Annotated in this window: 96 protein-coding genes and 1 pseudogene (2 of these 97 cut by a window edge); 52 read left to right on the top strand and 45 right to left on the bottom strand. The window is 62.5% G+C overall.

The features are described 5' to 3' along the window. Both ACYCCG_RS06645 and ACYCCG_RS06640 read left to right on the top strand, forming a co-directional pair. Positions 1-194, top strand: partial view of an SdiA-regulated domain-containing protein gene (locus ACYCCG_RS06645; RefSeq protein WP_209969311.1) — the 3' end only. Its footprint begins 727 nt before the window's first position; only the last 194 of its 921 coding nucleotides appear in the window; its start codon lies beyond the left edge, outside the window; it ends in the stop codon at positions 192-194. A gap of 90 nt (positions 195-284) precedes the next feature. Next, positions 285-1,187 carry an SdiA-regulated domain-containing protein gene (locus ACYCCG_RS06640; RefSeq protein WP_209969314.1) on the top strand — a complete coding sequence of 301 codons (903 nt, stop codon included), beginning with the start codon at positions 285-287 and terminating at the stop codon, positions 1,185-1,187. A 103-nt stretch (positions 1,188-1,290) separates the two neighbouring features. Here the strand turns inward: ACYCCG_RS06640 and rpiA are convergent, their stop codons facing one another. Continuing rightward, entirely contained in the window at positions 1,291-1,965 is a 675-nt protein-coding gene (gene rpiA, locus ACYCCG_RS06635) for a ribose-5-phosphate isomerase RpiA (protein ID WP_339535996.1), read from the bottom strand. 133 nt (positions 1,966-2,098) lie between these two features. On the opposite strand from rpiA, the gene ilvA reads away from it, so the two are divergent. Both ilvA and ACYCCG_RS06625 read left to right on the top strand, forming a co-directional pair. Further along, on the top strand, positions 2,099-3,613 hold the full coding sequence (ilvA, locus tag ACYCCG_RS06630) for a threonine ammonia-lyase, biosynthetic (RefSeq protein WP_003249006.1): 1,515 nt from the start codon (positions 2,099-2,101) through the stop codon (positions 3,611-3,613). A gap of 147 nt (positions 3,614-3,760) precedes the next feature. Continuing rightward, the gene (locus tag ACYCCG_RS06625; RefSeq protein WP_176685694.1) at positions 3,761-4,186 is read left to right on the top strand and encodes a DUF2269 domain-containing protein; all 426 of its coding nucleotides are present in this window, start codon (positions 3,761-3,763) and stop codon (positions 4,184-4,186) included. 129 nt (positions 4,187-4,315) lie between these two features. Here ACYCCG_RS06625 and ACYCCG_RS06620 read toward each other — a convergent pair whose 3' ends face one another. Continuing rightward, positions 4,316-4,972 carry a histidinol-phosphatase gene (locus tag ACYCCG_RS06620; RefSeq protein ID WP_209969324.1) on the bottom strand — a complete coding sequence of 219 codons (657 nt, stop codon included), beginning with the start codon at positions 4,970-4,972 and terminating at the stop codon, positions 4,316-4,318. Between the two features lie 141 nt (positions 4,973-5,113). Between ACYCCG_RS06620 and ACYCCG_RS06615 the strand changes: the two genes are divergently transcribed. Together ACYCCG_RS06615 and ptsP are read left to right on the top strand one after the other, a co-directional pair. After that, positions 5,114-5,593: an RNA pyrophosphohydrolase gene (locus tag ACYCCG_RS06615; RefSeq protein WP_003249017.1), complete on the top strand. Its 480-nt coding sequence runs from the start codon at positions 5,114-5,116 to the stop codon at positions 5,591-5,593. 22 nt (positions 5,594-5,615) lie between these two features. Next, a complete protein-coding gene (gene ptsP / locus ACYCCG_RS06610) occupies positions 5,616-7,895 on the top strand; it encodes a phosphoenolpyruvate--protein phosphotransferase (RefSeq protein WP_176685692.1) in 2,280 nt (759 codons plus the stop codon). Positions 7,896-8,037: 142 nt separating this feature from the next. On the opposite strand, the gene ACYCCG_RS06605 is transcribed toward ptsP, so the two are convergent. Next, positions 8,038-8,784: an NRDE family protein gene (locus ACYCCG_RS06605; protein ID WP_459669812.1), complete on the bottom strand. Its 747-nt coding sequence runs from the start codon at positions 8,782-8,784 to the stop codon at positions 8,038-8,040. A 129-nt stretch (positions 8,785-8,913) separates the two neighbouring features. Here ACYCCG_RS06605 and ACYCCG_RS06600 point away from each other — a divergent pair, with 129 nt between their 5' ends. From ACYCCG_RS06600 to ACYCCG_RS06590, 3 genes are read left to right on the top strand one after another with little or no spacing between them, the layout of a single operon-like run. Then, positions 8,914-9,696 carry a sulfite exporter TauE/SafE family protein gene (locus ACYCCG_RS06600; RefSeq protein ID WP_176685690.1) on the top strand — a complete coding sequence of 261 codons (783 nt, stop codon included), beginning with the start codon at positions 8,914-8,916 and terminating at the stop codon, positions 9,694-9,696. Positions 9,697-9,712: 16 nt separating this feature from the next. Further along, a complete protein-coding gene (gene lgt, locus ACYCCG_RS06595; protein ID WP_010955678.1) occupies positions 9,713-10,519 on the top strand; it encodes a prolipoprotein diacylglyceryl transferase in 807 nt (268 codons plus the stop codon). Positions 10,520-10,570: 51 nt separating this feature from the next. Then, a complete protein-coding gene (locus ACYCCG_RS06590) occupies positions 10,571-11,542 on the top strand; it encodes a thymidylate synthase (protein WP_010955677.1) in 972 nt (323 codons plus the stop codon). 118 nt (positions 11,543-11,660) lie between these two features. Here ACYCCG_RS06590 and cadR read toward each other — a convergent pair whose 3' ends face one another. Beyond that, a complete protein-coding gene (gene cadR / locus ACYCCG_RS06585; protein WP_021783632.1) occupies positions 11,661-12,104 on the bottom strand; it encodes a cadmium resistance transcriptional regulator CadR in 444 nt (147 codons plus the stop codon). Positions 12,105-12,187: 83 nt separating this feature from the next. Here cadR and ACYCCG_RS06580 point away from each other — a divergent pair, with 83 nt between their 5' ends. The 5 genes from ACYCCG_RS06580 to ACYCCG_RS06560 all read left to right on the top strand — a co-directional run bounded on the left by ACYCCG_RS06580 (position 12,188) and on the right by ACYCCG_RS06560 (position 19,364). Beyond that, positions 12,188-14,425, top strand: coding sequence for a heavy metal translocating P-type ATPase (locus tag ACYCCG_RS06580; RefSeq protein WP_459669809.1), 2,238 nt, complete (start codon positions 12,188-12,190; stop codon positions 14,423-14,425). 9 nt (positions 14,426-14,434) lie between these two features. Beyond that, positions 14,435-15,304, top strand: a complete 870-nt coding sequence (locus ACYCCG_RS06575; protein WP_459669807.1) for a LysR family transcriptional regulator — start codon at positions 14,435-14,437, stop codon at positions 15,302-15,304. 231 nt (positions 15,305-15,535) lie between these two features. Further along, complete coding sequence (locus ACYCCG_RS06570; RefSeq protein ID WP_459669805.1) at positions 15,536-16,594, top strand: putative 2-aminoethylphosphonate ABC transporter ATP-binding protein; 1,059 nt, start codon at positions 15,536-15,538, stop codon at positions 16,592-16,594. 1 nt (position 16,595) lies between these two features. Further along, positions 16,596-18,320, top strand: a complete 1,725-nt coding sequence (locus tag ACYCCG_RS06565; RefSeq protein WP_459669804.1) for a putative 2-aminoethylphosphonate ABC transporter permease subunit — start codon at positions 16,596-16,598, stop codon at positions 18,318-18,320. 18 nt (positions 18,321-18,338) lie between these two features. After that, entirely contained in the window at positions 18,339-19,364 is a 1,026-nt protein-coding gene (locus ACYCCG_RS06560; protein ID WP_176685683.1) for a putative 2-aminoethylphosphonate ABC transporter substrate-binding protein, read from the top strand. A 364-nt stretch (positions 19,365-19,728) separates the two neighbouring features. Here the strand turns inward: ACYCCG_RS06560 and ACYCCG_RS06555 are convergent, their stop codons facing one another. Further along, positions 19,729-21,093, bottom strand: coding sequence for a GTPase/DUF3482 domain-containing protein (locus ACYCCG_RS06555; protein WP_209969343.1), 1,365 nt, complete (start codon positions 21,091-21,093; stop codon positions 19,729-19,731). Beyond that, the gene (locus ACYCCG_RS06550; protein WP_209969345.1) at positions 21,086-22,477 is read right to left on the bottom strand and encodes a DUF2868 domain-containing protein; all 1,392 of its coding nucleotides are present in this window, start codon (positions 22,475-22,477) and stop codon (positions 21,086-21,088) included. The genes ACYCCG_RS06555 and ACYCCG_RS06550 overlap by 8 nt, the downstream gene beginning before the upstream one ends. 54 nt (positions 22,478-22,531) lie before the next feature. On the opposite strand from ACYCCG_RS06550, the gene ACYCCG_RS06545 reads away from it, so the two are divergent. Next, positions 22,532-23,047 (top strand): dihydrofolate reductase, encoded by a 516-nt coding sequence (locus ACYCCG_RS06545; protein WP_176684755.1) that lies wholly within the window; start codon positions 22,532-22,534, stop codon positions 23,045-23,047. A gap of 273 nt (positions 23,048-23,320) precedes the next feature. Here the strand turns inward: ACYCCG_RS06545 and ACYCCG_RS06540 are convergent, their stop codons facing one another. Continuing rightward, positions 23,321-24,712 (bottom strand): L-cystine transporter, encoded by a 1,392-nt coding sequence (locus ACYCCG_RS06540; protein ID WP_459669800.1) that lies wholly within the window; start codon positions 24,710-24,712, stop codon positions 23,321-23,323. 244 nt (positions 24,713-24,956) lie between these two features. On the opposite strand from ACYCCG_RS06540, the gene ACYCCG_RS06535 reads away from it, so the two are divergent. The 4 genes from ACYCCG_RS06535 to darG all read left to right on the top strand — a co-directional run bounded on the left by ACYCCG_RS06535 (position 24,957) and on the right by darG (position 28,414). Beyond that, positions 24,957-26,012, top strand: coding sequence for an HAD family hydrolase (locus ACYCCG_RS06535; protein WP_021783642.1), 1,056 nt, complete (start codon positions 24,957-24,959; stop codon positions 26,010-26,012). A 97-nt stretch (positions 26,013-26,109) separates the two neighbouring features. Further along, on the top strand, positions 26,110-26,688 hold the full coding sequence (locus ACYCCG_RS06530; RefSeq protein ID WP_209969355.1) for a DarT ssDNA thymidine ADP-ribosyltransferase family protein: 579 nt from the start codon (positions 26,110-26,112) through the stop codon (positions 26,686-26,688). Beyond that, positions 26,685-27,326: a type II toxin-antitoxin system toxin DNA ADP-ribosyl transferase DarT gene (gene darT / locus ACYCCG_RS06525; protein WP_019752695.1), complete on the top strand. Its 642-nt coding sequence runs from the start codon at positions 26,685-26,687 to the stop codon at positions 27,324-27,326. The genes ACYCCG_RS06530 and darT overlap by 4 nt, the downstream gene beginning before the upstream one ends. Then, positions 27,326-28,414: a type II toxin-antitoxin system antitoxin DNA ADP-ribosyl glycohydrolase DarG gene (darG, locus tag ACYCCG_RS06520; protein ID WP_209969361.1), complete on the top strand. Its 1,089-nt coding sequence runs from the start codon at positions 27,326-27,328 to the stop codon at positions 28,412-28,414. Before darT ends, darG begins: the two co-directional genes overlap by 1 nt. Before the next feature lie 67 nt (positions 28,415-28,481). On the opposite strand, the gene ilvD is transcribed toward darG, so the two are convergent. Both ilvD and ACYCCG_RS06510 read right to left on the bottom strand, forming a co-directional pair. Further along, on the bottom strand, positions 28,482-30,323 hold the full coding sequence (gene ilvD, locus ACYCCG_RS06515; RefSeq protein ID WP_003249056.1) for a dihydroxy-acid dehydratase: 1,842 nt from the start codon (positions 30,321-30,323) through the stop codon (positions 28,482-28,484). Between the two features lie 270 nt (positions 30,324-30,593). After that, entirely contained in the window at positions 30,594-31,790 is a 1,197-nt protein-coding gene (locus ACYCCG_RS06510; protein WP_004575470.1) for a class I SAM-dependent rRNA methyltransferase, read from the bottom strand. 175 nt (positions 31,791-31,965) lie between these two features. Between ACYCCG_RS06510 and ACYCCG_RS06505 the strand changes: the two genes are divergently transcribed. Both ACYCCG_RS06505 and mutM read left to right on the top strand, forming a co-directional pair. After that, positions 31,966-32,784, top strand: a complete 819-nt coding sequence (locus tag ACYCCG_RS06505; RefSeq protein ID WP_176684827.1) for an HDOD domain-containing protein — start codon at positions 31,966-31,968, stop codon at positions 32,782-32,784. 3 nt (positions 32,785-32,787) lie between these two features. Next, positions 32,788-33,600 (top strand): bifunctional DNA-formamidopyrimidine glycosylase/DNA-(apurinic or apyrimidinic site) lyase, encoded by an 813-nt coding sequence (mutM, locus tag ACYCCG_RS06500; RefSeq protein WP_459669796.1) that lies wholly within the window; start codon positions 32,788-32,790, stop codon positions 33,598-33,600. 104 nt (positions 33,601-33,704) lie between these two features. On the opposite strand, the gene ACYCCG_RS06495 is transcribed toward mutM, so the two are convergent. The 5 genes from ACYCCG_RS06495 to ACYCCG_RS06475 all read right to left on the bottom strand — a co-directional run bounded on the left by ACYCCG_RS06495 (position 33,705) and on the right by ACYCCG_RS06475 (position 38,201). Continuing rightward, complete coding sequence (locus ACYCCG_RS06495) at positions 33,705-33,956, bottom strand: YfhL family 4Fe-4S dicluster ferredoxin (protein WP_003249063.1); 252 nt, start codon at positions 33,954-33,956, stop codon at positions 33,705-33,707. 101 nt (positions 33,957-34,057) lie between these two features. Continuing rightward, positions 34,058-34,543 carry a pantetheine-phosphate adenylyltransferase gene (gene coaD / locus ACYCCG_RS06490; RefSeq protein WP_010955660.1) on the bottom strand — a complete coding sequence of 162 codons (486 nt, stop codon included), beginning with the start codon at positions 34,541-34,543 and terminating at the stop codon, positions 34,058-34,060. A gap of 112 nt (positions 34,544-34,655) precedes the next feature. After that, positions 34,656-36,254, bottom strand: a complete 1,599-nt coding sequence (locus ACYCCG_RS06485) for a GMC family oxidoreductase (protein WP_459669794.1) — start codon at positions 36,252-36,254, stop codon at positions 34,656-34,658. A 20-nt stretch (positions 36,255-36,274) separates the two neighbouring features. Continuing rightward, a complete protein-coding gene (locus ACYCCG_RS06480; protein ID WP_459669793.1) occupies positions 36,275-36,760 on the bottom strand; it encodes a twin-arginine translocation pathway signal protein in 486 nt (161 codons plus the stop codon). A gap of 10 nt (positions 36,761-36,770) precedes the next feature. Then, a complete protein-coding gene (locus tag ACYCCG_RS06475; RefSeq protein WP_209969368.1) occupies positions 36,771-38,201 on the bottom strand; it encodes a coniferyl aldehyde dehydrogenase in 1,431 nt (476 codons plus the stop codon). Between the two features lie 151 nt (positions 38,202-38,352). Between ACYCCG_RS06475 and ACYCCG_RS06470 the strand changes: the two genes are divergently transcribed. Beyond that, positions 38,353-39,018, top strand: coding sequence for a TetR/AcrR family transcriptional regulator (locus tag ACYCCG_RS06470; RefSeq protein WP_176684761.1), 666 nt, complete (start codon positions 38,353-38,355; stop codon positions 39,016-39,018). Positions 39,019-39,053: 35 nt separating this feature from the next. After that, complete coding sequence (locus ACYCCG_RS06465) at positions 39,054-39,908, top strand: sulfurtransferase (protein WP_209969370.1); 855 nt, start codon at positions 39,054-39,056, stop codon at positions 39,906-39,908. 48 nt (positions 39,909-39,956) lie between these two features. Here the strand turns inward: ACYCCG_RS06465 and ACYCCG_RS06460 are convergent, their stop codons facing one another. The 4 genes from ACYCCG_RS06460 to ACYCCG_RS06445 all read right to left on the bottom strand — a co-directional run bounded on the left by ACYCCG_RS06460 (position 39,957) and on the right by ACYCCG_RS06445 (position 44,531). Then, positions 39,957-40,949, bottom strand: coding sequence for a hydrolase (locus ACYCCG_RS06460; protein ID WP_209969374.1), 993 nt, complete (start codon positions 40,947-40,949; stop codon positions 39,957-39,959). 141 nt (positions 40,950-41,090) lie between these two features. Continuing rightward, complete coding sequence (gene rsmD, locus ACYCCG_RS06455) at positions 41,091-41,693, bottom strand: 16S rRNA (guanine(966)-N(2))-methyltransferase RsmD (RefSeq protein WP_209969377.1); 603 nt, start codon at positions 41,691-41,693, stop codon at positions 41,091-41,093. Continuing rightward, complete coding sequence (locus ACYCCG_RS06450; RefSeq protein ID WP_176684766.1) at positions 41,693-43,183, bottom strand: M16 family metallopeptidase; 1,491 nt, start codon at positions 43,181-43,183, stop codon at positions 41,693-41,695. Before ACYCCG_RS06450 ends, rsmD begins: the two co-directional genes overlap by 1 nt. Beyond that, positions 43,176-44,531, bottom strand: a complete 1,356-nt coding sequence (locus ACYCCG_RS06445; protein ID WP_176684767.1) for a M16 family metallopeptidase — start codon at positions 44,529-44,531, stop codon at positions 43,176-43,178. The genes ACYCCG_RS06450 and ACYCCG_RS06445 overlap by 8 nt, the downstream gene beginning before the upstream one ends. Positions 44,532-44,762: 231 nt before the next feature. Here ACYCCG_RS06445 and ftsY point away from each other — a divergent pair, with 231 nt between their 5' ends. From ftsY to rpoH, 4 genes are all read left to right on the top strand, one after another. Then, positions 44,763-46,256: a signal recognition particle-docking protein FtsY gene (gene ftsY, locus ACYCCG_RS06440; protein WP_459669790.1), complete on the top strand. Its 1,494-nt coding sequence runs from the start codon at positions 44,763-44,765 to the stop codon at positions 46,254-46,256. A gap of 2 nt (positions 46,257-46,258) precedes the next feature. Continuing rightward, positions 46,259-46,930: a cell division ATP-binding protein FtsE gene (gene ftsE, locus ACYCCG_RS06435; protein ID WP_176684769.1), complete on the top strand. Its 672-nt coding sequence runs from the start codon at positions 46,259-46,261 to the stop codon at positions 46,928-46,930. Continuing rightward, a complete protein-coding gene (gene ftsX / locus ACYCCG_RS06430; protein WP_021783657.1) occupies positions 46,927-47,952 on the top strand; it encodes a permease-like cell division protein FtsX in 1,026 nt (341 codons plus the stop codon). The genes ftsE and ftsX overlap by 4 nt, the downstream gene beginning before the upstream one ends. A 111-nt stretch (positions 47,953-48,063) precedes the next feature. Further along, entirely contained in the window at positions 48,064-48,918 is an 855-nt protein-coding gene (gene rpoH / locus ACYCCG_RS06425) for an RNA polymerase sigma factor RpoH (RefSeq protein WP_003249083.1), read from the top strand. 294 nt (positions 48,919-49,212) lie between these two features. On the opposite strand, the pseudogene mtgA reads toward rpoH, so the two are convergent. Next, a pseudogene (gene mtgA, locus ACYCCG_RS06420) lies at positions 49,213-49,958 on the bottom strand (monofunctional biosynthetic peptidoglycan transglycosylase). A 29-nt stretch (positions 49,959-49,987) separates the two neighbouring features. Here mtgA and ACYCCG_RS06415 point away from each other — a divergent pair. The 4 genes from ACYCCG_RS06415 to trmB all read left to right on the top strand — a co-directional run bounded on the left by ACYCCG_RS06415 (position 49,988) and on the right by trmB (position 52,261). Further along, positions 49,988-50,359, top strand: coding sequence for a DUF423 domain-containing protein (locus tag ACYCCG_RS06415; protein WP_176684771.1), 372 nt, complete (start codon positions 49,988-49,990; stop codon positions 50,357-50,359). A gap of 102 nt (positions 50,360-50,461) precedes the next feature. After that, entirely contained in the window at positions 50,462-50,662 is a 201-nt protein-coding gene (gene thiS / locus ACYCCG_RS06410) for a sulfur carrier protein ThiS (RefSeq protein ID WP_003249090.1), read from the top strand. A gap of 54 nt (positions 50,663-50,716) precedes the next feature. After that, positions 50,717-51,529 carry a thiazole synthase gene (locus ACYCCG_RS06405; protein WP_003249091.1) on the top strand — a complete coding sequence of 271 codons (813 nt, stop codon included), beginning with the start codon at positions 50,717-50,719 and terminating at the stop codon, positions 51,527-51,529. 9 nt (positions 51,530-51,538) lie between these two features. Further along, positions 51,539-52,261 carry a tRNA (guanosine(46)-N7)-methyltransferase TrmB gene (trmB, locus tag ACYCCG_RS06400; RefSeq protein ID WP_004575478.1) on the top strand — a complete coding sequence of 241 codons (723 nt, stop codon included), beginning with the start codon at positions 51,539-51,541 and terminating at the stop codon, positions 52,259-52,261. A 737-nt stretch (positions 52,262-52,998) separates the two neighbouring features. On the opposite strand, the gene ACYCCG_RS06395 is transcribed toward trmB, so the two are convergent. The 9 genes from ACYCCG_RS06395 to ACYCCG_RS06355 form a co-directional block, all read right to left on the bottom strand. Further along, positions 52,999-53,325: a DUF3392 domain-containing protein gene (locus ACYCCG_RS06395; RefSeq protein ID WP_003249095.1), complete on the bottom strand. Its 327-nt coding sequence runs from the start codon at positions 53,323-53,325 to the stop codon at positions 52,999-53,001. A gap of 9 nt (positions 53,326-53,334) precedes the next feature. Further along, positions 53,335-54,510, bottom strand: a complete 1,176-nt coding sequence (gene hemW / locus ACYCCG_RS06390; protein ID WP_339443747.1) for a radical SAM family heme chaperone HemW — start codon at positions 54,508-54,510, stop codon at positions 53,335-53,337. Beyond that, positions 54,507-55,103, bottom strand: coding sequence for an RdgB/HAM1 family non-canonical purine NTP pyrophosphatase (gene rdgB / locus ACYCCG_RS06385; RefSeq protein WP_209969392.1), 597 nt, complete (start codon positions 55,101-55,103; stop codon positions 54,507-54,509). The genes hemW and rdgB overlap by 4 nt, the downstream gene beginning before the upstream one ends. Continuing rightward, positions 55,100-55,534, bottom strand: coding sequence for a DUF4426 domain-containing protein (locus ACYCCG_RS06380; protein WP_021783663.1), 435 nt, complete (start codon positions 55,532-55,534; stop codon positions 55,100-55,102). Before ACYCCG_RS06380 ends, rdgB begins: the two co-directional genes overlap by 4 nt. A gap of 22 nt (positions 55,535-55,556) precedes the next feature. Continuing rightward, positions 55,557-56,177: a methionine biosynthesis protein MetW gene (gene metW / locus ACYCCG_RS06375; protein WP_209969395.1), complete on the bottom strand. Its 621-nt coding sequence runs from the start codon at positions 56,175-56,177 to the stop codon at positions 55,557-55,559. Between the two features lie 7 nt (positions 56,178-56,184). Next, complete coding sequence (metX, locus tag ACYCCG_RS06370; protein WP_209969400.1) at positions 56,185-57,324, bottom strand: homoserine O-succinyltransferase MetX; 1,140 nt, start codon at positions 57,322-57,324, stop codon at positions 56,185-56,187. A gap of 99 nt (positions 57,325-57,423) precedes the next feature. After that, a complete protein-coding gene (locus tag ACYCCG_RS06365) occupies positions 57,424-58,014 on the bottom strand; it encodes a YggT family protein (protein ID WP_339443749.1) in 591 nt (196 codons plus the stop codon). 10 nt (positions 58,015-58,024) lie between these two features. Continuing rightward, positions 58,025-58,843: a pyrroline-5-carboxylate reductase gene (gene proC / locus ACYCCG_RS06360; RefSeq protein ID WP_459669783.1), complete on the bottom strand. Its 819-nt coding sequence runs from the start codon at positions 58,841-58,843 to the stop codon at positions 58,025-58,027. Between the two features lie 38 nt (positions 58,844-58,881). Next, positions 58,882-59,568 carry a YggS family pyridoxal phosphate-dependent enzyme gene (locus ACYCCG_RS06355; protein WP_209969404.1) on the bottom strand — a complete coding sequence of 229 codons (687 nt, stop codon included), beginning with the start codon at positions 59,566-59,568 and terminating at the stop codon, positions 58,882-58,884. Positions 59,569-59,633: 65 nt separating this feature from the next. Between ACYCCG_RS06355 and ACYCCG_RS06350 the strand changes: the two genes are divergently transcribed. After that, on the top strand, positions 59,634-60,629 hold the full coding sequence (locus ACYCCG_RS06350; protein WP_459669782.1) for a type IV pilus twitching motility protein PilT: 996 nt from the start codon (positions 59,634-59,636) through the stop codon (positions 60,627-60,629). A gap of 130 nt (positions 60,630-60,759) precedes the next feature. Here ACYCCG_RS06350 and ACYCCG_RS06345 read toward each other — a convergent pair whose 3' ends face one another. Next, positions 60,760-61,386: a C40 family peptidase gene (locus ACYCCG_RS06345; RefSeq protein WP_176684778.1), complete on the bottom strand. Its 627-nt coding sequence runs from the start codon at positions 61,384-61,386 to the stop codon at positions 60,760-60,762. 165 nt (positions 61,387-61,551) lie between these two features. Between ACYCCG_RS06345 and ACYCCG_RS06340 the strand changes: the two genes are divergently transcribed. After that, positions 61,552-61,971, top strand: coding sequence for an NINE protein (locus ACYCCG_RS06340; protein ID WP_010955634.1), 420 nt, complete (start codon positions 61,552-61,554; stop codon positions 61,969-61,971). 92 nt (positions 61,972-62,063) lie between these two features. On the opposite strand, the gene ACYCCG_RS06335 is transcribed toward ACYCCG_RS06340, so the two are convergent. The 3 genes from ACYCCG_RS06335 to ACYCCG_RS06325 form a co-directional block, all read right to left on the bottom strand. Then, positions 62,064-62,762 carry an SPOR domain-containing protein gene (locus ACYCCG_RS06335; RefSeq protein ID WP_053870424.1) on the bottom strand — a complete coding sequence of 233 codons (699 nt, stop codon included), beginning with the start codon at positions 62,760-62,762 and terminating at the stop codon, positions 62,064-62,066. 1 nt (position 62,763) lies between these two features. Continuing rightward, complete coding sequence (gene argS, locus ACYCCG_RS06330) at positions 62,764-64,500, bottom strand: arginine--tRNA ligase (protein WP_209969416.1); 1,737 nt, start codon at positions 64,498-64,500, stop codon at positions 62,764-62,766. 187 nt (positions 64,501-64,687) lie between these two features. Next, complete coding sequence (locus ACYCCG_RS06325; RefSeq protein ID WP_459669778.1) at positions 64,688-66,907, bottom strand: primosomal protein N'; 2,220 nt, start codon at positions 66,905-66,907, stop codon at positions 64,688-64,690. Between the two features lie 167 nt (positions 66,908-67,074). On the opposite strand from ACYCCG_RS06325, the gene rpmE reads away from it, so the two are divergent. The 3 genes from rpmE to ACYCCG_RS06310 all read left to right on the top strand — a co-directional run bounded on the left by rpmE (position 67,075) and on the right by ACYCCG_RS06310 (position 69,561). Then, positions 67,075-67,290, top strand: coding sequence for a 50S ribosomal protein L31 (rpmE, locus tag ACYCCG_RS06320; RefSeq protein WP_003249127.1), 216 nt, complete (start codon positions 67,075-67,077; stop codon positions 67,288-67,290). Positions 67,291-67,292: 2 nt separating this feature from the next. Next, entirely contained in the window at positions 67,293-68,114 is an 822-nt protein-coding gene (locus ACYCCG_RS06315; protein WP_176684781.1) for a thermonuclease family protein, read from the top strand. Between the two features lie 178 nt (positions 68,115-68,292). Beyond that, positions 68,293-69,561, top strand: a complete 1,269-nt coding sequence (locus tag ACYCCG_RS06310; RefSeq protein WP_003249133.1) for a malic enzyme-like NAD(P)-binding protein — start codon at positions 68,293-68,295, stop codon at positions 69,559-69,561. Positions 69,562-69,741: 180 nt separating this feature from the next. Here ACYCCG_RS06310 and ACYCCG_RS06305 read toward each other — a convergent pair whose 3' ends face one another. Beyond that, entirely contained in the window at positions 69,742-72,192 is a 2,451-nt protein-coding gene (locus ACYCCG_RS06305; RefSeq protein ID WP_459669841.1) for a penicillin-binding protein 1A, read from the bottom strand. A gap of 206 nt (positions 72,193-72,398) precedes the next feature. Between ACYCCG_RS06305 and pilM the strand changes: the two genes are divergently transcribed. From pilM to ACYCCG_RS06245, 12 genes are all read left to right on the top strand, one after another. After that, on the top strand, positions 72,399-73,280 hold the full coding sequence (pilM, locus tag ACYCCG_RS06300) for a type IV pilus biogenesis protein PilM (RefSeq protein WP_209969431.1): 882 nt from the start codon (positions 72,399-72,401) through the stop codon (positions 73,278-73,280). Further along, the gene (locus tag ACYCCG_RS06295) at positions 73,277-73,813 is read left to right on the top strand and encodes a PilN domain-containing protein (RefSeq protein WP_176684785.1); all 537 of its coding nucleotides are present in this window, start codon (positions 73,277-73,279) and stop codon (positions 73,811-73,813) included. The genes pilM and ACYCCG_RS06295 overlap by 4 nt, the downstream gene beginning before the upstream one ends. Before the next feature lie 11 nt (positions 73,814-73,824). Beyond that, on the top strand, positions 73,825-74,826 hold the full coding sequence (locus tag ACYCCG_RS06290) for a pilus assembly protein PilP (protein WP_459669839.1): 1,002 nt from the start codon (positions 73,825-73,827) through the stop codon (positions 74,824-74,826). Beyond that, on the top strand, positions 74,750-76,012 hold the full coding sequence (locus ACYCCG_RS06285) for a type IV pilus secretin PilQ (RefSeq protein ID WP_209969434.1): 1,263 nt from the start codon (positions 74,750-74,752) through the stop codon (positions 76,010-76,012). The genes ACYCCG_RS06290 and ACYCCG_RS06285 overlap by 77 nt, the downstream gene beginning before the upstream one ends. Before the next feature lie 4 nt (positions 76,013-76,016). Continuing rightward, the gene (aroK, locus tag ACYCCG_RS06280; protein WP_176684787.1) at positions 76,017-76,535 is read left to right on the top strand and encodes a shikimate kinase AroK; all 519 of its coding nucleotides are present in this window, start codon (positions 76,017-76,019) and stop codon (positions 76,533-76,535) included. Between the two features lie 96 nt (positions 76,536-76,631). Continuing rightward, positions 76,632-77,729, top strand: a complete 1,098-nt coding sequence (gene aroB, locus ACYCCG_RS06275; protein ID WP_003249149.1) for a 3-dehydroquinate synthase — start codon at positions 76,632-76,634, stop codon at positions 77,727-77,729. A gap of 15 nt (positions 77,730-77,744) precedes the next feature. Next, positions 77,745-79,319 (top strand): SPOR domain-containing protein, encoded by a 1,575-nt coding sequence (locus tag ACYCCG_RS06270; protein ID WP_339443764.1) that lies wholly within the window; start codon positions 77,745-77,747, stop codon positions 79,317-79,319. A gap of 129 nt (positions 79,320-79,448) precedes the next feature. Next, a complete protein-coding gene (locus ACYCCG_RS06265) occupies positions 79,449-79,667 on the top strand; it encodes a hypothetical protein (RefSeq protein WP_459669771.1) in 219 nt (72 codons plus the stop codon). Positions 79,668-79,693: 26 nt separating this feature from the next. After that, a complete protein-coding gene (gene gltB, locus ACYCCG_RS06260; RefSeq protein WP_459669769.1) occupies positions 79,694-84,139 on the top strand; it encodes a glutamate synthase large subunit in 4,446 nt (1,481 codons plus the stop codon). Between the two features lie 124 nt (positions 84,140-84,263). Continuing rightward, the gene (locus tag ACYCCG_RS06255) at positions 84,264-85,682 is read left to right on the top strand and encodes an FAD-dependent oxidoreductase (RefSeq protein WP_176684790.1); all 1,419 of its coding nucleotides are present in this window, start codon (positions 84,264-84,266) and stop codon (positions 85,680-85,682) included. 194 nt (positions 85,683-85,876) lie between these two features. Continuing rightward, positions 85,877-86,941 (top strand): uroporphyrinogen decarboxylase, encoded by a 1,065-nt coding sequence (gene hemE / locus ACYCCG_RS06250; RefSeq protein WP_010955621.1) that lies wholly within the window; start codon positions 85,877-85,879, stop codon positions 86,939-86,941. Between the two features lie 116 nt (positions 86,942-87,057). Further along, a complete protein-coding gene (locus tag ACYCCG_RS06245; RefSeq protein WP_176684791.1) occupies positions 87,058-87,405 on the top strand; it encodes a YgiW/YdeI family stress tolerance OB fold protein in 348 nt (115 codons plus the stop codon). A gap of 67 nt (positions 87,406-87,472) precedes the next feature. Here the strand turns inward: ACYCCG_RS06245 and ACYCCG_RS06240 are convergent, their stop codons facing one another. After that, on the bottom strand, positions 87,473-88,660 hold the full coding sequence (locus ACYCCG_RS06240) for an MFS transporter (RefSeq protein WP_245355316.1): 1,188 nt from the start codon (positions 88,658-88,660) through the stop codon (positions 87,473-87,475). A 165-nt stretch (positions 88,661-88,825) separates the two neighbouring features. On the opposite strand from ACYCCG_RS06240, the gene ACYCCG_RS06235 reads away from it, so the two are divergent. Both ACYCCG_RS06235 and ACYCCG_RS06230 read left to right on the top strand, forming a co-directional pair. After that, complete coding sequence (locus ACYCCG_RS06235; protein ID WP_176684793.1) at positions 88,826-89,725, top strand: LysR family transcriptional regulator; 900 nt, start codon at positions 88,826-88,828, stop codon at positions 89,723-89,725. Between the two features lie 76 nt (positions 89,726-89,801). Beyond that, positions 89,802-90,575, top strand: coding sequence for a ParA family protein (locus tag ACYCCG_RS06230; protein WP_176684794.1), 774 nt, complete (start codon positions 89,802-89,804; stop codon positions 90,573-90,575). On the opposite strand, the gene trxC is transcribed toward ACYCCG_RS06230, so the two are convergent. From trxC to betI, 7 genes are all read right to left on the bottom strand, one after another. Further along, positions 90,572-91,006 carry a thioredoxin TrxC gene (trxC, locus tag ACYCCG_RS06225; RefSeq protein ID WP_459669763.1) on the bottom strand — a complete coding sequence of 145 codons (435 nt, stop codon included), beginning with the start codon at positions 91,004-91,006 and terminating at the stop codon, positions 90,572-90,574. The genes ACYCCG_RS06230 and trxC overlap by 4 nt on opposite strands. Positions 91,007-91,054: 48 nt before the next feature. After that, positions 91,055-92,515: a protein adenylyltransferase SelO gene (selO, locus tag ACYCCG_RS06220; protein ID WP_209969456.1), complete on the bottom strand. Its 1,461-nt coding sequence runs from the start codon at positions 92,513-92,515 to the stop codon at positions 91,055-91,057. Between the two features lie 178 nt (positions 92,516-92,693). Continuing rightward, positions 92,694-96,002, bottom strand: a complete 3,309-nt coding sequence (gene mscK / locus ACYCCG_RS06215; protein WP_459669761.1) for a mechanosensitive channel MscK — start codon at positions 96,000-96,002, stop codon at positions 92,694-92,696. 35 nt (positions 96,003-96,037) lie between these two features. Next, positions 96,038-97,780: a potassium/proton antiporter gene (locus ACYCCG_RS06210; RefSeq protein ID WP_459669758.1), complete on the bottom strand. Its 1,743-nt coding sequence runs from the start codon at positions 97,778-97,780 to the stop codon at positions 96,038-96,040. A gap of 415 nt (positions 97,781-98,195) precedes the next feature. Then, the gene (gene betA, locus ACYCCG_RS06205) at positions 98,196-99,893 is read right to left on the bottom strand and encodes a choline dehydrogenase (RefSeq protein ID WP_209969467.1); all 1,698 of its coding nucleotides are present in this window, start codon (positions 99,891-99,893) and stop codon (positions 98,196-98,198) included. Between the two features lie 77 nt (positions 99,894-99,970). Then, a complete protein-coding gene (gene betB, locus ACYCCG_RS06200) occupies positions 99,971-101,443 on the bottom strand; it encodes a betaine-aldehyde dehydrogenase (RefSeq protein WP_176684799.1) in 1,473 nt (490 codons plus the stop codon). A gap of 39 nt (positions 101,444-101,482) precedes the next feature. Continuing rightward, on the bottom strand, positions 101,483-102,139 hold the full coding sequence (gene betI, locus ACYCCG_RS06195) for a transcriptional regulator BetI (protein ID WP_209969470.1): 657 nt from the start codon (positions 102,137-102,139) through the stop codon (positions 101,483-101,485). Positions 102,140-102,614: 475 nt separating this feature from the next. On the opposite strand from betI, the gene ACYCCG_RS06190 reads away from it, so the two are divergent. Then, the gene (locus ACYCCG_RS06190) at positions 102,615-104,618 is read left to right on the top strand and encodes a BCCT family transporter (RefSeq protein WP_370844375.1); all 2,004 of its coding nucleotides are present in this window, start codon (positions 102,615-102,617) and stop codon (positions 104,616-104,618) included. Between the two features lie 117 nt (positions 104,619-104,735). Then, positions 104,736-109,421 (top strand): dermonecrotic toxin domain-containing protein, encoded by a 4,686-nt coding sequence (locus tag ACYCCG_RS06185; protein WP_459669753.1) that lies wholly within the window; start codon positions 104,736-104,738, stop codon positions 109,419-109,421. Between the two features lie 44 nt (positions 109,422-109,465). Here the strand turns inward: ACYCCG_RS06185 and ACYCCG_RS06180 are convergent, their stop codons facing one another. The 4 genes from ACYCCG_RS06180 to gpmI form a co-directional block, all read right to left on the bottom strand. Further along, a complete protein-coding gene (locus tag ACYCCG_RS06180) occupies positions 109,466-110,233 on the bottom strand; it encodes a divergent polysaccharide deacetylase family protein (protein WP_176684803.1) in 768 nt (255 codons plus the stop codon). An 8-nt stretch (positions 110,234-110,241) separates the two neighbouring features. Continuing rightward, positions 110,242-111,558: a S41 family peptidase gene (locus ACYCCG_RS06175; protein WP_176684804.1), complete on the bottom strand. Its 1,317-nt coding sequence runs from the start codon at positions 111,556-111,558 to the stop codon at positions 110,242-110,244. A gap of 234 nt (positions 111,559-111,792) precedes the next feature. Then, complete coding sequence (locus tag ACYCCG_RS06170; protein WP_339443778.1) at positions 111,793-113,109, bottom strand: murein hydrolase activator EnvC family protein; 1,317 nt, start codon at positions 113,107-113,109, stop codon at positions 111,793-111,795. A 141-nt stretch (positions 113,110-113,250) separates the two neighbouring features. After that, a protein-coding gene (gene gpmI, locus ACYCCG_RS06165; RefSeq protein WP_176684806.1) for a 2,3-bisphosphoglycerate-independent phosphoglycerate mutase crosses the window boundary here: on the bottom strand, positions 113,251-113,699 show its end. It continues 1,087 nt past the right edge of the window; only the last 449 of its 1,536 coding nucleotides appear in the window; its start codon lies beyond the right edge, outside the window — the gene reads right to left on this strand; the stop codon is at positions 113,251-113,253.

Genomic DNA, 113,699 nt, shown 5'->3' with positions numbered 1-113,699 from the left:
TGCTCTCGGCCGATTCCAACATGCTGCTGGAGCTGGACGAGCAGGGCCAGCAAGTCAGCTTCATGACACTGCTGGGCGGCTTCAACGGGCTTGAAGACACCATTCCGCGGGCTGAGGGGGTGGCCATGGACGACAAGGGCAACTTGTACATGGTCAGCGAGCCGGCGCTTTTCTATCGGTTCAAGAAGAACTGACAACATCATCAGATTTGCCTGACGCTTGCATTAAGCTTTGCTTCAGCCATTCATGATTAGATTCGCCATCCTTGTGTCGAGTCTGTCCCTATGCGTCGTTTTGTTCGTCTGCTCCTTGTTCTGGCTGCCGTTGGTCTGCTCCTGCTTGGCTGGGCTGGGCAGGAGTTTCGCCTGTTCGAGCGTGGCTGGTTCAATCTGAAGACCTGGTGGCAGCCTGTGGAGCGCAGCATTGGCCTGGACCGCTACCGGGTGGTGCTGGAGGCGCAACCGATCGAAGGGCTGGATGATGACATTTCGGCGCTGACCTACGACCCCGACCGCAAAACCCTCTTCACGGTCACCAATGCACGTTCGGAGCTGATCGAGCTGTCGCTGGACGGCCGTATCCTGCGACGTGTGCCGCTGACTGGCTTTGGCGACCCGGAGGCTGTGGAGTACGTTGGGCCAAACAGCTATGTGATTACCGACGAGCGTCAGCAGCGGCTGATTCGCGTACGACTGGAAGACGACACGATGTTTCTCGATGCCGGTGATGCCGAACAGCTGACGTTGGGCATTGGCCTCAATGGCAACAAGGGCTTCGAGGGCCTGGCCTACGATTCAGCGGGCAAGCGCCTGTTCGTGGCAAAGGAGCGGGACCCGATGCTGATCTATGAGGTGCATGGCTTCCCACATGACAATCCGGAAAAGCCCTACGCCGTGCATGTGGTGCAGGACCGCAAGCGCGATTCACGGTTGTTTGTGCGGGATTTGTCGAGCTTGCAGTTCGATGAACGCAGCGGGCATCTGCTGGCGCTGTCGGACGAGTCGCGGCTGGTGCTGGAGCTGGATGTCGAGGGTAGGCCGCTGAGTACCTTGTCTTTGCGCAAGGGCTTCCAGGGGTTGCAGGCGACGGTGCCGCAGGCGGAGGGCATTGCGATGGATGAAGCGGGGACCATTTACCTGGTCAGTGAGCCGAACCTGTTCTATGTGTTCAAGCAGCCGGCTGACTGATTGCCTGTTAGGGCCTATTCGCGGGTAAACCCGCTCCTACAGGGATCGCCTCGGTTCCAGGCTTGTGGGGTACCTGTAGGAGCGGCTTTACCCGCGAAGAGTTTTACTCGGCCTTGAGGCTCTTAACGCCCTCAACAGTGCCCAATAACAGCAGATCCGCCGGCCGCGCCGCGAACAGACCGTTGGTCACCACGCCGACGATGGCGTTGATCTGCGCTTCCAGCTCCACCGGGTTGGTGATCTGCAGGTTGTACACATCCAGGATCACGTTGCCGTTGTCGGTGACCACGCCTTCACGGTACACCGGGTCGCCACCCAGCTTCACCAGCTGACGCGCCACGTGGCTGCGGGCCATGGGGATCACTTCGACCGGCAGCGGGAAGGCCCCCAGTACCGGCACCAGCTTGCTGCCGTCGGCGATGCAGATGAAGGTCTTGGCCACGGCCGCGACGATCTTTTCGCGGGTCAGGGCTGCGCCGCCGCCCTTGATCAGGTGCAGGTGTGCATCGCTCTCGTCGGCGCCGTCCACGTAGAACTCAAGCTCGCTGACGCTGTTCAGTTCGTAGACCGGGAGGCCATGGCCCTTCAGGCGCTGGGCAGTGGCTTCGGAGCTGGCGACTGCGCCGTCGAAAGCGGTCTTGTGCTGAGCCAGGGCATCGATGAAGAAGTTGGCGGTCGAACCGGTACCGACGCCTACGACGCTCTTTTCATCCAGCTTGGGCAGAATGAAGTCGACAGCGGCCTGGGCGACGGCCTGTTTGAGTTGGTCCTGGGTCATGCGGGCTCCGGAAGGGGCAGGGCGGTTTCAAAGTCACCTAGTATAACGGCTCGCACGGCTTTGCTGTGGTCGCCCGACGTAGCGCTGGGGTAGACTCCCAGCCCTCGTCCCGCGGCCCAGTGATGCTTTCCCGATGCTCGAACAGTACGTCAAGAAGATCCTCACCTCGCGCGTCTATGACGTTGCCGTCGAAACCCCGTTGCAGAGCGCCGGGCAGCTGAGCAAGCGCCTGGGCAACCAGATTCTGCTCAAGCGCGAAGACCTGCAACCGGTGTTCTCGTTCAAGATCCGCGGCGCCTATAACAAACTGGCCCAGCTGAGCCCGGAAGAACTGGCCCGTGGCGTGGTCACCGCCTCGGCCGGCAACCATGCCCAAGGCCTGGCCCTGGCCGCGCGCGAAATGGGCATCAAGGCCACCATCGTGATGCCCAAGACTACTCCGGAGATCAAGGTCGAAGGCGTGCGCTCGCGCGGTGGCAAGGTGGTGCTGCATGGCGATTCGTTCCCTGAAGCGCTGGCCTACTCGCTGAAACTGGTCGATGAAAAGGGCTTCGTCTACGTTCACCCTTACGACGATCCGCACACCATCGCCGGGCAGGGCACCGTCGCCATGGAAATCCTGCGCCAACACCCTGGCCAGCTGGATGCGATCTTCGTGCCGGTGGGCGGTGGCGGCCTGATCGCTGGCATTGCTGCCTACGTGAAGTACCTGCGTCCGGAAATCAAGGTAATCGGTGTCGAGCCGGACGACTCCAATTGCCTGCAGGCGGCCATGGCTGCCGGTGAGCGCGTGGTGCTGCCGCAGGTCGGGCTGTTCGCCGATGGCGTGGCGGTGGCGCAGATTGGCCAGCACACGTTCGATATCTGCCGCCACCATGTGGACGAAGTCGTCACTGTCAGTACCGATGAAATCTGTGCAGCAATCAAGGATATTTACGACGATACCCGCTCGATCACCGAGCCTGCTGGCGCGCTAGGTGTGGCGGGCATCAAGAAGTACGTCGAGCTATACGGCGTCAGCGGCCAGACCTTGGTGGCCATCGACTCCGGTGCCAACGTCAATTTCGATCGCCTGCGCCATGTGGCCGAGCGTGCCGAGTTGGGCGAGAAGCGCGAGGCGATCATCGCCGTGACCATCCCTGAGCGCCCGGGTAGCTTCAAGGCCTTCTGCGAGGCTATCGGCAAGCGTCAGATCACCGAGTTCAACTACCGCAAGCACACCTCTGACGAAGCGCATATCTTCGTTGGGGTGCAGACCCACCCGGAAAACGACCCGCGCGCTGCGCTGGTGCAGCAACTGACCGAGCAGGGCTTCCCGGTTACCGATCTGACCGACAACGAACTGGCCAAGCTGCATATTCGTCATATGGTCGGCGGCCACTCGGCCGGTGCCAGCGACGAAATGGTGCTGCGCTTCGAATTCCCCGAGCGGCCGGGGGCGCTGTTCAACTTCCTCAACAAGCTGGGCGGGCGCTGGAACATCTCGATGTTCCACTACCGCAACCATGGCGCGGCTGACGGGCGCGTGGTGGCGGGGCTGCAGGTGCCGGAGGACGAACGTCACCTGGTGCCGGCAGCGCTGGCCAAGATCGGTTACCCGTACTGGGACGAGACCGAAAACCCGGCCTACAAACTGTTCCTGGGCTGAGCGGCTAAGCTAGGGCTGATGGCCCTTTCGCGGGCTTGCCCGCTCCCGCAGGTACTGCGCAGGCCCCAAGGCCTGAGATACCTTGGCAGGAGCGGGTAAGCCCGCGAAGAAGCTACCGCAAAATGCCAGTTTAAGGACGACCGAGACATGGAACACCTGACCACGCTCAAGACCTTGCACATCATTGCCACCGCGCTGCTGTTTCTGGGTGCCCTGGGCCTGGCGATCTGGACCTGGCGCGCCCGCCGCCAGGGCGATGCCGAGGCCTACGCCAAGCTGCTGCGCCGGCCGTTGGTGTTCGTCTGGCTGGTGATGGGCCTGTGCCTGGTGAGCATGCCGTTCACCGGCTGGTGGCTGGTACACCTGGTGGGCTGGCCACTGGGGCAGACCTGGGTGTTGGCATCCAGTGTCATCTATACCGTCGGTGCGTTTGCCCTGTGGTGGCTGCTGGTGCGGCTGAACCGGCTGCGCAAGGCCGAGGTGGTCGGGTTGCGGTTCACCCTGGCGCTGGCGGTGTTCAGTGGGGTTTGCTTCCTGTCCATTGCCGGGCTGATGGGGGCCAAGCCGGTCTGACAGCCTTGTGCTGTTTGTGCCGGCCTCTTCGCGGGTGAACCCGCTCCTACAGGTACAGCGCAGCCCTCAAGGCCTGTGGTGATTCCTGTGGGAGCGGGCGTGCCCGCGAAAAGGCCGACACGCGAAACCTCAATCCCGCAGCGAGATCACCGGCCACCCACGGTTATCGGCCTCGGCCCGCAGGTCCGGGGCCGGGTCCACTGCCACTGCGTGGGTCACCCGCTGCAACAACGGCAGGTCATTCATCGAGTCGCTATAGAAGTAGCTGTCCTCAAGATCAAAGCCGTTCTCCAGCATCCAGCGCTCCAGCCGCGTCACTTTGCCTTCACGGAAACACGGTATATCGGTACTACGCCCGGTATAGCGGCCGTCGCGTATCTCGCACTCGGTTGCCAGCAACACCCGCACCCCCAGGCGCCGGGCGATCGGTGCGGTGACGAAGCGGTTGGTAGCAGTGATGATCACCAGTTGGTCGCCCGCCTCGCGGTGCTGCTGCAGCAAGGCCAGGGCCCTGGGCAGGATGATGGGCTCGATGCAGTCGCGCATGAAGTCGCGGTGCCATTCGTCGAGTTTGGCCATGGGTGTTGCCGCCAGGATCTCCATGGAAAAGGCCAGGTAGGCCTGCAGGTCCAGGGTGCCATTGAGGTAGTCCTGGTAGAAGCTGTCGTTGCGTTGCTTGTAGGCGACCGGGTCGAGAATGCCGCGCTCGCAAAGATAGTCACCCCAGGCATGGTCGCTGTCGCCACCGAGGAGGGTATTGTCCAGGTCGAATAAAGCCAGGCGCATCGCGGTCACTCGCATCAGCCACAGGGTAGGCCCGCAGAATACGGAGTTTTCACGCAGCTGCACATAAGCTTGGCGGGCGCGTTGCTGCGCTCGCAAGCTTTGTGGAACAATGCGTTGACATGCGTTTGCGAGGTTGCTGCCGTGATCGACCCGGATGGTTTTCGCCCCAATGTCGGGATCATTCTCACGAATGATGCCGGGCAGGTGCTATGGGCTCGACGGATCAACCAGGATGCCTGGCAATTCCCCCAGGGTGGTATCAACCCTGACGAGACGCCGGAAGATGCCCTGTACCGCGAGCTGAACGAAGAAGTTGGCCTTGAACGCGATGATGTAGAAATTCTTGCCTGCACCCGTGGCTGGTTGCGTTATCGTTTACCACAGCGGTTGGTACGTACCCACAGCCAGCCGCTGTGCATCGGCCAGAAGCAGAAGTGGTTCCTGCTGCGCCTGGTCAGCAACGAACAACGGGTGCGGATGGACCTGACCGGCAAGCCGGAATTCGACGGCTGGCGCTGGGTGAGCTATTGGTATCCGCTGGGCCAGGTTGTGACATTCAAGCGCGAGGTGTACCGACGCGCCCTGAAAGAGCTAGCACCGCGTCTTTTGACGCGCGACTGACGACGGAGTTCGACCCCGAGCCATGCTCAATACGCTGCGCAAGATCGTCCAGGAAGTAAACTCCGCCAAAGATCTCAAGTCGGCGTTGGGGATCATTGTCTTGCGCGTCAAGGAAGCCATGGGCAGCCAGGTCTGCTCGGTCTACCTGCTCGACCCGGAAACCAACCGCTTCGTGCTGATGGCTAGCGAAGGCCTGAACAAGCGCTCCATCGGTAAAGTCAGCATGGCCCCCAACGAGGGCCTGGTTGGCCTGGTCGGTACCCGGGAAGAGCCACTGAACCTGGAAAACGCCGCCGACCACCCACGTTACCGCTACTTTGCCGAAACCGGCGAAGAGAAATTTGCCTCTTTCCTGGGGGCGCCGATCATCCACCACCGCCGTGTGGTCGGGGTACTGGTCATCCAGCAAAAGGAGCGCCGCCAGTTCGACGAGGGCGAGGAAGCCTTCCTGGTCACCATGAGCGCCCAGCTTGCCGGGGTTATCGCCCACGCCGAGGCTACCGGCTCGATCCGGGGCCTGGGCCGTCAGGGCAAAGGTATTCAAGAGGCCCGCTTCGTGGGTGTGCCGGGGTCGCCTGGCGCCGCCGTAGGGCGTGCGGTGGTGATGTTGCCGCCGGCTGACCTGGAAGTGGTCCCGGACAAGACCGTCGATGACATCGACGCCGAACTCAAGCTGTTCCAGAACGCCCTGGAAGGTGTGCGCGACGACATGCGCAAGCTGTCGGCCAAGCTCGCCACCCAGCTGCGCCCGGAAGAGCGCGCGCTGTTCGACGTGTATCTGATGATGCTTGAAGACGCAGCCTTGGGCGGAGAGGTGACCGAGGTCATCAAGACCGGCCAATGGGCCCAGGGCGCCCTGCGCCAGGTGGTGGGTGAGCACGTCAACCGCTTCGAGCTGATGGACGATGATTACCTGCGTGAGCGTGCCTCCGACGTCAAGGACCTGGGGCGGCGCCTGCTGGCGTATCTGCAGGAAGCACGCTCGCAGTCGCTGGTGTATGCCGACAACACCATCCTGGTCAGTGAGGAACTGACACCGGCCATGCTTGGTGAAGTGCCGGAAGGCAAGCTGGTCGGCCTGGTCTCGGTACTCGGCTCGGGCAACTCCCACGTCGCCATCCTCGCGCGGGCCATGGGCATCCCCACGGTGATGGGCCTGGTCGACCTGCCGTACTCCAAAGTCGACGGTATTGAACTGATTGTCGACGGCTACAAGGGCGAGGTGTTCACCAACCCCAGCGAAGTGCTGCGCAAGCAGTACAGCGAAGTGGTCGAAGAGGAACGCCAGCTGGCCCAAGGGCTGGATGCACTGCGCGAACTTCCGTGCATCACCCCCGACGGCCACCGCATGCCCCTGTGGGTCAATACCGGCCTGCTCGCTGACGTGGCCCGTGCCCAGCAGCGCGGCGCCGAAGGGGTGGGCCTGTACCGCACTGAAGTGCCGTTCATGATCAACCAGCGCTTCCCCAGTGAAAAAGAGCAGCTGGCCATCTACCGTGAGCAGCTGGCAGCCTTCCACCCGCTGCCGGTGACCATGCGTACCCTCGACATCGGTGGTGACAAGGCGCTGTCGTATTTCCCGATCAAGGAAGAAAACCCGTTTCTCGGCTGGCGCGGCATCCGCGTCACCCTCGACCACCCGGAAATCTTCCTGGTACAGACCCGCGCCATGCTCAAGGCCAGCGAGGGCCTGAACAACCTGCGCATCCTGCTGCCGATGATTTCCGGCATTCACGAGTTGGAAGAGGCGCTGCACCTGATCCACCGCGCCTGGGGTGAAGTGCGTGATGAAGGTACCGATGTACCGATGCCGCCCGTGGGTGTGATGGTGGAAATTCCAGCGGCGGTGTACCAGACCAAGGAACTGGCGCGGCAGGTGGACTTCCTGTCGGTCGGCTCTAACGACCTGACCCAGTACCTGCTGGCGGTGGACCGCAACAACCCGCGGGTCGCCGACCTGTACGACTACCTGCACCCGGCGGTACTGCAGGCGCTGAACACGGTGGTGCGCGACGCCCATGGCGAAGGCAAGCCGGTGAGCATCTGCGGTGAGATGGCCGGTGACCCGGCAGCGTCAGTCCTGTTGATGGCCATGGGTTTTGACAGCCTGTCGATGAACGCCACCAACCTGCCGAAGGTCAAGTGGATGCTGCGCCAGATCAATATGGGCAAGGCCAAGGAACTGCTGGCCGAGGCCTTGAGCCATGACAACCCGCAGGTTATCCACAGCTCGCTGCAACTGGCCTTGAAGAACCTTGGGTTGGCGCGGATGATTGGGCCTGAGGCCAACAAGACCCTCTGACTGAGCGCTGCCTGTTCGGGCCTCTTCGCGGGTAAACCCGCTCCTACGCGCGGAGCGGGGGTGTGCACATCGGTGGCCCGGCACAGGCCGTTGTAGGAGCGGGTTCACCCGCGAAGAGGCCCGAGCAAACAACATCAAATGCTCAGGCCAACAACTCAATTTCCCCCAAATGCCCGCCAAAAGGCCCGAAGCTGCGCTCAACCAGCCGCCTTCGCCCCTGATTATCCACAATCAGCACTGTACTCGCCCGGGTCCCGTAATTCTGGCTGGCGATGAATACGCTCGACAGCAACTTCTCGGTCGCCAACCCCACGCCTGTCTCGGGTAGATCACCATCAGCCGCGGGCTCGTTGTCCGCAAGCAATGCCAGCAGCCTGTGCGGCTCCGGTGTGTCCAGCAGGCTCTGCAGCCCGTCACGTGCCTTCACCAGTTTCGGCCACGGTGTATCCAGCCCGGCGTTCGAAAGCCCGTAAACCCCAGCCTTCAGCAGGCGCGGCGTGGCCTCACGGGCATGCAGATAACCCAGTCGCTGCCCATCACCCACCAGCAGGTTGAACCCCGAGTACTGCTCGCTACGGCTGGCCACTTGGTCCAGGTAAGCCTCGACCCCCAGCTCCCCTTGCAGAAACGCCGCCACCAGTTCACCCCGCGAGCGAGGCCCCGGCGCCTGGCCTGGGTCGCGGATGTTGGTCAGCGCGGCAAAGCGCTGCTGTGGGCCTATGCCCAGCCAGGTACCGCCCGCTTCCAGGTCGCGCCCGGCATGCACCCCGGGTGCATCCTCCCAGGCCGCCAGGGGCTGAGTGGGGCGGGCATAGAATTCGTCGCGGTTGGCCGCCACGATCAGCGGCAGGGCGTGCCCCGGCCGCCAGGCAAATACGATCAGGCACATAGGTTGGCCTCTGTGTTTTCTGGTCACTGTACCCACAGGAGCGGTGCGGATCCATCCTGACACAGAGTTCACTAGAGCCTCGAGCCCGGCTTCCGTTACCATGCCGGATTGATTTCTAGGGGACGCCGAATGGAATTCGTGCTCTATCTGTTGTTGGGCGCCTGTGCCGGTGTGCTGGCCGGGCTGTTCGGCGTGGGCGGCGGCATCATCATCGTGCCGGTGTTGGTGTTCAGCTTTACCCTGCAGGGTTTCGACGCTTCGGTGCTGACCCACCTGGCAGTCGGCACGTCGCTGGCTACCATCGTCTTCACTTCTATCAACGCCGTGCTGGAGCACCACCGCAAGGGTGCCGTGCAATGGCCAATCTTCGCCTGGATGACCTTCGGCATCCTCCTGGGGGCGGGGGTCGGCGCCAAGACCGCCTCGCTGATCCAGGGCCCGTTGCTGCAAAAGATCATTGGCGTGTTCGCCCTGGTCATCGCCGCGCAGATGGCGCTGGACCTCAAACCCAAGGCCAGCCGTGGCGTCCCCGGCAAGCCCGCATTGATCGGCGCAGGCGGCGTAATCGGTTGGGCTTCGGCCATTTTCGGCATTGGCGGTGGTTCGCTGACGGTGCCGTTCCTCACCTGGCGTAGCCTGCCCATGCAGCAGGCAGTGGCCACGTCATCGGCCTGTGGCCTGCCGATTGCTGTGGCCAGTGCCCTGAGCTTCATGCTGCTGGGGTGGCACGAGGAGCACCTGCCGCCTAACAGCCTGGGTTACGTGTACCTGCCGGCGCTGGTCGGCATTGCCGTGACCAGCATGTTTTTCGCCCGCTTCGGCGCGCGCCTGGCGCACAAGCTGTCGCCCCGTTTGTTGAAACGCCTGTTCGCAGCCCTGCTGTTCTGTGTCGGCCTCAGCTTTTTGATTTGAATCGAGAGGAAGTTCCATGCTGCCTTACCCGCAGATAGACCCCGTGGCCTTGGCCATCGGGCCGCTGAAAATCCATTGGTACGGCCTGATGTACCTGATCGGCATCGGCGGTGCCTGGCTGCTGGCCTCACGCCGGCTGAACCGCTTCGACCCCACCTGGAACCGCGAGAAGCTGTCCGACCTGGTGTTCTGGCTGTCGATGGGGGTGATTGTCGGCGGGCGCCTGGGCTATGTGCTGTTCTACGACCTGCACGCCTACCTGGCCAACCCGACGCTGATCTTCGAAGTGTGGAAGGGCGGTATGTCGTTCCACGGCGGCTTCATCGGCGTGATGCTGGCGGCCTTGTGGTTCGGCAAGCGCAACAACAAGTCGTTCTTCGAGCTGATGGACTTCGTCGCCCCGCTGGTGCCGATCGGCCTGGGCGCCGGGCGTATCGGCAACTTCATCAACGCCGAGCTGTGGGGCAAACCCACCGACGTACCATGGGCGATGATCTTCCCGCCGTTCAGCGACCCGGCCCAGTTGCCGCGCCACCCGTCGCAGCTCTACCAGTTCGCCCTTGAGGGCGTGGCGCTGTTCGTCATCCTGTGGCTGTTCTCGCGCAAGCCACGGCCGACCATGGCGGTGTCGGGAATGTTCTCGTTGTGCTATGGCATCTTCCGCTTTGCCGTGGAGTTTGTCCGGGTGCCGGATGCACAACTCGGTTACATCGCGTTCGGCTGGCTCACTCAAGGCCAGTTGCTGTGCATTCCGATGATAGTCGGTGGCCTCGTCTTGATCTGGTGGGCTTATAATCGCAAGCCCACGGCGAAACCCGCCTGATTAATCCCACGGCAGGGGCGATCCCCCTGCCGTTTTTGCTACAGGTAAGCCATGAAACAGTATCTGGACCTGGTCCGCGACGTCATCGACAACGGCACGTTGCAAGGAAACCGCACCGGCATCCGCACCATCAGCCTGCCGGGCGCGATGCTGCGTTTCGACCTGCAGAAGGGCTTTCCGGCCATTACCACGCGCAAGCTGGCGTTCAAGTCGGCGATTGGTGAAATGGTCGGTTTCCTGCGTGGCGTGAAGAACGCCGGTGAGTTTCGCGAGCTGGGCTGCAAGGTCTGGGACCAGAACGCCAACGAAAACGCTCAGTGGCTGGCCAATCCGTTTCGTCAGGGCCATGACGACCTGGGCGAGATCTATGGCGTGCAATGGCGCCAGTGGCCGGGCTACAAGCGCATCCCGCTGAGCAACCCGGCGGCTATCGAGATGGCCGAGCAAGCCGGTTTCCGCCGCATTGCCCAGGACGAAGAGGACGGCGTCGCGTTCGTCATCCTGTACAAGGCGATCGACCAGGTGCGCCAGTGCCTGGACACCATCGCCAACGACCCGGGTAGCCGCCGCATCCTGTTCCACGGCTGGAACTGCGCGCAACTGGACGAAATGGCACTGCCTCCGTGTCACTTGCTGTACCAGTTCCACCCGAATGTCGAGACCAGGGAAATTTCCCTGACCCTCTACATCCGCTCCAACGACCTGGGGCTGGGCACGCCGTTCAACCTCACCGAAGGCGCGGCACTGCTGTCGCTGTTCGGCCGCCTGACCGGCTATACACCGCGCTGGTTCACCTACTTCATCGGCGATGCCCATGTGTATGAAAACCACCTGGACATGCTGAACGAGCAGCTCAAGCGCGAGCCGTTGGAAGCGCCGAAGCTGGTGATCAGCGACCGTGTTCCGGCATTTGCCGAAACTGGCAAGTATGAGCCGGAGTGGCTGGAGAAGATTGAGCCGAGTGATTTCTGGCTGGAAGGTTATGAACACCACGCGCCGATGACAGCGCCGATGGCGGTCTGATAGATCTCCATTGTTTGAACTGGCCTCTTCGCGGGTGAACCCGCTCCCACAGGCTGCTGCACAGGCCTAAGTCGTGCGCGGTCCCTGTGGGAGCGGGTTCACCCGCGAATCTTTTGGCTCAATGCCCGTGACTGCGCCCCACATGCGAATGTTCGGTATCCGGCACCGATACCGCCCCGTTCGTCTCCAATTGCTGCAAGATCGCGCATTCACTCCCCTGCGCGTTGCAGCGCCGCCGCAGCTCCACCAACTGCTCCTGCAATGCCACCAAGCCATCGATCCGCGCCTGAACATGCTCGATATGCTCGTCGATCAGCGCATTGACGCTGCCGCACGCGTCGTCGGGGCTGTCGCGCAGGCGTAGCAGGCTGCGAATTTCGTCCAGGGTCATGTCCAGCGTGCGGCAGTTGCGGATGAAGGTCAGCCGCTCCACATGGGCCTGGGTGTACAGCCGGTAGTTGCCGTCGCTGCGCGCTGGCTCCGGCAGCAGGTTTTCACGCTCGTAGTAGCGGATGGTTTCCACCGCGCAGTCGGTGGCTTTGGCCAGTTCTCCGATCTTCATCACGAAATCTCCAGCAAGTGGCTTGACCCTATAGTGGCTACAGGGTGTTCACTTGGCAACAGGCTCAATTTAAGGATGACCCCATGAACCAGCCTGTCAGCCACGAACACAAGCATCCGCATGATCACGCTCATGGCGATGACGACCACGGCCACAGCTGCTGCGGCGCCAAAGCCGCGCCGCCGCTGGTGCAACTGAGCGAAACGGCCAGTGCCCAGGCACAACTCAGTCGTTTCCGCATCGATGCCATGGACTGCCCCACCGAGCAGACCCTGATCCAGGACAAGCTGAGCAAGCTGGCCGGTATCGAACAGCTGGAATTCAACCTGATCAACCGCGTGCTTGGCGTGCGCCACACCTTGGACGGCACCGCCGATATCGAGCGGGCGATCGACAGCCTCGGCATGAAGGCCGAGCCGATCGCCGCCCAGGACGATGGCAGCGCCAGCGTGCCACAACCGGCCAAGGCCCACTGGTGGCCACTGGCATTGTCGGGCGTTGCCGCAATCGCCGCCGAAATCGTGCACTTTGCGGCACTGGCCCCGGAATGGGTGGTGGCGGGACTGGCACTGGCAGCGATCCTCGGTTGCGGCCTGGGTACCTACAAGAAGGGCTGGATTGCCCTGAAAAACCGTAACCTCAACATCAATGCGCTGATGAGCATCGCCGTGACGGGGGCCGTATTGATCGGCCAGTGGCCGGAGGCGGCTATGGTGATGGTGCTGTTCACCGTTGCCGAACTGATCGAAGCGCGCTCGCTGGACCGTGCGCGCAATGCCATCGGCGGGTTGATGCAGCTGACCCCGGACATGGCCACGGTGCAGCAGGCCGATGGCCTGTGGCGCGAACTGGACGTGCGTGATGTGGCCATCGGCGCACTGGTGCGGGTGCGCCCGGGTGAGCGCATCGGCCTGGACGGTGAAGTGACCAGTGGGCAATCCAGCGTCGATCAGTCGCCGATTACCGGCGAAAGCCTGCCTGTGGAGAAGGATGTGGGCGACAAGCTGTTCGCCGGCACCATCAACCAGGCGGGGGCGCTGGAGTTTCGCGTCACCGCCGCTGCCGGGCAGTCGACCCTGGCGCGGATCATCAAGGCGGTGGAGGAAGCGCAGGGCGCGCGGGCGCCTACCCAGCGCTTCGTCGACCGTTTCTCGCGCATCTACACCCCGGTGGTGTTCGCCATTGCCCTGGCCGTGGCGCTGATACCACCGCTGTTCATGGCTGGCGCCTGGTTCGACTGGATCTACCGGGCCTTGGTGCTACTGGTTGTGGCCTGCCCGTGCGCGCTGGTGATCTCGACCCCGGTGACCATCGTCAGTGGCCTGGCCGCCGCCGCGCGCAAAGGCATCCTGATCAAGGGTGGCGTGTACCTGGAGGGTGGCCGCCACCTTGATTTCCTGGCCCTGGACAAGACCGGCACCATTACCCATGGCAAGCCGGTGCAGACCGACGCCAAGGTGCTGGTGCCGCTGTTCGAAGACCGTGCACAAGCCTTGGCGGCCAGCCTGGGCGAGCGTTCGGACCACCCGGTGTCTCGCGCCATTGCCGAGTTCGGCAAGCAGCAAGGCCTGGCCTTGAGCGAGGTCAGTGACTTCGCCGCTCTGGCCGGGCGTGGCGTGCGTGGCGTGATCGCCGGTGAGGTCTACCACCTGGGCAACCATCGTCTGGTCGAGGAACTGGGGCTGTGTTCGCCAGCGCTGGAGACCCAACTGGATGCGTTGGAGCGCCAGGGCAAGACTGTGGTCCTGCTGCTCGACCGCTCCGGGCCACTGGCACTGTTCGCCGTGGCCGACACGGTCAAGGACAGCAGCCGTGAGGCGATCGCCGAATTGCATCAACTGGGTATCAAGACTGTCATGCTGACCGGTGACAATCCCCATACTGCGCAGGCCATTGCCGCCGTGGTGGGGATCGACCGCGCCGAGGGCAACCTGTTGCCGGCCGACAAGCTGAAAACCATTGAGGCGTTGTACGCCCAAGGCCATCGGGTGGGCATGGTCGGTGACGGCATCAACGACGCTCCGGCGCTGGCCCGCGCCGAAATCGGCTTTGCCATGGCTGCTGCCGGCACCGACACGGCGATCGAGACGGCTGATGTGGCGCTGATGGACGATGACTTGCGGAAAATCCCGGCCTTCGTCAGGCTGTCGCGCCAAAGTGCGGCGATCCTTATGCAGAACATCGTTCTGGCGTTGGGCATCAAGGCGATATTTCTGGCGATTACCTTTGCCGGCATGGCCACGATGTGGATGGCGGTGTTCGCTGATATGGGCGTGAGCTTGCTGGTGGTGTTCAACGGCTTGCGCCTTTTGCGCAAATAGAGGACGTGCATGCTGAGTGCCGAGCTGAAGGCCTTCTACATGGTGGCCCGTCTGGGCAGCATCACCCAGGCGGCGAAGAAGCTTGGCCTTAGCCAGCCCACGGTGACCACCCAGATCCGCAGCCTGGAAGGCCAGTACGCTGTGGAGTTGTTCTACCGCGGCGGGCGGCGCCTGGTATTGAGCGAGGAGGGCCTACGCCTGCTGCCGATGGTCAAGGCGCTGCTGCAGCAGGAAGCCGACATCGAGTTCGAGCTGCGCAACAGTGGCCAGGCCCAGGGCAGCCTGCGCATCGCTGCCACTGCGCCTTACTACATTCTCGACCTGGTCAAGGTCTATCGCGAACGCCTGCCGCAGGTTGAGGTAGCGGTGGAGATCGGCAATTCGCAGCAGGTACTGGAAATGCTCGAGGATTACCGGGTGGATATTGCCGCGTCGTCGCAATGGGTGGAGGACGCGCGGTTGGTGCGGCGGATACTGGGCACTGACCCGTTGGTGGTGGCGGTGCACCGCAACCACCCGCTGGCCCATCGCCAGACGGTGTCGATCGAGGTGGTGTCGGGGCATTGCCTGCTGATGCGCGAGAAGGGCTCGACCACACGCAAGCTGACCGAGCAGATGATGCAGGAGGCTGGGGTCAAGGCCAGCGCCATGATGGAAATCGGCAGCCGCGAGTCGATCCGCGAAGCGGTGCTGCGCAATATCGGCATCAGCGTGATTGCCCGCCATGAGGTGCCGCACAACCCTGAGCTCTGGGTGCTGGCGCTGGAGAATGCGCCGGTGATGCATGAGTACCTGTATTGCCTGAAGGAACGGCGCCAGGCCCGGTTGCCGGCGGCATTCCTGGGGGTGGCGCAGGAAGTGGCCGGTTCGCAGTTCTAGATTTTTGCTGGCTTCTTCGCGGCTAAACGCACTCCTGCATTTCAGCGTACCCGCATGCCTGCATTTTCCGCGTACACGTATTCCGTTGTAGGAGCGGGTTTACCCGCGAAGAGGCCGGCACAGGCCACTACTAAATCTGCCTATACCACTATCACCGGCTTTTGCCTTAAAGCCACAGAACCTTCGCACAGCCTGCCTAGCATGGCCCCATCTCTTCGATGAGGCCCTGCCATGAACCACACCACCCCCGGCGCACAGATAAAAGTGTGCAATATCCACAAGCGCTTCGGAGCCTTCACGGCGCTCAACGATGTCTCGCTGGACATCGCCGCGGGCGAGCTGGTGTGCCTGCTCGGCCCATCCGGCTGTGGCAAGACCACGCTGCTGCGTTGCATTGCCGGCCTGGAACGCCAGGACCGCGGTACGCTGTACATCGGCGAACGTGATATCTCCGATCTGTCCCCCCAGGCGCGGGACTACGGCATCCTGTTCCAGTCCTACGCGCTGTTCCCCAACCTTACCGTCGAAGCCAATATCGCCTATGGCCTGTCGGGCAGTGGTCGGGAGCAGGCCCGCCAGCGGGTGGCCGAAATGCTCGAACTGGTAGGCCTGTCGGGCAGCGAGAAGAAGTACCCAGGCCAGCTCTCCGGTGGCCAGCAGCAACGTGTGGCCCTGGCTCGCGCGCTGGCACCGTCGCCATCGCTGCTGCTGCTCGATGAGCCGATGTCGGCGCTGGACGCCCGGGTGCGCGAGCACCTGTGCACCGAACTGCGTCAACTGCAGCGTCAACTGGGTATCACCACGTTGATGGTTACCCACAACCAGGACGAGGCCATGTTGATGGCCGACCGCATTGCGGTGATGAACAACGGTCAGGTCGAGCAGTACGCCACCCCGCAGGAAATCTACGACCACCCGGCCACGCCGTTCGTCGCCGAGTTCGTTGGCCAGGGCAACTGGCTGCCTTTCCACCGCAGCAGCGACAGCCATGCCCAGGTCGGCGACATGAACATGCGCCTGGCGCCGGGTTCAGCCCAGGCCAGCAGTGGCCGGCTGTTCTGCCGCCCGGAAGCGATCACGGTCAACCCGGTGGTGCACGAAGAAAACCTGTTCCCGGCCATGGTTCGCGAAATCACCTTCCTCGGTAACCGCTGCCGCATGAGCTTTGAACTCAAGGCTCTGCCAGGCCATGCCCTGCTGGCCGAGCTGGCCCCCGAGGCCATGCCGCACTTGGGCTCGCAGGACATCTGGGTGGCGTTGCCACCGCAGAGCCTGCAGGTGTTTGCCTGAGATGGCCGCGCCAATGTCCCTGCCGTTGAGCCAGGCCAAAGCCGCGCCGCGTGCTGGCATCGCCCTGGGTGACCGGTTGTTCGTCGTCGGCGGCAAGAGCCTGCTGCTGATTCTGTTGGTGCTGGCCGTGCTGATGCCTTTGCTGGCGATCTTCTGGCGTGGTTTCAGCGGGGAAGCGGGCCAGGGTGGTGGCTTGCTGGCGGCCCGTGAACTGTTCGCCAGCCCCAGCTTCCACTGGCTACTTGGCAACAGTCTGTCGGTGGCCTTCACCGTCGCGGCCATTGTGGTACCGCTGGCCTATTTGTTCGCCTTTGCCCTGCAACGCACGTTGATCCCGGCCAAGGGCCTGTGGCGGGGGATATCGCTGCTGCCATTGCTGGCACCGTCGATGCTGCCGGCCATCGCCCTGGTCTACCTGTTTGGCAATCAGGGCCTGCTGCGCGGGTTGCTCAGCGACAATATCTACGGCTTCTGGGGCATCGTGCTGGGCGAGGCTATCTACACCTTCCCGCATGCGCTGATGATTCTGCTGTCGGCATTGTCACTGGCTGATGCTCGCCTGTTCGATGCGGCCTCCAGTATGGGGGCAGGCTCGTGGCGGGCGTTCACCAGCATCACCTGGCCGGCCTCGCGCCAGGCGGTATTCGCGGCGTTTTGCCTGGTATTCACGCTGACTATCACAGACTTCGGTGTACCGGTCGTGGTGGGGGGCGATTATCAAGTGCTGGCGCTGGAAGCCTACAAGGCGGTGGTGGGTCAGCAACAGTTCGGCCGTGGCGCGCTGATCGGCATGGTGCTGCTGTTGCCGGCCCTGTTCAGCTTTACCGTCGACGCCTGGCTGCGTAGGCGCCAGGGCGAGGCAATGGGCGGCCGTGCCCAGGTGTTCGAACCCAAGCCATCACGCGGCCGCGATGCCTGCTTCCTGACCATTGTGCTGCTGGTGTGTGCGGCGTTGCTGTTGGTGATCGGCATGGCGGTGTACTCCTCGCTGGTCACTTTCTGGCCCTACAACCTGTCGTTGTCGCTGCGCCACTACATGTTCGAAGACACTGCCGGTGGCGGCTGGCTGGCCTACCGCAATAGCGTGACCATGGCCATTGGCACCGCGCTGATTGGCAGCATCGTGATCTTCACCGGTGCCTACCTGATGGAGAAGACCCAGGGCCAACGCCTGCTCAACCATGCGCTGCGCCTGCTCAGCTTCATCCCCATGGCCGTGCCGGGCCTGGTGCTGGGCCTGGGCTACGTATTCTTCTTCAACCTGAACGGCAACCCGCTGCATGTGCTTTACGGCGGCATGGGGTTGCTGGTGGTGTGCACCATTGCCCATTACCTGACCACCGCGCAGATGACCGCAACCACCGCCCTGCGCCAGCTCGACGGCGAGTTCGAGGCCGCCGCGCTGTCGTTGAAAGCGCCGCTGTACAAGCACTTCCTGCGCGTGACTGTGCCGATCTGCTTGCCGGCACTGCTGGATATCATCCGCTACCTGTTCGTATCGGCGATGACCACCGTGTCGGCAGCGATTTTCCTGTACAGCCCCGACACCCTCCTGGCTGCCGTTGCTGTGCTGAACATGGACGACGCCGGCAACGTTGGCGGTGCCGCCGCAATGTCCACCCTGATCCTGCTGACCAGTGCCGGCGCCTCATTGTTGCTGGCTGCAGCCTCGCGCGGCCTGCTGCGCCGTTCCCAAGCCTGGCGCCAACGCGCCGCGACCGTCTGACTTCCAAGGAACCTACCCATGCACAAGCACCTTACCCTTGCCGCTGCCGTTTCCGCCGTGTTCAGCCTGCAGGCTTCAGCCGCCGATACCCAGCTGACGGTCTACACCGCTCTGGAAGCCGAACAGCTAAAAACCTACAAGCAGGCCTTCGAGAAGGCCAACCCGGATATCGAGATCAAGTGGGTGCGTGATTCCACTGGCATCATCACCGCCAAGCTGCTGGCCGAGAAAGAGCGCCCGCAAGCCGATGCTGTGTGGGGGCTGGCGGCATCGAGCCTGGCCATCCTCGACCAGAACGGCATGCTCGAAGCCTATGCGCCGAAGGACCTGGGCAAGATCTCCGGCAATTATCGCGACGCCGCCAACCCGCCAGCCTGGGTCGGCATGGACGTGTGGGCCGCCACCATTTGCTTCAATACCATCGAGGCCGAGAAACAGGGCCTGAGCAAACCGGTGAGCTGGCAGGACCTGACCAAGCCCGAGTACAAGGGCAAGATCGTCATGCCCAACCCGGCTTCGTCCGGTACCGGCTTCCTGGATGTCAGTGCCTGGTTGCAGACCTTTGGCGAGCCGCAGGGCTGGGCCTACATGGACGCGCTGCACCAGAACATTGGCCAGTACGTTCATTCTGGCTCAAAGCCGTGCAAGCTGGCGGCGGCGGGCGAGTTCCCGATCGGTATTTCGTTCGAATACCCGGCCGTGCAGCTCAAGCGCCAAGGCGCGCCGTTGGACATCGTGCTGCCAAAGGAGGGTTTGGGCTGGGAGATCGAAGCGACCGCGGTGATCAAAGGCTCGCCCAAGGCGGATGCGGCCAAGCGCCTGGCCGATTTCTCGGCCAGCCCGGCGGCCATGGAACTGTACAAGGAAAACTTCGCCGTACTGGCCGCGCCGGGCATTGCCAAGCCGCAGACCGAACTGCCGGCAGATTATGAGCAGCGGTTGATCAAGAACGACTTTGCCTGGGCCTCGAAGAACCGCGACCAGATTCTGGCCGAATGGCGCAAGCGCTATGACGGCAAGTCGGAGAAGGTGGCCCAGCAGTAACGCTTCACTATTGCAGGGCCGGCCTCTTCGCGGGTATACCGCGAAAGGGCCGGCCCTGCTGGCCAATTTCCACCCGTCGTTCACTGTTGCTGCTGCTACCGTATTCGCGGGTAAACCCGCTCCTACACCGGATTGGTGGGCACACATCGGTGGTTGTACACAGGCCGCCGTGTAGGAGCGGGTTCACCCGCGAAGAGGCCGGCCCTGCTGGCCAATTTCCACCCGTCGTTCACTGTTGCTGCCGCTACCGTATTCGCGGGTAAACCCGCTCCTACACCGGATTGGCGGTGGACACACATCGGTGGTTGTACACAGGCCGCCGTGTAGGAGCGGGTTCACCCGCGAAGAGGCCGACCCTGCTGGCTCAAATCTGTGAAACCAGCGCCTCCAACTGCTCCTGCCGCTCAGCCTGATTCAGCTTGGCCCCGGTATTCAGGGTGGACCACTGCGGGTGCGCCCGCGCTTTGACCAACGCTTCCGGCAACTTGCCCTCACGCCAGGCCTTTTCATCCAGCTCACCCAGGCGAATACTGTCCTGCGCCGCATGCCCGCGGTTATCCAGCGCCACCATCAACTGCTGCTGACGCAAGGCCAGCAGACGCAATACCGTGTCGTCCACGGTCAGCTCGCGCTTGCCCTTGAGCTTGCCCATCAACCGCGAACCATAGTTGCGCGCCGTCTGCAGCGCACCGCCGGCAATCGCCCCGGCCAGCGCCGCCGCGCCGAGGGTAAGGCCACCAACCAGCAAATCGACCCCGGCCCCCGCTGCCGCCCCCGCCGCCACGCCGCTGCCCAGGCGCACGCCCAGCAGTTTCAACGTCTCTGGATTGAACAAATCATCGCCCCAGCGGCCATCCAGCAACGGCAGGTCGCTGGCATGGGCATCCTCGCGGCGGAAGGCATACAGCTTGAGCAAGGCCTCGACGCAGCGTTGTTCTCGTTGGCGTATGTCCTGGCGCAGCGCCTCGATGGCCCGGGCTTCTGCCGCCGGTTCGGCCTCGACACTGCGCCGGCATGCAGCGCAATCGAGCAGCAGTTCGGCGATCAGGCGCTTGCCGCTGTGCCGGCGTGCCAAGCGCTGTGCCTGCTGGTCGTCGATCAGCCGTTGCAGCGCCGGGCGGGCGCTTTCCAGCAGCAGCGCCAGGCTTTCGTACAAACGGCGTTCGCCATCCTCTGGCGGGGCCACGCTGTCGAACCGCACCAAGGCGTGAAGCCCAAGCCGGGCAAGGGCTTCACGCCATTCCGGTTCGCGGTGCTGGCTGCTGGCGACGAAGTTGAGCACCGGCAGCAACGGCTTGCCGCAGTTGGCCAGTACTTCCAGTTCGTCTCGGTACTTGGCCAGCACCGGCTCGCGCGCATCGATCACATACAGCCCGGCATTACTGGCCAGCAGTTGGCGCAATACCTTGGCCTCCTGCTCGAAACGTTGGCGTGCTTCGCTGCCCTGCAGAAAACGCTCCAGGCGGGCCGGGCCGTCCAGACGCTCGCCCGGGCGTTCCAGACGTTCAAGGTAGTCCAGCAGCGCGATGGCATCTTCCAGGCCGGGCGTGTCGTACAGCTCCAGCAAGGGTTCACCGTCCACAGACAGTCGCGCACCTTCCACATGGCGGGTGGTGCTGGGGCGGTGGGACACTTCGCCAAAGCCGACGTCGCGGGTCAGGGTGCGCAGTAGCGAGGTTTTGCCAACATTGGTATGGCCGACGACGGCCAGTTTCAGTGGCTCAGTCATGGCCATGCTCCAGCCAGGTCAGCGGTGAAGTGTCGGCATGTTGCAGGCCAAGGCGGTCAAGGGCTTCGTGCCAATCGCCCAGGCGTTCGGCATCGAGGGGCTGACCTTGTGCAGCCTGCAGCAGCCAGATACGGGTGGCGCCGGCATTGCGCGCCAGTTCGGCGAGCAGCGCCAGGCTGCCGCGGTCGGGCGAGCGGCGTGGGTCGCAGGCGATGGCCAGGCGTGCCGGTGGGAAGCGGCTGAGCTGTTCCAACAGGCGGTTGCGTGATTCGCGGCTGTCGAGCACGCCGGCATCGGTCACGCTTTTTGGCAGGGCGGGTGGCCAAGGGCGCTGGTCGTCCAGCTCCAGGCCCACCAGCAGGGCACCGCTGCTGCCGCTTTCCAGCTGCCTGGCGGCAAACTGCGGCAAGGCTTCCGGGGCTGCATCCTGCACGCCGATGCGCTCGCTGCGCGGCATCAGTGCTTCGCGCAGTTGCGTGTAGCCGGGCAGGCCCAAGTCTAGCATCAGGCGTTCACGGCCCTGGCGCCAGCGCCACAGGCACAACCCGGCCAGCAGCAGGCGGGGCAGCAGGCCGTATACCAGCACTACGCCGAGCAGCCAGCTGGCCCAGGCCTGGCGTGCCATGTCCAGGGCCGGCAGGCTGTCGCCGCTGGCGCGGATCATGGCTTCGTCTGGCACGGCGAAGCCTAGCAACGAGGGCAGGGCGCCCAGCGATTGGGTCAGGTGAATGAACGGGGCGGGGGCGAGCAAGGTGGTTTCCCAGACAAAGCCATAGCGCCGGGTCGCCAGCAAGGCCAGCAGCATGCCCAGTGCGGTAAGCATCGCCAACAGCCAAAGGCCATGTACCAACAGGCCGAGCAGCCACCGGTTGAGGTGTTGACGTTGCAGCAGCATCAGCAGCGCTGGCGCCAGGTGCGCGGCCTTGGCATCGCGGGCAAAGCGTTCGCTTAGCCACAGCCACAAGCGGCCCAGCCCTGCGCCATGCTCGCCGCTCAGGGCAAAACCCATGGCCCAGCCCAGCAGCATCAGCAGGTTCAGCCCGAGCAGGCTGCCCAGAGCCCAGAACACATTCACCGGGCGCTGCCCGTCACCGAGGGCGGCCAGCCCCAGGCCTGCGCCGCTGAGCACGGCCATCAGCAGCAAGGCCAGCAGCGCCAGGCGCGCGCCCTGCTTCCAATGGCGCAGGGCGCCGGTCATGCCATCGCGCTCGGCCAGGAACAGCGCACGTGTTTCGATGCGCGTGGCCAGGTCGCCACCTAGCTGGCGGGCGTGGCGATTGGCTTCCTGGTCTTCCAGCGGGCCTGCATGTTCTTCGCGCAGGCGTACCGCTTCGGTGAGCCAGCGCTTGTCCAGTGGCGTGGGTGCAGTCACAAGGTCTTCCATTGCACAGGTCAAGGCAGAAGCATAACCCACACGCCCGGTGCTATCCTCGCTGGCATGAATACATCACTCCCCCTCAGCCTGATCGCGGCGTATGCCGAGAACCGCGTGATCGGCATCGACAACTCCATGCCCTGGCATTTGCCGGGGGACTTCAAGTACTTCAAGGCCACCACCCTGGGCAAGCCGATCATCATGGGGCGCAAGACCTGGGATTCGCTGGGGCGGCCGCTGCCGGGGCGGCTGAACATCGTGGTCAGCCGCCAGCCGGGGCTTGAACTGGCGGGTGCCGAGGTGTTCGCCTCGCTTGAAGAGGCTTTGGTGCGGGCCGAGCAGTGGGCACGCGAGCAGGGCGTCGGTGAGCTGATGCTGATTGGCGGGGCGCAGCTGTATGGGCAGGCGCTGGAGAAGGGGCTGGTCAGCCGAATGTACCTGACGCGGGTTGAATTGGCGCCAGAGGGGGATGCGTGGTTCCCGGCGTTTGATGAAGGGCAGTGGAGGCTGACCTCTAGCGAGGCACGGGCTGAGGAAGGTAAGCCGGTGTATCACTTCGAGGTTTGGGATAAGGGTTGAGATGTTGGGGCTGCTTTGCAGCCCTTCGCGGGTGAACCCGCTCCTACAGCGGCCTGTGTCCAACCCCCGATGTGTATCCACCACCCTGTAGGAGCGGGTTTACCCGCGAATACGATAGCGGCGGCAACGGCGAACGGCTGGTGAAAATTGGCCAGCAGGCCTGGCCCTTTCGCGGGTGAACCCGCTCCTACGGGGGACAGCAGGGTGTTCAGACTTTGAGCAAGACACGAGCGGTCTTGTCGCGAAAGGGGCGCATTGCGCCCCGGCGATCTGTCAGGTGTGGCTCAGCTCGGCATGTTCATCACCGGCCAGCACTTCCTTGTCCGTCTCTTTCAACAGCTGGCTGGTGACAACGCCCGCCGTCATCGAACCGTTCACGTTCAACGCCGTACGGCCCATGTCGATCAGCGGCTCCACCGAAATCAGCAGCGCCACCAACTCCACCGGCAAGCCCATGGCTGGCAGCACGATCAGCGCGGCGAAGGTGGCACCGCCGCCCACGCCGGCAACGCCTGCCGAGCTCAGCGTGACGATTGCCACCAGGGTGGCGATCCACAGCGGGTCTAAGGTATCGATGCCTACCGCTGGCGCGACCATCACCGCCAGCATGGCCGGATAGAGCCCGGCGCAGCCGTTCTGGCCAATGGTGGTGCCGAACGATGCGCTGAAGCTGGCGATCGATTGCGGCACCCCCAGACGGCGGGTTTGTGCCTCGATGTTCAGCGGAATGCTGGCGGCGCTGGAGCGGCTGGTGAAGGCGAAGGTCAGCACCGGCCACACCTTGCGGAAGAAGCGCAGCGGGCTCACGCCGGTGGCGGCGAGGATCATGCCGTGCACCACGAACATCAACCCCAGGCCCAGGTACGACACCACCACGAAGCTGCCCAGCTTGAGGATGTCCTCCGTGTTGGAGCTGGCCACGACTTTGGTCATCAACGCCAGCACGCCATAGGGGGTCAGCTTCATCACGACCCGCACCAGGCGCATCACCCACGCCTGCAGGGTGTCGATGGCCGACAGGGCGCGCTCGCCCTTCTCGGCGTCGTCCTTGATCAACTGCAGCGCGGCCAGGCCGAGGAACACCGCAAAGATCACCACGCTGATGATCGAGGTCGGCTTGGCCCGCGCCAGGTCACCTACCGGGTTGCTGGGGATGAACGACAGCAGCAGTTGCGGGATGTTGAGGTCGGCGACCTTGCCCGCGTAGTCACTGTGGATAACCTGCATGCGTGCGCTTTCCTGGACGCCGGCCACCAGGCCCTCGGCGCTTAGGCCGAACAGGTTGGTCAACACAATGCCGATCAGGGCAGCAATGGCAGTGGTCAGCAGCAGGGTGCCGATGCTCAGCACGCTGATGCGGCCCAGCGAAGAGGCATTGTGCAAACGTGCCACGGCACTGAGGATCGAGGCGAAGATCAGCGGCATGACGATCATTTGTAACAGGCCGACATAGCCGTTGCCGACCAGATCGAGCCAGGCGATGGTTGCCTTGAGCACGGGGTGGCCTGCGCCATAGATCGTATGCAGCACAAGGCCGAAGACCACGCCCAGCACCAGGCCAAGCAGTACCTTCTTGGCCAGGCTCCAGTCGGTGCGGCGGGTTTGTGCCAGGCCCAGCAACAGGGCCAGGAACGCCAGCAGGTTGAGTGACAGCGGCAGGTTCATTGAAGCTCCAGCAGAAAAAAGCAGAAGTGGCATCGCCTCTGTGAGCGATTGCGAACGGAAATGCTAACAGCCTGAAAACAAACGAATTTATACCCAAATGGAATTTACATAGTCGTTTATGGAATAACGAGGTGTCGCGAATTGCAATGAACAAGGCGTTTACAGTTGCCTGGGGGTCGTTATCGAGGGTTTGCAGTGAGGATTGTTGCACTAGCGTTTCTGGGTCATTTCAGGAGATTCGTACATGAAAGTCGCTGTGAAAGCCGCCGCCATCGGCCTGTCCCTGCTGTTCAGTATCGAAACCTTCGCCACCGAGCTCAAACACTGGCCTGCCGACGCGGCCAAACAGCTCGACAGCATGATCGCCGCCAATGCCAACAAGGGTAACTACGCGGTATTCGACATGGACAACACCAGTTACCGCTATGACCTGGAAGAAGCCTTGCTTCCGTTCATGGAAAACAAGGGCCTGCTAAGCCGCGACAAGCTCGACCCTTCGTTGAAGCTGATGCCGTTCAAGGACACTGCCGAGCACAAGGAAAGCCTGTTCAGTTACTACTACCGGCTGTGTGAAATCGATGACATGGTCTGCTACCCGTGGGTAGCCCAGGTGTTCTCCGGTTTTACCCTCAAGCAGCTGAAGGCGCAGGTGGATGAGCTGATGGCCTCGACCAAGCCGATCCCCAGCACCTATTACGAAGGCGACCAGGTCAAGGCCATCGAGGTTCAGCCGCCCAAGGTCTTCAAGGGCCAGGCCGAGCTGTACAACAAGCTGATGGAGAATGGCATCGAGGTCTATGTGGTTTCGGCTGCCTCCGAAGAGCTGGTACGCATGGTCGCCTCGGACCCCAAGTATGGATACAACGTGAAACCCCAGAACGTGATTGGCGTGAGCCTGCTGCTCAAGGACCGCGCCAGCGGCCAGCTGACCACTGCGCGCAAGCAGATCAGCGCCGGGCACTACGATGCCAAGGCTAACGAGGGCCTGGAGCTGACCCCCTACCTGTGGACTCCGGCCACCTGGATGGCGGGCAAGCAGGCGGCGATCCTTACCTACATCGATGAATGGAAGAAACCGGTGCTGGTGGGCGGCGACACGCCGACCAGCGATGGCTACATGCAGTTCCACGGTGTGGATGTGGGCAAAGGCGGTATCCACCTGTGGATAAACCGCAAGGCCAAGTACATGGACCAGCTCAACGGGATGATTGCCAAAAATGCGGCGGCGCAGGCCAAGGAAGGGTTGCCGGTGACGGCCGACAAGAACTGGGTGATCGTCACGCCGGAGCAGATTCAATAGGGGTTAGGTTTGATTTGAGCTGGCTGCGCCCTGGCAGGTGTGGATCCAATGACTATGGTTGATGGCACATGGATGTCATTTCTGCCGGAGGTTGCCAGTGGCTATTCGAGATCAGCAGTTCATCTACCACCTGACAAGTATTGAAAATGTCCCTTCCATCATGCGAAGGGGCTTGCTTCCCAGAGCCCACTTGCAGGCCGGTTTTACCGATATCACTGATCCTGAAATTATCGAAGGCCGGCGGGATGAGGGGCTGGAACAGTTTGTGCCATTTCATTGGTTTGCGAAAAACCCCTTCGATGGCAGAGTGCATCAGGATCAATCGGGTGAGCGTTTTGTGTTAATTGCCGTGGCCAGAAGCCACGCTCGTCAGTCCAACTGGCGGGTGATACCAAGGCATCCGTTGGCCGGTGGCACGTTCGAGTTACTGGATTATGAAGCAGGGTTTGGAGCAATTGACTGGGACATGATGGAGCGACGAGAGTATCGTGATCCCTTGTGCAAGCACATTTGCATGGCTGAGTGCTTAGCCCCGGGCCCAGTACTGGCGGCCCAGTTTTCAAAAATCTATACGCCATCACCTGAAATCCAGCAATCCGTAGCGCGGGAAGCAAGAGGAGCGGGGATGGGCAATCTGTGGATCGACTCGAATCCAAACATGTTCCCACCTAGATGATTTATTCCAGTCTCAACCCATCCAAGGCACTCATCTGGCGAATTGTTCACCGCGATAACCTGTCGTGGGTTCTGGATCATGGGCTGCACGCGGTCTCCTCCGGGAAGCTTTCCAGCACCTACGTTGGAATTGGCAATCCAGAGCTGATCAGCAAGCGAGCGCAACGCCGTGTGCCTCTGGAACCCAATGGGACGCTGGCAGATTATGTACCGTTCTACTTCACCCCGTTCTCCGTGATGATGAAGAATATTCATTCGGGGTGGGGTGTTCCTCAGCGGCGGAACGAAGAGATCGTGATTCTTGTCTCCAGCCTGTACCATGCGCAGTCGCTGGGTTTGCAGTTTGTGTTCACGGATGCCCATGCCTACCCGCATTGGGCCGGCTACTACAGTGACCTCACGCAGCTGGACAAAATCGATTGGGAGATTTTGCAGCGCAGGGATTTCAAACGTGACCCTGATGACCCTCGGAAAATGGAGCGTTATCAGGCGGAGGCCCTTATCCATGGACATGTCCCAGTTGCTGCCCTTCTGGGAATTGTCTGCTACAACGAAGCTTTGAAGGGGCGTGTCGACAAGGAGGTTCAGCAACGTCGATTGAATCTCCCTGTGTATGCTCGTCCTGGGTGGTACTTCTAATGATCCGCTTTATGCAAGGTAACCTGCTGGAGGCCAAGGCCGAAGCGCTGGTTAACACAGTTAACACCGTAGGGGTGATGGGGAAAGGCATCGCGCTGATGTTCAAGGAGCGTTTTGTCGAGAACTATCGCCAGTATGCTGCTGCCTGCAAAGCGAAAGAGGTAGTTACCGGGAAGATGTTTGTTACTGAAGTGCGTGAGCTGGACGGTCCACGCTGGATTGTGAATTTCCCAACCAAGCGGCATTGGCGCTCACCTTCGCAAATCGGCTGGATCGTCGAGGGCCTTCATGATTTGCGCAACTTCATTATCAATAACCAGGTGGCATCGATTGCTATCCCTCCACTTGGTGCTGGTAATGGAGGGTTGCCTTGGGCTGCGGTACGAGAACAGATTCAGAGCGTTCTGGGTGATCTGGACGCGGATGTTTTCGTTTTCGAGCCTACGGCAAATTATCAAAACGTTTCCAAGCGCAGTGGTGTTGAGGTTTTGACCCCGGCTCGAGCCTTGATTGCAGAGCTTGTGCGCCGCTATTGGGTGCTGGGGATGGAGTGCAGCTTGCTCGAAGTCCAGAAGCTTGCCTGGTTTCTGGAGCGATCAATCGAGCGGTTCACGCCAGGCATCAATCCATTGGAATTGAAGTTTGTCGCTCATAAGTATGGTCCTTACGCCAACCGGCTTGAGCACCTGCTAGATAACCTGGATGGCAGCTATTTACACTGCCGAAAGCGGATCAGCGATGCAGGCCCTCTGGACGTTATCTGGTTTGATGAGGGGCGCAAGTCATTTTTACAGGCGTATCTGAACAGTGAAGCCAAGGCCTATTTGCCGGCGTTGGAGTTCACTGCCGAGTTGATTGATGGTTTCGAGTCTCCGTTTGGTATGGAGCTGCTGGCCACCGTTGATTGGTTATTGCATGAAGATGGTGTTGAGCCGACAGTCCCGGCAGTTCGCGAACACCTGAAAAGTTGGTCAGGAGGGGTAGGTGCCGCTGCTCGAAAAAGCAAACTGTTCGATGACGAGGCACTTGGAATCGCTCTTCAAAAGCTGTCAATGTTTCGATCCGACCCAGTCACCTCGCTTCACTGACCGTCAATGAACAATCAAAAAAAACCGGCGCCCAGGGCGCCGGTTCTTTTTTTCACGCTAAAAGCCCTTACAGCCCTTCGAGCATTGCCTTGTTACGCACCGCGCCCTTGTCGGCACTGGTGGCCAGCAGCGCATAGGCCTTGAGCGCCGTGGTCACCTTGCGTGGACGGACCTCGGCTGGCTTCCAGCCCTTCTTGTCCTGCTCGACACGGCGTTCCGCCAGCTCTTCATCGCTGACCAGCAGGTTGATCGAACGGTTAGGGATGTCGATCAGTACCTTGTCGCCGTCGCGCACCAGGCCGATGGCGCCACCCGCCGCGGCCTCTGGCGAGGCGTGGCCGATCGACAGGCCCGAGGTACCGCCCGAGAAGCGACCGTCGGTGAGCAGGGCGCAGGCCTTGCCCAGGCCTTTGGACTTGAGGTACGAGGTCGGGTACAGCATCTCTTGCATGCCTGGGCCGCCTTTCGGGCCTTCGTAGCGGATGATCACGATGTCGCCGGCTTTCACCTCGTCGGCGAGGATGCCGCGCACGGCGCTGTCCTGGCTTTCGAAGATCTTCGCGGTGCCCTCGAACACGTGGATCGATTCGTCGACACCGGCGGTTTTGACCACGCAGCCATCCAGCGCGATGTTGCCGTACAGCACGGCCAGGCCGCCCTCTTGCGAGTAGGCGTGTTCGAAGCTGCGGATACAGCCGTTTTCACGGTCGTCGTCGAGGGTTTCCCAACGGGTCGACTGGCTGAATGCGGTCTGGGTCGGGATACCGGCAGGGCCGGCCTTGAAGAAGGTGTGCACGGCTTCGTCATCGGTCTGGGTGATGTCCCATTTGGCGATGGCTTCTTCCATGCTGCGGCTGTGCACGGTCGGCAGGTCGGTGTGCAGCAGGCCGCCACGGGCCAGCGAACCGAGGATGCTGAAGATGCCACCAGCGCGGTGGACGTCTTCCATGTGGTACTTCTGGATGTTCGGCGCCACTTTGCACAGCTGCGGCACTTTGCGTGACAGGCGGTCGATGTCGCGCAGGTCGAACGCCACTTCACCTTCCTGTGCTGCTGCCAGCAGGTGCAGGATGGTGTTGGTCGAACCGCCCATGGCGATGTCCAGCATCATGGCGTTTTCGAACGCTTTGAAGTTGGCGATGCTGCGTGGCAGGACCGACTCGTCATTCTCGCCATAGTAGCGTTTGCACAGCTCGACGATGGTGCGGCCGGCCGTGAGGAACAGCTGCTCGCGGTCGGAGTGGGTGGCCAGGGTCGAGCCGTTGCCCGGCAGGGCCAGGCCCAGGGCTTCGGTCAGGCAGTTCATCGAGTTGGCGGTGAACATGCCGGAGCACGAACCGCAGGTCGGGCAGGCGCTGCGCTCGTATTCTGCGACTTTCTCGTCGGAGGCCGTGGAGTCGGCTGCGATGACCATGGCATCGACCAGGTCCAGGCCGTGGCTGGCCAGCTTGGTCTTGCCGGCTTCCATCGGGCCGCCGGAAACGAAGATCACCGGGATGTTCAGGCGCAGGGCGGCCATCAGCATGCCGGGGGTGATCTTGTCGCAGTTGGAGATGCAGACGATGGCGTCAGCGCAGTGCGCATTGACCATGTATTCCACGGCGTCGGCAATGATTTCGCGGCTTGGCAGCGAGTACAGCATGCCGTCGTGGCCCATGGCGATGCCGTCATCGACCGCGATGGTGTTGAATTCCTTGGCCACGCCACCGGCGCGTTCGATTTCGCGAGCCACCAGCTGGCCCAGGTCCTTCAGGTGCACATGGCCCGGGACGAACTGGGTGAACGAGTTGGCGATGGCAATGATCGGTTTCTTGAAGTCTTCGTCCTTCATCCCGGTGGCGCGCCACAGGGCGCGGGCGCCGGCCATGTTGCGGCCTTGGGTGGAAGTCTTGGAACGATAATCAGGCATGAAACACTCCTGGCGGCTTAATCAGGTCACAAATAGGGGAGTGAGCTTCTCTTGTCCTTTGCGCCGCAGGCCGGTTGCCACTGGCACGGATGGGGCCAAGACGGCGCGGGATCGCCGCGTGCTTGACCAGAGCTCATAAACCCGCCGGGGATGACTGGCGATGAATAGGCCGATTCTACACCGCTGGCGCGGTGAGGGAATGCAGATGTGGATGGTTGGCGGGGGGATTGCGGCAGGAAAGGGCCGCTGGGCGGCCCTTTTTGGCAGATTTCAGCTGTTCGGCAGTAACCGGCAGGTGATGCTTTTGATGTAGCGGGTTTCGGCGATGGCCGGGTGTACCGGGTGATCCGGGCCCTGACCGCCTCGCTCGAGCAACTGCATGTTGCGGTCCAGGTGGCGGGCGCTGGTCAGCAGGATGTTGTTCAGATCGTCCTCGGGCAGGTGCATCGAGCACGAGGCGCTGACGAGGATGCCGTCTTTGTTCAACATGCGCATGGCCTGTTCGTTCAGGCGGCGGTAGGCCGCTTCGCCGTTTTTCAGGTCTTTTTTGCGCTTGATGAAGGCAGGTGGGTCGGCAATGATCACGTCGAAGCGTTCTTCGGCCGCCTTCAGCTCGCGCAGGGCTTCGAACACGTCGCCTTCGATGCAGGTCAGCTTCTCGCTGATGCCGTTCAGTGCAGCATTACGCTCCACGCCGTCCAGGGCAAAGCCCGAGGCATCGACACAGAACACTTCGCTGGCGCCAAAGGCACCGGCTTGCACGCCCCAGCCGCCGATGTAGCTGAACAGGTCGAGTACACGCTTGCCCTTCACGTACGGTGCCAGACGGGCGCGGTTCATGCGGTGGTCGTAGAACCAGCCCGTCTTCTGGCCTTCGCGCACCGGGGCCTCGAACTTGACGCCGTTCTCTTCCAGCGGCACCCAGTCCGGCACTTCGCCGTAGACGGTCTCGACATAGCGCTGCAGGCCTTCGGCGTCGCGCGCGGCGGAATCGTTCTTGAACAGGATGCCGCTGGGCTTGAGCACCTGCACCAGTGCGGCGATCACGTCATCCTTGTGCGCTTCCATGGTGGCCGAGGCCAGCTGCACCACGAGGATATCGAAGAAGCGGTCGACCACCAGGCCTGGGAGCAGGTCGGAGTCACCGTAGACCAGGCGGTAGCACGGCTGGTCGAACAGGCGCTCGCGCAGCGACAGGGCGACGTTCAGGCGGTGTACCAGCAGCGACTTGTCCAGCGGCAGCTTGATGTCGCGTGACAGCAGGCGGGCGCAGATCAGGTTGTTAGGGCTCAGCGCGACGATGCCCAGCGGCTTGCCGTTGGCTGCCTCGAGAATGGCCTGCTGACCCGCCTGGAAGCCTTGCAAAGGGGTCGCGCTGACATCGACTTCGTTGCTGTAGACCCACAGGTGGCCGGCGCGCAGGCGGCGGTCGGCATTGGCTTTGAGGCGAAGGCTGGGCAGGGACATGACGTCGCTCCGGGAAAAAGAGCGGGATTATAACGTGTCTGCGGTGCTTTCGCCTTTAGAGGAGTGGTAACCGGGGGCGCTTAGAGGGTTAAAATGCCGCGTCCTAAACGAGTGTGCACGTATGTCCCAAGAACTCAGCGCCGAACAGATCCAGCAAGCCTTGCAAGGCATCACCATCCCGCCTCAACCGCAGATCATGGTCGATCTGCAGTTCGAGCAGTACATGCCTGACCCGGACCTGGAAACCATCGCCAAGCTGATTTCCCAGGACCCGGGCCTCTCTGGCGCCTTGCTCAAGCTGGTCAACTCTCCGCACTTCGGCTTGTCCAACAAGATCGGTTCGATCCAGCGTGCGGTGAACCTGCTGGGTAGTCGTTCGATCATCAACCTGATCAACGCCCAGTCGATCAAGGGTGAGATGAGCGACGAGACCATCGTTACCCTCAACCGCTTCTGGGATACCGCCCAGGACGTGGCGATGACCTGCCTGACGCTGGCCAAGCGAACCGGCATTCAGGCGGCGGACGAGGCCTATACCCTTGGCCTCTTCCATGACTGTGGCGTGCCGTTGATGCTCAAGCGCTTCCCCACTTACATGGACGTGCTGGAAGAGGCATACGCCAAGGCCGATGAAGAAACACGCGTGGTCGATACCGAAAACCGAGCGTTCAACACCAACCATTCAGTGGTTGGCTACTTCACAGCCAAATCCTGGCGCTTGCCCGAACACCTCAGTGCGGCCATCGCCAACCACCACAATGCCTTGGCCGTGTTCCGCGACGATACCTCGCGCAACACCCAGAGCCAGCTGAAAAACCTGCTGGCGGTGCTGAAGATGGCCGAGCATATCTGCGCGTCCTACCGGGTGCTGGGCAACCAGTCGGTGGACCACGAATGGAATGCGGTCGGCCCGTTGGTGCTCGATTACATTGGCTTGTCGGAATACGATTTCGAAAACCTCAAGCAGAACATTCGCGAGTTGGGCGGACACTGACACATGCCGGAATTGCCAGAAGTAGAAACCACCCGGCGCGGTATTGCGCCACACCTGGAAGGCCAGCGCGTCAGCCGTGTGGTGTTACGCGACCGACGCCTGCGCTGGCCGATTCCGGAAGACCTCGATGTGCGTCTGTCAGGGCAGCGCATCGTCAGCGTGGAGCGACGCGCCAAGTACCTGTTGATCAATGCCGAAGTGGGGACGCTGATCAGCCACTTGGGCATGTCGGGCAACCTGCGGCTGGTCGAGCTGGGCTTGCCGGCGGCCAAGCATGAGCATGTCGACATCGAACTGGAGTCCGGGCTGATGCTGCGCTACACCGACCCACGCCGCTTTGGTGCCATGCTGTGGAGCCTGGACCCTCTGAACCATGAGCTACTGCTGCGCCTGGGGCCTGAGCCGCTGACCGACCTGTTCGATGGTGAGCGGCTGTTCCAGCTGTCCCGCGGGCGGTCGATGGCGGTCAAGCCGTTCATCATGGACAACGCGGTGGTGGTGGGAGTGGGCAACATCTACGCCACCGAGGCGCTGTTTGCTGCCGGTATCGACCCACGCCGGGAGGCGGGCGGGATTTCCCGGGCGCGCTACCTGAAGCTGGCGACCGAGATCAAGCGGGTGCTGGCGGCGGCGATCGAGCAGGGCGGTACTACCCTGCGTGACTTCATCGGTGGCGACGGGCAGCCGGGGTACTTCCAGCAGGAACTGTTTGTGTACGGGCGTGGCGGGCAGCCGTGCAAGGTATGCGGCACTGAGTTGCGCGAGGTGAAGCTGGGGCAGAGGGCGAGCGTGTACTGCCCGCGTTGCCAGCGATGAAACGTTCGCTGCGAACCTGTTGAAGCGAAACCTGAACGTTGCCGCGGTAACTGTGGGAGCGGGCATGCCCGCTCCCACAGGGACCGTGCAGAGAAGGGCAGTGATCAGCCCTTGCCAGTGATCCGGCGATACTTGGCCATCAGCTGTTCTTCGGTTTCCGGGTGCGCTTCATCCAGCGGGATGCAGTCGACCGGGCAGACCTGCTGGCACTGCGGCTCGTCGTAATGGCCTACGCACTGGGTGCACAGGTTAGGGTCGATCACGTAGATCTCTTCGCCTTGGGAGATAGCCTCGTTCGGGCACTCGGGTTCGCAGACGTCGCAATTGATGCAATCGTCGGTGATGATCAGGGACATGGGGGCTCCGGCCGGGGCTCACAGCCCGGGCATGTTCAACGCAATGGGCACAATTGTGCCGCATTCGCGCCCGCAGTGCACGCGGGCGCGACAATCAGGCGTCAGGCTTGCTTCTTGAAGCGTTCAGTCAGCGCGTCGGCTACCACCGGGTGGACGAACTTGCTGATATCACCGCCCAGCGCTGCAATCTCCCGGACCAAGGTCGAGGAAATGAACGAATAACGCTCCGACGGCGTCAGGAACAGGCTCTCGACATCGGGGGCCAGTTGCCGGTTCATGTTCGCCAGCTGGAACTCGTACTCGAAGTCGGACACCGCACGCAGGCCACGCAGGAAGACGTTGGCACCCTGTTCCTTGGCGAAATGCGCCAACAGGGAAGAGAAGCCGATGACTTCGACATTGGGCAGGTGCTTGGTGACCTCACGGGCGAGCTCAACCCGTTGTTCCAGCGGGAACAACGGGTTTTTCTTGGGGCTGGCCGCCACCGCGATGATCACGTGGTCGAATAGCCGCGAAGCGCGCTCGACCAGATCGCCATGGCCTTTGGTAATGGGGTCGAAAGTACCCGGGTACAACACTCGGTTCATCGCGTCATCCTGGCTGGAGTGCGTTGGGGAGTCGGATGGTAGCGCAGCGACGGCGCCCCGGCCAAGTCATGCGGCCGACTGATGGCACTATAGACAGGGGTCATATTCGTTGTCATGCGCTGTGTGCCAGGCGGGTGGCCAGTGCTTCACTGAGCCTGGCGCTGATGGCATACACCGACAATTGCGGGTTGGCGCCGATGCTGGTGGGGAACAGCGAGCCGTCGTGAATCGACAGGCTTTCCAGCTGGTGATGGCGGCCCAGGCTGTCGCACACCGCCTGGCGCGGATCTTCGCCGAGGGCGCAGCCGCCCATCACATGGGCGCTGCCCAAGCGCGTGCGGAAGAGCTCCAGGCGCAGCCTGTCGATCATGGTCAGGGCCTGCTCCAGGCCTGATGCGGCGCTGGCGTCGCTGTGCACCGGGGTTACCTGGGTGGCGCCAGCGGCAAACTGGACTTGTGCCATGCTCCGGTAGGCGCGCCGCAAGCCGTCACGCAGGTAGTCGGTGACCGGGTAATCGAGCACGGGTGAACCATCGCCGCGCAGTTCCACGGTCCCACCCTGGCTTTCGGGGTGAAAACCATCGCGTAGCAGCGCCAGCATCACATGGGTATGGGGCAGCTCGGCCATGCGCCGGGCATTCTCGTGGCCGTGCCCGCCCAGCAGGGTGCTGGCCAGGGCCGGATGCAGCGGCGGTACTTCCAGCTTGTAGCCAACCGGACCGTCTGCGCCCCCTTGCCACTGGAAATGGTCGCTGTAGATCGACTGCGGGGCGCCATAGTAGGGGTCGATACGCTCGCTGAAGCGTGCCGCACTGAAGTTGACCAGGTGCAGGAAGGTCCGCTTGCCCAGGCGGCCATGTGGGTCGGGCGCGGCAGAGCGCAGCAGCAGGGCCGGGCTGTTGATACCGCCACCGGCCAGGAGGTAATGGCGTGCCCGCACGCTGACCTGCCTGCCGGTTGGGTGTATGCCTTGGGCGTCCAGGGCCTGGCATGTCAGGCTCTGAATGCGTTCGCCGTTGTGGGTGAAGCGCTCGGCCCGTGCCAGGTACAGCAGCTCGCCGCCTTGCTCGAGGGTGGCAGGTATACGGGTCACCAGCATCGATTGTTTGGCATTCACCGGGCAACCCATGCCGCAGTAGCCCAGGTTCCAGCAGCCGCGCACGTTGCGCGGGATCACCCCCCAGCGGTAGCCCAGATGTTCGCAGCCCCGACGCAGCACATCGTTGTTGGCATTCGGCGGCAAGGCCCAGGGGCTGATACCCAGTTCCTGCTCCATGCGTTCGAACCAGGGGCGTAGTTCATCCTCGCCCAAACCGTTCACGCCGTGGACCGAGGCCCAGTGCGCCAGGGTTTGCGGCGGGGTGCGAAAGCTCGAGGTCCAGTTCACCAGCGTGGTGCCCCCCACGGCACGGCCCTGCAGGATGGTAATGGCGCCATCCTTGCTCATGCGCCCCAGGCCTTCCTGGTAAAGGCTGGCGTAAGCTTCATTCTCCAGCAGGTGAAAATCGCTGCTGGTCTTCAGTGGGCCTTCTTCGATCAGCAGTACCTTGAAACCGGCAGCGCTGAGCACCTGTGCGCTGGTGGCGCCGCCGGCACCACTGCCGATCACGGCGATGTCGGCCTCCAGAAACAGGTCGTGCTCCAGGCGCGAGGCGTCGTGGGTGATCCAGCCGCGTTCGAGGCCTTGGCGAAACGGGTCGGGGACAGGCATTGGCGATGCTCTTGTTGTTTTCAGATTTTTGGTGGGCCCGGGTAACCGCAGTCTGCCCAGGATTCGGGGCGTTCGTACCAGGCCATTTGCAGCAGTTGCAGCAACGAGGCGTGCCCCATGCGTAGCAGGTTCAGCGAGCTGTCCTGCCAACGCTGCAGGAACGCCGTGACCTGTGTGGTGCCAGCTTGGCCCCAGCTGCCCCAGACGCCGGTCAGCGGGCCGCGAGTCAGCGGCAGGCTGAGCACGTCGAACAATTGCCGGGTGAGCTTGAGCATTTCCGGCGACAACGCCGCGAGCTTGTTGTCGAGGCTGCGCAACACCGGCGCATCGGTGGCCTGTGTACCGGCCAGGACCACCGGGATCAGCGCACGCAGCAGGGGCAGGTCGTCGTCACGGAGTACCTGATAGCCGGTCGCGGCGGTTTGCGCGCTGCACCCCACCAGGCTGGCGCCAGCCAGAAAAGCACTGGCGCCGAGGCTGAAGCGCAGCAGTTCGCGGCGGTGCATGGCGCGGCCCTCAGCGGATGAACAATTTGTAGACCAGGCGCTGCAAGGCTTTGCCATAAGGCGGGTAAATCAGCCGTGCGGCGTTGAAACGTTGCTTGGCAAGTACCGCCTTGGCCTTGCTGAAGGTCAGGAAACCGTCGTGACCATGGTAGTGGCCCATGCCTGAAGGGCCGATGCCACCGAAGGGCAGATCGTCCTGGGCGACATGCAGCAAGGTGTCGTTCAGGCACACACCACCGGAGTGGGTGTGACGCAGCACATGCTCCTGGGTTCGGCGGTCATAGCCAAAGAAGTACAGCGCCAATGGGCGCGGGCGCTGGTTGATGTAGGCCAAGGCCTGGTCGATGCCGTCATAAGGCACTAGCGGTAGTAGCGGGCCGAAGATTTCGTCCTGCATCACCTGCATGCTGTCGTTCACGTCCAGCAGCAAGTGTGGCGGCATGCGCCGGCCCTGAGGGGCTTCGCCTGGGTACAAGTCGAGTACTTGCGCGCCTTTGGCGCGGGCATCGTCCAGCAGGTGCTGCAAGCGCTGCAACTGGCGCGGGTTGATGATGGCGGTGTAGTCGGGGTTGTCGGCGATGCGCGGGTACAGTCGGTGCACGGCGCGCTGGTAGGCGTCGCTGAAGGCGGGCAGCCGTTCGCGCGGCACCAGTACGTAGTCGGGGGCGACGCAGGTCTGGCCGGCGTTGAGGGTCTTGCCGAAGGCGATGCGCTCGGCGGCGCTGTCCAGCGGCACATCGGCAGAAACAATAGCGGGGGACTTGCCACCCAGCTCCAGGGTGACCGGGGTCAGGTTGTGTGCGGCAGCCTGCATCACCTGGCGGCCCACGCTGGTGGCACCGGTGAACAGCAGGTGGTCGAAGGGCAGGCGGGCGAAGGCCTGGCCCACCTCGACCTCACCGAGCACAACGCTGACCAGGTCTGTGGGGAACACGCGCTCGAGCACTTGCTGCAGGGCCAGGCCCGTCGCGGGCGTGGCCTCGCTAAGCTTGAGCATGACCCGGTTGCCGGCGGCCAGGGCGCAGGTCAACGGGCCGATGGCGAGGAACAGCGGGTAGTTCCACGGTACGATGATGCCGACCACGCCCAAGGGTTGATAGCGCACCTGTGCGCTGGCCGGCTGGAACGCCAGGCCGACGCGGCGTCGGCTGCTGCGCATCCAGCGTTGCAAGTGCTTTTCGGCGTGGCGCAGGCCCTGTACTGACGGTAGCAGCTCGGCCAGCAAGGTCTCGTCCGCACTGCGCCCGGCAAAATCCTGGCTGATGGCGTCGATCAGTTCTGCCTGGCTGCTCAGCAAGGCTTCACGCAGGCTTTTCAGCCACTGCCGCCGCTGCGCCACCGGTGGCAGCGGGTTACCGGCAAAGGCCAGGCGCTGGGCCGCGAACGCCGTCGCGAGGTCGAGGTCGGATTGCACAGAGGGCAAGGCACTGGACGAGTTCATGGCGGTGTCGAGTCCGGGCAGGGGTTGCCTAGAGCCTATACTCTAATTTGTACCATGGTGCGAATTTTTACAGGCCGTTCAACGGTGCATTCCACCTGTAATAAGCCGTAAGATAAACCTTTGATGAAGGCCCGCAGACTGGGAGCTGAGCATGGCCCCGCGCATGAAGACCCGAGAGCGCATCGTGCAGAACAGCCTGGAGCTGTTCAACCAGCAGGGCGAACGCAGCGTCAGTACCAACCACATCGCCGCGCACATGGAAATCTCGCCCGGCAACCTGTATTACCACTTCCCCAACAAGCAGGCGATCATTGCCCTGTTGTTCAGCCAGTACGAAGCGCTGGTGGACAGCTTTCTGCGCCCGCCACAGGGCCGCGCGGCAACCGTGGAAGACAAGCGCTTCTACCTCAAGGCCCTGCTGGCGGCGATGTGGAACTACCGCTTCCTGCACCGTGACCTGGAGCATCTGCTGGACAGCGATGCCGAACTGGCCGCCCGTTACCGGCGATTTTCCGAGCGCTGCCTGCGCCAGGGCCAGGCGATCTACCGCGGCTTCGTCGAGGCGGGCATCCTGGCCATGGCGCCGGCACAGATCGAATCGCTGACCATCAACGCCTGGATCGTGCTGACGTCATGGGTACGTTTTCTCAGCACCACGCGTGAACATTCCGCGCACTTGGGTGAAGAAGCCTTCAAGCGCGGCGTCTATCAGGTGCTGGTGCTGGAACTCGGCTTCGTCACCGACAATGCTCGCACTGCCGTGGACGCACTGTGCGAGGAATTCCATGTACCGTTCAACCAGGCCCTGGAGCACTAGCTCAGGGCCCTCGTGCCATTGATCAGGAGATTGTCATGCCCCTTGCGCAATTGATCACCCCGCAGCAGTTGGCCGAGCGACTGGACTCGCCCGGGTTGGTGATCCTCGACTGCCGTTTTGCTCTCGAGGATGTGGACTATGGCCAGCGCAGCTATGCCCAGGGGCATATTGCCGGGGCGCATTTTGCCGACCTGGACCGCGACCTCAGCGGGCCGGTGAGCAAGGGGCGCACCGGGCGCCACCCGTTGCCCGATCCGCAGCGGCTGGTCGAGCGCCTGCGAGAGTGGGGCCTGAACAACGATAGCGAAGTGGTGCTGTACGACGATGGCCCCGGCGCCTTTGCCGCCCGGGCCTGGTGGCTGCTGGTCTGGCTGGGCAAGCGCAGCGGTGTGGCGATTCTCGACGGCGGCCTGAAGGCCTGGCACGCGGCGCACCTGCCGTTGAGCCTGGACCCGCCGCCCAAACGAGAGGGCACTTTCAGTGGTGAACCGGACGCGAAGCTGCTGATTGATGCCGACCATCTGGGCAAGCGCCTTGGTAGCATAGACCTGACCTTGATCGATGCGCGTGCCTTGCCGCGTTTTCGTGGTGAAGTGGAGCCGATCGACCCGGTGGCGGGGCATATTCCCGGTGCCCAGTGCGCGGCGTTTACCGACAACCTGGGGGCTGATGGGCGTTTTTTGCCGGCGGATCAGCTTAAGCAGCGCTTTGCTGAAAAGCTGGCCGGGCGGGCACCGGCGCAGTTGGTGTCTTACTGCGGCTCTGGGGTAACGGCTTGCCATAACCTGTTTGCCATGGCGCTGGCGGGGTACCCGCTGGGCAAGTTGTATGCCGGGTCGTGGAGCGATTGGATCAACAACCCGCAGCATGCTGTGGCCACTGGCGAGTAAGCAGACCGGGTTGAACCCTGTGGGGCGGGCAGCCGTTACGAATTGAGGCTAGCTACCGTCCACCAGCCACTGCGGAATCCGTCGTTCCAGGTAGTACCCCGGATTTCGCAGGCTGCCATCGACAAAACCCACATGCCCACCGCGGTCATGCAGTTCGAAGCGGGTCTGTGGTGACAGTTCACGGGCCGTCGGCAGGCTGTGGCTGGACACGAATGGGTCATCGCTGGAATGGATGATCAGCGTTGGTGTGCGGTTCTGGCCAAGGAAGAAGTGGCTGGATGAGCGGCGATAGTAGTCGTGTGCATCGCGAAAGCCATTGAGCGGTGCAGTGACTTTTCCGTCGAAGTCCCAGAATGTGCGCAAGTTGTCGAGTTGGCCCAGGCGTTCCAGTGTCGCCAGCTGTTCATGCTGGCCCTGGGCGTGGAAGTGCCGCTGCTTGAGCTGAACATACGCCAGCATCTCGCGCATGAAATGCGCCTGATACACCTTGGAGAATCCTTGGCCGATACGGTCGGCACAGTGGTCCAGGCGAAAGGGCACCGATACTGCAACTGCTGCCTCCAGTTGGCTGGCGACGCCGCTCTCACCCAAGTATTTCAACAGTACATTGCCACCCAGCGAATAGCCCACCGCGTACAGCGGCGCCAGCGGACGCTGGGCGCGAAGATGACTGACGATTTCCGCCAGGTCTTCGCTGGCGCCGGAATGGTAGCTGCGCGGCAACAGGTTGGGTTCGCCTGAACAACCACGCCAGTTCACTGCCACGCTGGCCCAGCCGCGGCCTTGCAGCGCTTGCTGCAAGCCTTTCACGTAAGGTGAGTGAGACGAGCCGGTCAGCCCATGCAGCACCAGTACCAGTGGTGCATGGGGTTGGTGCGGGCCGTGCCAGTCCAGGTCGATGAAGTCGCCGTCGGCCAGCCACAGTCGCTCGCGGTCACGCTGCAGCTCAGGCAGCTTGCGCCAGAGCGGCCCCCACAGGGTCTGCAGGTGGGGATTGGACAGGCCTATGGCCGGACGGAATGTGGCGTTGTGGCTGGGCATGCTAGGCGACTCATGATGTGCCGTTCTAGCTTGCCACGAAACAGCGCCCCAGTACCTGCGCTATTGGTGGAAGTGAAGGTGCAGCTTCAACCATGGCGCAGGTGGGGTGTGGTCACTGCGTACACCCCACCCGGCGGGTAATCAGCCCCGCTGCCAGAGTGCGTAGTGCACCTGGCCGGTCTTCTTCTCGCGGTGCAGGCGCCAGTTGCCTGGCAGTTGCAAGGTCGAGGGTGCCGCTTCGCTTTCGGTGTAGACCCATGCCTGCTCGCTCAGCCACTGGTTCTGCTCCAGCATGTTGCAGGTGTTGGCCAACAGGTCCTGGTGGAACGGCGGGTCGAGGAACACGACATCGAACTGCTGCTTGGCCGGGCCTTGCAGGTAGCGCAGGGCGTCGGTCTGCAGAATTTGCCCGCGAGGACAGCGCAGGATTTCGAGGTTGTTCTTCAGGTTGGCGATGGCTGCGGAGTTGCTGTCCAGCGCCACGGCATCCTCGGCCCCACGGGACAGGGCTTCGAGCACCAGGGCGCCACTGCCGGTGAAGGCGTCCAGCACGCGGGCACCCTCGATGTAGGGGGCCAGCCAGTTGAATACGGTTTCCCGTACGCGGTCAGGCGTTGGCCGCAGGCCTTCGCCTTCCGGCACCGCCAGGCGGCGGCTGCGCCACTCGCCGGCGATGATGCGCAGGTGGCCCTGGCCCTTGCTTTGGCCCGCTTGCGGGCGGGCGGGAGGGGTGGATCTTGGCATTAGTGCTCCGGTACCCCGAGCGGTTGCTCGGAGGGCTTGTCAGTGGGTGCTGGCAGCGGTTTTTGTGGCACTTTCGGGCCAACGGTGACGATCACCAGTTTATCGGCTGACAGGTGTTTGTTCATGGCTGCCTTGACTTGTTCGACGGTAAGGGCCTGGGACTGTTGCATGAAGTCCTCCAGCCAGGTCAGCGGCAAGTTGTAGAAGCCGATCGCGCCCAGTTGGCCGACGATGCTGGCGTTGCTGGCATTGGACAGCGGGAAGCTGCCGGCCAGCTCGCGCTTGGCATCGTCCAGCTCCTGTTGGGTCGGGCCCGTCTTCAGGTAGTCGGCGAGAATGCCTTGCACCAGCTTGAGCGTGCCTTCGCTAAGCTCGGCACGGGTTTGCAGGTTGATCATGAACGGGCCGCGCACCTGCATCGGGCTGAATGCCGAGTAAACGCCGTAGGTCAGGCCGCGCTTCTCTCGCACCTCGCTCATCAGCCGGGTACCGAAGGCGCCACCGCCAAGGATCTGGTTGCCCATGGACAGGGCTGGCCAGTCCGGGTCCTGGCGGTCGATCCCCAGTTCGGCCAGCATCAGGTGGGTCTGCTTGGACGGGAAGTCGATGTGGGTCAGGCCGGCCTTGGCGTCTGTGGGTTGGGCCGGTGCGGCCAGCGCAGGGCCCTTGGGCAGGCCGGCAGACACCTGTGCGGCGATGGCTTCGGCCTCTGCACGGCTGAGGTCGCCGACCAGGGCGATTACCGCATTGCCGCCGGTATAGGCCTTTGCGTGGAACGCGCGCAACTGCGCAAGGCTGATGCCCGTGATGCTCTCGGCGGTGCCGTCGCTTGGGTGGGCGTAGGGGTGGTCGCCATAGAGCTTGCCGAAAAGGGCCTTGCCGGCGATCTTGCCGGGGTTTTGCTTCTCATACTCGAAGCCAGCCAGCATCTGGTTCTTGATGCGCTTGAGGGCATCCTCGGGGAATGTCGGCTTGCCCGCCACCTCTGTAAACAGTTTGAGGGCCGGTTCGCGCTTGTCCTTGGCACTGAGGCTGCGCAGCGATGCGACGGCCATGTCGCGGTAGGAGCCGTTGCCAAAGTCTGCACCCAGGCCTTCGAAGCCCTCGGCGATGGCGGTGACGTCCTTGCCGGCCACGCCCTCGTTGAGCATGGCGTTGGTCAGAGCGGCCAGGCCTGGCGTGCCGCCATCCTGGCTGCTGCCGGCGGCGAAGGTGACACGCAGGTCGAACATGGGCAGTTCGCGAGCCTCGACGAACAGCACCCGGGCACCCTCGGCGGTGTTCCAGTGCTGGATGTTCAACTGACGCCGGCTGGGTGCCTTGCCATTCAGTTCGGCCAGCGATTGCAAGGTGTTGGCCGGGCGGGCTGCGCTGCTGTCGGCCTTGGCAGCGTTGTCGGCCATGGCCGGAGCGGCCAGCACAGCTGCCAGCGCCAGGGCACGAATGCCCGTGGCCAGCAGGGTTGGGCGTGGTGCGCGGCGATCACTCATGAGCGGACTCCTCGGGCAGTACATGGGCAACGCTCAGGCGTTCGCGGGTGAAGTAGGTGCGCGCGGCGTTCTGGATGTCCTGCGGGGTGACGCGCTTGAGCTCGTCCAGTTCGCTGTCGATCAGCTTCCAGGACAGGCCGACGGTTTCCAGCTGGCCGATGGTGGTGGCCTGGCTGCTGATGGAGTCGCGGTCGTAGACGAGGCCGGCGATGACCTGGGCGCGTACGCGTTCCAGCTCTTCGGCGCTGGGTGGCGTGCTCTTGAGTTCGTCAAGCAGTTGCCAGATGCCTTTCTCGACGTCGGCGAGGGTTTTCTGCTTCTGCACATTCGGCGTCGCCGAGATCAGGAACAGGCTGTCGCCGCGGGTGAAGGCGTTGTAGCTGGACGAAGCGCCGGCGACCAGTTCCTGGCCACGCTCCAGGCGGGCCGGCATGCGGGCGCTGTAGCCACCGTCGAGCAGTGCCGAGATCAGGCGCAGGGCATGCACCGTACGTGGGTCCTTGGCGGTGGGCAGGCCGGGCACGTTGAAGCCGTAGATCAGGCTTGGCAGTTGGGTGCGTACGTGCAGGGTCAACTGGCGCCAACCTGGTTCGGCCAGTTCCAGAGGCAGCTTGGCTGGCGGCACGGCGCGTTTGGGAATATTGCCGAAATACTTCTGCGCCAGGCCCTTGACCTCGTCGGCGGTGACATCACCGACCACCACCAGGGTGGCGTTGTTGGGGGCGTACCAGGACTCGTACCAATGGCGAAGTTCCTCGACCTTCATACGCTCCAGGTCGGCCATCCAGCCAATGGTCGGCGTGTGGTAGCCGCTGGCCGGGTAGGCCATGGCGCGGAACAGCTCGAATGCCTTGGCATTGGGCTTGTCGTCGGTGCGCAGGCGGCGTTCTTCCTTGATGACCTCGATTTCGCGGCTGAACTCGTCGGCAGGCAGACGCAGGCTGGCAAGGCGATCGGCCTCCAGCTCCAGCGCTACCGGCAGGCGGTCACGGGCCAGCACTTGGTAATAGGCGGTGTAATCGTCGCTGGTGAAGGCGTTTTCATCGGCGCCGAGGTCACGCAGAATGCGCGAGGCCTCGCCGGGGCCGACCTTTGCGCTGCCCTTGAACATCATGTGTTCCAGCGCATGGGACAAGCCGGTCTGGCCCGGGGTCTCGTAGCTGGAGCCAACCTTGTACCAGATCTGCGATACCACCACCGGGGCGCGATGGTCTTCGCGGACCACGACCTTCAGGCCATTGTCGAGGATGAATTCGTGGGTGGGTTGCACATCGGCGGCGAAGGCCGCGAGCGGCAGGCAGAGCGTGCCGAGCAACAGGCCAGCGGCGCGGCGGGCTAGAGCATTCATACGGTGTTTAACCTGTTCGGCGGCCCGCTGGGTTTAGCGTCGGCAGGCCAGGAGGTGCTAGGATACTGATCCGGTTGCCTGGCGACCATGCCTGTCGCCGTTCTGGCCCACAGGACACTAAGACAAAACGTTGCGCATGAACCAGCCGGCTTCAAGATAGTCTGTTCTGCGTAGAGAGAATTCCCGATTGGCCATAGCTGGCCTATCGCTACCCTGAGATAGCCGTCTTCCATGTTTGGTTCCAACGACGACAAAAAAGCGCCGGCCGAGGCTGGTGAGAAGAAAGGCCTGTTCAGCTGGTTTCGCAAGAAGCCGCAGCCACCTGTGGGAGCGGACGTACCCGCGAATGCCCCCCCCGCTGTCGAGCAGTCTGCAGCCGCTCCGGTCGAGGGTTCTACCGCCGAAACGCCACAGGCCCCCGAACCCGCCCAGGCCCCTGCGGCCCCACAGCTGACCGAGCCGCAGCCGGTCGCTGCACCCGCCCGGCCCCCGGTAGTCGAGGCCCCCGCCCCTGAACCGGTAGCGTCCCAGCCGTTGCAGGCCCCTGAGCCCGAGCCGGTCGCATCCCGGCCACTGGTGGCACCTGCACCGCAGCCGGTCGCGTCCATGCCCTTGCAGGCGGCCCCTGTCGAGTCCGCCTCTGTCGAGGCCGCAGCGCCGGTCAGCAACCTGGTGTTGCCGGTTGCCGAAGAGCCCGTCGCCCTGGTACCGGACCTGGAGCCAAAAGCACCGCCGGCAATCCCGGAGCGCGCGGTGCCAGCCCCCGTGGCCTCTGTTGCTGCACCCGTCGAACAGGCCAAGCCCGGCTTCTTCGCGCGCCTCAAGCAAGGCCTGTCCAAGACCAGTGCCAGCATCGGCGAGGGCATGGCCAGCCTGTTCCTCGGCAAGAAAGTCATCGACGACGACCTGCTCGACGAAATCGAGACGCGCCTGCTGACCGCCGACGTGGGTGTGGAGGCTACCTCGGCCATCGTCCAGAACCTGACCCAGAAGGTTGCGCGCAAGCAGTTGGCCGATGCCGATGCCCTGTACAAATCGTTGCAGGAAGAACTGGCTGCGCTGCTGCGCCCGGTCGAGCAGCCGCTGAGTGTACAGGCCCAGAACAAGCCTTATGTGATCCTCGTGGTTGGCGTCAACGGTGCCGGCAAGACCACCACCATCGGCAAACTGGCGAAAAAGCTGCAACTGGAAGGCAAGAAGGTCATGCTGGCTGCCGGTGATACCTTCCGTGCAGCAGCGGTCGAGCAGTTGCAGGTGTGGGGCGAGCGTAACCAGATTCCGGTGATCGCCCAGCATACCGGCGCCGACTCAGCTTCGGTGATCTTCGATGCCGTGCAGGCCGCCAAGGCCCGTGGCGTCGACGTGCTGATCGCTGACACTGCCGGCCGCCTGCACACCAAGGACAACCTGATGGAAGAGCTGAAGAAGGTCCGCCGGGTCATCGGCAAGCTCGACGTTGAGGCACCGCACGAGGTGCTGCTGGTGCTTGACGCCGGCACCGGCCAGAACGCCATCAGTCAGGCCAAGTACTTCAACCAGAGCGTCGAGCTGACCGGCCTGGCCCTGACCAAGCTGGACGGCACTGCCAAGGGCGGGGTGATCTTCGCCCTGGCCAAGCAGTTCAACATCCCGATCCGTTTCATCGGTGTCGGTGAAGGCATCGACGACCTGCGTACCTTCGAAGCCGAGCCGTTCGTCAAGGCTCTGTTCGCCGAGCGAGATTGACCATGATCCGATTCGAGCAGGTTGCCAAGCGCTATCCCAACGGTCATGTGGGTTTGCATGAGCTGAGTTTCCGGGCGCGCCGGGGCGAATTCCTGTTCGTCACCGGCCACTCGGGCGCTGGCAAGAGCACCTTGCTGCGCCTGTTGCTGGCCATGGAGCGCCCGACCAGCGGCAAGCTGATGCTGGCAGGGCAGGACCTGGGCCAGATCAGCAATGCGCAAATCCCGTTCCTGCGCCGGCAGATCGGCGTGGTGTTCCAGAACCACCAGCTGTTGTTCGACCGCACGGTATTCAACAACATTGCCTTGCCGCTGCAGATTCTCGGCCTGTCCAAGCTCGAGATCGCCAAGCGCGTGGACTCGGCCCTGGAGCGTGTATCGCTGTCCGACAAAGGCGAGCTGTTCCCGGCCGACCTGTCCACCGGGCAGCAGCAGCGGGTGGGTATCGCCCGCGCCATCGTTCACCAGCCGGCGCTGCTGCTGGCCGACGAGCCCACCGGTAACCTCGACCCGCGCCTGGCTGCAGAGATCATGGGCGTGTTCGAGGACATCAACCGCCTGGGCACGACGGTATTGATCGCCAGCCACGACCTGGCACTGATCGCGCGCATGCGCCACCGCATGCTGACCTTGCAACGCGGCCGCTTGATCGGAGATGGGGAGGCCGGGCAATGAACACTACACGTACGCCGAAGGTTTCAGAGCGGGTCGCACCGAAACCGGCCGATCCGCAACCTGCGAAGAAAAAACGCGGTGAAGACGATGATGGCCCGGACTTCCGCACCCTGCTGCATGCCTGGCTGGAAAGCCACCGTGCCAGCTTGGCCGACAGCCTGCGCCGCCTGGGCAAGCAGCCGATCGGCAGTTTCTTCACCTGCCTGGTGATGGCAGTGGCGTTGAGCATGCCGATGGGCCTGTCCTTGTTGCTGAAGAACGTCGAGCAGCTTGGCGGTTCGTGGCAGCGCGCTGCGCAGATTTCGCTGTACCTCAAGCTTGATGCCGGCAGCCGCGATGGCGAAGCGCTGCGCGACGAGATCAAGGGCATGCCTGGGGTGGCGGACGCCCAGTATGTCAGCCGCGAGCAGGCGCTGGAGGAGTTCCAGCAGCAGTCCGGGCTGGGCGAGGCCCTGCGCGAACTGCCAGACAACCCACTGCCGGGTGTGGTGGTGGTAACCCCGACCGAGGTCGACAAGCCGGCCCTGGAAGCCTTGCGTCAGCGCCTGTCGGAGTTGCCGCGGGTGGACGTGGCGCAACTGGACCTGGTCTGGGTCGAGCGCCTGGCAGCCATCCTCAAGTTGGGTGACCGCTTCGTCTTCGGACTGGCCGTGATGCTGATTTCTGCCCTGCTGTTAGTAATCGGTAACACAATTCGTCTACACATTGAAAACCGCCGAATCGAGATCGAAGTGATCAAGCTGGTCGGCGGCACCGACGCCTACGTGCGCCGGCCTTTCCTGTACATGGGCGCCCTGTATGGCCTGGGCGCAGGCCTGCTGGCGTGGGGCATCCTGGCGTTTGGCCTGAACTGGCTGAACGAGGCGGTGGTAGGGCTTTCCGGGCTGTATGGCAGTGACTTCGCCCTGGGCGGCGTCCCGGCTTCCGATGGTCTGTCGCTCTTGATCGGAGCCGTGCTGTTGGGGTATATCGGTGCATGGATTGCAGTCGCCCGCCACTTGAACGAGCTGGCGCCGCGATAGTTTTTACCTGCCAGCATTGACATTTTCTTCACTACGGAACTTGTACCGTCGTTCCGGGTCAATGTTGGCAGCGCCCACAAGGTGCGAGTTTTGTAAGTCGGAGGTTCTTGAATGACCACATCGTTGCAACCTGCCTATGCCCTGGTACCCGGTGCAAACCTGGAAGCCTATGTGCACACGGTCAACAGCATCCCGCTGCTGACGGTCGAGCAGGAGCGTGATCTGGGCGAGCGTCTCTATTATGAGCAGGATGTCGAGGCCGCTCGTCAGATGGTGATGGCCCACCTGCGTTTTGTTGTACATATCGCCCGTAGCTATGCCGGCTACGGGTTGGCACAGGCTGACCTGATCCAGGAAGGCAACGTCGGCCTGATGAAAGCCGTCAAGCGCTTCAACCCGGAAATGGGCGTGCGTCTGGTGTCGTTCGCCGTGCACTGGATCAAGGCAGAGATCCACGAGTTCATTCTGCGCAACTGGCGCATCGTGAAGGTGGCTACCACCAAGGCTCAGCGCAAGCTGTTCTTCAACCTGCGTAGCCAGAAGAAGCGTCTGGCGTGGCTGAACAACGACGAAGTGCATCGCGTGGCGGAAAGCCTTGGCGTCGAGCCGCGTGAAGTGCGCGAGATGGAAAGCCGCCTCAGTGGCCAGGACATGGCCTTTGACCCGGCAGCGGAAGCTGACGACGACAGCGCCTTCCAGTCGCCTGCGCATTACCTGGAAGACCACCGTTACGATCCGGCGGTGCAGCTGGAGGATGCCGACTGGAGTGACAACTCCACCAGCAACCTGCACGAAGCGCTGCAGGGCCTGGACGAGCGTAGCCGCGACATTCTCTACCAGCGTTGGCTGGCGGAAGAGAAGGCCACGCTGCATGAACTGGCAGACAAGTACAGCGTATCGGCGGAGCGTATTCGCCAACTGGAGAAGAATGCGATGAACAAGGTCAAGGCCCTGATCGCTGCCTGATCGAGTCTGGGTTGTAAAGAAAAGCCGCTGACCCGAATGGGGTGAGCGGCTTTTTTGTTTGTGCTGGTTTTGCTGGCCTCTTCGCGGGTAAACCCGCTCCTACAGGAGATGCGGTTGCCCGTAGGCGCGGGTTTGCCCGCGAGGAGGCCGGGGATGCGGTTGTCCGTAGGCGCGGGTTTGCCCGCGAGGAGGCCGGGGATGCGGTTGCCCGTAGGCGCGGGTTTGCCCGCGAGGAGGCCGGGGGTGCGGTTGCCCGTAGGAGCGGGTTTACCCGCGAAAGGGCCGGGCCTGCATTCAAAGCTTTCTGGATGAGTCCAGCTGCATCAAGTAGCTGGGCCCGCCCAACTGGCTCATCTGCCGGCGAATCCAGCTGGCCCGGCTGGCCACATACGCACTCGGCCGGCTGGCGCTCCACTTGATCGGGCTAGGCAGCACCGCAGCCAGCTGCGCTGCCTGCTGACGGCTGAGCCGGCTGGCGTCGACACCAAAGTGATAACGCGCCGCCGCCTGGGCACCAAACACGCCCTTGCCCCACTCAGCGCTGTTCAAATAGACCTCGAGAATCCTTTCCTTCGACCAGAACAGCTCGATCAGTGCAGTGAACCAGGCCTCCAGTCCCTTGCGAAACCAGCTGCGGCCTGACCACAGGAAGAGATTCTTGGCCACTTGTTGGGTCAGGGTGCTGGCGCCGCGAATATTACCGCCGCGCTCGTTGTGCGCCAGGGCCGCCTGAATGGCCGGGATGTCGAAACCCCAGTGGCTGGCGAACTTCTGGTCCTCGCCAGCAATGACCGCAACCTTGAGCTGATCGGAGATGTTCTCCCATGGCTCCCAGTCGCGCTGCAGGTCGATCGGTTCACCACTCACCCAAGACTGTACCTTGCGCTCGACCATCAGCGCCGTGCCGGGCGGTGGGATCCAGCGGAACACCAGCACCAGTACGATGCTGCCGGCAACGAACCAGAGCAGGGCACGGGAGAGGCGACGGATAAGCGTTGACAGCATGTCGATGGCTTGGCCCTAAGGGTGGAAGGGGCCATTATACAGACCCGATACAAGGAGTCGTCCCATGCTTCGCAGCTTCCTGATGCTTGCCGCCTTTTTTGGCTTTACCGGGGTCGCCCTGGGCGCCTTCGCCGCTCATGGCCTGAAAAACCGGCTGACGGCTGACTACCTGGCGATCTTCCATACTGGCGTGACTTACCAACTGGTCCATGCCTTGGCGATCTTCGGCGTTGCGGTGCTCTCTGCGCACCTGCCCGGGCGCCTGGTGGGGTGGGCCGGCGGCCTGTTTGCGTTGGGCATCCTGCTGTTCTCCGGCAGCCTGTACCTACTGACCCTCAGTGGCCTCGGCAAGCTTGGCATCATCACCCCGATTGGTGGCTTGTGCTTCCTCGGCGGCTGGTTGTGCCTGGGCCTGGCAGCCTGGCGGCTGGGCTGACCGAGTGGTCCACAATCACGACTAATGGCGCGCACCGCCCTTGGGTTGCAGGGCGGTTCGGCGCTAGAATGCTGGCCCCAAAGAACAATGGTGGCCGTGCGCATGCGCATTAAATTGAACGGTGAACCTTACGAACTGCCTGCCGGCGAAAGCGTTGCAGCCCTGCTGGCGCGCCTGGAGCTGACCGGGCGCCGTGTTGCAGTGGAACTGAACCTGGATATCGTGCCGCGCAGCCAGCACGACAGTACGCTGCTGAATGACGGTGACCAGGTCGAAGTGGTCCACGCCATCGGTGGCGGCTGACAGCAGCCCGGCGGTTCACAAGCAAGCCCTGCAACCTTTTCCCGAGGAACAACGATGAGCAACGTTCGTAGCGACAAGCCCTTCACCCTGGCCGGGCGTACTTTCCAGTCGCGCCTGCTGGTCGGTACCGGCAAGTACCGTGACATGGAAGAAACCCGCCTGGCCACCGAGGCCTCGGGTGCCGAAATCGTCACTGTCGCTGTGCGCCGCACCAACCTTGGCCAGAACGCGGGCGAGCCGAACCTGCTCGATGTGCTGTCGCCTGACAAGTACACCATCCTGCCGAACACTGCAGGCTGCTTTGATGCAGTGGAAGCGGTACGCACTTGCCGTCTGGCGCGCGAACTGCTCGATGGGCGCAAATCGCACGAGTCCCGCACGCTGGTGAAGCTGGAAGTGCTGGCTGACCAGAAAACCCTGTTCCCCAACGTGATCGAAACCCTCAAGGCTGCCGAAGTGCTGGTCAAGGAAGGTTTCGACGTCATGGTCTACACCAGCGATGATCCGATCATCGCCCGTCAGCTGGCCGAAGTCGGCTGCATCGCAGTCATGCCGCTGGCTGGCCTGATTGGCACCGGCCTGGGTATTTGCAACCCTTACAACCTGCAGATCATCCTGGAAGAATCCAAGGTGCCGGTGCTGGTCGATGCCGGTGTGGGTACCGCATCCGACGCCACCATCGCCATGGAAATGGGCTGTGAGGCGGTGCTGATGAACTCGGCCATCGCCCATGCCCAGCAGCCAGTGCTGATGGCCGAGGCCATGAAGCACGCCATTGTCGCGGGTCGCATGGCCTATCTGGCCGGTCGTATGCCGAAGAAACTCTATGCCAGCGCCTCTTCGCCGCTGGATGGTCTGATCAAGTAAGAGCAACTGATGACTGAATCGCACGATACGCCGATCACCCCCGACGGCGAAGCCCGCCCACACCGCCGCATCAAGAGCTTCGTGATGCGTGCCGGGCGCATGACCGAAGGCCAGCAACGCGGCCTTGACCAAGGCGGCCCGCTGTACATCCTGCCACTGGCTGACAGCCCGGTGGACTACGACCAGGTGTTCGGCCGCTCGGCCCCGCGCACCTTGGAGATCGGCTTCGGCATGGGCCATTCCCTGCTGGAAATGGCCGCTGCCGCACCGGAGCAGGACTTCATCGGTGTGGAAGTGCACCGCCCGGGTGTTGGCGCGCTGCTCAATGGCGTGCTGACCCAGGGACTGAAAAACCTGCGGGTGTATGACTGTGATGCCATCGAAGTGCTGAACCGCTGCGTGGCGGATAACAGCCTCGATCGGTTGATGCTGTTCTTCCCAGACCCTTGGCACAAGGCGCGTCATCACAAGCGCCGCATCGTCCAGCTGGAGTTCGCCGAGCTGGTACGTCGCAAGCTCAAGCCCGGTGGCGTGTTCCACATGGCCACCGACTGGGAGCCGTATGCCGAGTACATGCTGGAAGTGATGAGCGCTGCCCCGGGCTATCGCAACCGTGCGGCAGACGGCACCTATGTGCCGCGCCCCGAAGAGCGCCCGATCACCAAGTTCGAACGCCGCGGTGAGCGGTTGGGGCATGGGGTGTGGGACTTGAAGTTCGAGAAGGTGGATTGAGCGGCTGATACGGCTTTTCGATGTGCTGATGCCTGCAGGAATGCAGGCGAAAATAACCGCCTTGAGAGGGCGGTTTTTTTTCGGTAATACACAACATCTCAGGGCATGCCCGCGAAGAAACCAACGCGGTGGATGGCACCGGCTTTGCCGGTGTTCGCGGGCGGCTGCGACGGTGAGCGGCGGGTGGAGATTGGCCAGCAGGGCCGGCCCATTCGCGGGTGAACCCGCTCCTACAGCGGTCTGTGTCCAACCCCGAGATGTGTCCACCACCAGTCTGTGTAGGAGCGGGTTTACCCGCGAATACGGTGGCGGCGGCAACGGTGAACGGCGGGGAAATTGGCCAGCAGGGCCGGCCCTTTCGCGGGTAAACCCGCTCCTACAGTGGGCTGTGTCCAACCACCGATGTGTGTCCACCACCAATCTGTGTAGGAGCGGGTTTACCCGCGAATACGGTGGCGGCGGCAACGGTGAATGGCGGGTGGAAATTGGCCAGCAGGGCCGGCCCTTTCGCGGGTAAACCCGCTCCTACAGTGGGCTGTGTCCAACCACCGATGTGTGTCCACCACCCATCTGTGTAGGAGCGGGTTTACCCGCGAATACGGTGGCGGCAGCAACAGTGAATGGCGGGTGGAAATTGGCCAGCAGGGCCGGCCTCTTCGCGGGTAAACCCGCTCCTACAGGCGGCCGTGCAGGTCTTTCAAATGTTGAGCAAGACAGTTGACCCAGGGGCCATTGGCTCAGCCGCGGCGATCCGCCACCACGCCAATCAACACCAGCACCACCAGCAACACCGGCGCCAGCGCATAGTTGTTGAACTGGCTCAGCCCCTTCACCACCCACGGCGTGGCATAGATCAGCGCAGCACCGCTGCCGATCATCACCATCAGCGCCATGAACGGCACGCGCAGGGCGCCGGCGAGGCCGCCCAGGCGTTGCTCTGCCCAGGCTTTGACATCGGTGCCGAACAGCACCAGCAAGCAGCCTACCAAGGCCAGTGAAATCTCCGACAGGTTGCTGCGGCTCCAGCGGGAAACCGTCGCGAGCAGATCAAGTACCAGATCCATGGGTCATCCTCAGGTCAAGAAATACTGCAGCAGGTCATTGAGGAACAGTTGGCCCCTTGCGGTGGCCACCAGTCGATCCGGTTCGACCTGCAAAAGGCCCTTTTGTTCGGCGGCGCGGCGTGCCTCATGCAGCTGTGCCAGTGGCAAGCCGGTGCGTTGGGTGAACAAGTCGGCTTCCACGCCATCGGTCAGGCGCAGGGCGTTCATCAGGAACTCGAACGGCAGTTCTTCGACTGGCAGCAGCTTCTCGCCGGCCTTGAACGGTTTGGCCAGGTTCAGGTAGTCCTTGGGCAGGCGAGTCTTCCAGGTGCGCAGGATGCGCCCGTCGGCGAAGGTGAGCTTGCCGTGGGCGCCGGCGCCAATGCCGATGAAGTCGCCGAAGCGCCAGTAGTTGAGGTTGTGCCGGGCGGCGCGGCCTGACTGGGCGTAGGCCGATACCTCGTACTGGCGATAGCCGTGCGCGGCCATCAGCGTTTGGCCGGCTTCCTGAATATCCCAGAGGATATCGTCTTCCGGCAGCTCTGGCGGCTGGTTCCAGAACACCGTGTTCGGTTCCACGGTCAGCTGATACCACGACAGATGTGTCGGCCCCAGGTCGATGGCCTGGCGCAGGTCAGCCAGCGCGTCGTCCAGCGACTGGTCGGGCAGGCCGTGCATCAGGTCCATGTTGAAATTGTCGAAACCGGCCGCGCGCGCCATGCCAGCGGCCCGAACCGCTTCGTCGCCATTGTGGATGCGACCAAGTGCTTCCAGCTTGGCTGGCTGGAAGCTCTGCACACCGATCGACAGGCGGTTGATGCCCGTCTGCCGGTAGGCCTTGAACTTGTCCTGCTCAAAGGTGCCTGGGTTGGCTTCCAGGGTAATCTCGATGTCTGGCGCGAACGCAATACGTTGCTCTACGCCCCGCAGCAGCCGGCCGAGGGCGTTGGCACTGAACAGGCTTGGCGTACCGCCACCGAAGAAGATCGAGCTGATCGGGCGGCCTTGTACGGCAGCCAGTTCCTGGTCGAGGTCGTCGAGCAGGGCTGTGACATAGGCATCTTCCGGTAGCTCAGGCCCGGCAGCGTGGGAGTTGAAGTCGCAATAAGGGCATTTGCGTACGCACCACGGAATGTGGATGTAAAGCGCCAGCGGCGGCAAGCTGGTAAAGCCCGCCGCGCCGGAGGGCGACAGCATTTCGATCATGCCAGGCCCAGACGTTGGCGCAGCAGGGCCATGGCACGGGCGCGGTGGCTGAGCTGGTTCTTGTCTGCGGGGGTCAGATCGGCGCTGGAGCAGTTGCGCTCCGGTACCCAGAACAGCGGGTCGTAGCCAAAGCCCTGCTCACCGCTGGCCTCGAACAGGATGCGCCCTTGCCACAGGCCTTCGCACAGGATCGGCAACGGGTCGTCGGCGTGACGTACCAGTGCCAGAACGCAGACGAACTGTGCACCGCGCTCAGCTTCAGGCACGTCTTTCAAGGCTTCGAGCAGCTTGGCGTTGTTTGCCGCGTCACCCTGGCCATCGGCATAGCGCGCCGAGTAGATGCCCGGCGCGCCACCGAGGAAATCCACCGCCAGGCCGGAGTCATCGGCCAGGGCCGGCAGGCCGGAAATGCGGGCGGCGTTGCGCGCCTTGAGGATGGCGTTCTCGACGAACGACAGGCCGGTTTCTTCCGGCTCGACCTGGCTGAACTCACCAATCGAGCGCAGTTGCACGGATTGGCCGAGCATGGCCTGGAGTTCCTTGAGTTTGCCGGCGTTGTGGCTGGCCAATACGAGTTGCTGGAAATTCATCATTCGCCTGGGAACACTTCCTGGTTGAAGCGGAGAGAGTTGCTGATGCCGCCGGTTTCGATGTTCAGGTCGAAGGTGACGGTTTCTGGCTGGTCGATCTTGAACTGGGCGATGTAGTACACCGCGCCCTGTTCGGTAATCTGCTTGAACGACAGCGGGCTGCTGCGCCCGGTCAGGTCCTTGATCGTGCCGCTGACCACCGCTGTGGCCGGTTTGCTGGCCTTGAGTACGGTAATGTTGAGCACGCCCTGGTTCTTGCTGCGAACCAGGCCGGTGGCCGCGGCCACTTCGGGCGTGAGCATGCTCGACGTGAATGCGCTGTAGTGCACCGTCACGTCGCCAAATACCTCCTTGCGCTCGGGGCGTGCGGCATCGGCAGCCAATACTGGCAGGGCCAGGCACAGGCTGATCAGGAACAGGGCTAGGCGACGCATGGGGCGATTCCTCCGGTGGGCGTCAGACCGCGAGCCGCTGCTCTTGCAGGCCCGAACTGCTGACGCGGTAGATGCCGATCTCACCTAGAAGATTAGGCCATAGCCGGCCGCCCCACCCATTGCGGTGCAAGTGGTCGACCGCCAGGCGGTCGAGTACCTTGGCTCGGCGTTCGTGCACAAGTTCTTCGAAGTCGGCGAAGGTGCAGAAATGGATGTTCGGCGTGTTGTACCAGGTATAAGGCATGAAGTCCGATACCGGCATGCGGCCTTTGGTCGCCAGGTACCAGCGGCAACGCCAGTGACCGAAGTTGGGGAAGGTGATGATGCACTGACGGCCCACCCGCAGCATTTCGTCGAGGATGCGGTCAGGGTATTCCACGGCCTGCAGGGCTTGGGTCATGATCACCACGTCGAAGCTGTCGCTGGCAAAGTTGCCCAGGCCTTTGTCCAGGTCTTGTTCGATGACGTTGACGCCTTTGGCCACGCAGGCGGCGATGTTGTCGGCGTCGATTTCCAGGCCATAGCCGGTGACCTGCTTGCGGTCACGCAGCGAGGCCAGCAGTTCGCCGCTACCGCAGCCCAGGTCGAGTACCCGGCTGCCGGCGGGGATCCAGTCGTGGATGATTTCCAGATCGGCTCTCATGCTGTCCTCAGATGGCAATGCGGTTCATGTAGTTCGAGAAACCCTGCATGTAGCGAGGTGTGGGGATCAGGAAGGCATCGTGCCCGTAGGGCGAATCGATCTCCAGGTAACAGACGTTCTTGCGCGCGGCCATCAGCGCGTTGACGATCTCACGTGAACGGGCCGGAGAGAAGCGCCAGTCGGTGGTGAACGACATGATGCAGTAGTCCGCCGTGACGTGGGCCAGGGTGGCTGCCAGGTCACCACCGTGCGTGGCGGCCGGGTCGAAATAGTCCAGTGCCTTGGTCATCAGCAGGTAGGTATTGGCATCGAAACGGCCGGAAAACTCCTCGCCCTGATAGCGCAGGTAGCTTTCGACCTGAAACTCGACGCTGTGGAAGTCGTAGTTGAGCTTGTCGCTTTTCAGCTCACGGCCGAATTTTTCACCCATCGAGTCGTCGGACAGATAGGTAATGTGCCCGACCATGCGTGCCAGCATCAGGCCCCGTTTGGGGATCACGCCCTGGTCCTGGAACGAACCGCCATGGAACTCCGGGTCGGTGAGAATGGCCTGGCGCGCCACCTCGTTGAAGGCGATGTTCTGTGCCGACAGCTTGGGCGCCGAGGCAATGTCGACGCAATGGCGCACACGCTCGGGGTAGCTGATGGTCCATTGCAGCGCCTGCATGCCGCCAAGGCTGCCGCCGACGACAGCGGCCCATTGCTGGATGCCCAGGCGCTCGCCCAGGCGCACCTGGCTGTGTACCCAGTCCTCTACGGTCAGTACGGGGAAATCGGCGCCATACGGTTTGCCGGTGGCAGGGTTGATGCTGCTGGGGCCGGTGCTGCCGTTGCAGCCGCCGAGGTTGTTCAGGCTGACCACGAAGAAGCGGTTGGTATCGATCGGCTTGCCGGGGCCGATGCAGCTGTCCCACCAGCCCGGCTTGCGGTCGGTGGCGGCATGGTAGCCAGCGGCATGGTGGTGGCCGGACAGGGCATGGCAGATCAGCACGGCATTGCTCGCGCTGGCGTTCAGGGTGCCATAGGTCTCGTAGACCAGTTCGTAACTGGCCAGTGAGCGGCCACAGGCCAGTGCCAGCGGTTCATCGAACCGGGCGGTTTGCGGTACTACCAGACCGACGGAATCTTCGGGAAAGACAGTTGACATCGACCCTGCTCACGCTTGACGGAGGCGTAAGTCTAAAGAGCGCTACCCCCAGCGGCAAGCAAAGGCTTGCGACTGGGGGCAAGCTGGCTCTGGCGAGCCTCAGATCATTCGCCACAGCTCTTGAGGCATGCCGGCGTAGGCAGCCAGCGGGGGCATGACAAACGACTGGATTACCTGGATCGCCAGGAAGGCGAAGATCGGCGAGATGTCCATGCCGCCCAGATTTGGTACCAGGCGGCGGAATGGCGCCAGCACTGGCTCGCTGATCTGGTAGGCCAGTTCGGCCGCCGGGTTGTGGCTGTTGGGTGCAACCCAGGACACGATCACCATGACGATCATCGCCACCCAGAAAATCTTCAGGAACAGCGAGGTGATGCCGATGATCGCCCACATCAGCAGGTGCAGGACGTCACCGAAGGTACCGTAGGTGACCATCAGCACGAGGCCCATCAGCAGGGCTTGGATAACCACCGCCAGCAGCAGCGACGAGGTGTCCAGCCCGCCAACGCTGGGGATGATCCGGCGGATCGGCTTGAGCAGTGGTTGGGTGGCACGAACTGCGAACTGGCACAGCGGGTTGTAGAAGTTGGCCTTGACCAACTGCAGTACGAAGCGAAGCAGGACGATTACCAGGTAAAGGCTTACCAGGGTTTGCACCACGAAAATCGCGGCGCCTGACAGTGCATTCATCTAAAGCTCCTTATTTGCCCAGTTGTTCGGCCAGCTCGGCGGAGCGCGTGGCTGCAGCCTGCAGCGCCTGCTCGACGATGGCTTCGAAGCCGCTGGCCTGGAACGACTTGATTGCCGCTTCCGTGGTGCCGGCGGGCGAGGTGACGCGGCGGCGCAGTTCGGCGGCATCGACATCGCTTGCAACCGCCATGCGCGCGGCGCCCAGGGCCGTCTGCAAGGTCAGTTGGGAGGCGGTTTCGCGTGGCAGGCCGAGTTTTTCGCCGGCCGCAGTCATGGCCTCGATCAGCAGGAAGAAGTACGCCGGGCCACTGCCGGACACAGCAGTCACGGCGTCCAGTTGCTGTTCCTGCTCCAGCCACAGGGCGGTGCCCACGGCCGACAGCAGTTGTTCGGCCTGCTGACGCTGTTCGCCGGACACTTCAGCGGTGGCGTACAGGCCGCTCACGCCTTGGCGCAGCAATGCCGGGGTGTTGGGCATGCAGCGCACTACCGGGCGAGCGCCCACCCAGCTTTGCAGGCTGGCGCACGTGATACCGGCGGCGATGGAAACGATCAGCTGGCCATCCTGCAGGTTGGGTTGCAACGCCTGACAGACGGTTTTCATGACTTGTGGCTTGACCGCCAGCACGATGACGTCGGCGCCATCGACGGCCTGGGCGTTGTCCTCGAACGCTTCAATGCCGTGCTCGGCCTGGATGCGACTGCGGGTCTCGGCGCCCGGGTCGCTGGCGCGGATCTGCGAGGCGTCCAGGCCCTGGGCACGCAGACCACCGATCAGGCTGGCGGCCATGTTGCCGGCGCCGATAAAGGCAATACGTGTCTTGCTCATGTCAGGTCCTTGTGGGAAAGAGTGAGTGAAACATGGAATCAAGTGTTGCCGTAGTCGCGGGCACCGAACAGGGCCGTGCCAATCCGTACCCACGTCGCGCCCTGGGCGATGGCCGCTTCCAGGTCGTGGCTCATGCCCATGGACAGGGTATCCAGGCCAAGACCGAGGCCTTCCTGCAACTTGCGCAGGCTGGCGAACGCGGCCTCTTGGGTGGTGCGGTCTTCGGTGGGTTCGGGGATTGCCATCAGTCCGCGCAGGCGCAGGTTGGGCAGTGCGGCTACGGCTACGGCCAACGCGGGCAGGTCAGCCGGGGCGCAGCCGGATTTACTGTCTTCGCCGCTGACGTTCACCTGCAGGCAGATGTTCAGCGGTGCCAGGCCGGCAGGGCGCTGTTCCGACAGGCGTTGGGCAATTTTCAGGCGGTCCACGGAATGTACCCAGTCGAAGTGCTCGGCGATCGCTTTGGTCTTGTTCGACTGAATGGGGCCGATGAAGTGCCAGATCAAGGGCAAGTCGCTGAGCGCCTGCTGCTTTGTCAGTGCTTCCTGTAGGTAATTTTCCCCGAAGTCGCGCACACCGGCGGCATGGATCTCGCGGATAGCGCTGGCGGGCTTGGTCTTGCTCACGGCCAGCAACTGGACGCTGGCCGGATCACGCCCGACTGCCTGGGCAGCACTGGCGATACGGGCGGAAATCGCGGAAAGGTTGTCTGCTAGGGTGGACATGGATCAATGCCGGCAGCTGTAGGGTCTGCGGCATTCTACCTGCTTGAAGGCCTTTGGGGAGTCTCATGGATGTGACCGACCTGTTGGCCCGAGCTGTGGATGCGGGGGCTTCGGACCTGCACCTGGCGACGGGCCAGATTCCGATGCTGCGCCTGGATGGCGAGTTGCAGCGTATGGGCTTGCCGCCCTTGAGCGCGGGTGCCGTGATCGAGGGCATGGCGAGCGTGCTGGATGACCACCAGCGCCAGCAGTGGGCCCAAGGCGATGAATTGGACCTTGCGCTGGAGTTGCCGACGCTTGGGCGCTTTCGGCTGAACCTGTTTCGCCAGTTGAATGGCCCGGCGGCGACCTTTCGGCTGATTCCGGGGCGAATTGCCACGGTGAGCGAGCTGGACCTTGCGGATGTGTTTCAAGCTGTTGCGCAATGCAGTGATGGCTTGATCCTCGTGGGCGGGCCGACCGGCAGTGGCAAGTCCAGCACCCTGGCAACGCTGCTCGACCAACTGAACCGCGAGCGGGCACTGCACATCATTACTTTGGAAGACCCTGTCGAGGTCATCCATGGCAGCCAGCGCAGCCTGGTCAACCAGCGTGAGATGGGGCGCCATAGCCGCGGCTTTGCTCAGGGGCTACGCAGTGCGCTGCGCCAGGATCCGGACGTGATCATGATCGGCGAGTTGCGCGACCTGGAAACCATTCGCCTGGCCCTGCGCGCGGCCGAAACCGGGCACCTGGTGCTGGCAACCGTGCATGCGCGTTCGGCGACCAGCAGCCTCGACAGGTTGGTGGAGGTTTTTGCTGCCGAGGAAAAACCGTTGGTGCGGGCGATGCTGGCCGAGTCGCTGCGCCTGGTGGTCGCGCAGGTGCTGGTCAGGCGCGTGGGCGGTGGGCGGGTGGCTGTGCGGGAAGTGCTGGTGGCGACGCCGGCGGTGCGTAACCTGGTTCGGGAGGGGCGGTTGGCGCAGTTGTCTTCGGTGATGCAGGGCGGCGCGGCAGAGGGGATGCGGACGATGGAGGGGGCGTTGCGGAGGCTGAGGGAGCGAGGGTTGATCAAAAGCTAGTAGTACCTGCAAAGGCCCTTTCGCGGGCGCGCCCGCTCCCACAGGTATGGCGCTGCCCGCGAGAGCGACGCGGTACCTGTGGGAGCGGGCGTGCCCGCGAAGGGGCCGGTACCGGATAGCGCCGATCAGATTAACGCTTGGCCAGGTTCAGCTGTTGATGCTCTTTCGGCAGCACCCGTTTGGCCACCACGTAGTGCTTCTGCCAGTAAGGCTTGCTCAAGGTATCGATACTCACGCGCTTGCCACGGCGTGGAGCGTGGATGAAACGGTCGTTACCCAGGTAGATGGCGACGTGATTGACCCGACGGCTCTTGATGTTGAAGAAAATCAGGTCGCCAGGCTTCAGATCTTTCTTGGCCACTTTCACCCCGTGGCCCTTGGCCATCGCATTGGAGGTGCGCGGCAGATCGACGTCGGCGATGTCGTTGAAGGCGTATTTGACCAGCCCGCTGCAGTCAAAGCCTTTTTTCGGGCTGCTGCCGCCCCAAACATAAGGGGTGCCGAGCACATTTACCGCACGGCTGAGCACATCGCTGCTTTGCTTCGGCGACATGGCGGTGACCTGCGCACCGTGGCTGCTGGCGGCATTGCTTGGGCGGGCGTGTAGCGCGGTCTGTTTGACGGGGGCGCGTTTCACCGAGGCGTTGGTCGTGTAGCCGGTGAAACCATTGGGAAGACGTTGCTCACGATTGGTGGCGTGGGCGGCCAAGGGCAATAATAGGCAGAGGGTCAGCCATGTCTTGATCAAAGGCGGCATAGATGAAGCTCTTATGAATAGTTGTGTGTTGGCGCGCAACTTTATAACAGCTTTTTGATCAGTTATTGATCCGTTGGTCGATTGTCCAGGTGCCGTATGTCGGCTTGCGACGAAAAAGTCACATTTTTTCTTAGAAAATTTTTGGATAACCCACAGGGGCTATGAATGAACAGTTATCAACAGGGGGTGCCCTTTCACGACACCCACAGCAAAACCATCGGCTACCTGCTGTGGATTTTCGGCTTCACCGGTTCCCATCGTTTCTATTACGGCAAGCCGATTACCGGGACCATCTGGTTCTTCACCTTGGGCTTGCTGGGCATTGGTTGGTTGATCGACCTGTTCCTGATTCCGTCCATGGATCGTGAAGCCGACCTGAGGTTTCAATCGGGGCGTATCGACTACAACATCGCCTGGATTCTGCTGACCTTCCTGGGTGTGTTTGGCCTGCACCGGCTGTATCAGGGTAAGTGGATCACCGCGATCATCTACTTCTTTACCGGCGGGTTGTTTCTGGTGGGGGTGCTGTATGACTTCTGGACGTTGAACAGCCAGGTGTCCGAAAGGAATGCGGGACGGGGCTGACGGTGCCGGGGGCTGTTTTACAGCCCATTCAAGGGCTAGCCCGCCCCTATGAAAAAAGGCCTTGTCGCATCGCTGCGGCAAGGCCTTCTTCGTTACTGGCGGGTCTGCCGCTGTTGCAGCAACAGGTTGCTGAAACCGGCCCCAGCCAGCTGCTTCTGAGCCCCGGTCAGCTGCTCGCGGTTGCTGAACGGCCCGACCAGCACGCGGTACCAGGTTTCTTCCTTGACCGTGCCTGACTCCACCTTCACAGACTGGCCCAGCAGGATGATCTGTGCCCGTACCTTGTCGGCATCGGCCTGCTTGCGGAACGAGCCGGCCTGAAGGAAGTACTGCGTGGTTGCCGCCGGCTTGATCACGGGGGGTGGCGGTGGCGGGGTCTGGCCGAGCAGCGCTGCCTGTGCCCTCGCCGTGTCGATTTTCGCCGCTTCTGCAGGCGTCACCGGGGCTACCGGCTGGGCCGGCACTGGTGGCGTTTTCTCCGGTACGGCTTCCGGCGGCACGATCACCTCAGACTCCGGCAGCAGGGTGTAGAAGTCGTACTTCGGCTTCACCGGCTGTTGCGGGGTAGCTTGCGCTGGCTTGCCGGCTTCGGCCGTTTTCGCCGGCTTCTGCTGCTCGGGTTTGGTGCGTTTGATGTCGTCGCCACCGGGTTCGAGCTTCATCAGGAACACGATGAAGGCGCCTACGGTCAGGCCGACCGCCAGCCATACCCAGCCGGGGATCGGCTGTTTGGCCGGTGCCGTCTGGCGGCTGGCGCCGCGTTTCGGAGCAGGTTTTTTCTTGGCAGCCAACTTACATGCGCTCCAGGGTTTCCAGGCCGAGCAGTTCCAGACCTTGTTTGAGGGTGCGGCCGGTCAGGGCGGCCAGGCGCAGCCGGCTCTGCTGCTGCGAAGGGGTTTCGGCAGCGAGGATCGGGCAGTTCTCGTAGAAGCTGGAGAACAGGCCGGCCAGGTCGTACAGGTAGCTGCACAGCACATGCGGCGTGCCTTTTTCGGCGACGTTGTTGAGAATTTCGCCAAACTGCGCCAGGCGCGCGGCCAAATCTTGTTCGTGGGCAGCCTGCAGCACGATTTTGCCGTCGACTTCGTCAAAGCCTTTGCCCAGCTTGCGGAACACGCCGGCTACGCGGGTGTAAGCGTACAGCAGGTAAGGCGCGGTGTTGCCTTCGAAGTTGAGCATCAGCTCGAAGTTGAAGCTGTAGTCGCTGGTGCGGTGCTTGGACAGGTCGGCGTATTTCACCGCGCCAATGCCCACCACCTCGCCGATGTGGCGCAGTTCGTCGTCGGCCAGGCTCGGGTTCTTTTCCTTGACCAGCGCGTAGGCGCGCTCCTTGGCCTCGGTGAGCAGGTCGATCAGCTTCACGGTGCCGCCGTCACGGGTCTTGAACGGGCGGCCGTCGGCGCCGTTCATGGTGCCGAAGCCCATGTGCTCCATTTGCATCGGGTGGCTGACGAAGCCTGCGCGGCGGGCTACTTCGAACACCTGGTTGAAGTGCAGGGCCTGGCGCTGGTCGACGAAGTACAGTGCGCGGTCAGCTTTCAACACGTTGCTGCGGTAACGCACGGCAGCCAGGTCGGTGGTCGCGTACAGGTAGCCGCCGTCGGCCTTCTGCACGATCACCGGCAGGGGGTCGCCTTCGCTGTTCTTGAACTCGTCGAGGAACACGCATTGGGCGCCCTGGTCTTCCACCAGCAGGCCCTTGGCCTTGAGGTCGGCCACCACGTTGGCCAAGTCGTCGTTGTAGGCGCTTTCGCCCATCACGTCGGCCATGGTCAGCTTGACGTTGAGCAACTCGTAGGTCTTCTGGCAGTGCGACAGCGAGATATCCTTGAAGCGAGTCCACAGGGCCAGGCACTCGGGGTCACCGGCTTGCAACTTGACCACCAGGCCGCGGGCGCGAGTGGCGAACTCTTCCGATTCATCGAAGCGTTTCTTCGCCGCGCGGTAGAAGTTTTCCAGGTCCGACAGCTCGTCGCTGGTGATCGGGTTTTCCTGCAGGTAGGCCATCAGCATGCCGAACTGGGTACCCCAGTCGCCGACGTGGTTCTGGCGGATGACGTTGTCGCCCAGGAACTCCAGCACGCGTGCAACGCTGTCACCGATGATGGTCGAGCGCAGGTGGCCGACGTGCATTTCCTTGGCCAGGTTGGGTGCCGACATGTCGATCACCACCTTTTGCGCCGGACCGGCTTTGCGCGCACCCAGGTGGGCGTCGGCCAGGGCGGCATCCAGGCGGTTGGCCAGGGCGTCGGTGTTCTGGAAGAAGTTGAGGAAGCCGGGGCCTGCGATCTCAACCTTGCTGATGTCGGCGCTGGCCGGCAGGGCGTTGATCAGTTTTTCGGCGAGGTCGCGCGGCTTCATGCCGGCCGGCTTGGCCAGCATCATGGCGATGTTGCTGGCGAAGTCGCCGTGGGTCTTGTCCCGGGCGTTTTCCACCTGGATCGCCGGCGACAGCCCTTCAGGCAGCACACCGTCGGTGACGAGTTGGGTGAGGGCTTGCTGGATCAGCTGGCGAATGGTGTCTTTCATGGGGATCTCTTTTCGACCGCAAGCGCGGTGAGCGCCTGGATGCGCAGGTGGAAAAACTGGGCATTATCCGTTGCCGGGAGCAGGTTGCCAACCTTTGGGCGGCAAGCTGGAGACCACAAGCTGCAAGAAAAAGCGGCATCGCACCCACCCGGCGCATGCTTGCGGCTGGTAACTCGCAGCTTGCAGCTCAATACAGGTCTACCGGGTCGACATCCAGCGACCAGCGCACCTGGCGCCCGCTTGGCATCTGTTCCAACACTAGCAACCAGGCGCTGATCAGTCGATGCAACGGCGCCCGGGTATTGGCCTGTATCAACAGTTGCGCGCGGAATCGTCCGGCGCGACGCTCCATGGGTGCCGGTACCGGGCCCAGCAGTTCGATGCCCGGCAGGCGTTGTTCGGCCACCAGGCGCTCGGCGGCGGCACAGGCTTCGTCGAGGAAACCTTCGGCCTGCCCCGGCTTGTGTGCTTCGGCACGCAGCAAGACCAGGTGTGAGTAGGGCGGCAGCCCGGCGGCCCGGCGTTCGTCCAGGGCCTGTTCGGCGAAAGCGAAGTAGCCTTGCTCGGTTAGCTGTACCAGCAGTGGGTGGTCTGCCAGGTGGGTCTGGATGATGACCTTGCCGGGTTCTTCGGCCCGCCCGGCCCGCCCGGCCACCTGCACGATAAGTTGTGCCATGCGCTCGCTGGCGCGGAAGTCGCCGGAAAACAGCCCGCCATCGGCATCAAGGATGGCCACCAGCGTCACCCGCGGGAAGTGGTGGCCCTTGGCGAGCATCTGGGTGCCGACGAGGATGCTCGGCTGGCCGCGCTGGATGGTGCTGAACAGGTTGTGCATGGCGTCCTTGCGTGCCGTGCTGTCGCGGTCCACACGCAGGATCGGGTAATCCGGGAACAGCACCTTCAGGCGCTCTTCGGCGCGCTCGGTGCCGGCGCCGACCGGGCGCAGGTCGACGTGGTTGCATTGCGGGCACTGGTGCGGCAGGCGTTCGTCATAGCCACAGTGGTGGCAGCGCAGCACGCCGGAGCGCTGGTGCACGGTCATGCGCGCATCGCAGCGTGGGCATTCGGACAGCCAGCCGCAATCGTGGCACAGCAAGGTTGGAGCAAAGCCGCGGCGGTTGAGGAACACCAGCACTTGTTGGCCGGCTTCCAGCGTCTGTCGGATAGCCTGCTGCAGCGGGCCGCTGATGCCGCTGTCCAGCGGCAGGCTTTTCACATCCAGGCGCAGCATGCGCGGCGGGCGTGCCCCTCCGGCGCGCTGGTTCATACGCAGCAGGCGGTAACGGCCGGTCAGGGCGTTATGCAGGGTTTCCAGCGACGGGGTGGCGGAGCCGAGCAGGATCGGAATGTTCTCCTGGTGAGCGCGTACCAGCGCCAGGTCGCGGGCGTGGTAACGCAGGCCTTCCTGCTGTTTATAGGAGCCGTCGTGCTCTTCGTCGATGATGATCAGGCCGGGGTTTTTCATCGGCGTGAACAAAGCCGAGCGGGTGCCGATGATGATATCGGCCTCGCCGTCCCGAGCCGCTAGCCAGGCATCCAGGCGTTCGCGGTCGTTCACCGCCGAGTGCAGCAGGGCAATACGCGCGTTGAAGCGTTGCTCGAAGCGAGCAAGGGTTTGCGGGCCGAGGTTGATCTCCGGGATCAGCACCAGCGCCTGCTTGCCGGCTTCCAGGGTTTCGCGGATCAGTTGCAGGTAGACCTCGGTCTTCCCACTACCGGTGACGCCGGCCAGCAAGAACGCGCCGAAACCGCCAAAGCCTTCGCATACGGCGTCGAAGGCATCACGTTGTTCTTCGTTGAGCGGCAGTTCCGGTTGTGCCAGCCAGTGCTCATGGCGTAGTGCCGGCAGGTGGCGGCGCGTCTCGACCTGCACCAGATCCTTGGCCAGCAGCAGGTCGAGGCTGTCCTTGTTCAGGTTGAGTTTGGCCAGCAGGCTGTGGGCCACGCCGTGCGGATGCTGGGCCAGGGTCTTGAGGGCGTCGCGCTGGCGCGGCGCGCGGGCAATGCGCGGGTCTTCCAGGCGGGCGCCAGGGGCTATGTGCCAGAAACGCTCTTGGCGCATTTCGGCGGCTTCGCCCTGGCGCAGCAGCGTGGGCAACGCCCAGCTCAGGGTATCGCCCAGGCTGTGCTGGTAGTACTGGGCGGTCCACAGGCACAACTTGAACAGCGACGCTGGGATGGGGGACACCGGGTCGAGCAGGGCAGTGGCCGGCTTCAGTTTGTCGGCGGGCACTTCGCTCTGTGTGCACACTTCTATCAGTACACCGATCATTTCGCGGCGGCCAAAGGGCACGCGGATACGCATGCCAGGGGTCAAGGTCAGGCGCGCCATGCTCGCCGGTGCCTTGTAGTCGAACAGGCGCCGCAGCGGAGAGGGCAGGGCAAGGCGCAGGATGACGTCGGACACGCGAAAAGTCTCGGAGGGCGTTACAAGGACTGGCGAGCCTAGCAGACGACGGTCGGTGCAAGCGACATCTTGCGCTGACGGTGTGCTCTGGTATTATTCGCCGCCTAATTACGTGCGGTATTCAACAATTGGTGTTGGGTGGCGGCACGCAGCTCGAGGAAGTGACCATGAAAGAAGGTATCCACCCGAACTACGAAGTAGTTGCAGTCACCTGCAGCTGCGGTAACAAGTTCGAAACTCGTTCGACCCTGGGCAATGTCCTGTCGATCGACGTTTGCAACCTGTGCCACCCGTTCTACACCGGTAAGCAGAAAGTTCTGGACACCGGTGGTCGCGTACAGAAGTTCGCCGATCGCTTCGGCATGTTCGGTGCCAAGAAGTAATCATGCGCATGGCGATTCCTTCGGGTTTCGCATTGTTGCTGAAGAAGGCGCCCCTTGTGGGCGCCTTTTTTGTGGGCGTTATCTGGCATTTCCCGGTCCTGGCGTTCTGCCCGCAGCCGGATAAACCCCAATGGGTAGCGGTACGACAGGTGGTCGATGGTGACACCTTGCGTCTGGTCGATGGCCGCAGTGTGCGGCTGATCGGCATCAATGCACCGGAAATCGGTCGCAAGGGACGTAGCAGTGAGCCTTATGCCGAAGCTGCCAGGCGGCGATTGCAGGCCTTGGTAAAGGCCAGTGACCATCGCGTCGGGCTGGTGCCTGGTGTTGAAGGCAAAGACAAGTACGGTCGCACACTGGCGCACATCTACAGCCGCAATGGCGACAATCTGCAAGCACAATTGCTTAGCGAGGGCTTGGGCTATCGCGTGGCAATTGCCCCTAATGTGCGTTTCAGCGGCTGCCAGCAGCTTGCCGAACAAGTGGCGCGCCAGGCTGGCGCTGGCCTGTGGCGGCGTTCACCCGTGGTGCCTGCAGGCGACGTCAGGCAGTCAGGGTTCGCTGTTGTACGTGGTCGTATCGAAGGCATCGAGCGAAACCGTGGCGGGGTCTGGCTTACTCTGGGCAGTACCATGGTGCTGCAGGTTCCCGCTCGTCTGCAGCGCAACTTCCCTGCCAGCTTCTTCGATAACCTCAAGGGACGCCAGGTCGAAGCGCGCGGCTGGGTGCTGGATCGTTCCCGCAGGGGTGGCCTCAAGCACGAGCAGCGACGCTGGGTGTTGCCATTGACCGATCCGAGCATGTTGGAGCGTACTTCAGGCTAAAAGATGTAGACATTTCTATGCAGGATTGTACACACTGTAGGTCGTATGCCCCCGTGGGTTGTAGCGTAAAGTCGTAGGCTAAAGGCCTTGACACAAGTGACCGGCCAGTCTTGTGGCTCCCCGGCTCTTTGCGTATCCTCGGCGGTCCGTCAGAACAGTAAATAGCGGAATGCCCACCATGTCAGACCTGAAAACCGCCGCTCTCGAATATCACGCTCAACCTCGTCCGGGGAAACTGAGCGTTGAACTCTCCAAGCCCACTGCCACCGCCCGTGATCTCGCCCTGGCCTACAGCCCAGGTGTTGCAGAGCCGGTGCGCGAAATTGGCCGTGATCCAGAGCTGGCTTACAAATACACCGGCAAAGGCAACCTGGTTGCGGTGATTTCCGATGGCACTGCCATCCTCGGTCTGGGTGATCTTGGCCCACTGGCTTCCAAGCCGGTCATGGAAGGCAAGGGTGTTCTGTTCAAGCGTTTCGCCGGTATCGATGTGTTCGACATCGAAGTCGAGTCGGAAAGCCCGCAAGCGTTCATCGACACCGTTCGCCGCATTTCGATCACCTTCGGTGGCATCAACCTTGAAGACATCAAGGCACCTGAGTGCTTTGAAATCGAACGTACCCTGATCGAACAGTGCGACATTCCGGTGTTCCACGATGACCAGCACGGTACTGCCATCGTGACTGCCGCTGGCATGATCAACGCCCTGGAAATCGCCGGCAAGAAACTGGAAGACGCCAAGATCGTCTGCCTGGGCGCCGGCGCTGCTGCCATCTCCTGCATGAAGCTGCTGGTAAGCATGGGTGCGAAGGTCGAGAACATCTTCATGATCGACCGTAGTGGCGTGATCCACGCTGGCCGTGACGACCTGAACCAATACAAGGCGCAGTTCGCCCACGCCACCGACAAGCGCACCCTGGCCGACGCCCTTGACGGTGCCGACGTGTTCGTAGGCCTGTCTGGCCCGAACCTGCTGAGCCCAGAAGGCCTGAAGTCGATGGCCGCCAACCCGATCGTGTTCGCCTGCTCGAACCCGGACCCGGAAATCTCCCCAGAGCTGGCGCATGCCACTCGCAACGACGTGATCATGGCGACCGGTCGTTCCGACTACCCGAACCAGGTCAACAACGTGCTGGGCTTCCCGTTCATCTTCCGTGGTGCTCTGGACGTTCGCGCCAAGCGTATCAACGAAGAAATGAAGATCGCTGCCGCTATCGCCCTGAAAGACCTGGCCAAGCTGCCAGTGCCGAAGGAAGTTTGCGAAGCCTATGGTGTTGAAGGCCTGGAGTTCGGCCGTGAGTACATCATTCCGAAGCCGCTGGATGCACGCTTGATCACCGTCGTTTCCGATGCTGTGGCCAAGGCCGCCATCGAATCTGGCGTGGCTACCCTGCCTTATCCGAAGCATTACCCGCTGACCAGCGTGGATGAAGTGTTCAACGGCTGATTGCCGCAGCGACACTAAAAAGCCCCGGCTCGCATGAGCCGGGGCTTTTTATTGGGGCTTGGGAATGTGTCAGGGCTGCAGGGTGTTCGTCAGGGCACTTGCGGCGCCTATCAGATCGAGCGCCGCCTGCGCGGCGCTCGATTCACGCGCCCACGCAAAACCTGAGTCAGGCGCCCTGTTTCAGAACAGATCCATCGGCGTCGCTTCATCGGCTGGCAGCGGGCTGCCCGGTGCCACGCCATTGCCCAGTTCGTCCACCGACGGCGGTGAATCTTCGGCTTTGAACAGCTCGAAGTAGGCATTCGGTGTGCTCGGCGATGCTGCTCGACCGCTGACCGGGTCGACGCGCAAGCTGAGAATGCCTTCCGGCTCTGCCGGGGCATGCGCAGGCTTGTCCTTGAGCGCCGCGCCCATGAAACTCATCCAGATCGGCAGTGCCGCAGTCCCGCCATATTCGCGGCGGCCGAGGGTTTCCGGCTGGTCGAAGCCGACCCAAACGGTAGTCACGTAATCGGCGTTGTAACCGGAGAACCAGGCGTCCTTGGATTCGTTGGTAGTCCCCGTCTTGCCCGCCAGGTCGGTGCGGCCCAAGGCCAGGGCCCGGCGGCCGGTGCCGCGCTTGATCACATCCTGCAGCATGCTGGTGAGGATGTAGGTGGTACGCCCGTCGATGATCTGTTCGGCCACTGCTGGCGTTTGCGGTGCGGCGGCCACCTGGCTGAGGGCAGCAGGTGCCTCGCCTGGCATGGCCGCAGTGCTGATTGGCTGCTCGGGGGCGGCCAGGCCCGCCTGGTCCTCGGCACCTTGCGGTACGCGGGCCGGGTTGGCGGTGAACAGTGTCTCGCCGCTGCGGCTTTCGATGCGGTCGATCAGGTACGGGGTGATCTTGTAGCCACCGTTGGCAAAGGTACTCCAGCCGGTGGCAATTTCCATCGGGGTCAGGGTAGCGGTGCCCAGGGCCAGCGACAGGTTGCGCGGCAGATCCTGTTTGTTGAAGCCGAACTTGGCGATGTAGTCGATGGTGCGATCCACGCCCATGGCTTGCAGCAGGCGGATCGACACCAGGTTGCGCGACTTGTACAGCGCCTCACGCATGCGGATAGGGCCGAGGAAGGTGTTGTTGTCGTTCTTCGGTCGCCACACTTTATCTACCGACTCGTCAACGAACACGATCGGCGCATCGTTGACCAGGCTGGAAGCGGTGTAGCCGCTGTCCAGCGCGGCGCTGTAGACGAATGGCTTGAAGCTTGAGCCCGGTTGGCGCTTGGCCTGCACGGCGCGGTTGTAGTTACTCTGCTCGAACGAGAAACCGCCAACCAGGGCGCGGATGGCGCCGTTGTTCGGGTCTAGGGTGACCAGGGCGCTTTGCGCAGCGGGCACCTGGCTGAATTTCAACGTGCCATCTTCAAGGCGTTGCAGGCGCACCAGGTCACCGACCTGGGCCACATCGGCCGGCGATTGCGGTGCGCGGCCCTGGGCGTTGTTGTTGATGAACGGACGCGCCCATTTCATGGTCTCCCAGGCAACCTGCGCCTCTTGGCCGTCACGGGTCTGCACCTTGAGGCCGGTTTGTTCCACCTGGGTGACAATGGCTGGCTCCAGGCCGCCAAGGGTGCGTTGCTTGCCCAGCTCCTTCAGCCAGGCTGCCTGGGTGCGACCCGGGAAACGTGCTTCAGGGCCACGGTAGCCGTGGCGCTCGTCGTAATCGGAGAGCCCTTTGAGAACGGCCTTGTTGGCCATTTCCTGCATGTCGCTAGGCACGGTGGTCGTGACGCGGAAGCCTTCGGTGTAGGCGTCGCTGCCGTAGCGGCCGACCATTTCCGCGCGTGCCATTTCAGCGATGTACGGGGCATTCACCTCAGGCGTCGGCACGTGGTAGCTGGCGTTGAGCGGCTCGGCCAGGGCGGCCTGGTAGCTGGCCTCGTCGATCTTGCCCAGCTTGTACATGCGCCCGAGGATCCAGTCGCGGCGCTCTTTGGCACGCACCGGGTTGGCCAGCGGGTTGAAGCGTGACGGTGCCTTGGGCAGGCCCGCGATCATCGCCATCTGCGCCAGGCTCACGTCACGGATGGACTTGCCGTAGTACACCTGTGCAGCTGCATCGATACCGTAGGCGCGGTTGCCCAGGTAGATCTTGTTCACGTACAGCTCAAGGATTTCGTCCTTGGTCAGCTCACGCTCGATCTGCAGGGCCAGCAGGATTTCGTTGGTCTTGCGTGAGAAGCTGCGCTCGCTGGTGAGGAAGAAGTTCTTCGCCACCTGCATGGTGATGGTGCTACCGCCGGTCTGGATATGACCGGTTTTCACCAGTTGGGTCGCGGCTCGCATCAGGCTGCCGGGGTCGACACCGTAATGGTTGAGGAAATTGTCGTCCTCGGCTGACAGCAGCGCCTGAATGAATTGTGGGGGAATATCCGCGAAGCGGATCGGCGAGCGGCGCATTTCGCCGAATTCGGCAATCAGCTTGCCATCGCTGCTGTACACCCTGAGGGGGATCTGCAACTGGATGCTTCTGAGGGACTCGACCGAGGGCAGGCTGGGGCTAAGATACAGAAACGCACCGCTCACACCGAGTGCGAGCGCGCAGATGACTGCGACGGAAGACCACCAGAAGAACTTCAGCAGACGTATCAAGGCTTTTCGGTGTCCAGGTTGGGAGTGGATTGCACGCAGGTCCGGTGGACCAAAAAACGCTGGGCATTATAAGCATTTTTCGCCTCTCCGGGTGACCGGCCAGGCTACCCGTCGACTCGATGAGTAGCTCCGGCCCAGTGTTGCCGCGGGGTTGCGACAGGTGGCTGCGCTTGGCAGCTGCAACAGACAGCAAAGGAGTCGCCATGCTTGGACGCTTCGGCAAGGATGCCGGTTCACTCGTGGGGGTGGAAATCACGCCCGACGCCGTTCGGATAATGCAACTGCAGCAGCGCAATCGGCGCTGCCGTGTAATGGGGTCGGCACAAGAGCTGTTTCAGACGCCGCTGGCCGATGACTGGGTCGCAAAGCCTGAAGTGGTGGTGGCTGCGCTGCAGCGAGCTTATCGGCGCAGCGGCATCAGGCAACGCCGGGTGGCGCTGGCGCTGCCGGCGAGTCAGGTTATCTGCAAGTTGTGCCATCTGCCCGTGGAGGAGGATGGGGCACAGTTGGAGGCGCAGTTGCTAGCCGATGCAGAGCGGCTGTTTCCGTTCCCGCTGGAAGACCTGGCCCTGGACTTTCAGGTCATGGGGGCTTCCCATGACCAGCCAGATTGTTCCGAGGTGATGGTTGCTGCCTGTCGGCAGAGTGCGCTGGCGTCACTCGAAGCCGTCGTCGAGGAGGCGGGTTTGCAGTTGGAAGCCGTCGAGGTCGACAACATTGCCTTGTGCCGCATGTTGCCACGGGGCGGCCTTGAGGGAGCAGCACTGCTGCGTGTCGAAGCCCGCAGCGTGACCCTTCATGACTGGCAGCCGGGCAGGGCGTACCAGCGCTTTGAACTGCAAACGGCTGGCCCGGACATGAGCGGGCAATGGCCAGAGCGCCTGCAGGCTTTGCTTGCCGGGCAGAGCCTGCCCGCGGGGTTGTGGGTTGCCAGCAGCTCATCGATCAATCCGGGCTGGCTGCAAGGCCTTGGCAGCCGGCTGAATGTGCCGTGCACGTACCTGCCTGGGCTGGCAGGGCTTGAACATGTCGATGGGTCGATGCTTCTGGCCTGCGCCTTGGCCATGGGAGGGTTGCGCCCATGATGCGGCTGAACCTTCTGCCCTGGCGCGAACGGCAGCGTCAGGCGGCGCTGCGGCGCTTTCGAGGCCAGCTGGTTGCTGGCGCACTGTTGGCTTTGTGCGCGGTGATGCTGGTCGATCAGCTGGCCCGCCAACGCGGGCAGCAGCAGGTGTTGGCCAATACCCAGCGCCAAGCGACCCTTGGCGTACTGGGTGAGCAGTTGCAGCCGCTGGTCGAGGTACGTGCACAGCATGAAGCGTTACTTGCCCGTGCGGTGGCTTTGGAAGGCCTGCGTGCCCATCAGGATGTATTGGCCGGTGTGTTCGCCGACCTTGAAGGGGCGCTGCCTGAAGGTGTGCAGCTACTAGACCTGAGCCTTGATAGTGGCCGCTTGCAAATGACAGGGGTGGCTGCGTCCGGTGCTGTGGTTGCGCAGTTCATGCGCGATTTGAACCGCTCGAACGTTTTGCTCGATCTGGAACTCAAGCGCATCAAGAGCCTGCCGGACGGCGATGAGTTTTTGCTGACCGCTCGCGTTGCGGCGTTTTGGTCGTGAGTGCAGCACAGATGCACGCTTGGCTGGCGGTGGTCGAGCGCTCAGGCCGCTTCCGACGGTTGGCGCCAGTGCTGGTAGCTGTTGTGCTGTTCGGCCTCGGCTGCGCGATACGCCTGCCCCCACTGTTACAGCAGCAGGCGCGTGAGGATGCCAGGCATGTCGAGCTGAGCCAGCTGCAGGCAGCCAGTGCATCGCAGTTGGCAGAACTGGAGCGGCTGAAGGCTTTAGTGGTGCTTGTCGAGCAGCGGTTGCAAGAGGCGTACTGGTATCTGGCTGCCGGGGAGAGCATGAGCGACCTGCTTGAGCGGCTGGCAGTGTCGGGGCATGCGCATGGCTTGCTTGTCGAGCGCCTCGATGTAGGTGAGGGCGAACAACAGGCCGGGTTCAGCAAGGTACCGCTGGTGGTGCAAGTGGTAGGGCGTTATCCGGCCTTGCGGTTGTGGCTGGACGACTGGTTAGGCCAGGCACGGGTTCTGCGCAGCAGTGACATGAGTCTGGCAGCCGTTGATCGCCAGCCTGGGTTGTTGCGTCTGCAGTTGCGGGTTGATGCCTATCACGCGGCTACGCCCATGAAGGCACCTGCAATGCTGGCGCACCTGCCGGCAAGGGCCGCAATGGCTGCACCTGAAGTGGATCCGTTTGCTCCCGCTGCGGCGCGAGTGGCCAGCGCCGGTCTGGTCGGCGTGCCGTTGGCGCAGCTGGAAATGGTCGGCAGCCTGGCGCGCGGGACGGCGCGCGAGGCACTGCTGATGGCGGCTGGCAAGCTTTATCGCGTGCGTCCGGGTGACCGGGTAGGGCGCGATCAGGGGGTAGTGATGCATATAGACCAACGCCAGGTCGAAGTGCGTGAGCGGCTGTTCATGGCGGGGGTATGGCACGAGCGCACAGCGTTCATCACCCTCGCCAAGCGCCTGGGCAAGGAGGCCTCGGACCCGAATGAGAACATGGATGAAATACCTGCTGGCAACCCTGTTGTCGATCCCGTTGGCTTCGGCGACGCCTTATCAGGGTGAGCCCCTGTCGCTGAACTTCCAGGATGTTGAGGTGCGAGCAGTGCTGCAGGTGCTGGCTGACTACGCCGGCGTCAACCTGGTCGCCAGTGATGCAGTACAAGGCAGTGTCACTTTGCGTTTGCAGGATGTGCCGTGGGATCAGGCGCTTGATCTGGTGCTGCGCAGCAAGGGCCTGTCCCGGCGTCAGGAGGGCAATGTGCTGTTGGTGGCGCCTGCAGCCGAGTTTGCCACGCAATCAGCAGACGCCCGTGTGAGTCAGGTGCTGGATGGGCACCTGCAGCCACTGCGTCGGGAGCTGCTGCCCATTCACCACGCCAAGGCCGCCGATTTGGCGCAGTTGCTGCAGACAAGTCTGGAGGGTGACGGCATCCCCACGGGTAGCCTGAGTGTCGATGAGCGCACCAATACGCTGGTGGTGTATCTGCCCGCTGAGCGCCTGGCCGAGTTGCGCCAGTTGGTGGCGCAGTTGGATGTGCCGGTGCGCCAGGTAGCGATCGAGGCGCGTATCGTCGAGGCTAACGTCGATTACGAGAAAAGCCTGGGGGTACGCTGGGGTGGGCCGCTGTACGGCGAGAAGCTGCGGCCTGGCAAGGAACTGTTCGTCGACCTCGGCCTGGAGCGTGCCGGCAGCAGTATCGGTCTTGGTTTGTTGCGCGGTGACGTGTTGCTGGACCTGGAACTCAGTGCCATGGAAAAAAGCGGCAACGGCGAAATCATTTCGCAGCCCAAGGTGGTCACGGCTGACAAGGAAACGGCGAGGATCCTCAAGGGTACCGAGGTGCCTTACCAGGAAACGAGCCAAAGCGGCGCTACCTCGGTATCGTTTCGCGAAGCCTCGCTGTCGCTGGAAGTAACGCCACAGATCACTCCGGACAACAAGGTGATCATGACCGTCAGGGTGACCAAGGACGAGCCGGATTACGTCAATGCCTTGAACAACGTACCGCCGATCCGCAAGAACGAGGTCAATGCCAAGGTTCGTGTGGCTGACGGCGAAACGATCGTGATCGGTGGCGTCTACTCGACTTCGCAAAACAATGTAGTCGACAAGGTGCCATTTTTCGGCGATCTGCCGTATGTTGGGCGGCTGTTTCGACGCGATGCATTACAAGAGAAAAAATCCGAGCTGCTGGTCTTCCTGACTCCGCGTATCATGAGTGACCAGGCGATTGCTGTGAGTCGTTGATTCTGTGCGAAATTTGATACTTGTGGGGCCCATGGGCGCTGGTAAAAGCACCATCGGACGCCTGTTGGCCAAAGAGCTGCGCCTGCTGTTCAAGGATTCCGACAAGGAAATCGAACTGCGATGCGGCGCAAACATCCCGTGGATTTTCGACAAGGAAGGCGAGCCGGGTTTCCGTGATCGCGAGCAAGCGATGATCGCCGAGCTGTGCGCGCTCGACGGTGTGGTTCTGGCCACCGGCGGTGGCGCGGTGATGCGAGAGGCTAACCGCCGGGCGCTGCATCAGGGTGGCCGGGTGATCTACCTGCATGCTTCGGTCGAGCAGCAAGTCGGTCGCACTGCGCGCGACCGCAATCGCCCGCTGCTGCGCACGGCCAATCCCGAGGCGACCTTGCGCACCTTGCTGGAAACCCGTGACCCGCTCTACCGCGAGATCGCCGACCTGGTGGTTGAAACCGACGAGCGGCCACCACGCATGGTGGTGATCGATATTCTCGAGCGCTTGCAGCAGTTGCCGCCCCGTTAACCCGGGACTATTCTCGGCTTCCAGCGCCGAGGCGAGGCTCAACGTTACCGCGCAGGTCGCCGGATGGCGCCGCGCCCAAGTACATTGTGGGGATACATGCAGACACTAAAGGTCGACCTGGGCGAGCGTAGCTACCCGATCTACATTGGCGAAGGCCTGCTGGACCAGCCCGAGCTGCTGGCACCGCACATCGCGGGTCGGCAGGTTGCCATCGTTTCCAACGAGACCGTCGCGCCGCTGTATCTCGAACGCCTGAGCAAGGCCCTCGGTGCCTACTCGGTACTGCCAGTGGTGTTGCCCGATGGTGAAGCCCACAAGAACTGGGAAACATTGCAACTGATCTTCGATGGCCTGCTGACAGCCCGCCATGATCGTCGTACGACTGTGGTCGCTCTGGGTGGGGGCGTGATTGGTGACATGGCTGGTTTCGCTGCCGCCTGCTACCAGCGCGGCGTCGACTTCATCCAGGTGCCGACTACCCTGTTGTCTCAGGTCGACTCTTCCGTGGGTGGCAAGACCGGCATCAATCATCCGCTGGGCAAGAACATGGTCGGTGCTTTCTATCAGCCCAATGCGGTGCTGATCGATACCACCAGCCTCAAGACCCTGCCAGCGCGCGAGCTGTCTGCAGGCCTGGCTGAAGTGATCAAGTACGGGCTGATTTGCGACAAGCCGTTCCTCGCCTGGCTCGAAGACAATATGCAGGCACTGCGTGCCCTCGATTCGGCAGCCCTGACCGAGGCCATCCGCCGTTCTTGCGCGGCCAAGGCTGCAGTGGTGGGGGCCGACGAGCGCGAGTCTGGCGTACGGGCCACGCTGAACCTGGGGCATACCTTTGGGCATGCTATCGAAACCCATATGGGCTATGGCGTGTGGCTGCACGGCGAAGCCGTGGCGGCGGGTACAGTGATGGCTCTGGAAATGTCCATGCGCCTTGGCTGGATCGATCAGGCTGAGCGCGATCGTGGGATCCGCCTGTTGCAGGACGCAGGTTTGCCGGTGGTGCCACCACAGGAAATGACCCCGGCGCATTTCATGGAGCACATGGCGGTCGACAAGAAGGTGCTCGACGGCCGTTTGCGTCTGGTGCTGCTGCGCCAGATGGGCGAGGCCGTGGTGACCGACGACTATTCGAAAGAGATTCTCCAGGCCACGCTGTCGGCGGATTACCGCGCGATCGTGGCCCAGCTTTGAGGTTGTGACAGCGCAATGACAAGTTTGCATGCCGATGAGGCCTTTCTCGACCATTACCAGTTGAGCCATGATCCGTTCGCGCCCCGCGTACCTGGCTTCAAGTTCTTCCCGGCCCAGCGCAAGCCCGTGCTTGGCCAACTGCACCACCTGGCGCGCTATAGCCAGTTGATGCTGGTGGTCAGTGGCCCATTGGGCAGCGGCAAGTCGCTGCTGCGCCAGGCCCTGGTGGCCAGTACCAACAAGCAGGCTGTGCAAAGTGTGGTGGTGTCAGCCCGCAGCGCCAGCGATGCCTCCAGTATGCTCGCGCAGGTCGCGCAGGAGTTGGGTGTCGCCCAGCCCGAGGTGCAGGCGATCCTGTCGAAGGTGGTGCAACTGGCACTGACCGGGCAGGAAGTGTATTTGCTGGTGGACGATGCGGAACAACTCGACGAGTCTGCACTCCAAGCGTTGCTGGAATTGGCGGCGGGGGTACCTGAAGGGCGTCCGCACGTGTTTCTGTTCGGTGAGCCATCGCTGATTGCCGGGCTGGACGAGCTCAATGTCGAGGAAGAGCGGTTCCACATCATCGAGCTTGCGCCCTACAGTGAAGAAGAAACCCGCGAGTATCTGGAGCAGCGCCTGGAAGGGGCAGGCCGGGGCATCGAGGTGTTCAGCCGTGAACAGATCGCCGATATCCATGAAAACTCCGACGGCTGGCCTGGCAACATCAATCAGGTCGCCCGTGACACTTTGATCGAAACCATGATCGCCAGCCGCTCGACGGCCAAGCGACCAACCATGGGGTTCAAGATGCCTACAAAACATGTACTCGCGTTGTCCGCTGTGGTCGTGGTTGCCGTTGCGGCCGCGGTATTGATGCCCAAGAAAGGCGACAAGGCCCCTGCCGAAGCGCCGGCCGCCCAAGCCCAGTTGCCGCTGGGCGATGGCAAGCAGGGCGCTGCCATCGAGTTCTCTGGCTCTTCCCAGCCAATGCCGCTGCCTCTGGTTGGCCAGTCGCAGCCGGTGATGCGCGAACCGCTGGCCCAAGCCGCAGGCATGGGCGAGGGTGAAGAGGGAAGCCCGGCTGGCGACACCGCGCTGCAGCCTGGCAACCCGCCACCTACCGTGACCACCATCGCCCCGCCACAAGGTGTGCCGGCTGGCCCGGCGCCTGCCCAGTCGGTTGCGCCTGCGCCGAAACCTGTCGCAACCCAGCCCGTCAAGCCGGTTGCACCTGTAAGGCCAGCACCAGCGCCGACCCAGGTCGCCGTGGCCAAGCCGGCCCCCAAAGCTGCCGAAAAACCAGCCGCCGCTAGCGCTGGTAATGGTGGCTGGTATGTCGGGCAGAAGCCTGGCAACTATGTGGTGCAGATCCTCGGAACCAGCTCCGAAGCGTCGGCCCAGGCTTACGTCAAGGCCCAGGGTGGCGACTATCGCTACTTCAAGAAAACCCTGCAGGGCAAGCCCCTGTACGTCGTGACTTACGGCAGTTTCGCCAACCGTGACGCAGCGGTTGCGGCAATCAAGAACTTGCCAGCGAAGGTCCAGGCTGGTAAACCTTGGCCACGTACCGTCGCCAGCGTCCAACAAGAGCTGGCCGCGGCCCGCTGATACCTTCCGGGCGGCATCACCCCGCCGCCCAGTAGCTAAGCGAATTCTAGCTTTCGACTAGCCTGCTGCGCCTGAGCGCGGCAGGCTTTTCTGTCCCGGACTGCCGGCCACAAGCCTCTAGTTGCAGTCATGGCTGAAACGCTTCAGACTCGAGTCAAGCCGCTATCACGGCGAATGGCGCAAAAACATTCAAAATTGCGACATAAATTTTCAATGCTGAGACATGAAAATTTGTGGGCATCGCTGTCGCTGTGCAACAATGGTTTTCCATGGCCACCGCAAAAAAGCTGGCGTTTGATCGGCGTGGATGGTAAGTGGTTGTTAAAAAAAGAGATTTACCTCCGTTGAGAGGTGAACCTGGTGAGAATGTGTCTATGAAAACAGGTCTGTACCATCCCGAAGAATTCAAGGACAACTGTGGTTTTGGCCTGATCGCCCATATGACGGGCGTGCCGAGCCACCACCTTCTGCAAACTGCCATGCAGGCGTTGACGTGCATGACCCACCGCGGCGGCATCAATGCCGACGGCAAGACCGGTGACGGTTGCGGTCTGCTCATGCAGAAGCCCGATCAATTCCTGCGAGCGGTGGCCCAGGAGCACTTCGCTGTCGAGCTGCCCAAGCAGTACGCCGTCGGCATGGTGTTCTTCAACCAGGACCCGGTCAAAGCCGAAGCTGCCCGCGCCAACATGGACCGCGAGATCCTCGCCGCCGGCCTGAAACTGGTCGGTTGGCGCAAGGTGCCGATCGACACTAGTGTACTCGGCCGCCTGGCCCTGGAGCGCCTGCCGCAGATCGAGCAGGTGTTCATTGGCGGTGAAGGCCTGAGTGACCAGGAGTTCGCCATCAAGCTGTTCAGTGCCCGTCGTCGTTCGTCGGTGGCCAATGCCCACGACGCCGACCACTACATCTGCAGCTTCTCGCACAAGACCATCATCTACAAAGGCCTGATGATGCCGCGTGATCTCGCGGCGTTTTATCCAGACCTGGGTGACGAGCGCCTGCAAACCGCGATCTGCGTGTTCCACCAGCGCTTCTCCACCAACACCCTGCCAAAATGGCCGCTGGCGCAGCCGTTCCGCTTCCTCGCCCACAACGGCGAGATCAACACCATCACCGGCAACCGTAACTGGGCCGTGGCTCGTCGCACCAAGTTCGCCAACGACCAGATCCCCGACCTCGAAGAGCTCGGCCCGCTGGTCAACCGCGTCGGTTCCGACTCGTCGAGCATGGACAACATGCTGGAGCTGATGGTTACCGGTGGCATCGACCTGTTCCGCGGCGTGCGCATGCTGGTACCGCCAGCATGGCAGAACGTCGAGACCATGGACGCCGACCTGCGCGCCTTCTACGAATACAACTCCATGCACATGGAGCCGTGGGATGGTCCGGCCGGTATCGTCATGACCGAAGGCCGCCACGCGGTGTGCCTGCTCGACCGTAACGGTCTGCGCCCGGCGCGCTGGGTGACCACCACCAATGGCTACATCACCATCGCCTCGGAAATCGGCGTATGGGGCTATCAGCCTGAGGAAGTGCTGGCCAAGGGCCGTGTCGGCCCGGGCCAGATCCTTGCCGTGGACACCGAAACCGGCCAGATTCTCGACACCGACGCCATCGACAACCGCCTGAAGTCGCGGCACCCATACAAGCGCTGGTTGCGTCAGCACGCTACGCGTATCCAGGCGACGCTGACCGACGACCAGGGCGTGGCCAGCTACGACGCTGACCAGCTCAAGCAATACATGAAGATGTTCCAGGTTACCTTCGAAGAGCGTGACCAGGTACTGCGCCCATTGGGTGAGCAGGGCCAGGAAGCCGTTGGTTCGATGGGTGACGACACGCCGATGGCCGTGCTGTCGCAGCGCGTGCGTTCGCCGTACGATTTCTTCCGCCAGCAGTTCGCTCAGGTGACCAACCCGCCGATCGACCCGCTGCGCGAAGCGATCGTGATGTCGCTGGAAATTTGCCTGGGTGCCGAGCGCAACATCTTCCAGGAGTCCCCGGAGCACGCTTCGCGGGTAATCCTCAGCTCGCCGGTCATCTCACCTGCCAAGTGGCGTTCGCTGATGAACCTGGAGCGCGAAGGCTTCGACCGCCAGCTGATCGACCTCAACTATGAGCAGAGCGTCGGCCTGGAAGCGGCCATCCGCAACATTGCCGACCAGGCCGAAGAAGCTGTGCGTGGGGGCAAGACCCAGCTGGTGCTGAGCGACCGTTATATCGCCCCGGGCAAGCTGCCGGTGCACGCGTCGCTGGCCGTTGGTGCCGTGCACCACCGCCTGACCGAACAGGGGCTGCGTTGCGACAGCAACATCCTGGTGGAAACCGCTACCGCCCGTGATCCGCATCACTTCGCCGTGCTGCTGGGCTTCGGTGCCTCGGCCGTTTACCCGTACCTGGCGTATGAAGTACTGGCTGACCTGATCCGTACCGGCGAAGTGCTGGGCGACCTGGACGAAGTGTTCAAGTACTACCGCAAGGGTATTTCCAAGGGCCTGCTGAAGATCCTGTCGAAGATGGGGATCTCCACCATCGCCTCGTACCGCGGTGCACAGCTGTTCGAAGCCATCGGCCTGGCCGAGGAAGTGGTGGGCCTGAGCTTCAAGGGCGTGTCCAGCCGCATCAAGGGTGCGCGCTTCGAAGACCTGGAAAACGACCAGAAGCTGCTGGCGGCCGAAGCCTGGAGCGCGCGCAAGCCGATCCAGCAAGGTGGCCTGCTGAAGTTCGTCCACGGTGGCGAATACCACGCCTACAACCCGGACGTGGTCAACACCCTGCAAGCGGCCGTGCAGCAGGGCGACTACGCCAAGTTCAAGGAATACACCACGCTGGTGGACCAGCGCCCGGTGTCGATGATCCGTGACTTGCTCAAAGTGAAGGTGGCCGACCAGCCGCTGGCGCTGGAGCAGATCGAGCCGCTGGAGGCGATTCTCAAGCGCTTTGACTCGGCGGGGATCTCGCTGGGTGCACTGTCGCCGGAAGCTCACGAAGCGCTGGCCGAGGCCATGAACCGCCTGGGCGCCCGCTCCAACTCTGGTGAAGGCGGCGAAGACCCGGCGCGCTATGGCACCATCAAGAGTTCGAAGATCAAGCAGGTGGCCACCGGCCGTTTTGGTGTGACTCCGGAGTACCTGGTCAACGCCGAAGTGCTGCAGATCAAGGTTGCCCAGGGCGCCAAGCCCGGTGAGGGCGGCCAGTTGCCGGGCGGAAAGGTCAACGGCCTGATCGCCAAGCTGCGTTATGCGGTGCCGGGCGTGACCCTGATCTCGCCACCTCCACACCACGACATCTACTCGATCGAAGATCTGGCCCAGCTAATCTACGACCTCAAACAGGTCAACCCGCAGGCGCTGGTATCGGTCAAGCTGGTAGCCGAAGCGGGCGTGGGCACCATCGCCGCTGGTGTGGCCAAGGCCTATGCCGACCTGATTACCATCTCCGGTTACGACGGTGGTACCGGTGCTTCGCCGCTGACCTCGATCAAGTATGCCGGCGCCCCTTGGGAGCTGGGCCTGGCGGAAACCCACCAGACCCTGCGCGGCAACGACCTGCGCGGCAAGGTGCGTGTGCAGACCGACGGCGGCCTGAAAACCGGCCTGGACGTGATCAAGGCGGCCATCCTCGGTGCCGAAAGCTTCGGCTTTGGTACCGCGCCAATGATTGCCCTGGGCTGCAAGTACCTGCGCATCTGCCACCTGAACAACTGCGCCACCGGCGTGGCCACCCAGAACGACAAGCTGCGCAAGGACCACTACATCGGCACCGTCGACATGGTGATCAACTTCTTCACCTTCGTCGCCGAAGAAACCCGCGAGTGGTTGGCCAAGCTGGGCGTGCGCACCCTTGGCGAGCTGATCGGCCGTACCGACCTGCTCGATGTGCTGCCAGGTGACACCGAACGCCAGCAGTACCTCGACCTGTCGCCGCTGCTGGGCAGTTCGCACATTCCGGCGGACAAACCGCAGTTCTGCGAGGTCGACAAGAACCCGCCGTTCGACCTGGGCGAGTTGGCCGAGAAGATGGTTGATATGGCCATGCCGGCCATCCGCGACCAGGCGGGCGGCGAGTTCAGCCTCGACATCTGCAACTGCGACCGCTCCATTGGTGCGCGTGTGTCGGGCGAAATCGCCCGTCTGCACGGCAACCAGGGCATGGCCGCGGCGCCGATCACCTTCCGCTTCAAGGGTACTGCGGGCCAGAGCTTTGGCGTGTGGAACGCCGGTGGACTGAACCTGCACCTGGAAGGCGACGCCAACGATTACGTCGGCAAAGGCATGACCGGTGGCAAGGTCACCATCGTGCCGCCAGCCGGCAGCCCGTTCGAAACCCAGCACAGCGCCATCGTCGGCAACACCTGCCTGTACGGTGCCACTGGCGGCAAGTTGTTTGCCGCAGGTACTGCGGGCGAGCGCTTCGCTGTTCGTAACTCCGGCGCCCATGCTGTTGTCGAGGGCACTGGCGATCACTGCTGTGAATACATGACCGGTGGCTTTGTCTGCATTCTGGGCAAGACCGGTTACAACTTCGGTTCTGGCATGACTGGCGGCTTTGCCTACGTGCTCGACATGGACAATAGCTTCGTCGACAAGCTCAACCACGAGCTGGTGGAAATCCAGCGTATCAGTGGCGAAGCGATGGAGGCCTACCGTAGCCACCTGGCGCGTGTCCTTGCCGAGTATGTGGATGAGACCGGCAGCGAGTGGGGGCGTGAGCTCTCGGAGAACCTGGACGACTACGTGCGGCGCTTCTGGCTGGTCAAGCCGAAGGCAGCCAACCTGAAGCAACTGCTGTCCAGCACCCGTGCCAACCCGCAGTAAAAACAGCTGCAAGTGGCAAGCCCCGAGCTGCAAGTAAATGGCAGTTCGAGGTTTGCCCGGCTTAAGTGATCGTCTTGCGGCTTGCAGCTTGTAGCTTGCAGCTGCTGTAAAGAGGTTTTGAAAAATGGCTGAACGTCTGAACAACGACTTCCAGTTCATCGAAGTGGGCCGAAAGGACCCGAAAAAAAAGCTGCTGCGCCAGCGCAAGAAGGAGTTCGTGGAAATCTACGAACCGTTCAAGCCGCAGCAGTCCGTAGAGCAGGCGCACCGCTGCCTGGGCTGCGGTAATCCGTATTGCGAGTGGAAGTGCCCGGTACACAACTTCATCCCCAACTGGTTGAAGCTGGTCTCCGAAGGCAACATCCTGGCCGCGGCGGAGCTGTCGCACCAGACCAACACCCTGCCGGAAGTATGCGGCCGTGTTTGCCCGCAAGACCGCCTGTGCGAAGGGGCCTGTACCCTGAACGACGGCTTCGGCGCGGTGACCATCGGCTCGGTGGAGAAGTACATCACCGACACCGCCTTCGCCATGGGCTGGCGTCCGGACATGTCCAAGGTCAAGCCAACCGGCAAACGCGTCGCCATCATCGGCGCCGGCCCGGCGGGCCTGGGCTGCGCCGACGTGCTGGTGCGCGCTGGGGTAACCCCGGTGGTGTTCGACAAGAACCCGGAAATCGGCGGCCTGCTGACCTTTGGTATCCCCGAGTTCAAGCTGGAAAAGACCGTGCTCAGCAACCGCCGCGAAGTCTTCACCGGCATGGGTATCGAGTTCCGCCTGAACACCGAGGTGGGCAAGGACGTGACCATGGAACAGCTGCTCGCCGAGTACGATGCAGTGTTCATGGGCATGGGTACCTACACCTACATGAAGGGCGGCTTCCCGGGCGAGGACCTGCCGGGCGTGCATGACGCACTGGACTTCCTGATCGCCAACGTCAACCGCAACCTGGGCTTCGAGAAGTCGCCGGAAGACTTCGTCGACATGCAGGGCAAGAAAGTGGTGGTGCTGGGCGGTGGTGACACCGCGATGGACTGCAACCGTACCTCGATCCGTCAGGGCGCCAAGGCGGTGACCTGTGCTTATCGTCGTGACGAAGCCAACATGCCGGGTTCGCGCAAAGAGGTGAAGAACGCCAAGGAAGAGGGCGTGAAGTTCCTCTACAACCGCCAACCCATTGCCATTGTGGGTGAGGACAGGGTCGAAGGCGTCAAAGTGGTCGAGACCCGCCTGGGCGAGCCTGATGCCCGTGGCCGCCGCAGCCCTGAGCCCATTCCGGGCTCCGAAGAGATCCTGCCGGCAGATGCGGTGGTGATCGCTTTCGGCTTCCGCCCGAGCCCCGCGCCGTGGTTTGAGCAGCATGGTATTCAGCTGGACAGCCAGGGCCGTGTGGTTGCCCCGGAGAAGGGCCAGTTCAAGCACCAGACCAGCAACCCGAAGGTGTTTGCCGGTGGCGACATGGTGCGCGGTTCGGACCTGGTGGTGACTGCGATCTTCGAAGGGCGTACGGCCGCCGAGGGTATCCTCGACTACCTCGAAGTCTGATTGGCGACCTATTCGCGGGCATGCCCGCTCCCGCAGGTTTAAGCGCAGAACCTGTGGGAGCGGGCATGCCCGCGAAGCTTTTGTATACAAAAACGCTTGATCTGTGGCATCCAATAGACAAAACACATGGCCATGGCCGTGCCTTTTGCGCTGGTGTCTGAGAAAATGCCCGCACTATTTTTCCGGATGCCGACATGACTGCCCTGAAGAACGATCGTTTCCTGCGTGCTCTGCTCAAGCAACCCGTAGACGTCACCCCGGTGTGGATGATGCGCCAGGCCGGCCGCTACCTGCCGGAGTACCGCGCCAGCCGCGCCAAGGCCGGTGACTTCATGAGCCTGTGCATGAACCCGCAGTTCGCCTGCGAGGTCACCCTGCAGCCGCTGGACCGCTACCCGCTGGACGCGGCGATCCTGTTCTCGGACATCCTCACCATTCCCGATGCCATGGGCCTGGGCCTGTACTTCGAAACCGGCGAAGGTCCGCGTTTCAAGAAGGTCATCAGCACCCCCGCCGACATCGAAGCGCTGCCAGTCCCGGACCCACAGAAAGACCTTGGCTACGTGATGGACGCGGTCAGCACCATTCGCCGTGAGCTCAATGGTCGTGTGCCGCTGATCGGCTTCTCCGGCAGCCCGTGGACCCTGGCCACTTACATGGTCGAAGGCGGCTCGTCGAAAGACTTCCGCAAGACCAAGGCCATGGCCTACGACAACCCGCAAGCCCTGCACCTGCTGCTGGACAAGCTGGCCCAGTCGGTCACCAGCTACCTGAACGGCCAGATCCTGGCCGGCGCCCAGGCCGTACAGATCTTCGACACCTGGGGCGGCAACCTGTCGGCGGCGGCCTACCAGGAGTTCTCACTGGCCTACATGCGCAAGATCGTCAGCGGCCTGATCCGCGAGCATGAGGGGCGCAAGGTGCCGGTGATCCTGTTCACCAAGAACGGTGGCTTGTGGCTGGAAAGCATTGCCGAAGCCGGTGCCGACGCGCTGGGCCTGGACTGGACCTGCGAGATCGGCGACGCCCGTCGCCGTGTGGGTGACAAGGTGGCGCTGCAAGGCAACATGGACCCGACCGTGCTGTACGCCAAGCCTGAAGCCATTCGCAAGGAGGTGGCGCGCATCCTGGCCAGCTATGGCCACGGCACCGGCCATGTATTCAACCTCGGCCACGGCATCACGCCGGAAGTTGACCCGGAACATGCGGGTGCATTCATCAACGCCGTGCACGAACTGTCGGCGCAGTACCACCAGTGACTTGATGCACTGCACAGTAAACCCGGCTTCGATGCCGGGTTTTTTGTACGTTAAGTTTGAATTCAGCGATCGTCGCTAATCTGGTCCCATCGAAACCGAAACAGGACCCGATTATCATGAAAATCCGTTATCTCGCCCTCATCTTCGCTCCCTTGTTCAGCACTGGCGCATTTGCCGCTGGCTACACCGGCCCTGGCGCCCAGTCGGTAACCACTGTTGCCGCCGCCAATGACGCTGCCGATGACACCCCGGTTGTACTGCAGGGGTTCGTGACCAAGAAGATCAACAACGACGACAAGTACGAGTTCAAGGACAACACCGGCACCATCACTGTCGAGATCGACGATGAGGACCTGCCGCCGACGCCGTTCAACGACAAGACCAAGGTGAAGCTGACCGGTGAGGTGGAAAAGCACCTGATGAGCCGGGAAGTGGATGTGGATATTGTCGAGATCATCAACTGATCTGATGGCCTCTTCGTGGGCACGCCCGCTCCCGCAGGTTGTGGGCGCGGGCGTGCCCACGAATGCATCACACCGTTTTGGGTGGTAGCTTGCTCAAGTGCAACGCCACCAGCAATGCCGCCGCCAGCAAGCTGCCAATGAACAGCCCGATCCCGTTCCAGCCCCACTGGTGCCAGAACACTCCGCCCGCCGTACCGGCCACGCTGGAGCCGGCGTAGTAGCAGAACAGGTATAGCGACGACGCCTGTCCCTTGGCCTTCAGCGCTCGGCGGCCGATCCAGCTGCTGGCCACCGAGTGCGCACCAAAGAAGCCGAAGGTGAACACCAGCATGCCCACGATCACCATCACCAGTGGACTGGCCAGTGTCATCAGCAAGCCACTCGCCATTACCACGATGCTGGCCCAGAACACCTTGCGCCGGCCCAGTTTGTCCGCCAGGGCGCCGACCTGTGCCGAACTGTAGATGCCTGACAGGTAGACCACCGACAGCAAGCCGACCAGTGCCTGGTTCATGTGGTAGGGCTCGGCCAGCAGGCGGTAGCCGATGTAGTTGAACAAGGTGACGAAGGCGCCCATCAGCAGAAAGGCTTCAAGGAACAGCCAGGGCAGGCCGGCGTCCTTGAAGTGCATGACAAAACCGTCCAGCAGGCTGCGCGGGTTCATCGTCTGTGCGCGAAAATTGCGTGACTCCGGCAGCACCTTCCAGAACACCAGCGCAGCCACCAGGGCCAGGCCGCCAATGGTCAGCATCGCCGTGTGCCAGCTGACGAAGTCGATCAATACGCCCGTGATGAGCCGCCCGCTCATGCCGCCAATCGCGTTGCCGCCGATGTACAGGCCCATGGCCAGGCCAATGTGCTGCGGGTGGATCTCTTCGCTCAGGTAGGTCATCGCCACTGCTGCCAGGCCGCTCAGCGACAGGCCGACCAAGGCGCGGGTGGCCAGTACCAGCTCCCAGCTGGGCATTACGGCGCTGGCCAAGGTGGACAGGGCGGCGCAGACCAGCGCGAACACCATCACGGGCTTGCGTCCGATGCGGTCAGAAATGGGGCCGGTGATCAGCAGGCCGAACGCCAGCATGGCGGTGGACACCGACAGCACCAGGCTGCTCTGTGCCGCGTTGATGGCAAACTCACTGGATAGCAGAGGCATCATCGGCTGTACGCAGTACAGCAAGGCGAAGGTGGCGAACCCGCCGCTGAACAAGGCCAGCACGGTTTTCATGAAGGCGGGTGTGCCTTTTTCGATCCACATTTCGCTCAGGATGGCAGGCTTTGGCTCAAGGAGGAGGGGGGCTACTGCAGTTTTCACGGGAGGGTACCTCTGGCGCAATGAAAAAAGCATATAGCTGCCTAACGATTAGATCCAATATATTGTTCGACCTATTTGAGACGTCTGGCGACTTATTTGGAGCGGATCATGGAACTGCGTCATCTGCGTTACTTCATTGCTGTGGCCGAAGAGCTGCACTTTGGCCGCGCCGCCCAGCAGTTGGGTATTTCCCAGCCGCCCTTGAGCCAGCAGATCCAGGCTCTGGAGCAGGAGCTAGGGGCCCGGCTGTTCGAGCGTACCAACCGTCGTGTCGAACTGAGCGAGGCCGGTCGATTGTTCCTCGAGGAAGCGCGCCAGGTATTGGCGCAGGTTGAGAAGGCTGCGGATGTAGCCCGGCGTGCGCAGTTGGGCGAGCTGGGGGAGATGAAAATCGGTTTCACCTCCTCGGCCCCGTTCACCTCGAAAATCCCCAAGGCCATTCATGCCTTCCGTCAGCGCTTTCCGGCGGTGCACTTGAACCTCAAGGAAATGAGCAGCCGTGACGTTGCCGAAGGGGTATTCGACGAGTCCATCGAGGTGGGGTTGATGCGGCCGATGCCGCTGCCGGAGGGGTTAGTGGCCACCGAGTTGTTCCGAGAACCGTTGGTGGCGGTGATCAATGCCTCGCATCCGCTGGCCGAAGGCACTGAGCAAGGCGTCTACATGGCGGCGTTGGCCCCTGAGCCCTTCGTGTTCTTCCCGCGCAGTTATGGCAGCGGTTTGCATGCACAATTGCTGAGCCTGGCGCGGCATGCGGGTTTCAGCCCCCATTTTGCGCAAGAGGCAGGTGAAGCGATGACCATCATCGGTCTGGTCTCGGCGGGGCTGGGGGTGTCGGTGTTGCCGGCTTCGTTCCAGCGCATGCGCATAGAAGGGGTGGTGTACCGTACCTTGCTCGATGAAGAGGCGATGACGGCGGTGTGGCTGGTGCAGCGCGAGCGCGGTCATTCGGTGATGGCCAAGGCATTTACCGAGTTGTTGACAGGACAGGTGGTCGGTCAGGCGTGATGCCGGTCAAATGGCACTGGTCATTGCCCCCATGCCGCCACATACTCGGGCATTCGTTGATACACGGAGGTCAAGCATGCGGCGCGTGGTGTTCAATCAAAAAGGTGGCGTAGGCAAGTCGAGCATTGCCTGCAACCTGGCGGCGGTCAGTGCCAATGAAGGTTACCGGACCTTGTTGATCGACCTGGATGCCCAGGCGAACTCGACCCAATACCTCACCGGCCTGACCGGCGAGGACATCCCCATGGGCATTGCCGATTTCTTCAAGCAAAGCCTTTCCAGCGGGCCGTTCAGCAAGAAGAACAAGGTCGATATCTATGAAACGCCGTTCGACAACCTGCACGTGGTCACCGCCACTGCCGAGCTGGCCGACCTGCAGCCGAAGCTGGAGGCCAAGCACAAGATCAACAAGCTGCGTAAGCTGCTCGACGCACTGGACGAGGATTACGAGCGGATCTATATCGATACCCCGCCGGCACTGAACTTCTACGCAGTTTCTGCGCTGATCGCTGCTGATCGCGTGCTGATCCCCTTTGACTGCGACAGCTTCTCTCGCCAGGCCTTGTATGGCCTGTTGGCCGAGATCGAAGACCTCAAGGAAGACCACAACGAAGACCTGATGGTCGAAGGCATCGTGGTCAACCAGTTCCAGTCACGTGCCAGCCTGCCACAGCAGATGCTCGACGAACTGCTGGCCGAAGGGTTGCCGGTGCTGCCGGTGTACTTGGGCAGTTCGGTGAAAATGCGCGAATCGCACCACGCCAGCCTGCCGCTGATTCACCTGGAACCGCGGCACAAGCTGACTCAGCAGTTTGTCGAGTTGCATTCGCTGCTTGAAGAGAACGCTTAAACCCCGTGGCTACGCAGCCACTCCAGCAATGACTGGAGTGGAAACGCCCCGGCTTGGCGGCTAATTTCGCGGCCGTTCTTGAACAGCAGCAGGCTGGGGATCGAGCGTATGCCTAGTTGCCCTGCGAGGTTACGGTTGGCTTCGCTGTCGAGCTTGGCCAGGCGGCAGCGGCCAGCAAGTTGCCGAGCGGCCTCTTCGAAGGTGGGGGCGAATGACTTGCACGGGCCGCACCAGTCGGCCCAGATGTCGACCAGCAGCGGCAGGTCGCCTTTGATCTGGCTGGCGTAGCTGGCTTCAGTCAGTTCGACGGGGATGCTCAACAGCACATCCTTTTTGCAGCGACCGCATTTCGGCGCATCGCCCAGGCGCTCGGCGGGCAGGCGGTTGAGGCCGTTGCAGTGGGGGCAGGGGATTACTAGTGGGTCGGTCATTTCATCTCCGGTGTTGGGTTCACGGTTTCCTTGTGGGAGCGGTGCTAATCAGGAAGAGCAGCTGATTTCCAGGTGTTTGCCCCACTCTGGCGGTCGCTCGGCGTAGGCCTGCATCCCGGGCTGCTCCTCAAAAGGTCTGGCCAGGACTTGGTGCAGCCGTCGAACTTCACTGTAGTCCCCCGCCTCGGCCGCTTCGATGGCGTTCTGCGCCAGGTAGTTGCGCAGCACGTACAGCGGATTCACCGCATGCATACGCTCACGGCGGCCTTCGGCATTACCGGGTTCACGCCCACAACGGGCCAGGTAGTCTGCGCCCCAGGCATCGAAACCGGCCAGGTCGATAAAGTCATCACGCACTACCTGCAGTGCCTCAGCCACCGGCTGCTCACCCAGTTTGCGGAAGAACAGGTTGTAGTCCACGCCACCGCGTTGCATGCACTGCAGCAGGCGCTCGACCAGCCCCATGTCGTCATCTTCGGCCGTGGTCAGCCCCAGGCGCCGGCGCATCAGGTCCAGGTAATGGGCCTGGTACAGCGGCAGGAACAGGCCCAACGCTTCCTTCAGCGGCTCAACTTCGATCACGGTGGTCAGTGCCTGGGCCAGCGCGCTGAGGTTCCAGTGGGCGATGGGCACCTGGTTGGCGTAGCTGTAGCGGCCACGGTCGTCGGAGTGGTTGCAGATGAAGTTGGCATCGAAGTCGTCCAGAAACGCGTACGGGCCGAAGTCGAAGGTGATGCCGAGGATCGACATGTTGTCGGTGTTCATCACGCCGTGGCAGAAGCCATACGCCTGCCAGCGGGCGATCAGTTCGGCATTGCGCTCGACGATGGTGCGGAACATGGCCAGGTAGGGCTGCTCGGCGTCACGGCATTCGGGATAGTGTTGTTCGAGCACGTGGTCGATCAACACGCGCTGCTGCTCGGGCTGCTTGGTGTAGTAGAAGTACTCGAAATGGCCGAAACGCACATGGCTCTGCGCCAGACGCGTCAGCATGGCCGCGCTTTCACGGGTTTCGCGCCACACCGGGGTACTGGAACCGATCACGCACAGCGCCCGGCTGGTGGCGATGCCCAGGGCGTGCAAGGCTTCGGAAGCGAGGAACTCGCGTATCGACGAGCGCAGCACAGCGCGCCCATCACCCATACGGGAGTAGGGGGTCTGGCCGGCGCCCTTGAGGTGCAGGTCCCAGTGTTCGCCAGCGTCGTTGAGCACTTCGGCCAGCAGCAGGCCACGGCCGTCGCCCAGACGTGGGTTGTACGAGCCGAACTGGTGGCCGGAATAAACCATTGCCCGAGGATCGGCCTCTTCCCACAGTTTGTGGCCGCTGAACAGCTCGGCGAACACCGGCAGTTCGGCCTGGGCGGGGTCAAGGTCAAGCAAAGCCATGGCCGACTCGCTCGCTACCACCAGGCGCGGGTCTGCAATGGGTTCGGGCAGCACCTGGGTGGAGAACGCATCGCCCAAACGGGCGAAGCGGTTGTCGAAGGTGAGTTGGTCGAGGGCTTTCACGGGACTGCTCCTTGGAATCGGTGCCAATGGGGCCACTTGGCGGCCCTTCGCGGCTGCCCCCTACAAAGAACATGCAGCGCCTGAAAGCAGTGCGGTCCCTGTGTAGGAGCGGGTTTACCCGCGAACGAGGGCGAAGCCCTCGCAGCCATTTTGCACACAATAAAGTATTCGAGCCTATTCAGGCCGAAGCAGTGCCATCCGATTTCGGCTGTTCCATCGGAATCAACTGCTGCTTGCCGCCCTTCGCGTCCATCAAGAATACCTCTACCTGGCGCACCGAGATCTTGATGTTGTGGGCTTTGAACTCGCGGTTGATGTACCGGTTGATCTCGTCCAGCGTCGGGTTGCGGTCGCCCAGGTCACGGACGTGCATGCGCAGTTCGTGGTCCAGCGAGCTTTCGCCGAAGTTGAGGAAGTACACGATCGGTTCCGGATCTTTGAGCACGCGTGGGTTCTCATGCGCGCCCTTGAGCAGCAGGTCGCGCACCAGCTCGAGGTCTGAGCCATAGTCGATGCCCAGCTTCAGTGTCACCCGGGTGACCGTATCGGTCAGCGACCAGTTGATCAGTTGGCCAGTGATGAAGGTCTTGTTGGGGACGATGATGTCCTTGCGGTCGAAGTCGGTGATGGTGGTGGCACGGATGCGGATCTTGCTTACCGTGCCCGACAGGTTGCCGATGGTGATGGTGTCGCCAATCCGTACCGGGCGCTCGAACAGGATCATGATGCCGGAGATGAAGTTGGCGAAGATTTCCTGCATGCCGAAACCCAGCCCTACTGACAGCGCAGCCACCAGCCATTGCAGCTTGTCCCAGCTCACCCCCAGGGTCGACAGGGTACTGACGATGCCGATGCCGACGATGGTGTACGACAGCAACGTAGTAGTGGCGTAGGCACTGCCTTGGGCGAGGTTCAGGCGTGACAGCACCAGTACTTCCAGCAGGCCTGGCAAGTTGCCGGCCAGGGCGAAGGTGATGCCGACGATCACCAGTGCGCCGAGCAGGTCGCCGAGGCTGATCGGTACCATGCTGGCGGCGGCGCCGGTGCCGCTGGTGTATTCGTAGAGGACGAAATTGTTGAGGTAGGCGAACACCGAGATCAGGTCGGCCCATACCCAGTACAGGCCGGCGATGAAGCCGCCGAGCAGGGCCAGGCGGATCAGGCGCAGCGACTGCTGGTTGACCTGTTCGATATCCAGCGTTGGCTCTTCGGTGATGACTTCGCCATCCAGCCCTTCCTTGGCCGCCGCACGCTTGCTCAACGCACGCTGGTAGGCCAGGCGTCGTGCCGCTACCGACAGGCCGCGCACGAAGGCGGCCTCGATCACCAGCCAGAACAGCAGCAGGTACAGGGTATAGATCAGACGGTCGGTGAGCTTCAGTGCGGTGTAGTAGTAGCCGAAGCACACGGCGACGAACAGGGCGACGGGCAGGGCGGTGAATGCTACGCCCACGGCCCTGCGGAACAGCGAGGTGTCACGGTGTGCCGGGCTGCTGAGCAGCAGGCGGCTGAGCAGCCAGGCCATCAGCGCATAGCAGGTTAGCACCACGCCGATGCCCAATACGTCGTCTGCCAGTGCCGAAGGCTGGTGCTCGGCCACCGCTACGACGCCGACCAGTGCCAACACCACGGTGCCCAGGCGGCGAACCCAGCCGCGCAGGAACTCCACCTGCGGTTTGTGCCAGCGAAAGTGGACTTCCGCCACGCCACCGGGAGCGAGAATACGATAGGCGGTGTAGAACACCAACCAGGCCTGGGCCAGCTGCCAGAGTGCGGCGCCCAGGTTGGCATTCTGCCCGCGGGCGTCGATCTGCAGGGCGTAGCTGCACAGCGCCAGGCCAAGGCTGACCGGCATCGCCAGCAGAATGTTGATGAGAATTGCCTGGGGCGTGTGCCATTGGCTGTCACGGCGGAAGTGGCCGATATCCTGGTGCACTTTGCCTAACCGTTGGTAAAGGTATTTGCGCCGCCACAACAGCGCGCCGATCACCAGTAGCAGCGGCAGGAACAGCAACGGGCGCTGGCTCAGGCCATCGGCCAGCTCTTTCAGGCTGGAGCCCCACGGCAGGTTGGCGACCTGGTCGGCCAGGCGCGCTGGCACGTATTGCAGCCAGTCCCAGTCCAGCGGCTTGTTGCTGGGGATCCAGAACATTTGCTCGTCGAGGGTGGTACGCAGGCTCTGCGCGGTGCCCAGCAGTTGCTTCTGGTTGAGTTGCAGGGTGATCGATTCGTTGAGCAGCGCCGACAGCTCGCGGTTCAGCCGCTCCAACAGGTCGCTGCGGGTGATGGCTACATCCAGCAGGGCTTTGCGCAGTTGCGGGGTCACATCTTCCTGGGGTTGCGCCGCCAGCAGCTTGTCGACATAGGTGACCGGGCTGCTCATCTGCTCGCGTTGCTGGTTGACTTCGAACTGGTACAGGCGGGTGTCGGCGATCTGGTCGGCCAGGTCGCGGTCGACCTTCAGGTGCGGCAAGGTCTGTTTCTGCTTATAAAGGATCTTCGACAGTAGCAGGCTTCCCTTGAGCACGTTGATCTGCTCGTCAAGCGCCTGGTCGGCCTGGGTCAGGCTGTCGAGCTGCTGCTTGGTGCGCAGGTTCTGCTGGGTCAATTCGTTGAGGCGATCGGTGCTTTTGAGCAGGTAGTCGGAAAGCTTGAGGTTGATCGCGCTCTCAGTGGCCAGCAGGCTGCTGCCGCCGGCCTTCTGAGCCTCGATCGACTGCTGGGTGACGGCTTCCTGGGACTGGGCCAGGCGTTTGTCGTTGATCAGCGTCTGCAGGTCCTGGATTTCCTGCTCCAGGCGCGCAGCACGCTCGACCAGCAGGTCATGACGCGCATTGCCGAGGTCTTGCAGCACGCTGTTGCCGGCCAGCTCCTGGCGGCGCAGCAGGGTCAACGCGTTGAGCGAGGCCAGCTCGGCGTTGAGCTGGTTGCGTTGGTCGGCATTGATGGATTTGCCGCCGTCCTTGCCGGTTTTGAGGATGCTGTTGATCTGCTGGGTGCGGGTCTGGCTGCTGCTGATCTCGGCCTGGGCGCGCTCGGGGCGGGTTTGCGAGTTGATGATCAGGCTGTTGGCTTCAGACAGCGCCTTTTGCAGTTCGCCCTGCTGCGTGTTGCGTTCGCTGAGCATCTGTTCAAGCTGTGGCACGGTGAGGTTGGCGTAGCGCTGGGCCACCGGTTGTGCCTTGGTTTCCTTGAGCCTGGCCAACTCCTTCTGGCTGTCACTGGTCTCTTTGGGGGCACTGCTCAGTTGCTGCTTCAGTGCAGCAAGCTTCTTCTCGCTATCTTCCTTGGCAGCAAGCAGGCTCAACGTTTGTTCGAGCACCTGCTGCAGCGCCTTCTGGTCTGCCTCGGGCAGCTTGCGCTCGGCGATCTTGTCGAGGCTGTTCTGGATGCTGGCGGTGGTCGGGGCTTCTGCCGCGGTAGCCGCAAAAGAAAGGGACAGGCACAACCCGAGCAGGGCTGTGCGAAGGTACACGCGCAGGGACATAGGCAGGCTACTTGTGGATCCGGCTGAAACGAAGTTTAGAGGAACAATCCTGGTCCGGGTCGCGTTCCTTCGGGGAATCTGACGCCTACTTTCTGGATCTTGTTCCCGTCCATGGTTGCCACGGTCCAGATCGTGCCATGCCATTCGACCTGGTCCCCTACTACTGGAGCGCCTCCGACCTTCTGTCGGATGAACTGCGCCAGCGGCATTTTCGCGTCGAGGCCATCGAGTTTCAGGCCGTACAACGCCGCCACTGCACCCAGTTCGGCATCGCCTTCGAGCACGAAGTCGCCGAAGAAACGCAGGTCCAGGCCACGTTGCGGCGCCTGGCTGAACAGTTTGCCCAAGGCAGGCAGGTTGTGCTCGTGGCCGATCACGCAGAGCATGTCGCCAACTTCCAGCACGGTGCTGCCCGACGGGTGCAGCAGTTGCTCGCCACGGAACAGCGCGGCAATCCGCGTGCCTTCGGGCATTTTCAGTTCGCGCAGGGCGGCACCGATGCACCATTTTTCTGCGCCCAGACGGTAGACGAACATTTCCCACTCGCTGGTGATGTGCACCTCAAGGGCGGAACGGGAGATCGGCGCCGGGTCTGGCGGTACCGTCACCTTCAACAGCTTGGCCATCCACGGCAGGCTGGTGCCTTGCACCAGCAGCGATACCAGTACGATGAAGAAGGCCAGGTTGAAGAACAGTTGGGCGTCTGGCAGGCCCGCCATCAGCGGGAACACCGCCAGAATGATCGGTACCGCACCGCGCAGGCCGACCCACGAAATGAAGCCCTTTTCACGGCCGTGGAAAGCCTTGAACGGCAGCAGGGCAGCAACCACCGACAGTGGCCGCGCCACCAGGATCATCCACAGCGCCAGGCCCAGTGCTGGCAGGGCGATGGGCAGCAGGTCGTGCGGCGTGACCAGCAACCCCAGCACCAGGAACATGCCGATCTGGGACAGCCAGGCCATGCCGTCGAGCATATGCAGGATGCCATGGCGGCTACGGATCGGCCTGTTGCCCAGCACCAGGCCGCACAGGTATACGGCGAGGAAGCCGCTACCATGCAGGGCGTTGGTCAGCGAAAACACCACGAGGCCGCCGGCCACTACCAGAATGGGGTACAGGCCGCTGGCCAGATTGATGCGGTTGACCAGTTGCAGCATCAGCCAGCCGCCGCCCAGGCCAACCAGCGCGCCGATACCGAACTCACGCAGCACGTGGCCCAGCAGGCTCCAATGCAGGCCGGTCTCGCCGCTGGCGATCATGTCGATCAAGGTGACCGTGAGAAACACCGCCATTGGGTCGTTGCTGCCCGACTCGATCTCGAGGGTAGCAGAAACCCGTTCGTTCAGGCCTTTGCCGCCGAGCAGCGAGAACACTGCAGCGGCGTCGGTGGAGCCGACGATGGCGCCGATCAGCAGGCCCTGGATCAGGCTGAGTTGGAACAGCCAGGCGGCAACCAGGCCGGTGAGGGCGGTGGTGATCATTACCCCGACCGTGGCCAGCGACAGCGCCGGCCAAAGCGCTACGCGAAAGCTTGCTACCCGCGTGCGCAGGCCGCCGTCAAGCAGGATGACGGCCAGTGCCAGGTTGCCCACCAGGTAAGCAGTTGGGTAATTGTTGAAGATGATGCCGCCACCATCGACACCGGCGAGCATGCCGACGGCGAGGATGATGACCAGAATAGGGATGCCCAGGCGCGACGACAGCGAGCTGACCAGGATACTTGCACCCACCAGTAATGCGCCGATCAGGAACAGGCTATTGATGGTGCTTGCATCCAAAGGCAGGTACTCCGAGACAGCGAGGGGGAGGGACTTGGTAGCGCATTTATCAGCAAAAGCTAGCAGGTCGCGTGCCAATCGATTCTAACCTGAGGCCGACGCAGGCTGTAAAGCGATACCGCATCGTCGTTGCAGCTTGTGGCTGCAATGGTTCGCCCACTGTCAGGCAGCCGAGTAACATGAATGGCAGGAAAACCATTTCCCTCGCCTAGATGGCTCAGTGCCCGCTCGGGCAATTTCCTGATTTGCACTATTTGTTGGCGCACCAGGCGGCGGGCCATGTGCTTCGCTACCAGGCCACCGCGACAGCGGGGCGAGAGCGGCTGGTCAGGCAGATCAGTGGCAGGAATGCTTTCTCACGCTGCCCGCCTGAGCAAACGTGAAAGGGGCCGCTGTGCGGCCCCTGATCAAGGTCTCAGCCCTGCTTCACTTCACGCATCGGCTTGCCTTTCACTGGTGCATCCCCTGCCACGTAGTACTTGGCGGTGCTGCGCGGCAGTGGCTTGCGACCACGGATCTTGTCCGAAATCTTCTCGGCAATCATGATCGTGGTGGCATTGAGGTTACCGGTGATGATCAGCGGCATGATCGACGCATCGACCACGCGCAGGCCCTGCATGCCATGCACGCGGCCTTCACCATCGACCACGGCCATGTCGTCGGTGCCCATCTTGCACGAGCAGGATGGGTGGAAGGCGGTTTCGGCGTGCTCGCGGATGAACTTGTCCAGCTGCTCGTCGGTTTGCACGTCGGCGCCCGGGCTGATTTCGCGGCCACGGTATGGGTCCAGGGCCGGCTGGGCCATGATTTCACGGGTCAGGCGGATGCCGTCACGGAATTCCTGCCAGTCCTGCTCGGTGGACATGTAGTTGAACAGGATGCTCGGGTGTTGGCGTGGGTCTTTCGACTTGGCCTGGATGCGGCCACGGGCAGGCGAGCGCATGGAACCCATGTGCGCCTGGAAGCCATGTTCCTTCACGCCATTGGAGCCGTTGTAGTTAATCGCAACCGGCAGGAAGTGGTACTGGATGTTCGGCCACTTGAATTCAGGGCGGGTACGAATGAAACCACCGGCCTCGAACTGGTTGCTGGCGCCGATGCCGGTGCCATTGAACAGCCACTCGGCACCGATGGCCGGCTGGTTCCACCACAGCAGCGATGGGTACAGCGATACTGGCTGGGTGCAGGCGTACTGCAGGTACAGCTCCAGGTGGTCCTGCAGGTTTTCACCAACGCCCGGCAGGTCGTGCACAACCGGGATGTCGAGGCTTTCCAGCAGGGCGCGCGGGCCGACGCCGGAGCGCTGCAGCAGCTGCGGCGAAGCGATGGCGCCAGAGCTGACGATCACTTCCTTGCGGGCGCGGGCTTCAACGCGTTCTTCGCTGTCGCCGACCAGGTAGGTCACGCCTACGGCGCGCTTGCCGTCGAACAGCACGCGGTCGCTCAGGGCGTGGGTGACGATGGTCAGGTTCGGGCGTTTCTTGGCCTGGTCCAGGTAACCACGGGCGGTGCTGGAGCGGCGGCCGTTCTTGGTCACCGAACGGTCCATTGGGCCGAAGCCTTCCTGCTGGTAGCCGTTGAGGTCTTCTGTGCGCGGGTAACCGGCTTGCACGCCAGCTTCAACCATGGCGTGGAACAGCGGGTTGTTGCCAGCCTTTGGCGTGGCGACACTGACCGGGCCGTCACCACCGTGGTAGTCGTTAGGGCCGATGTCACGGGTTTCAGCTTTGCGGAAGTACGGCAGGCAGTCGAGGTAGGTCCAGTCTTCCAGGCCTGGCAGTTCTGCCCAGCCGTCGAAGTCCATGGCGTTACCGCGGATGTAGCACATGCCGTTGATCAGCGACGAGCCACCCAGGCCCTTGCCACGGCCACATTCCATGCGGCGGCCGTCCATGTGCGGCTCTGGGTCGGTCTCGTAAGCCCAGTTGTAGCGGCGGCCTTGCAGCGGGAATGCCAGGGCCGCTGGCATCTGGGTGCGGAAGTCGAAGCGGTAGTCGGGGCCACCGGCTTCCAGCAGCAAGACGGTGACGCCGGCGTCTTCGGTCAGGCGGGTCGCCAGGGTGTTACCGGCCGAGCCGGCACCGACGATGATGTAATCGAATTCTTGGGACATGAAAGTACCCTCGTGTTGGCGGTGATCGGGGAGCGGGTACGCCCGTGCGCGGTGGCACGGGCGTGGCTAGACAGGGTTCAGAAAACCGAGGTGTAGCCGCCCAGCTCGACCTGGACCGACTTGATGCGAGTGTATTGAGCCAGCGAGCTGACGCCGTTTTCACGGCCGACGCCCGACTGCTTGTAGCCACCTACCGGCATTTCGGCCGGCGATTCACCCCAGGCGTTGATCCAGCAGATACCGGCTTCGAGCTTGTGGATGATGCGGTGGGCGCGGGTGATGTCGTTGGTGCAGACGCCGGCGGCCAGGCCGTAGTCGGTGTCGTTGGCACGGCGGATCACTTCTTCTTCGGTTTCGTAGGTGAGAATGCTCATCACCGGGCCGAAGATCTCTTCCTTGACGATGGTCATGTCGTCGGTGCAGTCGGTGAACACGGTCGGGGCAACGAAGGCACCTTTGGCGAAGTCACCGGCAGTCAGACGCTCGCCGCCGCACAGGACGCGGGCACCTTCTTCCTTGCCTTTGGCGATGTAGCCCAGCACGCTTTCCATGTGCTGGAAGCTGACCAGCGGGCCGAAGTTGGTGTTTTCGTCTTCCGGGTTGCCAACGCGGATGCGGGCAACGCGCTCGGCGATCTTGGCTTCGAAGGCCGCCTTCATTTCAGCCGGGATGAATACGCGGGTACCGTTGGTGCACACCTGGCCCGAGCTGTAGAAGTTGGCCATCATGGCGATGTCAGCGGCCTTGTCCAGATCGGCGTCGGCACAGATGATCAGTGGCGATTTGCCGCCCAGTTCCATGGTCACTTCCTTCAGCGAAGAGCTGGAGGCGCTGGCCATGACTTTCTTGCCGGTGGTGGTGCCGCCGGTGAACGACACTTTTTCGATGCGCGGGTGCTCGGTCAGCCAGGTGCCGACTTCGCGGCCGCTACCGGTCAGAACGTTGAACACGCCGTTTGGCAGGCCGGCTTCGGTGTAGATCTCGGCCAGTTTCAGAGTGGTCAGCGAGGTGACTTCCGACGGTTTGAAGATCATCGCGTTACCAGCGGCCAGGGCCGGGGCAGATTTCCACAGGGCAATCTGGATCGGGTAGTTCCAGGCACCGATGCCCACGGTCACGCCCAGTGGCTCGCGGCGGGTGTAGACGAAGGACGATTCGCGCAGCGGGATCTGCTCGCCCTCGATGGCCGGTACCAGGCCTGCGTAGTATTCCAGCACGTCGGCGCCGGTGACGATGTCGACGTAGCGGGTTTCGGAGTAAGACTTGCCGGTGTCCAGGGTTTCCAGCATGGCCAGCTCGTCGTTGCGCTCGCGCAGGATGTCGACGGCGCGGCGCAGGATGCGCGAACGCTGCATGGCGGTCATCGCGGCCCAGATCTTCTGGCCACGCTCGGCGCTTTCCACGGCCTTCTCGACGTCTGCCTCGGTAGCACGCTGTACGTGGGCGAGGACTTCGCCAGTGGCCGGGTTGATAGCTTCGAAAGTGGCATCGCTGCCAGCGTCGACGTAAGCGCCATCAATGTAGAGTTTTTGCGTTCCGAAACGGGCCATAGTGTCCTCGCAAGTGCAGTGTGTGGTTTGGCTTGCGCGTCATGCTCCTGCCGGGTTGGCAAGGGCCCTGCGCGCATGGTCAGCAGCCTGGTCGTTTGTGCCCAGGGTGTGCTGCTTGGCCAGTTGTAGTTCCATGTATTCGTAAGCAATCCGTACCGCCTGGTCGGTGTCGAATGCATCACCCGACAGGGCGCCACGCAGCCACAAACCGTCGATCAGGGCTGCCAGACCGCGGGCTGCCTTGCGCGCATGGTAGAGCGGCAGGACGCGGCGGAACTGGCAGCACAGGTTGGAATACAAGCGGTGGTCGTTGATCCGCTGCAACCTGTGCAAATCGGGCTGGTGCATGCTGGAAGCCCAGAAGGCCAACCAGGTTTTCATTGCCGGGCCGTTTACCTGGCTGGCATCGAAGTTGCCCTCGATGATCACTTTCAGGTGAGCGCGCGGGCTGTCGTCTTTCAGGGCCTGGCGACGTGCTCTGACGCCTTCGTTGAGCATGCTCATGATGTAACCCATCGTCGCTGCGATCAGGCCGTTCTTGTCCCGAAAGTAGTGACTGATGATGCCGTTCGACACACCGGCCAAACGGGCAATCAGCGCAATGCTGGCGTCCCCCAGTCCGACCTGATCGACCGCCTGCAAGGTGGCTTCGATCAACTGCTGGCGCCGGATGGGTTGCATACCGACCTTGGGCATCTTGCTATCTCCTCAGGCCTGCGAGCAGACGACAGGCGGCTGACTCGGCGAAGGCCAGTCTATTTTGTTTTGATTGAACGTTCAATCAATAAAGAATAAGCTCTGCGACAATTTGTGCCATTGACAGTTTTTCAGGCGGTCGAGAAGGCACGGATTGACACCCCAGGAAATCGTGTAACCCCCGGAATACAAGGCGTTGACGGGCGTGAGCGATGCGAAATGCAGATTCTGCCGTACGGTCATTGGTCCTGCGGCAGGCCCTTGGAGCGGGCGGGGTGCTCTGTGACGAATGCGCGCACTTCCGTTGAGGCGTGGCATTTTCAGCAGGCCACCTGTCTGTTTTTGGCAACGTATCGATTCGGGATCACGGTTTCCAGGGTTCTTTTATAACACCTGATGCAGTGGGGATATTCCACCAATTGCTCGGGAAAGACTGATTAGCCTCCACAGCCGCACTGCCCGGAGCATTCGTGCAATGAGTTCTGCCTCACTTATCAAGCCCCCCGCCGAGAGGGTACGGGTCAACCGCGTAGTGTTCTTCACCTCCGCGCTGATGATCCTTGTTCTGACTGCCTTGCTGATCGCTGCACCCGAAACCGCCGGTCAGGTACTGGGCGTGGCCCAGAAGTGGCTGACGCGTACCTTTGGCTGGTACTACATGCTGGTCATCTGCGGATACCTGCTGTTCGTCGTCTACCTGGCTTTCTCCGACTACGGCAGCCTCAAGCTGGGTGGCAAGGACGACCAGCCGGACTTCAGCTATGGCGCCTGGGCCGGCATGCTGTTCTCGTCCGGTATCGGTATTTCGCTGCTGTACTTCGGCGCTTCCGAGCCGCTGGACCACTATTTCAATCCCCCGGAAGGCACACCGGCCAGCCTCGAGGCCGCTCGCCAGGGCTTGCAGCTGACCTTCCTGCACTGGGGCCTGCACGGCTGGGCGATCTATGCCCTGGTCGGCCTGGCCGTGGGTTACTTCGCTTACCGCCACAACCAGCCGCTGGCACTGCGCTCGGCGCTGTACCCGCTGGTGGGCGAGCGTTGGGTCAAGGGTGCTGCCGGCAATGCCGTCGACATCTTCGGCATGTTCGTCACCCTGCTTGGCCTGGTGACCAACCTGGGTATCGGCTCGATGCAGGTCTCTTCGGGCCTGGAATACCTGTTCGGCATGGATCACAGCAAGACCAACCTGCTGGTGGTGATTCTGGTCATGGCCGGTGTGGCCACCGTGGCTGCGGTCTCGGGTGTGGAAAACGGCATTCGTCGCCTGTCCAACCTGAACATCGTGCTGTTCAGCGGCCTGCTGATTTTCGTATTGCTGGGCGGCGAAACCCTGCACCTGCTCAATGGCCTCGTGCAGAACGTCGGTGACTACCTCAACGGCATCGTGCTGAAAACCTTCGACCTTTATGTGTATGAAGGCGAAGCCGGCAAGTCCGAGCGCTGGTTGGGCCTGTGGACCGTGTTCTACTGGGCCTGGTGGATCTCCTGGGGCCCGTTCGTCGGCATGTTCATTGCGCGTATCTCCAAGGGCCGTACCGTGCGCCAGTTGGTCATGGGCGTGCTGCTGATTCCGCTGGGCTTCACCCTGGCCTGGCTGTCGATCTTCGGCAATACCGCACTGGACCTGGTGATCAACCAGGGCGCTGTGGAACTGGGCAAGACTGCGCTGGAACAGCCGTCGATGTCGATCTACCAACTGCTGGAATACTTCCCGGCGGCCAAGATCGTGATTGGTGTGGCGGTGTTCGTCGGTTTCGTGCTGTTCCTCACCCCGGCCGACTCCGGCGCGGTGATGATGGCCAACCTGTCGTGCAAAGGCGGCAAGGTCGACGAAGACGCCCCGCACTGGATGGTGGTGTTCTGGTCCGTGGTGATCACCCTGGTGACCATCGGCCTGCTGTTTGCCGGTAACTTCGAGGCCATGCAGACCATGGTCGTGCTGGCGGGCCTGCCGTTCTCGGTGGTGCTGGTGCTGTTCATGTTCGGCCTGTACAAGGCCATGAAGCAGGACGTGGTGATCGAGCAGGAGCGCGCCGAACTGGCCGCCCGCGGCCGTCGCGGCTTCAGCGAGCGCCTGACCCAGCTGGAACTGCAGCCGACCCAGGCCGTGGTGCAGCGTTTCATGGACAAGCAGGTCAGCCCGGCGTTGAAAGAAGCCGCTGCACAGCTGCAGACGTTGGGCTTCGAGGTGGAAACCCGCGTTGGCCAGTCGCGCAACCTGATGGGCTTGCGGGTGATGATGGAAGAAGGCAACCCGTTCGTCTATGAGGTGAGCCTTGACGGCTATATGGCCGCGCCGAGCGAGGCGCCGGTCGAGGGTGAGCCTGAACTGCGCCAGCGCTTCTACCGCGCCGAGGTCTACCTGCATGACGGCAGTCAGGAATACGACCTGATGGGCTTTGCCCCAGACCAGATCGTGCGTGATGTGCTCGACCAGTTCGAGAGCCATCGCCAGGTGCTTGGCCGCGTCTATAGCTGACTGCCCGGCAGGTCGCCGCACCGCCAGGTGCCGCGGCCTGCCAGCAGCAATATGTAGCACCTCTTTCGATAACATCTCCAGGACGCTTTGTGGTTCATTCCATAACGAGTCCTGGTCATGCCCGCCACTCACGCGCACAACCTCAAACACGCAGTCGCCGCCCAGTTCGCCAGCCGTCCCACGCTCCGCCAGGTCGCAGGGGAACAGGTCATGAAGGTGATCCTGGAGCACTATCCTCTGGTTGGCGTGCATCGCCCTGAGATGACCTCGGCTGCACCGCTGTACCTGATGTCCATGCATCCGGATGGCGTCTGGCACCCTCAGCCGCTGGTGGATGTGGTGCTGCAGGCCCTGCTTGCGGCTAAACCACTGGACCTCGCCCCAGCGGGTGACTACCGCCTTAGCCTGAACCCGCCCCGGCGCTTTTTCGCCATCGAGTCGAGCCTTGAAACTGCCGAGGGCGATTTGATCGAGCCCGCGCGCCTGACCGATGGCCTCAACGCGTTGCTGCCGATGCTGCTTTGGCACTTCCAGCAAGCGCAGATCGATTATTGGAACGGCGACGCCACGATCGACCGCGACCTGTGGTTGCAGCAGTTGTTGCGCGCCAACCTGCTCGATGGCCTGAAAGACGAAGCGCTGGACGACGAACAACGCAAGCTGCTGCGTGACCTGATGATGGGCAACCGCACCGGGCTCGATGTGCAGCTGGTGCGGGTTGCGTTACGTGAGGGCGAAGACACTTTCCATGAGCTGTTGCCCGGTTTGCTGATTACCGCCTCCAGTGAAGTTCGCGAACTGACACTCTGGTGTTCTCCCGAAGGCCTGGTCCGCAGTTTTGACGCCCAGGCTTCATTCGGCGCGGCGTTGCAAATACAGATGGCTGGACGTTACCGGTTTGATGAGTTGAGCTGGCAGGGCCTGACTGTGGAGGGCGACGCTTTCGCCCTGTACAGCGCCTTGTTGCTGGAAATCTTGCTCGAGCGCGTGGCCCGCCTGCGCTGGAGCGCGATCGACAGCGTCGACCAACTGGAGCATTACTGCCATTTGGCCTGCGACCCCGCGTCCTTTTTTGCCGAGTTCAGTGACCATGGCACCGGTGGGCTGGGCCTGGCGCTTCCCAAGGGCCTGTCGCGAGCCGATACGGATAGCCAGACCGCCTACCTGCAAGCCATGCTCGACTTGTCGCTACTGCAACAGCACAGCCCAGCCCAGGGCATTCAGGACGGTCTGCCGGACTTGCACACCTATGCGGCGACGCGCCTGCGCGAAGCGATGCTGCATGACCACCCGGTAGACGCCAATTACTTTCCTGATGACCTTATCCTCAGCGTCGAGACCTTTGTCAGTGACGGTCACGGGCTGGGCTTCGGCCAGAAGACCGGTGAAAAGAAGTTGACCCTGACGCAACTGGCGATCGGCCGCCTGGATGCCACAGCAGGAGGGGTGGTGACACACATCGCGCACCGGGAAAACCAGCTGATCATGAAGTGGATGACCATTGATTACGTCCGTGAGCTGGTGCAGCGAGTCGACATCGGCGGTACGTATCCACGTCATGTACAGTCGATGCTCGATCGCTCGGCGAGCCGCGCCGAACACATCTCGGCATTTGCCATACGCTGGCGTATTACCCTGATGTTCGATGCCGCGCGGGCGCGTGCAGTCAAGCGGCTCGACAAGTTCGCCTACGGTGCCCTGGCAGAATTCTGCCGCAGCGGCCAGGAAGGTGCAGCGGCTGTGCGCATTGCGGCGCTTGCGTTCAAACGCTCGCCGACATCAGAGAGGGTCGATGTGGCGCATGGTTTCTACGTGATCGAACTCATCGAGTTGGGGGCTCATCTGTTGTATTGCCCGCTGTACACCGACAAGGCACTGATTCAGTTCGACAGCGCTCAGGCACTGTTGGATGCGATCAGCCGCCCGGGGGCGTTGCAGGACAACGTGCTGCTTTGGATCGAGCAAGCTCAGCGCGCGGTCTACGACAATGGTGGCTTCCGGGAGCCGCACCTGCCCCAATGGCTGCCCGACCCTTACACACTCCCGGCGAAACCGCAGCCTGTTCAGTTGGCGCTGCAATTCTGGGCGCAGGACGTGGATCGGCAGATGTTCGAAGCCAAGGGCCGGATGTTGCTGGAGCTGGCGGATCGCAGCGCCATGAGTAACAGCGAGGTGCGCTGGCGGCTGGTCACGGCATTTTCCTGGGAGCTGCTGAACGTTGTGTTTCCGGTGTTACCAGGGCCGCTCACCTCGGTTGCCTGGCTTTACATCGGCATGCGCAGCTTGATCAACGATGTGCAGGGGCTGGCCAGCTCGCATCTCGACGAGCGAATCCAGGCGATGGTCGATGTGCTGAACAACACCTTGCTGGCCCTGATACACCTGCAAACGCCGCAACTGGCAACGCCGGCCATTTCTGGCGACCTGCCGCCATTGCTGCTCGAGGGGCCACCTGCGGGCAATGGGGTCGAGCTGGCGAAGCTTTCCACGGTAACGCGGGAGCCTAGTGCCTCGGTCGACAGCCTGCAGGCCATGGCCAATACCCAGCTCGACTTTTCCTGGCGTGGGGCTGGGGGGCTCAACGGCCTGTCAAGTGCCCAGCGCGGCCAAATGCGGGCGTTGGCGGCCAGCGTTTCACTGGAGGGGCGCAAACCGCAGACGCAGGGCGTGGCTGCGGGGCTGGTACGGATTGGGGGTGATTTTCATGTGTCTCTGGACGGTGATGTCTACCGAGTCAGCCTTGATAACGCAGCATTTCGCATCATCGGTCCGGACGGCACGCTTGGGCCGTATCTGATGCGCGACGGTGATGTCTGGCACCTCAATAATTCGCGCTTGCACGGTGGCAATGATCGCTCCGGCGAGTTGGCCCGCGAGCGATTGCGCAAGAAGCTTAGCGGTCCGATCGCCAAGGCTCAGGCCGAGATAGAGCGGCTTCTCTTGGCCGCGGAGGCTGCCACGAAGGATTTCAACGCGTTGAGCGAGCAGGTTGTCGGTTTGCGTGATCCGGTAAACAAAGTCGAGGACCGGCTGCAAAAGGCGCCACCAACCGACCCGGGCGAACGTGCGCAATTCGAGCAGGCTACCGAGTTGTTCAAGCGCAAACTCCAGCAGTTGCACGAGCAGACGAATGCGCTGCGCACCCGGCGCCTGGCGTTGAACGACAGTCTATTCCAGGGGTATCTCGAGGCTGAACGCAACATTATCTATGTGCTCGACAAGGCGAGCGCCTCGACGCAGGGCGGCAGCGTGAGAGATCAACGGATACTCTTGGGCCAGGTCCGCAAGAACCTGATCAGCTTTGGCATGTTCTTCATTGATGAACTCCTGGCCTTGGGTGGGTTCAGGGAATATGACCAACTCACCAATGCGCTCAATGTCGCACCGCCAGAGAAACAGGCCGAGTTGTATGCCAGGTTCCGGACGATGTTGGAAAAGTTGCTTGAAGAGCAGCCCAGGATCATCAATGTCTCCGGCCAGTTGGATCGCCTGTTGGCCATCACCGATATCGACATGCAAGTGCCTTACATCAATACCACTCTTACCGTCTCGAGCATTATCGCGAGCCGTAAGACGACCACGATCAACATCCGGTTTTTCCAGGCCATGGGCCTGGTCGAGCTGGCCCTGCAGTGGCACACAGGCACGCCTACCCAGCACTACATGATCTTCCGCCATGCGCTCGCCAGTCAGCGTCTGCGGGTGGCCGCACAAACGCATCATCTGCTGATGTTCTGTGACTTGCCTGTCGCCGAACGCATCGAGGTGCTGCAAAGTGCGTGGGACGAATACCTCGCGGCGATTCTCAACGCCGAACGGATCAAGACACTCGGCAGCAAGCTCATCGATGTCCAGCGCCTTGAGGCTTACAAGCAACAGATGGTGGAACTGAAAACCATAGCCGGTGAGGCGTTGGTCGAGGCCATGCGCGAGCAGGCGGACGGGCAGGTCCGTGGCACACGTCGTGCGGTCTATTCACGAAAGAGCCTGCAGGTGGCCCATACGCGGGCTGGTCAGATAGTCATTGGCAGCGAATCGGTGGTCGACGGGCAGGCGGTGCTGCAAGTTGTAGCGGCTTTCAACAAGAGCTCGCTGCATCGCTTCCAGAAGCAGGGAAACACCTGGGTTGAAGAGGTAGCCGCGGGCGAACCGGAACAGCCGTTGCGGACTTCTACCCCGGAGTCCGAAAGGAACAACCGGGAACTGGCCGAGGCCATGCTGGCACAGAATGAAAATGTCATCGCTCAAGCCAGAGCCCTGGTTGCCAAGGATGCTGACGACATGGGCCTGATGTCGATGCTGGACGGCCAGATCAACGAAGTGGCCGAGCTGCGTGAACAGCTCAGCGATGCCAACGCAGAGCACGCACTGCTGGCGGGCATGGACGATGCGCTGATTCAGTTGCGTCAGGCCCGCCGGGACTGTTTGGTAGCGCTTTACAGCAAGACGCGCTATCCAGGTTCCAGAGGGCTGAATTTTCTCCATCAACAGGGGCTGCTTGCAGTGGAATATGTCGGGCCTCGGCAGGTGGTTTCCGATGGCTATCTGGACGAGTACCGGATCAGCCTGTTGCGTGCCCCCGGTGAGAGTCGAGGTAAACCCTTGTGGGCCGCGCATTTCCATTTTGCCGACTCGCAGGCGGCGCCGACGGCGTTTGGCAAAGGCCATCTCAAGCTGTGGAGCCAGCGCAAGATGGGGTATCGCGAGCAAATGAAGGCGGCGAGCGAGGGGCAGGTACTGAGCATTTATCGGGGTAACCTGACCTACGCACAGGCCAGGGATGTCATTCCGTTCAACCTCTGAACATTCGCCCGGGTGGCCCAGCGGTTGCCCGTGATCAGCAAATGCTAGCGATTGCTGTAACGGCCATGCTTACCGTGTGCAGGCATGGCCTGGTTGCCACGTGTGGCGATCATCTGTTGCAGCGTGACCAGTTCGATACCCAGCTGCTTGAGCCGGGGAATTTGACTTTCCAGCACCGCGAGCGTCTGCGGGTATGGGTGGCCGATCAACACCGCGGAGCCTTGCTTGCGGGCCAGCGCGATACCCTGTTGCAGCTGAGCGTCGATGGCTTCCAGTGTGCGCACGTCATCCAGAAATACATCCCGCGACACATGCGCCACATCGTGTGCTTGAGCCTCGGCCGCGGCGACCGTGGCGGCACTGGTGCGGCTGTCGACGAAGAACAGTTGGCGCCGCTGCAGCTCGCCCATCAACCACGCCATGGGTTCACGCTGTGCGGTCATGCGGCTGCCCATGTGGTTGTTGATGCCGGCGGCGTAGGGCACCTTGACCAATGCTGCGTCCAGCCGCCGCGCCAGCTCTTCGATGGCGATGCCCGGGTGCCAGGCATAGGGCCCGGTGGCCGGGTCCATGGGCATGTGCAGGATCACCGTCTTGCCGGCCTTGTGTGCCTGGCGGGCAAAGTCGGTGGCATGCGGGGTGTCGGGCATGATCGCCATGGTTACCGGCCCGGGCAGGGCCAGGGTACGGCTGTCACGCTCGGTGCTCTGGCCCAGGTCGTCGATGATGATGCTCATGTAGGCCTTGTTGGCCGGCGCCGCTTGCGCGATTCCGGCCATCAGGCAAAACAACAGACACAGCAGATAACGCATAGGGTGGCTCAGTCGCCCTTGGTGATGTTCAGGCCCTTGAGCAGGCTCAGTGCCTGGCTCAGCTGGAAGTCGTCATCCTGCGGGCGTTCCTTGCGCTTGCTGCTGCCCGTCGGGCGGTCGGCGCCGCCGTTGCCGTTGCCCAGGTGGCCCTGCAGGTCGGCTTCCTTGAAGTTTTCGGTGTCGGCCTCGGCGGTGAGCTTGGCCTGGCGCACTTCGATGTCCGGGACGATGCCCTGGGCCTGGATCGAACGGCCGTTGGGGGTGTAGTAGAGCGCAGTGGTGAGCTTCAGGGCGCGGTCGTTGGCCAGTGGCAGCACGGTCTGCACCGAGCCTTTGCCGAAGCTGTCGGTACCCATCAGTACGGCGCGCTTCTGGTCCTGCAGGGCGCCAGCGACAATTTCCGATGCCGATGCACTGCCACCGTTGATCAGCACCACCAACGGCACGCCTTCGCTGGCATTGGCCGGGTTGGCCGAGAAACGCAGCTCGGAGTTGGCGATGCGGCCCTTGGTGTAGACGATCAGGCCTTTGGTCAGGAAGTGGTCGGCCACTTCCACCGCCGACTGCAGCACGCCGCCTGGGTTGTTGCGCAGGTCCAGCACTACCCCGCGCAGCTTCTTGCCGTTGTCCTTGCGCAGCTTGGCCAGCGCCTTGCCCACTTCGTCACCGGTCTTGACCTGGAACTGGGTGATACGGATGTAGCCGTAATCGTTCTCCAGTAGCTGGCTCTTCACGCTCTTGACCTGAATGACCGCACGGGTCAGGTTCACGTCAAACGGGGTGCCACCGTCGCGCACCAAGGTCAGGGTGATTTTCTCGCCGACCTTGCCGCGCATCTTGTCGACCGCTTCGGTCATGGTCTGGCCGCGGGTCGGGGCGCCGTTGATCTTGACGATCAGGTCACCAGCCTGCACGCCGGCCCGCGAGGCCGGGGTGTCGTCGATTGGCGAGACCACCTTGATGAAGCCGTCTTCCTGGCCTACTTCAATGCCCAGCCCGCCGAACTCGCCGCTGGTGCTTTCCTGCAGTTCCTGGAAGTCCTCGGGGCCAAGATAGGCCGAGTGCGGGTCAAGGTTGCTAAGCATGCCCTTGATGGCGTTTTCCAGCAGGGTCTTGTCGTCTACCGGTTCGACATAGGCGGCCTTGATACGGTCCAGGACCTCGGCGAAGGTGCGCAGTTCTTCCAGCGGCAGTGGCGCCTTGGCGGTCACCTCGGTGGCTGGCACTGCGGCGGCCTTGGCCGGCTCTGCGGCGGTGGCCAGGGGCGCGCCTACCGCCAGGGCGATGGACAGGGCCAGCTGGGTGAGACGAGGCGAGTGCAGCATGTCGAACGAACTCCTGATCCTGTAAGCGCTCCCTGGGGAGCATCGGCGCAGCACTCAGGCTGCGCCGTAGAAATGTGACTAGGCTTTGTACGAAAAGCCTTGATACTTGTTCATGCTGCGTTGAAAACAGCCTCGGAATGCTCATGTACTCCAGTACAGTCGGGCGCGACCCCGGCCGTTCCTCGGCTGTTTTCGCCTTGCCTGACCTGCGTCTCAAGACTTTTCGTACAGAGCCTAGCCCCGGCACCACTGCGAAGGGTCGGTAGGCCGGCCCTGCTGGCGGATCGCGAAATACAAGCCTGTCGTGTCCTGACCACCGCTGTTGCCAACGGTGGAAATGGCTTCACCGGCCTTGACGATGTCACCGGCATTCTTGAGCAGGCTCTGGTTGTGGCCGTACAGGCTCAGGTAACCGTTGCCATGGTCGAGAATGACCAGAAGCCCGGCGCCGCGCAACCAGTCCGCGAAAACCACGCGCCCGCCGTGCACGGCGCGTACCTGAGTGCCCGGGGTGGCGCTGATCATCACTCCGTCCCATTTGGCACGGGCGTCGCTGCCGCGGGCATCGCCGAAACGAGCCAGCAGTCGACCATTGACTGGCCATGGAAGTTTGCCCCGCGCAGCAGAAAATGCGCCGCCGTAGTTCGCACCATCGCTGGAAACCATCGGGCCGAGGGTGGTGCGGGCCTTTTTCGGTGGCTCTACTGGTTCTGCTGGCTCACGGGCCTGGTCGCGGGCAGCGGCGGCGGCCAGCGCTGCCTGCTTGCGGCGTTTTTCCGCTTCCTGCTGCGCCAGCAGGGCCTTCTTGCGCGCTTCTTCAGCTTCACGGGCCTGGCGGGCGAGGGTTTCCTCGATGGTCTTCAGGACCTTGGCCAGGTCGGCCTGGTCCTGTTCGCGCGCTTGTAGCTTTTGACCGCGGTCCTTTACATCGCTGTTGAGCTTGGCCAATACCTGCTGGCGCTTGGCGCGCTCGGTTTCCAGCGCCTGGCGGCGGCTGTCGAGGTCCGCGCGCTGGGCCAGCAGCTGTTGCTGCTGGCTGGAAATTTCCTGTTCGACGTTGGCCAGTTGGCGCAAGGTCTCGTTGAAGGTGCGCAATTGCTCCAGGCGCGCCTTGCTCAGGTAGTCGTAATAGGTGAGGGTGCGGGCGAATTTCTCGGGGTTCTGCTGGTTGAGCAGCAGCTTGAGGTATTCCTCGCGACCGTTGTTCTGGTAGGCCGAACGGGCCTGGATGGCGATCAGTCGTTGTTGTTCAACGCGGGCGCTCTGGAGTTTTTTTTTCTCGGTATCAAGGCGCTCCAGCTCGCCTTCAGTCTTTTTTAGTTCTTGCTGCAGGGCCTCCACCTGCTTTTCGAGGTTGCCGATGTCGGTTTCGGTGGTTTTGAGGTCCTTTTGCACACCGGCCTTTTCTTCCTGGAGCTTGCTCAGCGTTTTCTTGAGCTCGGCAATGTCCTGGCGGGTGGCATCCAGTTGCTGCTGGGTCTGCGCGCGCTCATCGGCGAAGGCCGGGCTGAGCAGGCAAGACAAGGCTAGGAGGATCAGGGCGCGAAGCATGGGGTTTGGCGTACCAAGGATGGAGACTGGCCTAGTATGCCCGCGTGGGCAGGCAAAAAAAACGCCTCGCTGCGGATGCAGGGGGGCGTTTGTCTGGAATTCATGTGCAATTGGGGCTGCAAGGCAGCCCCTCGTTGCCATTCAGGCGTCGACCAGAATCGAAGTACCGGTCATTTCCACCGGCTTTTCCAGCCCCAGCAGCTTCAGCATGGTCGGTGCCACGTCGGCCAGCACGCCGCCCTCACGCACTTTCACGTTGCGCTTGCCAACATAGATGAACGGTACCGGCTCAGTAGTGTGTGCAGTGTGCGCCTGGCCGGTGCACTCGTCCTCCATCTGCTCGACGTTGCCGTGGTCGGCGGTGATCAGCGCCTCGCCGCCGACCTTGTCCAGCGCGTCGACAATGCGGCCTACGCAGGTATCCAGCGCTTCGACGGCCTTGACTGCCGCTTCGAACACGCCGGTGTGGCCGACCATGTCACCGTTGGCGTAGTTGACCACGATGACGTCGAAGCGCTGCTGTTCGATGGCTTCGACGATGCGATCGGTCACCTCTGGTGCGCTCATTTCCGGTTGCAGGTCATAGGTGG

It is taken from the genome of Pseudomonas sp. VEM90, assembly GCF_054611535.1.
The sequence above is the reverse complement of the archived record's forward strand: the minus strand, read 5'-3'. Positions and strand labels throughout refer to the sequence as shown.

Excerpts from the sequence above, each read along its gene's own strand:
- ACYCCG_RS06640 (WP_209969314.1), top strand. The coding sequence starts at position 285 with ATGCGTCGTTTTGTTCGTCTGCTCCTTGTTCTGGCTGCCGTTGGTCTG.
- rpiA (WP_339535996.1), bottom strand. The coding sequence starts at position 1,965 with ATGACCCAGGACCAACTCAAACAGGCCGTCGCCCAGGCCGCTGTCGAC.
- ilvA (WP_003249006.1), top strand. The coding sequence starts at position 2,099 with ATGCTCGAACAGTACGTCAAGAAGATCCTCACCTCGCGCGTCTATGAC.
- ACYCCG_RS06625 (WP_176685694.1), top strand. The coding sequence starts at position 3,761 with ATGGAACACCTGACCACGCTCAAGACCTTGCACATCATTGCCACCGCG.
- ACYCCG_RS06620 (WP_209969324.1), bottom strand. The coding sequence starts at position 4,972 with ATGCGCCTGGCTTTATTCGACCTGGACAATACCCTCCTCGGTGGCGAC.
- ptsP (WP_176685692.1), top strand. The coding sequence starts at position 5,616 with ATGCTCAATACGCTGCGCAAGATCGTCCAGGAAGTAAACTCCGCCAAA.
- ACYCCG_RS06605 (WP_459669812.1), bottom strand. The coding sequence starts at position 8,784 with ATGTGCCTGATCGTATTTGCCTGGCGGCCGGGGCACGCCCTGCCGCTG.
- ACYCCG_RS06600 (WP_176685690.1), top strand. The coding sequence starts at position 8,914 with ATGGAATTCGTGCTCTATCTGTTGTTGGGCGCCTGTGCCGGTGTGCTG.
- lgt (WP_010955678.1), top strand. The coding sequence starts at position 9,713 with ATGCTGCCTTACCCGCAGATAGACCCCGTGGCCTTGGCCATCGGGCCG.
- ACYCCG_RS06590 (WP_010955677.1), top strand. The coding sequence starts at position 10,571 with ATGAAACAGTATCTGGACCTGGTCCGCGACGTCATCGACAACGGCACG.
- cadR (WP_021783632.1), bottom strand. The coding sequence starts at position 12,104 with ATGAAGATCGGAGAACTGGCCAAAGCCACCGACTGCGCGGTGGAAACC.
- ACYCCG_RS06580 (WP_459669809.1), top strand. The coding sequence starts at position 12,188 with ATGAACCAGCCTGTCAGCCACGAACACAAGCATCCGCATGATCACGCT.
- ACYCCG_RS06575 (WP_459669807.1), top strand. The coding sequence starts at position 14,435 with ATGCTGAGTGCCGAGCTGAAGGCCTTCTACATGGTGGCCCGTCTGGGC.
- ACYCCG_RS06570 (WP_459669805.1), top strand. The coding sequence starts at position 15,536 with ATGAACCACACCACCCCCGGCGCACAGATAAAAGTGTGCAATATCCAC.
- ACYCCG_RS06565 (WP_459669804.1), top strand. The coding sequence starts at position 16,596 with ATGGCCGCGCCAATGTCCCTGCCGTTGAGCCAGGCCAAAGCCGCGCCG.
- ACYCCG_RS06560 (WP_176685683.1), top strand. The coding sequence starts at position 18,339 with ATGCACAAGCACCTTACCCTTGCCGCTGCCGTTTCCGCCGTGTTCAGC.
- ACYCCG_RS06555 (WP_209969343.1), bottom strand. The coding sequence starts at position 21,093 with ATGACTGAGCCACTGAAACTGGCCGTCGTCGGCCATACCAATGTTGGC.
- ACYCCG_RS06550 (WP_209969345.1), bottom strand. The coding sequence starts at position 22,477 with ATGGAAGACCTTGTGACTGCACCCACGCCACTGGACAAGCGCTGGCTC.
- ACYCCG_RS06545 (WP_176684755.1), top strand. The coding sequence starts at position 22,532 with ATGAATACATCACTCCCCCTCAGCCTGATCGCGGCGTATGCCGAGAAC.
- ACYCCG_RS06540 (WP_459669800.1), bottom strand. The coding sequence starts at position 24,712 with ATGAACCTGCCGCTGTCACTCAACCTGCTGGCGTTCCTGGCCCTGTTG.
- ACYCCG_RS06535 (WP_021783642.1), top strand. The coding sequence starts at position 24,957 with ATGAAAGTCGCTGTGAAAGCCGCCGCCATCGGCCTGTCCCTGCTGTTC.
- darT (WP_019752695.1), top strand. The coding sequence starts at position 26,685 with ATGATTTATTCCAGTCTCAACCCATCCAAGGCACTCATCTGGCGAATT.
- darG (WP_209969361.1), top strand. The coding sequence starts at position 27,326 with ATGATCCGCTTTATGCAAGGTAACCTGCTGGAGGCCAAGGCCGAAGCG.
- ilvD (WP_003249056.1), bottom strand. The coding sequence starts at position 30,323 with ATGCCTGATTATCGTTCCAAGACTTCCACCCAAGGCCGCAACATGGCC.
- ACYCCG_RS06510 (WP_004575470.1), bottom strand. The coding sequence starts at position 31,790 with ATGTCCCTGCCCAGCCTTCGCCTCAAAGCCAATGCCGACCGCCGCCTG.
- mutM (WP_459669796.1), top strand. The coding sequence starts at position 32,788 with ATGCCGGAATTGCCAGAAGTAGAAACCACCCGGCGCGGTATTGCGCCA.
- ACYCCG_RS06495 (WP_003249063.1), bottom strand. The coding sequence starts at position 33,956 with ATGTCCCTGATCATCACCGACGATTGCATCAATTGCGACGTCTGCGAA.
- coaD (WP_010955660.1), bottom strand. The coding sequence starts at position 34,543 with ATGAACCGAGTGTTGTACCCGGGTACTTTCGACCCCATTACCAAAGGC.
- ACYCCG_RS06485 (WP_459669794.1), bottom strand. The coding sequence starts at position 36,254 with ATGCCTGTCCCCGACCCGTTTCGCCAAGGCCTCGAACGCGGCTGGATC.
- ACYCCG_RS06480 (WP_459669793.1), bottom strand. The coding sequence starts at position 36,760 with ATGCACCGCCGCGAACTGCTGCGCTTCAGCCTCGGCGCCAGTGCTTTT.
- ACYCCG_RS06475 (WP_209969368.1), bottom strand. The coding sequence starts at position 38,201 with ATGAACTCGTCCAGTGCCTTGCCCTCTGTGCAATCCGACCTCGACCTC.
- ACYCCG_RS06470 (WP_176684761.1), top strand. The coding sequence starts at position 38,353 with ATGGCCCCGCGCATGAAGACCCGAGAGCGCATCGTGCAGAACAGCCTG.
- ACYCCG_RS06465 (WP_209969370.1), top strand. The coding sequence starts at position 39,054 with ATGCCCCTTGCGCAATTGATCACCCCGCAGCAGTTGGCCGAGCGACTG.
- ACYCCG_RS06460 (WP_209969374.1), bottom strand. The coding sequence starts at position 40,949 with ATGCCCAGCCACAACGCCACATTCCGTCCGGCCATAGGCCTGTCCAAT.
- rsmD (WP_209969377.1), bottom strand. The coding sequence starts at position 41,693 with ATGCCAAGATCCACCCCTCCCGCCCGCCCGCAAGCGGGCCAAAGCAAG.
- ACYCCG_RS06450 (WP_176684766.1), bottom strand. The coding sequence starts at position 43,183 with ATGAGTGATCGCCGCGCACCACGCCCAACCCTGCTGGCCACGGGCATT.
- ACYCCG_RS06445 (WP_176684767.1), bottom strand. The coding sequence starts at position 44,531 with ATGAATGCTCTAGCCCGCCGCGCCGCTGGCCTGTTGCTCGGCACGCTC.
- ftsY (WP_459669790.1), top strand. The coding sequence starts at position 44,763 with ATGTTTGGTTCCAACGACGACAAAAAAGCGCCGGCCGAGGCTGGTGAG.
- ftsE (WP_176684769.1), top strand. The coding sequence starts at position 46,259 with ATGATCCGATTCGAGCAGGTTGCCAAGCGCTATCCCAACGGTCATGTG.
- ftsX (WP_021783657.1), top strand. The coding sequence starts at position 46,927 with ATGAACACTACACGTACGCCGAAGGTTTCAGAGCGGGTCGCACCGAAA.
- rpoH (WP_003249083.1), top strand. The coding sequence starts at position 48,064 with ATGACCACATCGTTGCAACCTGCCTATGCCCTGGTACCCGGTGCAAAC.
- ACYCCG_RS06415 (WP_176684771.1), top strand. The coding sequence starts at position 49,988 with ATGCTTCGCAGCTTCCTGATGCTTGCCGCCTTTTTTGGCTTTACCGGG.
- thiS (WP_003249090.1), top strand. The coding sequence starts at position 50,462 with ATGCGCATTAAATTGAACGGTGAACCTTACGAACTGCCTGCCGGCGAA.
- ACYCCG_RS06405 (WP_003249091.1), top strand. The coding sequence starts at position 50,717 with ATGAGCAACGTTCGTAGCGACAAGCCCTTCACCCTGGCCGGGCGTACT.
- trmB (WP_004575478.1), top strand. The coding sequence starts at position 51,539 with ATGACTGAATCGCACGATACGCCGATCACCCCCGACGGCGAAGCCCGC.
- ACYCCG_RS06395 (WP_003249095.1), bottom strand. The coding sequence starts at position 53,325 with ATGGATCTGGTACTTGATCTGCTCGCGACGGTTTCCCGCTGGAGCCGC.
- hemW (WP_339443747.1), bottom strand. The coding sequence starts at position 54,510 with ATGATCGAAATGCTGTCGCCCTCCGGCGCGGCGGGCTTTACCAGCTTG.
- rdgB (WP_209969392.1), bottom strand. The coding sequence starts at position 55,103 with ATGATGAATTTCCAGCAACTCGTATTGGCCAGCCACAACGCCGGCAAA.
- ACYCCG_RS06380 (WP_021783663.1), bottom strand. The coding sequence starts at position 55,534 with ATGCGTCGCCTAGCCCTGTTCCTGATCAGCCTGTGCCTGGCCCTGCCA.
- metW (WP_209969395.1), bottom strand. The coding sequence starts at position 56,177 with ATGAGAGCCGATCTGGAAATCATCCACGACTGGATCCCCGCCGGCAGC.
- metX (WP_209969400.1), bottom strand. The coding sequence starts at position 57,324 with ATGTCAACTGTCTTTCCCGAAGATTCCGTCGGTCTGGTAGTACCGCAA.
- ACYCCG_RS06365 (WP_339443749.1), bottom strand. The coding sequence starts at position 58,014 with ATGAATGCACTGTCAGGCGCCGCGATTTTCGTGGTGCAAACCCTGGTA.
- proC (WP_459669783.1), bottom strand. The coding sequence starts at position 58,843 with ATGAGCAAGACACGTATTGCCTTTATCGGCGCCGGCAACATGGCCGCC.
- ACYCCG_RS06355 (WP_209969404.1), bottom strand. The coding sequence starts at position 59,568 with ATGTCCACCCTAGCAGACAACCTTTCCGCGATTTCCGCCCGTATCGCC.
- ACYCCG_RS06350 (WP_459669782.1), top strand. The coding sequence starts at position 59,634 with ATGGATGTGACCGACCTGTTGGCCCGAGCTGTGGATGCGGGGGCTTCG.
- ACYCCG_RS06345 (WP_176684778.1), bottom strand. The coding sequence starts at position 61,386 with ATGCCGCCTTTGATCAAGACATGGCTGACCCTCTGCCTATTATTGCCC.
- ACYCCG_RS06340 (WP_010955634.1), top strand. The coding sequence starts at position 61,552 with ATGAACAGTTATCAACAGGGGGTGCCCTTTCACGACACCCACAGCAAA.
- argS (WP_209969416.1), bottom strand. The coding sequence starts at position 64,500 with ATGAAAGACACCATTCGCCAGCTGATCCAGCAAGCCCTCACCCAACTC.
- rpmE (WP_003249127.1), top strand. The coding sequence starts at position 67,075 with ATGAAAGAAGGTATCCACCCGAACTACGAAGTAGTTGCAGTCACCTGC.
- ACYCCG_RS06315 (WP_176684781.1), top strand. The coding sequence starts at position 67,293 with ATGCGCATGGCGATTCCTTCGGGTTTCGCATTGTTGCTGAAGAAGGCG.
- ACYCCG_RS06310 (WP_003249133.1), top strand. The coding sequence starts at position 68,293 with ATGTCAGACCTGAAAACCGCCGCTCTCGAATATCACGCTCAACCTCGT.
- pilM (WP_209969431.1), top strand. The coding sequence starts at position 72,399 with ATGCTTGGACGCTTCGGCAAGGATGCCGGTTCACTCGTGGGGGTGGAA.
- ACYCCG_RS06295 (WP_176684785.1), top strand. The coding sequence starts at position 73,277 with ATGATGCGGCTGAACCTTCTGCCCTGGCGCGAACGGCAGCGTCAGGCG.
- ACYCCG_RS06290 (WP_459669839.1), top strand. The coding sequence starts at position 73,825 with ATGCACGCTTGGCTGGCGGTGGTCGAGCGCTCAGGCCGCTTCCGACGG.
- ACYCCG_RS06285 (WP_209969434.1), top strand. The coding sequence starts at position 74,750 with ATGAGAACATGGATGAAATACCTGCTGGCAACCCTGTTGTCGATCCCG.
- aroB (WP_003249149.1), top strand. The coding sequence starts at position 76,632 with ATGCAGACACTAAAGGTCGACCTGGGCGAGCGTAGCTACCCGATCTAC.
- ACYCCG_RS06270 (WP_339443764.1), top strand. The coding sequence starts at position 77,745 with ATGACAAGTTTGCATGCCGATGAGGCCTTTCTCGACCATTACCAGTTG.
- ACYCCG_RS06265 (WP_459669771.1), top strand. The coding sequence starts at position 79,449 with ATGGCTGAAACGCTTCAGACTCGAGTCAAGCCGCTATCACGGCGAATG.
- gltB (WP_459669769.1), top strand. The coding sequence starts at position 79,694 with ATGAAAACAGGTCTGTACCATCCCGAAGAATTCAAGGACAACTGTGGT.
- ACYCCG_RS06255 (WP_176684790.1), top strand. The coding sequence starts at position 84,264 with ATGGCTGAACGTCTGAACAACGACTTCCAGTTCATCGAAGTGGGCCGA.
- hemE (WP_010955621.1), top strand. The coding sequence starts at position 85,877 with ATGACTGCCCTGAAGAACGATCGTTTCCTGCGTGCTCTGCTCAAGCAA.
- ACYCCG_RS06245 (WP_176684791.1), top strand. The coding sequence starts at position 87,058 with ATGAAAATCCGTTATCTCGCCCTCATCTTCGCTCCCTTGTTCAGCACT.
- ACYCCG_RS06240 (WP_245355316.1), bottom strand. The coding sequence starts at position 88,660 with ATGTGGATCGAAAAAGGCACACCCGCCTTCATGAAAACCGTGCTGGCC.
- ACYCCG_RS06235 (WP_176684793.1), top strand. The coding sequence starts at position 88,826 with ATGGAACTGCGTCATCTGCGTTACTTCATTGCTGTGGCCGAAGAGCTG.
- ACYCCG_RS06230 (WP_176684794.1), top strand. The coding sequence starts at position 89,802 with ATGCGGCGCGTGGTGTTCAATCAAAAAGGTGGCGTAGGCAAGTCGAGC.
- trxC (WP_459669763.1), bottom strand. The coding sequence starts at position 91,006 with ATGACCGACCCACTAGTAATCCCCTGCCCCCACTGCAACGGCCTCAAC.
- mscK (WP_459669761.1), bottom strand. The coding sequence starts at position 96,002 with ATGTCCCTGCGCGTGTACCTTCGCACAGCCCTGCTCGGGTTGTGCCTG.
- betA (WP_209969467.1), bottom strand. The coding sequence starts at position 99,893 with ATGTCCCAAGAATTCGATTACATCATCGTCGGTGCCGGCTCGGCCGGT.
- betB (WP_176684799.1), bottom strand. The coding sequence starts at position 101,443 with ATGGCCCGTTTCGGAACGCAAAAACTCTACATTGATGGCGCTTACGTC.
- betI (WP_209969470.1), bottom strand. The coding sequence starts at position 102,139 with ATGCCCAAGGTCGGTATGCAACCCATCCGGCGCCAGCAGTTGATCGAA.
- ACYCCG_RS06190 (WP_370844375.1), top strand. The coding sequence starts at position 102,615 with ATGAGTTCTGCCTCACTTATCAAGCCCCCCGCCGAGAGGGTACGGGTC.
- ACYCCG_RS06185 (WP_459669753.1), top strand. The coding sequence starts at position 104,736 with ATGCCCGCCACTCACGCGCACAACCTCAAACACGCAGTCGCCGCCCAG.
- ACYCCG_RS06180 (WP_176684803.1), bottom strand. The coding sequence starts at position 110,233 with ATGCGTTATCTGCTGTGTCTGTTGTTTTGCCTGATGGCCGGAATCGCG.
- ACYCCG_RS06175 (WP_176684804.1), bottom strand. The coding sequence starts at position 111,558 with ATGCTGCACTCGCCTCGTCTCACCCAGCTGGCCCTGTCCATCGCCCTG.
- ACYCCG_RS06170 (WP_339443778.1), bottom strand. The coding sequence starts at position 113,109 with ATGCTTCGCGCCCTGATCCTCCTAGCCTTGTCTTGCCTGCTCAGCCCG.